Raw genomic sequence first — 115343 nt, forward strand, 5'->3', positions numbered from 1 at the left:
TAACTATAGCTATTAATGCAATAATAACTTGTTGGAATAAAACTTTATTAACTGCATCAGTATATACAGATTCATCTGTAATAGAACAAACTATGTATTTAGGATTTAAAGTTTGATTACAAGTAATAACTTGAGTTTTACCTGCTCCATCTTTAGCATAGAATAAAGTTTCTTCTTTATTTGGATCAACTAAATCAGGATTTGTTTTGATGGCATTAGCTATGTTGATACTTAAATCTGTTTTGGTGAGCATTCTTTTTTGATCTTCGTGGAAGATTACTACACCATCTTTATCATATACACCCGCATAAGAACTATCAGAATGTCCTAGGGCCAAAACATCTTTAGAGAAAGTGTTAAGGTTGTAAACTCCACTTACCACACCTATGAATTTATTATCATTAAAAACTGGAATAGAATATGTCACAACTACTTGTCCATTCAAAACTATACTTTTATAAGGATCAGTAACAATTAGTTTTCCTGCTGCTTTAGCCTCTTTATACCACGGTCTTGTTCTTGGATCAAATTTATTAGGATTATTATGAAGATTAAATTTAGTATCAATTTGATAATCCTTACCTGAATCCTCTAAACCAAAATGAACAGTATCAAAGCCACCTGATCTTTTTGCGGTGTCTAAAACACTAAAAATTTCCCTATCATTAGCATTATATGCAATTTTGCTTAAACTATGCGCTAGTGACTCTATGATAATTCTTTTGCTATTTGAATAACTTGAGTACATATAATTAACATCATGCATAGTTTTTTTCTGAATTTCCTCAAGATAATAACTTGTGCTTTGCTTAGACTCATAATAACTAATCACATTAACTACTATTAATATAACAGCTATTAAAAAACAAGCTATAGTTGTAAGTCTATTAGAAAGACTATTAAATTTAAACATTAATGCTCCTTGTAATAATTTATTAAAAATTTAGCAAAATTAAAATAAATTATTAATAAAAGAATAAAAATAATTATAAATTATGACAAAATATTTGCTTATTATTTAAAATTATATTCTGTCCTTTATGGGAGGTAAAATTAGGGATATAGGCATAGCCACTAATAGGATTTATAACAATGCATACATGCTCATTTTGGTTATTAGATAATCTTATAATGCAATCATTATTAAAAGAAGCAAGTTTATCATAAACACGTGTTGCGTTTTTTAAAGGCGTATATAAACGGCCATAATCATCAAAAACTAAACGCGTACTTCCTTTACAAGCACCTTCAAATAAAACCTTAGATATACCATAAGTTTTTTCTATGTTGTATTTTAAATTTGCTTTGAAATCATTTTGATTGATCACACCACTTTGACCTGAATTCATTAATATATCTGGATTAATAAGATCAACAGCTATTTCTCTGTCTTTATTGATCATATTTTTACCTATGTTTGCATTACCATCGCCGTTTTTATCTAAAAAAATGGTATAGGTTTGCTCGTTATTGGTAGCAGATTTTGAGCGTATAAAATACAGTTGCCATTTGGCCTTAAACCACTCTCGTTTTGCAATGTTAAATTCTTTAACTCTAAAATCATTTTGCATTAAAGCTAAGTGTCTTGTGTATTTAATATCATTTAAAACTTGCTCAGCTCCCAAACGCAAATAATCAGGCTTATAATAAACATAAGCCATAGAAAATAATAAAGATAATATAATACAAACAAAAACTAGTTCTATTAAAGTGAAAGCTTGTTTCATTTTATAGAATAATATACTTTATGCTTGCCCAAACTAACATAAATATTACTAGCTTTTTTGCTAGAATGAAGTTCTAACTTACCTTTAGAAATATCATAGAATTTAAGCCTTAAGGCTAGTTCTTTATCTTGTGTAGCAATATGCGTGAGATTGTGTTGTTTTAAGTTTAGAGCTAGTTCTTTGGCTATGTGATAATCATAGGCAAAATGTTTTTTGGGATCTTTTAATAAATAATAAAAACTTTGATTAAAAATGATACCAAGATAAAAAAATAGTAAGAAAACTAAAGAGCATTCTATAAAAATTTTATGTTTTAAGCGCAATTGTGGCATTCTTGAGCGATAAGAAGACATTAAATAACGAACTAATAATGGAGTACAAACCACACAAAAAGGTAAAAAATCTTCTAAAAAAAGCCTTTGTCTTATGGAAAAAATTAAACAAAAAACAAAAGTACTTGCGCTAATAAACCATAAAAGCGGCTTATCATCTTGCAAAAGAACTCTATAAACAACATAAAAAAAATAAAGAAAAATCAAAGGCGAAAAACAAGCTGCGAAAATACCCAAAGTATCCAAAAAATACCCCTTAGGTTTTCCACTTGCATCAAACCCATAAACACTCATTGCAATAGCAAATAAAATCAAAGAACATATAATAAGTAATTTATCTTTTTTATAAATAGCATAGAAGAAAAAAGACAAGTATAAAATTGCAAAATTTCCATCTACAAAAAGAACTAAAACTAATAAAACATAAAATAAAAATATTTTCTTATATTCAAATAATACTAAAATTAAAAGTGTGAAAAATATCACAATGCTTGATTCATTAATAAGCAAAGCACTAGCTACACTACCAGGGAGTAATATAAAAAGAACCACAGAAATAAAGGCATCAAAAGAAGTTTTGGTATATTTTAAAGCTAAAATGTATAATAAAACACAACTTAAAGAGTGCAATAAAACAAAAGGAAGTCTTAATCCAAAATCATTTTGACCAAAAAGAGTGGTGCCTAATCTAGCGATCATAGCAATTAAGCTATGATCATAAAAATAAATTTGTGCTTCATTGTAGCTTATAGATAAAGTGCTTATGCCATACAATAAAGCACAAAAATCAAAAAATAAAACGGCTAGCAAATACCTTTTCATTTTTGATTAGTCAAGTTTTACAGGACCATTACTTGCATGAGATTGTAAAAATCTTAAAATTCTATCTTTTTCTGCGTCAGTAATTTTTGCAAAACCTTGCATAGCAGATAAGTATGCATCCCATTCTTCCATTAAATGTTCTTTAGGTTTATGCGCTGCGTGACAACTTGTACAAGTATCATAATAAGTTAATTCTATCTCATCCCAGGCAAGAATTTCTTGATCGGTTAAATCTTTACTTTTAACTAAAAATTCCATTTCATTGCTTGCATTTTTAGCATTTAAAGTAAGTAAAAGATAAATTCCATCTTTGGTATAAGCAAGGCTTTTTGGATTTGACTCCACAACCTCGCCTTTAACTTTGATTAAAGAATATTCACCCTCTTCTTTTATAAGCTCTACTTTAGAGCCTTCATAAATTTGTCCTACTACTTTTTTACTAGCACTATCTAAAAGATCTACTTTTTCATTAAAAATAAACATATCTTTAGCAAATAAAGCACTAGCTAAAAAAGTCCATACTAATATAATTTTCTTCATTATTAAGCTCCTATAATTTCTGGTGGTGTAGTTGAGTTATAAGGTTTTATAACTTCTTTTAGTTTTTTAATACCCACTAGACAAGTATTTACACTAGTTGCTTGAGCCATAGTTGAAGTTGGTCTTGAGCTTGTTAAAACATTTACATGACCTGCATTACATCTTGGCTTGCTATCGCTTACATCTTCAGGATCATACCAAGCACCCTCTTGAATACTAATAACCCCTTCCATGATATTATCTGTTACAAAAGCACCTGCTAAAAGTGATCCACGATCGTTATATACTTCTACAACTTCCCCATGAGTAATACCAAGTTTTTTAGCATCATTTGTATTTATCATCACAGGCTCTCTACCTTGAATTTTATATAAATCTCTCACCCAGGTATTATCAAGCTGAGAATGCACTCTATATCTTGGATGTGGGCTTACTAAATGGAAAGGATATTTTTTAACTAATTTTTCATTACCTAACCACTCAGCCGGCTCAAACCAAGTTGGATGTGCTTTAAAGTCTTCCAAGCTATATTTTTCAAATTTTGGTGAATAAATTTGAATTTTTCCACTTTCTGTTGCAAGTTTATTTGCTACAGGATCAGCTCTAAATTCAGAGTGTCTTACGAAGTTATAGGCTTCTTTTGGGGTTTCAAAATGAATAAAACCTTGTTTCCAAAAATCAGCAAATTCCATATAATAAGGGCAGTCACTTCTACCATAAAAACCTTCAAGCCATTGTTGTTTAGTTTTACCACCGGTGAATTTTTTATGTTCTCTCTCACCTATTCTTTTTGCTAATTCTTCAAAAATATCATAGTCATTTCTACTTTCAAAATAAGGCTCGATTACTTTTTTCATAGCATAAACATAATCTTGAGAATAAGAACCACCAAAACTAATATCATCTCTTTCTAAAGTTGTAGTTGAAGGCAATACAATATCAGCCATTTTTGCCATAGGTGTCCACCAAGGCTCATGGACGATTAATATATCAAGTGTTCTTAAAGCTTTAATAAGCTCATTTGTATCCGGATGATGGCCTAATACAGAAGCACCCACTACATACATCATTTTGATTTTTGGATAGGTGATTTCTTTGCCTTTAAATTTAACTGTTTTACCTGGATTTAAAATTGCCTCTGAAACTCTACTTGCAGGAATATTAGTATCAAGATTATTTTTACCTTGTGGTAAGCCTACTGGTAATCTTACACCTGAAAATGCTTGTCCACCACCTGAATAATGCATAGAAAAACCAAATCCACCACCAGGTAGACCTACTTGACCTATCATAGAAGCTAAAACCATTAAAGTCCAATCAGCTTGTTCGCCATGGTGCGCTCTTTGCATAGCCCAGTTACCTGCTAAGAAAGTTCTATTTTTTACAAAAGTATCTGCTAATGCGGTAATAACTTTTTCTTCAACACCGGTAATATTTGCAGCCCAAGCTGGAGTTTTATCAATACCATCAGTTTTTCCAAGTAAATAAGGTAAGAATTTGTCAAAACCATCAGTATATTTTTCAATGAATTTTTTATCGTATTTTCCACTTTTATATAAATAATTCATCATACCAAGCATTAAAGCTACATCGGTATTTGGACGAATTTTAATCCACTGGGCATTTAAAATTTCTGCTGTTTGAGTGTATTGAGGATCAATAGTAATAAATTTGATATTTGATTTGCTGTATTTTTTATAATACTCATCATTACCACGATTTGCAACTTTAAAGTCAATTTGGTTACATTTATAAAGATCGGCTCCCCATAAAACATAAACTTGAGTATTTTCTAAAATAACTTCATGAGAAGTTTGTAAAGAATAAACTTCTAAATCCCCTACTATACTAGCATTAACCTTACCAGCAGCTCCATTACTATACTCTCCATCAGTGCCGATATGACCACCTAAAGCAGTATTAAAAAACCTTCCTGCTACTGAGTTACAATTGTGCAATAAACCTACATGCCCCCAAGCACCATAACTTGCATTAAATAAATTTTCAATAGGAGTTTCTTTTAATTTTTGCAATACAAGCTCTAAAGCTTTTTCCCAACTTACTCTTACAAAAGGCTCTTTACCTCTTAATTTAGGTCTTTTCTTTCCTTCTAAAAAACTTTTTCTAACACAAGGATATTTTACCCTAGTATCTGAATAAGTTCTATCAATGATAGCATCAGTGATAATAGAAGGATGTTTGTCAGATTGTTGTGGTGTAACTTTTACAAGTTTTCCCTCTGAATTTACTTCAGCCCAAAAAGCACCAAAGTGAGTTGCGTGAGGAATTTTTTTAGTATCATAAAATTTAGTTCCCTCGCTTGCAGCCATTAAAGGATTAACCGAAGCAATCGCTGAAGTAGCAGCAAGTCCTTTTAGAAATTTTCTTCTTGTTAAACTCATAAGACATCCTTTCTTAACAAAATAAAGTCAAAATAATATTATAACATTTGTATTTGATTTAAAGCTAAATTTTAATACTCCAAAAAAAGTCAATCCACTCTTTAGCTTCTTTTATATAAAACTCAGGGATTAATAATGCTGAAGGCTTATAAAAAACACTTGCTACTTTGAGTTCTAAATGAGGATATTTTTCCATTAAAACTCTTTTGATTTCTATCATAGTTTCACCACTATCTATAATATCATCTACCAAAAGAATTTTTTTATACGAACTAAGATCAGGGATATTAAAAATTTTAATCGTATCTAACTTTTGGGTATCTTCATAGTGAATAGAATTTAAAGAAAATAAATTTCTATTACCCATACCTTCTGCTAAAAAATGACCCAAAGTCATACCACCTCTTGCAATGGCAAGTAATACATCAGGATTAAATTCTTCCTTAATTTTGCGCGTAAAAGGAATAATTTCTTTTTGAAATTCTTCATAAGCATAATAATACATAATCACTTCCTATAAAAATTGTAATAAAAATACTAATAATGAAATCGCACTTAATACAATAATACCAAGATTAATTTTATCAAATTCTTTTTGCATAATACGCATAAATAAATACGCAATAAATCCAAAAGCAAAACCTGTAGTAATAGAATAAGTTAGTGGCATCATAATGATAATAAAAAACGCACTTACTGCTATAGCTTTATCTTTAAAATTAATATTTGCAACTTCCATAAACATTAAAACACCAACAAGTACCAAAATAGGATAAATAGAATTTGCAGGAATAGCTTTAAATACTGGCAGTAAAAATAAAGTAAAAACAAAACATATAGCAGTAACTAAAGCTGTAAGTCCTGTCCTACCTCCTGCTTCTACCCCTGCTGAGCTTTCCACAAAAGCAGTTACAGTAGAAGTTCCAACAACTGCTCCCATAGCTGAACTTGCTGCATCAGCACCTAAGGTTTTACCTAATTTTTTCTCACCTTGCTTTGGATCATCAAATATTTTTCCTCTTGAGCCTACACCTGTGATTGTGCCCACACTATCAAAAAGCTGAGTAACAAAAAAAGTAAGTACTATAGGAATCATACTAAGCTCTAAAGCTCCTTTAATATCAAGCTTGCCAAATATAGCACTTAAACCATTATCTCCACTAATAACTGGCAAAGATAAAAGTTGCTCAGGAAACTTGGCTCCATCAATACCAAAAATCCAAGCACATAAGGCACTTACAAAAACAGCTAAAATAAATGCGGCTTTAATCCTCCAAGCCCAAAAAACAAAAACCAAAAACAAGCCAAACAATCCAAAAAGCACTTTAGTGCTTGAAAAATCACCCAAACCTACTAAGGTTGCTTCGCTTTTGGTGATAATCCCCATTTGCACAAGTCCCATAAAGGCTATAAAGGTTCCAATACCTGCTGATATGGCTTTTCTTAAATCATTTGGTATGCTTTTTATCACCCAAATTCTAAAATTAGTAAAAGATAATAAAGTAAAAACAATACCCGATAAAAACACCGCTCCCAAAGCACTTTGCCAAGGAATTTGATAGGTATTACACACGCTAAAAGTAAAATACGCATTTAGCCCCATACCCACACTCATAGCCACAGGAGTATTAGAGAAAAAAGCACTAAAAGTAGTAGCTATAATAGTTACTAAAGCAGTTGCAACAATTAAAGCTTCTAGTGGCATACCTGAATTACTCATAATATTTGCATTAACCGGTATGATATAAATCATTGCTAAAAAAGTAGCAATACCTGCATAAATTTCAGTTTTTACATCACTATTATGTTCTTTAAGTTTAAAAAAATCCATTTTTATCCTTAATAAGTTTTTAATTCATTATACAAACTATCTCGTTCTATCGCTATATAACCTGAGCTTTGAATCATTTCTATAAAAGTTTTTAAACTCAAGCCATTTGAACTTTTTGCCCCACCTGCACTTTGTATACTTTCTTTTTCTATAGTACCATCTAAATCATTTGCACCAAAATCTTGAGCTACCATAGCTAAATTTATACCCATGGTTGCCCAATAAGCTTTAATATTTTTAATATTATCAAGCACTATCCTTGCTATAGCTAAGGTTTTTAAAATTTCTACCGAGCCAAGTGGTTTTTTACCTGTAATAAAACTATTATCTTGTTGCCAAACCAAAGGAATAAAAGCATTAAAACCACCGGTTTGATCTTGAAGATTTCTTAATCTTATCATGTGATTAATTCTATTTTCTCTGCTTTCTATATGCCCAAAAAGCATTGTGGCGTTACTTTGTCTGCCTTTTTCATGCCAAAGTTTATGAATTTTTAACCAATTTTCACTACTTACTTTACCATGACAAATTTTTTTTCTAATTTCTTCATCAAAAATTTCAGCCCCACCACCTGGCATAGAATCAACGCCGTATTCAAGCATTTTTTCTATCACTTCTTCATAGCTCATATTAAAAGCCCTGCTTAAAAAATCAACCTCAGCAGCAGTTAGGGCTTTAATATGTAAAAATGGATATTTTTCTTTAATCATTTTAAAAATTTCCAAATACCATTGCCATGAAGTGTTTTTATTATGCGCTGAAACGATATGAATTTCTTTGGTATCTCTCAAAACTGTTTCATCGACTATTTTCATTATCTCTTCGTGCGACATAGTGTAAGGATTAGGATTTTTCCTATGTGCTGAAAAAGCACAAAATTTACAAGTATCAGCACATATATTTGTAGGATTAATATGGCGATTAATATTAAAATAAACCTTTTTACCATGCAAATTAGTTCGAATTCTTTGTGCATATTTGCCTAAAGTAAAAAGCTCTAAATCCCAAAGCTTATTAGCTTCTTCTTCATTTAATCTTTCTTGTTTTTCTAGTTTTTCTATAATTGTTTGCATATTCTTACCATTTTTTAATTTTAAATTACAATTATAGTTTCTACTTACTTAAAATTTAATACAAAGTATTTTTGGTATGATATTAAAAATCAAAATAAAGGGATTATTATCAAAAATGAATATGCAAAAAATTCAAAAATTAAAAAATTCTTTAAAAGATTATGAAGCTTATTGCTCTAGACTTTTTTTAAAACAAGGCTCGTTTAGTTTTTACCACTCTAAAGAAATTGATCGTTTTATAGAAGATGTTTACGAGCTTGTTTTGAGTGATTTTTTCGATGATTATTTTCCACATAATGATAAATTCCCTTTTTGTATTATCGCTATTAAACAATATGCTAAAATGAATTTAAGTATAAAAGAAAATGTTGATTTATTGCTTATTTATAAAGATATAAAAGCTTATAATACCAAGCCTTTAATGAAAGCATTCATTACTTCTTTAAATGATATTAATTTAAATATCAATTATCAAATTTGTGAAATAAATGGACTTTGCAATATAGCCAAAAATGAGCTAAAACAAAATATTTTACAATATCGTTATATTTGTGGATCTAAAATTTTATTCAAACAAATCAAAGAAAAAATTTCTCAAGCTCAAGATGAGTTAAAAGAAGAATTTGCTTTGAAAATCTTGCAAGAATTTAACCCATATCATCAACCTTTAATCAAGCAAGAATTTGATATTAATAAAAATTTTGGTGGTTTAGATGAGCAACTTGATATAGAAAACTTAAGTATATTATTTAAAGATTCTCCTAAAAATTATATGCTTAATTTTATCAACGAAAAAGAATTAAGTGAATTTAAACTTGCAAGTGATTTTTTATTTTCACTTAAATGCGCAATGAATCTTTTAGAAGGCAAAAACACTAATTTATTTTTAATACAAAATTCACAAGAACTTGCTAACTTGATGCAAAAAAAAGAAAAGAAAAATTTAGATCTTAAATCCATACTTATTCAAAAAGCTATGCAATGCATGCAAACTTGTGGAATTTATACGCAATTTTTAGCAAGGTGCATCCAAGAAAAACACTATAAAGATAGTAAGCTTTATGAAACACAAGATAGCTTTTTTACTTATTCTAACAAAAGTGAAAACCTAAGCTTGATATTAAATCAACTTTTAAAATTAGATGATAAAGATTATAATTTTGATATCAAACTCATTTTTGCATTAAAAAGAGCAGAAAATAAAGATGAAAATTTAGAATTATTCAAGAAAATTTTAGAAAGAAAGCATTCTTTTGCTCTTTTAAAACTTCTTGCTGATGCTAATATTTTAAAAGATTTTTGCAAACCTCTTACTCAAAGTAAATTTTTACTCGAAGAAGAAGGTGTTTATAGCGCGTTAGATAGAGCATTACTTTGCTTAAAATACTTTGAAGAAAAAGATTACGACTTTGATGAAAATACACTTTTAATAATAAAACTCACTATACTTTTAAGCGCTATTCACGAAGAAAATGAAATTTCTTTAGCAAATATTTACAGAGCTTATGTAGGAAAATTCCAAGTTGATAATGAACTTTTAGATTTTGGCTTAAGATTGTATAAAAATTTTAACGCTTTTAAAGACATTATAGAAAAAGAAGATATTTATAATTCTACTATTGTTTTAAATTTTATTTCCAAATTAAATGATACTCATACCTTAAAAACCTTACATCTTTTATCTTTTTGCAATGCCAAAGCTTTGGGTATAGAAAATCATTTTTATTATAAAAGCTTAGAAAGATTGTTTCAAAATGCACTAGAAGGTTTTGAGGATGAGAATTTAATTGATGAGAGTCAAAGAAGAGTAAAAAAAGAACAAACCCTAAAAAGAAGTAAGGCTTTTTTAGATCTTGATGAGCAAACTCAAGATAATATCACTCATATTAAATCTAATCTCTTTTTTATAAAAAATAGTTTTGAAAAAATCATTAAAATAGCACAAATTGCACAAAAAGAAAATTTTACTTTTTGGCTTGATAATCAAGATAATTTTACCCTAGAGCTTATAATGAATAGAAAAAACAATCTTGAAAATATACTCAATACTTTAAGTTCTTTAAATTTAGTCTTTATGAGTTTCTTTGAATTATTTGATGAAAAAGTTTATTTGAAATTTGAATATTCAGATATAGTAAGCGATAATCAAAAACAAAGTTTAGAAAATTTACTTAATTCTAAATTACATTTAAAAGTACAAAAAAAGGCAAAAAAACCAAACATTAAAAAAGATGAATTAAAATTAGACATGAATTATTCCAAAAGCTATGCCAAAATAACCTTAAACACAAAAGATCAAAAAGGTTTAATGGCTTATGTGATGGATGTGCTTGCAAGATATGATATTATCTTAAGCGCAGCAAAAATTCAAACCATAAAAGAAAGAACGCGAAATGTTTTGATTTTGCATAAAAATGAAAGCTTGCAAGATCATAAAGATCAAATTCTTAAATCACTAATAAGCGAGTAAAAGATGTGTGGAATAGTAGGTTATATAGGAACTAAAGAAAAGAAAAAAATCATATTAGAAGGCTTAAAAGAGCTTGAATATAGAGGTTATGATAGTGCTGGTATAGCAGTAATGAAAGATGGGGAATTAGACTTTTTTAAAGCGGTTGGAAAATTAGAAAATTTAGCTAATAAAACTGCTAATTTTAATAGTGATGGCTTTGGGCTTGCTATAGGTCATACGCGTTGGGCAACTCATGGAAAACCAACTGAAATAAACGCTCATCCGCATTTAGGACAATACTCTTGTGTAATACATAATGGAATCATAGAAAATTACCAAGAATTAAAAACAAAGCTCACACAAGAAGGTATTAATTTTCTAAGTCAAACCGATACTGAAGTTATTGTACATTTATTTGAATACTATGCAAGCAATTTAGAACCATTTGAAGCTTTTAAAAAGACTATAGCTGAACTAAAAGGTGCTTTTGCAATTTTACTTGTGAGCAAAAAAGATCCTAATACAATTTATTTTGCTAAAAATGCAGTGCCACTCATCATCGGAAAAAATGGCGATGAGAATGAATATTATTTTGCATCAAGTGATGCGCCTTTAGTTTCTTTAGTGGATAAAGTAGCTTATCTTGAAGATGGGGATTATGGATATGTGAATTTAAACGAATGCAAAATTTGCCATGATCAAGCTTGCATACAACCTACTTTTGTAGCTTTAAGTCAAGATAAAAGTTATGCTCAAAAAGATGGTTATAGATTTTTCATGGAAAAAGAAATCTATGAGCAAAGTAGAGTTTTAGGTGAAGTTTTAATGGGACGCTTGCAAGGTGAGCAGATTGTTTTTGAAGATATAGATGAAACTCTTATACAAAACATAGATGAAATCACACTTTGTGCTTGTGGCACAAGTTATCATGCAGCATTAAGCGGGGCTTATTTGCTTGAAAGACTTGCAAAGATTAAAACTAAAGTTGAAGTAGCAAGCGAATTTAGATACAGAGAAGCCATTATAGGCAAAAATACTCTTTTTATAGTAATCTCTCAAAGCGGTGAAACAGCTGATACACTAGAAGCTTTAAAAATAGCAAAAGCACAAGGAGTTAAAACTTTAGCAATATGTAATGTGGATAATTCTAATATCGTGCGTTTGGCTGATATATCATTACTTACTAGAGCGGGCATTGAAAAAGGTGTGGCTTCAACTAAAGCTTTTGCCACTCAAGTAGCAACTTTATGGATGCTTGCAATCTATCTTGCACAAAAAGCAAATTTGGATATGAGTAAAGAAATCAAAGCTCTAAGAAGCTTACCAAGTATAGTTAAAGTTGAACAAAACTTGCATGAAAAAGTACACAGAATTTCAAAAAGATACCTACATGGACATGGCTTTTTCTTTATAGGAAGAGATGTATTTTATCCACTAGCACTAGAAGGGGCTTTAAAATTAAAAGAAATTTCATACTTACATGCTGAAGGCTATCCAGCAGGAGAGATGAAACATGGGCCTATTGCCCTAGCAGATAGTGAGCTTTTTACCGTTGCACTAATGCCGCAAAATTGTCTTTATGAAAAAACCAAATCAAATGTAGAAGAATTAGCTGCAAGGGATTCTACCTTACTTGCTATTTCTCCACTTGATTTTGACTTAAGCGATGATTTTATAAGAACTTCAAAACAAGAACATTACATGTGTGAATTTTTTGAAATGATGGTGATTTTACAGCTTCTTGCTTTAGAAGTTTCTATAAGACTTGGCAATGATGTGGATATGCCAAGAAATCTAGCAAAAAGCGTTACTGTAGAATAAATATTTTGTGTAGTTTTTTCAAAACTACACTTTTTTAAAAAATTTTATAAATACTTCTTAAATTATAAGCAAACTTTAGGGATTATTTGGTTTAAATATCATATCTTATTTTATTACAAGGAAAAGCCATGGAATATAGAATCGAACACGATACTATGGGAGAGATTAAAGTTCCTAATGATAAATATTGGGGTGCACAAACTGAAAGAAGTTTTGAAAATTTTAAAATTGGTTGCGAAAAAATGCCAAAAGTTTTAATTTATGCTTTTGCAAATCTTAAAAAATCTTTGGCTTTAGTTAATAACAAACTTGGTAAATTAGACGATGCTAAAAAAGATGCTATTGCGCAGGCTTGCGATGAGATTGTAGCAGGAAAATTTGATGATAATTTCCCATTAGCAATATGGCAAACAGGTTCAGGCACTCAAAGTAATATGAATATGAATGAAGTTATAGCAAATCGTGCTACTGAAATTATGGGCGGTGATTTTAGAAAAGAAAAACTTGTTCATCCAAATGATCATGTAAATATGAGCCAAAGCTCAAATGATACTTTTCCAACTGCTATGAGTATAGTTTCAGTAGAGCAGGTAGAAAAAAAACTTATCCCTGCTTTAGATGAGCTTATTGCAACTTTTGAAAAAAAAGTAAAAGAATTTGAAGGGATTATTAAAATAGGAAGAACTCACCTTCAAGATGCTACACCGCTTACCCTAGCTCAAGAATTTAGTGGATATCTTTCTATGTTACTTCACTCAAAAGAGCAAATCATCACTTCTTTGCCTACATTAAGAGAGCTTGCAATAGGCGGGACAGCTGTTGGCACAGGATTAAATGCTCATCCAGAACTTAGTGAAAAAGTAAGTGAAGAATTAAGCAAGCTAATAGGTACTAAATTTGTTTCAAGTCCAAATAAATTCCATGCGCTAACAAGCCATGATGCCATTAATTTTACCCATGGAGCTATGAAAGGTTTAGCTGCAAATTTAATGAAAATAGCAAATGATATTAGATGGTTAGCAAGTGGCCCTAGATGTGGTCTTGGAGAGTTAAACATACCTGAGAACGAACCAGGAAGTTCTATCATGCCAGGCAAGGTTAATCCTACTCAGTGTGAAGCTTTAACCATGGTTGCAGTGCAAGTTATGGGAAATGACGCAGCTATTGGTTTTGCAGCAAGTCAAGGAAATTTCGAGCTTAATGTTTTCAAACCTGTGATTATTTATAATTTTTTACAAAGCCTTGATTTATTAGCTGATGCTATGCATTCATTTAATATCCACTGTGCTGTTGGCATAGAACCAAATAAAGAAAAAATAGATCATAATTTACATAATTCTTTAATGCTAGTAACTGCATTAAATCCACACATTGGCTATGAAAATGCAGCTAAAGTAGCAAAAAATGCTCACAAAAAAGGCATTTCCTTAAAAGAAAGTGCTATGGAACTTGGCTTAGTAAGTGAAGAAGACTTTACTAAATTTGTAGATCCTACAAAAATGATAGGACCAAAAAAATAATCAAAAGACTAGGAATAATCCTAGTCTTTTCTTGAGGTTTAGTATGATTTATGAAAATGATTTTTTATTTATAGAAAAAGAAAATTCTCAAATTCCTTGGGTGAAAATTTTTACTAAAGAAAATTACAGAGAATTAAGTGATTGTCCAACCTTTTTACAAAATATGCTTTTTCAGTATGTTTTAGCTTGCGAATTAAGCCTTAGAGAGTATTATAACCCAGAAAAAATCAACATAGCTTCCTTTGCAAACTATGTACCAAGAGTACATTTTCATGTTATGGCACGTTTTAAAGAAGATGGATTTTTTCCTGAAAGTATGTGGGGAAAACAGCAAAGAGAAATTAAAGATTTAAATTTACCTGATTTTGATGGATTTGTATCGATATTACTTAAAAAAATAAAAAATATTTATGTTTAAAAAATTTATTAATTCTAGCTATCTAGCTTTATTAAATCATCCACTTGGAGTTATTTTTTATTTATGTTTTTGGTTTTTTATAGCATTTTTTTATAGTTCATATCAAACTAGTATTTTTTTACTTTTAACCCTATTTATAATTTTTTGCGAAACATTCACTAGCCCAAAAAACAATTTAATACAAAATTATAAAAACTTGAAAAATTTATGGGTTGGATTTTTTGGACTAATTTTTTATATATTTTTGAATTTTATCTTTAAAAAAGATAGTGTGGAAAATAATTTAATATTTCTTACCGATAATACTTTATATATTTCCTTAACAATAGCTCTTGTGGCTTTGGTATGCGCAAGAAAATTACATGATTTCAATTATTTTCATCATTTTTTAGCTGCCCTTTTTTTTAGCATAAGCTTTTGGCTTATTTTTGGTGTATTTTTAGCTATATTTTATAGTTCGTTTAATTTTTTATTTGATATTTCTTCAAGTAAACTAAATTCTCATGTTTTGTCGTTGTGGATTTTTAGCGCTGGAATTTTTTCTTTATTTTTACTTGGCAATTTTACTTCATATAATTTTAATAAAATTTTTATATTTATACTAAATATTTTTAGTGCTTTATATATTATCATGCTTTTTTCTTATAGTTTAGGAGTATTTTTTAATCTTTTAGAAAGTCTTAGTATAGTTCATTTATGTCTTTGGTTTGGTAATTTTTTATTAATTAATCTTTGGATAAATTTATCTTCTTATAAAATCAAAAAAGCATTACTCTATGCGTTTTTTATTGTAGTACTATCATTAAATATTTTCGTATTTTATGCTATTATAATTAGAATTGCACAATATGGCTTTACACCAGAACGCTTGGCAGTATTGGCTTTAAATTTATGGCTTTTGATTGCAAATTATCTAAGCGTGTTTAAACAAAAAGTAGCATTAAAATTTTCTTTTTATCTACTTGCACTTATGGCGCTGTTTTTAGGATTTTTTGCAAATTACATAAGTTTTTCTTCACAAAAATACCAATTGCAAAAATTAGAAAGCTCTATACACTCTTTAGAGCTTGACTATATTCAAAGTAAGCAATACTACAATCAAATTAAAAATATCAAAAATACCTTACACGATCTTGATAAAAATTATAATAACAACTATAGTTTTGATGATTTTTTAAAAACTTATAATTTAACTCATTTAAAGCCACAAAAGATAGAATTTCACAATATGTCCAAAAAATTTCATCCAAAATACTCTAAATTAAAAGAAAATTATGATGAAGTATTATTTGATTTTATTGCTAATACAAGTGAATTTAAATATTTTATGAAGATTGATGATAACACCTTGTATTTTTTACTTCAAGAAAAAGAACTTTTAAAGCTTAAAAATTTTGACAAAGTCTTAAAAAACTACCAGAAAAATTCACAATTAAGTTACAGACTTAATAATGGCTCATCTTTGATTTTTATCCCTTTAGAATTTAATATTAACATAAAAGGTCAAATAACTTTTTTTAAAACTCATGTTTTTATTAAAAACAGCAAATAAATCATTTAATATAACAAACTAAAATATCAAAAAAGAAAGGTTTAAACTATGAAACAGTTGTTGTTTTTACTTACACTTTGCTCATTTGCATTTTCCACACAATGTGAGGTTAAAATAGAGCAAATTCAAAAAGAAATAGCTTATGCTAAAAATTACAATCATCAAGAAAAAGCTTTAAGTTTAGAATTAGTCTTAAAAGAAGTTCAGGCAGATTGTACAAAAGATCCTCTTTTTTATGATAAAAAATTAGAGGCTAAAAAACTTAAAGAGCAAGAGATAGAAAAAATCGAACAAGAGTTAAAAGAATTAAAAAAACAAAAAGATTATATGAGTAAAACAGAATATAAAAATAAAAAACAAGCCTTAAAAGACAAAAAAGACAAAATCAAAAAAGAGATTGAAGAATATATCAACAAGCTCTAATTTAATTCCAAATTTGCCACCATTTTTTATTTTGTTGCTTTAATTTTTGGATTAAAATATCTTTATTTTTTAATGCAAACTCATTTTCTTCATCAAGTTTTAATAATTCTTTAGTACACTCTAAAGCTTGCTCATATTCTTTTAACTCTTCTAAACACTGAATTTTTCCCACCAAAGCATCGGTATTTTCATTTACTATCTTTAAACAATCTTCATAACATTGCAATGCATCATGAAAATCACCTAAATTTCTTAAACACTCTGCCTTATAATAATGTGTCCAATTTTGACTATCATCTAAATTTAAAGCCATGTTAAGATATTTTATAGCTTCTTTAAAATCTTGCAAATATACTTTAACAGCACCCATAAAATGATAACACTCATATGATTTTGGTTCAAGCTCACTTGCTTTTTTTGCTGCTTCAAAGCTTTCATCATATTTTCCTAAAAAGCTTAAAATTTGTGCTTTTTCTATCCAATATTCTCCAACACCATCAATTATTTTTAAGCATTCATTGATATCTTTTAAAGCTTCATTGTATTTTTCAAGATTTCTTTTACATTTTGCTCTATGAAAATATGATTCATCATCTTCTTCATTACTTAAAATCACACTATCATAACATTTTATCGCCTCTTCAAACATATAAAGATCTTCATAACAAAGCCCCTTATAATACTTTGCGCCATTATGATTTTTATCAATTTTTAAAGCCTTATTTAAGTCTTCTATAGCTTCTTCTTCTAAGCTTAAATTATATTTAGCAATTCCTCGCCAAAAATAAAGCTTAAAATTATTTTTATCCACCTTGTGTGCTGCATTACAATAAGCTATTAATTCTTCATAAGATTCAAGTTCTTTTGCACAATATGCCCTTTCAAATAATACATCTTTTAAATCAATATAATCTTTATATGTTTTTATAAGTTCATTGTATTCATCCATAGCTTCTTGAAATCTTTCAAGTCTACTTTTAATCCAAGCTCTTTGAGAAAGGGAATTAGCATAATCTTGGGTATTATTTTGCTTTTTATAATATTTAACAGCTAGTTCACTATCTTCTAAAGCTTCCTCATATTTTTCAAGATCAGATTTTAAATAAGCCCTATTAAAAAATACATCGGGATATTCTTTTTGATATTTTAAAGCTTTTTCATAACTTATCAAAGCTTCATCATATTTATCTATCTCGTATAAACTATTGCCCAAATGATAAAAACCATAAGGAACTGCGTGTTCAAGTTCTGCTAATTCTGATGGAGTAAAATCGTGTTTTCTTGCTCTTTCTTGATAATATTTAGCTGCTAAATCAAAATCCTCTATAGCCTCTTCAATCATTTTTAGATTGATTTTAGTATTGCCTCTATTAATATATGCTTGGGCATATTCTTCATAAAGCTCAATTGTTTTATCATAATACTTCAAAGCTTGCTCATAATCTTCTAAATCATACAAAACCCTAGCCAATGCAAAACATGGATATTGCAAATTTTCATCTAATTCAATTGATTTTTTAAAAGCATCTATTGATAATTCTATCTTTTCTAAGTCTTTATAAATATGTCCCAAAATTAAGTACGCCATTGCATTTTCACTGTCTAGTTCAATAGATTTTAAGCAATCTTGCAAAGCTCCTTCTAAATCATCAACCTTGCGTTTATTATTAGCCCTTTTATAATACGCATCAGCAAAACTCTCATCTTGCTCAATCATCTTGGTAAAAAATTCTATAGCTTTTTGATAATCTTCTAAATTCTCATAAGCTACCCCTTGATAATAAAAAATCTGCGAGGATTCAAAGCCTAAATCTTGAGATTTTTTAAAATCAATTAAAGCTTGTTTTGGATCAACACTAAGCAGAGCAATAGCTCTAGTATAATAAGCTATATAATATTCTGGAGCTAAATCAATACAAATTTGCAAATCTTTTAAAGCTTTTGCATGTTCATCTAAAAGTATATAAACCCTAGCTCTGTTAAAATATGCTAAATAATATGCATTATCTAGCGCTATAGTTTTATTAAAAGCTAAAAGCGCTTCTTGTAATAAATCTAATTTAAAATTACACAAGCCCAAAAGATTAAACAAAAATACATTACTAGAATCAAATTCTACAGCTATAGTTGCATCTTCAAGCGCTTCTTGAAATTTTAAGCAATTAAATCTACAAAACGCTCTATTATGATAAGCCTCTAAAAGCAAACGCTCTTTATCCTCATCATCTATAAAAATCACTTTACCATCTTGAGCAAGCGTAACTTCACCTTTACAAAAAGCTATAAGCTCACTTAAAACTTCATCACATTTTTCAAATTCTGAATTATCAAAATATTCTTTAGCTAAATCTGATAACTCAGTAATTAAATTATCCAATTTTATTTCCTAGTTTTGATTTTCTTTGTTTAAACTTTTTAAAAATTCTTCTATATTATATTTTGCCCTATAAGTTTCACTCATTAAGTGAATCAAAATATCACCTAAATCAAGCACAGTCCATTCTTCACTACTTTCTATATTTAAAAACTCTTCACCCTTGCTTTTAAGATTAATTTTTAAATCATCAATCAAAGAAAGCGCATGTCTTTCTCCCATAGTAGTAGCAATCACTACAAATTTAACAAAATAATCTTTATCTTGCATATCAAAAGTTTCTATTAAATCTGCTTTTTTATCATCTAAAATTTGCACTATACTATTAATTCTTTCTTGCATTGTTTTCCTTTTGTTAAATATTTTTAAATTTAGAATAATAAAGCTTAACTTCTTCTTTGATTTGCTCACAAACTTGTGATGTTTGCAAGGTTTGTCTTATAAAAGAGGAAGAAATGTCTACTTTAATATCTAAGGTTTTAAAATGTTTTGGTATAAAAATACCATCTCTTTTAGCTACAACAAATTCTACCAAATTTTGCAATCTTTCAAATTCATGCCATTTTTCAAGACTTTGTAAATGATCAGCTCCCAAAATAAGATAAAACTTAGAAATTTCATATTGCTTATACAAAAAATCAACACTTTCTATACTAGGCACAGGTCTTTGTTTTTTTATTTCAAAATCACAAATTTCAACTTTTTCCAAACCTCCCCAAATCATATCACACCATTTTAAGCGTCTTTGCTCATTTGCGGTAAATTCTTGCTTAAAGGGGCTAATAAAAGTTGGCATAATAATGAGTTTATCAAGCTCTAAATTTGCTAGTGCATTAAAGACTATAGCATTATGCCCTAAATGAGGTGGATCAAAACTACCACCAAAAAGTGCGATTTTCATTAAAATTTAACCTTTTTTTAGTAGAATTTTACCTACTTAATCATAAAAAGGAAATGAAAATGGCTGTAAAAGTTGCAATAAATGGTTTTGGACGCATTGGAAGATGTGTTGCAAGAATTATTATGAAGCGCGATGATATCGAGCTTGTAGCGATTAATGATACTACTGATATAGAGCTTACTAAATATCTTTTTAAATATGACACCGTTCATGGGGTATATGATGGTAGTGTTGAAAATGAAGGTGATGATTTAATAATTGATAATAAAAAAATAAAAGTTTTAAAAAGCAGAAATGTAGCGGATTTAGACTTTGCAAAATATGGTGCACAAATTGTTTTAGAATGCACTGGTGCACACTTAACTATGGAAAAATGTCAAGGATTTTTAGATCATGGGGTGCAAAAAGTTATCATGAGCGCACCTGCAAAAGATAAAACTCCAACTTATGTTTTAGGGGTAAATGCTCACGAATACAAAGGCGAAAACATTATCTCAAATGCAAGTTGTACTACTAACTGTTTAGGTCCAATTTGTAGAGTTTTACAAGATAATTTTGGCATAGAAAAAGGTTTAATGACAACCATTCATGCATATACAAACGGACAAAGCATTATTGATGCAAAAGCTAGAGATAAAAGAAGATCGCGTGCTGCTGCACAAAATATCATCCCTACTTCAACTGGTGCAGCAAAAGCTATGAAGCTTGTTATGCCTGAACTTGATGGAAAATTACATGGTCAAAGCATGCGTGTGCCCGTAGCTGATGTATCAACTGTGGATTTAACTGCAACTTTAAAGAAAAAAGTAAGTAAAGAAGAAATCAACGAAGCCTTTAGAAAAGCAGCTGCTAGTAATTTAAAAGGTATATTATTGGTTGATGATGAAGAAAGAGTTTCAAGTGATTTTATAACATGCTCTTATGGTGCGATTGTAGCAAGTGATTTAACTCAAGTGATTTGCGATGATTTTGTTAAAGTGGTTGCTTGGTATGATAATGAATGGGGATATTCTTCTCGTTTAGTAGATATGGCAGTATTTGTGGCAAAGGCTTAAGATGAGTAGTATTTTATCGATTAAAGATATTGATCTTGCAAAGAAAAAAGTATTTATAAGATGTGATTTTAATGTTCCTCAAGATGAGTTTTTAAATATTACCGATGATCGTCGTATTCGCTCAGCTATCCCTACTATAAGATATTGTTTAGACAATGGTTGTGCAGTTATTTTGGCTTCACATTTAGGGCGTCCAAAAGAAATAGCTTCAAAATATTCTTTAGAGCCGGTTGCAAAAAGACTTGCGCGTTTAATGGCTAAAGAAGTCATCATGGCTAAAGATGTTATAGGTGAAGATGCAAAGAAAAAAGCTAGTGAATTAAAATCAAGTGAAATTTTGTTTTTAGAAAATTTACGCTTTGAAAAGGGTGAAACTAAGAATGATGAAAACTTAGCTAAAGAACTTGCTTCTATGGCTGATGTTTATATTAATGATGCTTTTGGGGTTTGTCATAGAGCCCATGCTAGCGTTGAAGCTATTACAAAATACTTTGATAATGCAAACAAAGGTGCGGGATTTTTACTCCAAAAAGAAATAGAATTTGCAAGCAATCTTATCAAACATCCTGCGCGTCCTTTTGTAGCTGTAGTAGGTGGTTCTAAAGTAAGTGGGAAATTGCAAGCTTTGACTAACTTACTTCCAAAAGTAGATAAGCTCATCATAGGTGGTGGTATGGCCTTTACTTTCTTAAAAGCTCAAGGTTATGATATAGGAAATTCTCTTTTAGAAGAAGATTTAATAGAAGAAGCAAATAAAATCTTACTCAAGGGTAAAAATCTAGGGGTGAAAATTTATCTTCCTGTGGATGTTACAGCAGCACAAACTTGCTCTCAAGAAGCAGTGATGAAATACACTCCTGTACAAGAAATTCCTGCGGGTTGGATGGGACTTGATATAGGTCCTGCTAGTGTAAGATTATTTAAAGAAGCACTTTCTGATGCTCAAACTATATGGTGGAATGGGCCTATGGGAGTTTTTGAAATCGATAAATTCTCAAAAGGCAGTATTAAAATGAGTCATTATATTAGCGAATCTCATGCAACAACTGTAATAGGTGGTGGTGATACTGCTGATGTTGTAGCAAGAGCAGGTGATGCTGATGAGATGACTTTCATTTCAACCGGTGGTGGAGCATCATTAGAGCTTATAGAAGGAAAAGAACTTCCTGGTGTAAAACCTTTAACCATAAAGGATAATGAATGATTTTTGCAGCAAATTTAAAGTGCAATCATACAAGATCAAGTTTTGAACTTTATGCTCAAGAATTAAACCAAAATTTAAACAAAGAAGATGAAATTTTCATCTTCCCTCCTAGTATAGCTTTTTTAAAAGAAAATTTTTCCTTTCAACAAGGCGCGCAGAATTTCTACCCTTGCGAAAATGGAGCTTATACTGGAGAAATAGGTAAAATTCACTTAGAAGAATTTAATATCAAAAGCGTTTTAATAGGCCATTCTGAAAGAAGAGCTTTAAAGGAAGATGAAAGTTTTTTAAGGGCTAAATTTGATTTTGCAAAAAATCTTGATTTTGATATTATTTATTGTATAGGCGAAAGTTTAGAAACTAAAAATGCTAACAAAAGTTTGGATTTTTTAAAAAAACAAATAGAAAATATTGACTTATCTTATAAAAAACTTATCATAGCTTATGAGCCTATTTATTCTATAGGCACAGGAGTTAGTGCTAATCTTGATGATATTAATACCATACTTAATTTTTTAAGAGAATTTACTAACGCTAAGCTTTTATATGGTGGAAGTGTTAATCAAAGCAATATTAAAGAAATTTGTGCTTTAAAAAATTGTGATGGAGTATTAATAGGTTCAGCTGCATTAAATGCAAGTGATTTTTTAAATATGATACAAATAGCTAAAGGTTAAAAAATGTCTTTAAGCAATGAAGAACTAAAAAGCATATTAGAGCATAAAATCGCTCTATTGGAAAACTCACACAAAGAAGAAAAAAATATCTCATTAGAGGCTATAAATTCTATTATTAAAATTTTAGGTTTACCAAATGATTTTAGCCCTTTAGCGCATAGATATTTTCAACTTCACACCCCACCTAGCCTCATATGGCTTCATTTAAGTGAATGTACAGGGTGTAGTGAAAGTTTGCTTAGAACTTCATTGCCTGACTTTTTAGATCTGATTTTTGATTTTATTTCTTTAGAATACCATGAAACCTTCATGAGCGCAAGCGGACATCAAGCAGAATCACATCTAGAAGAAATTTTAGAAAAAAAAGATTTTCTTTTAGCTGTTGAAGGTGGGGTTTGTGCTATAGATCCTTTTTATCTAACTATAGGAGCACACGGTGAAAATGGATATGAAATTTTACAAAAATGTGCTAAAAATGCTAAAACAATCTTTGCTATGGGAACTTGCTCAAGCTATGGAGGAATTCAAGCTGCACATCCAAATCCTACCAAAAGCATAGGAATTTCTAAAGTCTTAGAAGAAAAAGTAATCAATATACCAGGTTGTCCCCCAAGTGATGTAAATATCATCGCAGCGCTTTGCTTTTATATATTATTTGAACAAGACATGGCTTTAGATGAGCAAAATAGACCTTTAGCCTTTTATGGAAAATGCTTGCATGATTTATGTGAAAGAAAAGCTAAATTTGAAGCAGGAAATTTTGCTCAAAGTTTTGATGATGAGAATATAAAACAAGGTTATTGTCTTTTTAAGGTAGGCTGCAAAGGACCTTATGCTTATAATAATTGCCCTAAGGTTAAATTTAATTCCAAAACCTCTTGGCCAGTAGCCGCAGGACATGGTTGTATTGCTTGTAGTGAAGAGAATTTTTGGGATGATTTTGGTTTTTATGAAAAACCTATGAGTAATGAATTTGCTTATAATGATTTTTCTATTATATTAGATGATAAAATAATTCATAATAGTTCTAACAATGAGCTTAATTCAGATAATATTTTACTAGATTTAGAAAGTGATACTAGTGGGATTTTTTATCAAAATGATACAAAGATTAATTTTTTAGATTTTAGTTTTGAAGCTAATCCTAAAGTTTTTTTAAATAATTTCGCAAAAACCAAAATGGCTATGACTTTAGTGCAAAATTACCAAGGGCAATTTAAAACATATTATGATTTTATACAAGAAAATTATGGTGATGAAAGCAAAATTAGCAATAATATCTTAGATTTATTTTATTTTATATATCCTTTTATTAGCGGAAAAAAATTAAACCATTTAGATGAGTTTTTAGATCTTGCTTTAGCTTATAAGTTTAAACATCCTAGCAAATTTGATTTTAAAACCACAATTAATGAACAAGCAAAGCTTGATGTTTCTAAATCTATGCGTATGCCTTTGATTTATATTTTAGGTGGCTTAGATAAAGAAGCCGTTGCCTTTGGGTTGATTTTTTCTTTAAAAGAACATTTAAAACAAGCTTTAAAAGCATGTAAAAAGACACATAATAAAGAGCAAATTTTAATATGTGCAAAAAATGAAAAATTATTAAAATTATTTTGGGATTTAACGAGCATTTAAAGACTTAATGTTAAAATATTTATCTCCCTAATATTTGAAATTTGCAAAGTATAAAAACTTTGCAAATTTGTTTAAGATTGAGTTATTTTGACGATATAGCTTTATCTTGACTTGAAAGGAATGTTATGCAAATTTCTAGTTATAATTCTCAAAATTTTTCTATGGATATTAAAACAAAAAATGGCAATCATCTTTCTTTTTCTATGTATGATAAAAAAGAAGCAAAATTAGACAAAGATGGCAACTCAGCTTCTTTAAGTCTTAGAAATCAATTTGGTTTTTCATTCTCATACAATGGAACCAAACTTTCACAAGAAGAAATTGAAGAAATAAAAGAAGCAGTAGCCAAAGTACAACCTCAAATCGATGAATTTATGAAAAATTCAAGAGTAGGAACTTTAAAACCAAAAGAGCTTATCACCACTGCAATGAAAATCGGCAATGCCTTACCTGAAGCAAAAAATGAAGAACATAAAAAAGCTACTTTACATGAGTTATTTAATACCATGGATAAGAGTTTAAACAAAGAAATGAATAAAACTGATCTTGAAGATATTAAAAAACAAATTTTCCAAGATAGTGCTAAATTATTAGAAGAAATTTGGGAACAATATAACAAGCAAAAAGAAGAAAAAGAAGAAGATAATAAAGAATTTGGATTTTATGCTTAAAAAGGAAATAAAATGGAAGTAAAAGATATTTTAAAAAGCATGCTAGAACTCCAGCAAAAATTAAATGATGACACCAATGGTATAGGTTGGGAAAATGGCTATACCAAAGAAGGTAAATTGATTAGTTTTAGAAGATGTATTTACATGGAGTGTGCTGAGCTTATTGATTCTTTTGCTTGGAAGCACTGGAAAAGCATACACACTCCTGCAAACTGGGATAATGTACGTATTGAAATAGTAGATATATGGCATTTTATTTTAAGTTTGATTTTAGAAGAATATAAAGAAAAACAAATCAATGATAAAAATTTTATCGCAGAAGAAGTTTCTTCTGTGACTTTTTTTGATGATTTTTGCAAAGAAACTTCTAATCCAAATGAAGCAGATATCTATGGAATTTTAAATGATATTGAGCTTATTATCCATAAATGCAGTGGTTTTGATTATGATTTAGGTGAGCTTTTAAGTGTGTATTTTGTTTTAGCTAGAAAATGTGGTTTAAATTTCTTTGAGCTTTATAAAACCTATATTGGAAAAAATATTTTAAATCAATTCAGACAAGAAAATGGCTACAAAGAAGGCACTTATAAAAAAACTTGGAATGGCACAGAAGATAATGAAGTTTTAAATCAAATTTTAAAAGAAACACTAGATTATAAAGAAATTTATCAAAAGCTTCAAGAAAATTACAATCAAATTAAATGAATATACTATACCTAAGCTTGCAAGATTTTCTTAGCAAGCCTTTTTTAAAATTTTCTCTCTTACCTTTTTTAATTAGTTTGTTTCTTTTTGCCTTGCTTGTATATTATAGTTATGATATATTCTTTTCTTATATAGAAGATGTGGTTAGCGGATCTTTTATGGCTTGGTTTTTTAGCTTTTCTATAGTGCAATTTTCACTTGCATTTTTAAGTGCCATAGGTGGATTTTTCATAGTGGTATTTGCCTCAGTGTTTTTTACTATGCTTATAATTTCTTTTTTAACTCCTTATATTGTGAAAAAAATCAATCAAAAATATTACAACTATTCCATACAAAAAGAAGTAAATTCTTTAGAGGTTTTACTTAAAACATTCAAATTTTTACTCATTTCATGCGTATTGTTTGTAGTAGCTACTTTCTTATTAGTTATACCTTTTATTAGCATTGTGATTTATTATGGAGTATTTTATTATTTATTTCATAAACTTTTATTATTAGATGTATTAAGCAACGTTTTAGATAAAAATAACTTTGATGATTTTTATAAAAACTCATCACCCTTATACTTTAAAATCATCACTTTGATCTTTTTTGCTTTATCAAGCATACCTTTACTTGGTTTATTCTTACAAGTATTTTATGTGATTTTCCTAAGCCATTTATGCTATCAAAAAATCTTAAAAATCAAAGCTAAAAATAATGGATGAAAGAATTATAAATTTTATTCACTCGCAAAAACTTTTAAATTTAAGTATGCTTGATGATGATGGTGGAGTATATTGTGCAAGTTGTTATTATGCTTTTGATGATAAAAATTTTGCTTTAATTTTTGCTAGTGAAGAACACACCAAACACATTCAACTTGCCTATAAATCTCCCAAAGTAGCAGTTAATATAGCGCTAGATACAAATATCATCAATCTTATTAAAGGAGTGCAAATCAAAGCTCTTTTCCAAAAAGCCACCAAAGAGCAAGAAAAAATATACTATGAAAAATTTCCTTTTGCCAAACTTGCACAAGCTTGTATTTTTGCTTTAAATATACAATGGGCAAAATACACTGACAATAAAATTTTACTTTCTAAAAAATTAGAATTTTTTATTTAAAAATAATTCAAAAATATAATATTTTTTAATTAAAATAAATATTTTTTATAAAATTTTAAATATTTTTTGAATAAAATCACATATATTATTATCATCATAAAGTCTTAAATTTAGGCTTTTTAAGGAGAAAAAATGCTCTCTTCCATTAAGAAATACCTACTAGGTAATTTTTCTAACAAAATAGCCTTCTTGGTTTGTATTTTCGTTGTAGTTTTGTTATGTGTTTTAGGTTTTTTTAACTATGTAAAATCTAAATCCAATAGCCATACACTATTAGTTCAGTTTCAACAAAAAGTTGCTTTTGATGTGAGTAAAAGATTTGACTTATACGCAAGTGATAGACGTAATGTGATTAATTCTTTAACAAAATACATTAAAGAAAACAAACACAATCTAAATTCAGCACAATACACTAGCTTATTAAAATCTATAGGGGATTCTTTAGGTTTTGATTTAACCTATGTAGGTTTTGAGGATGGATCTATGTTTAGATCTAACGGTAACAACCAAACTCCAGAAAGTGGATATGATCCTAGGGCTAGAGGATGGTATAAGGAAGCTAAAGAAAAAATGGAATTAGTTGTAACAGAACCTTACATATCATCTAGCATGAAAAAACCAACTATTTCTTATGCTAGTCCTATTATAGAAAATGGAAAAGTTATAGGAGTGGTCGCTGCTGATTATGATTTGAAAAAATTCTCAGAAGAAGTTTTAGCTATAGGTAAAACACCTTATTCTCATGCAGCGGTTTTGGCTCATGATGGAACTTATCTTTTTCACACCGATTCATCTAAAATCTTAACTTCAACTGAAATTAGTAAAGATATTATTTCGAGTTATTTTAAAACACCCGAAGGTGCAAATAAAGTTCTTTCCAAGGATATTTTTAAAATTCAAACCAAAGAAGAAGGAACTAAAGCTTTAATTTGTAATGGTAGTATTAATCCAAAATACACCATTTGCTCTATAGCTGATTATGATTTTTACAGTGATGCGGCCGAGCAAACCCTAATGGAGCAAATCATCATTTCTCTAATTGCTATTTTTATTACTTTGATTTTCATTAGAATGATCATTTCTTACAATCTTAAACCAATTGCAATCATTTCATCAGGCTTACATAATTTCTTTAATTATTTAAATCATAAAGATGCTCATTCTCATCCTATCAAACTTAAAACCCAGGATGAATTTGGAAAAATGGCAGATGAAATTAATGAAAATATCGAAATAATCAAAGAAGCCTTAAGCAAAGACGCAAAAGCTATTGATGAATCTGTAAATGTTGCTAGAAAAATAGAAACAGGTGAGCTTAATTTACATATTAGTTCTCATGCTAATAATCCTCAAATTCAAGAACTTATAGAAGTTTTAAACAAAATGCTTACTACCTTACAAGTAAAAATCGGTAGTGATTTAAATGAAATTCAAGCTGTGTTTGATAGCTACAAACATTTAGATTTTACAGCAGCTATCAACACACCAAAAGGTGATGTTGAAAAAGCAATCAATGCACTTGGAAATGAAATCAAAAACATGCTCTCACAATCACTTAATCAAGGTGAATTATTAAACCAAAAGGCTGAAGCACTCAAACAAAGTATGCAAGAACTTACCAATGATGCCACACATCAAACCTCATCACTACAAGAAAGTGCAAGAGCTTTAGAACAAATGAACTCAGCCATGAGTGAAATCTCTATTAAAGCGCAAGATGTTGTAAAACAAAGCAATGATATTAAAAGTGTTACTACAGTAATTTCAGATATAGCTGAGCAAATCAACTTGCTTGCATTAAATGCAGCTATTGAAGCAGCGCGTGCAGGAGAACACGGACGTGGCTTTGCTGTTGTTGCTGATGAAGTTAGAAATCTAGCAGAAAGAACTCAAAAGTCTTTAGGTGAAATAGAAGCAAATACTAATATCTTGGCTCAATCTATAAGTGATATGGGTGAATCTATAAAAGAAGAAGCAAACGATATCAGTCAAATTAACGAATCGGTAGCTACTATAGAAAAGCTCACACAACAAAACTCTCAAACAGCCATACAAACTAATGCTATTGCAAATGAAGTAGATTCTTTAGCACAAGATATACTAAGTGAAACTAAAAAAAGAAAATTTTAAATATTAGATGCCTAAAAGGCATCTAATATTTAAGAAAAAGAAGGTTTAATTTGCTCTAACCAAGCTTCAATTCTACTTTCAGTTAAATCCTCATGATTATCATTATCTAATGCAAGTCCTACAAATTTATCACCTTCCACTGCATCACTTGCTTCAAAAGTATAACCACCTGTAGAAACAGCACCAACTAAATTTGCGCCTGCTGCTTTTAAAGCTTGAGCAAGTTTGCCCATAGCACTACAATATGTATCTGAGTAGCTTTCACTATCTCCCATACCAAAAACCGCAACAGTTTTACCGCTAAGATTTAAAGCAGAAAAATCAAAACCATCCCAATCATCTTGAAAATCTCCACTTCCCCAAGTAGAAGTACCACAAATTAATTTATCATAAGAATTAATTTTTTCTGCATTAATATCTGCGATATTTAATACATCAGAAATTCCTAATTTTTGAGCAATCATATTTGCTGCACTTTCAGTATTACCCATAGAGCTACCATAAATTACTGCTATTGACATTTAACATCTCCTTAAAATTTGATTATTAATAGTATAGGGAACTAATTTTAGCAAAGTTTTGTTATTTTCACATAAATTATGTCTTATTTCTTCATGTTGAGTGAAATTTTTATTTCTTGGATACACAATATAAAATCTTTCAAAAGAATTATCTTTTATAAATTGTAAAGCAAGCTCTATATCTTTATTATTATCTTTATAAAATAAAGGCATAACCGCCATTTTTTCATTGATAATAATAATGTTTTTGTAAATTGTTACTTTGGATTTGGTATTGCTTTTGCAAATTTTATCATACACAAAAGCCTCAAAAGCTACTTGCAAAGGTAAAGTAAAACTAGATGATAAAAACACATTTTGTATTAATTTAGCTAAAGCATATTTTGGTTTCTTTGCTTCAAGCTGTATTTTACTTAAATTTCCTTCTTTATAAGCTTTGATGATTTTATGAGAATATGGACAAAATCGCCTCACTTTATTAAACCTCAAAGCTCTTTCTGCACTCATATTTTGAATTTTTAGCTCAAAAATATTTCTCAAACAGTCAGCTTTTTTTGCATAGACATAAGGTATTTTTAGATCATCTTCAACTAAGGAATTATATAAATTTAAAAAAATATGATTAATACTTTTTTGTTCTAAAACTCTAAATATTTTAGGTATAAAATCCTCTTTTTCATTAAATCCAAACATACACTAAGCCTTCTTTGCACACTCATATGTTTGATCAAGTCCAAAAACTTTACAGTACTCACAATAAACACAACTTACACTGCGTTTAGCACAAACTAAAGGTATATTGCGTTTTTTTGCCTCTGTTTTGATTTTTTTCATAGTATTATGATTTAAAAAACTAGTCAGCATAACTATGCATTCAGTATTTTGTGGAATGGGTTTTCTATTTACCCTATTTTCATTTCTAGCATCCCAATGCTCTATATTTTTTGCACCTAGATTTGTTAAAACTGCCTTAATTGGAGTTATTTCATCTGCTCCGATAACCAAAACTGACATTGAGCTTTCCTTTTTATAAAAATGATAATTGTTATTATAATTTATAAAAGATAAATTTTAACTGATACTCAATATCAATTTTTAAATTATATATTATGGTTTTGTTCAAAGATATCTGTATGTAAAATTTCTTCTAAAACCACCGTTGCATACGAGCCTTTTTGCAAGAAAAATTCCAAAGTAAAATGAGCTTTTTCTTCATCATAATGACTTTTGCAATCTTGCAAATAAGACCACATAAAGCGTCTTGAGCCTTGCATTTTATTTTTAAACTCATATGCAAAAGAAAAAATCTCTTCTTCTAATTTTTTAGCTAGACCTTCATTTGCTTCATAAGCTTTAGAGCCTATTAAAAGACCCATTGCGCTAATATCTTTTTGATTAAATCTTTCTACTTCACTTGATAAATCTTCACATATAAAACACTTACCAAAAGGATAATGCCCTAAAACTTCACCTTTTAAAAGTTTAAAAAACTGCTTTTGATTTTTTAAACTTTTGATTTCTTCTTTTTCTAAGCCATAAATTTGCTTTATTTCTTTTTCACTAAAGTCATTAATAAAATGTGACAATTCCACTCTTTTACTCAAATATCTATTAAAAAGCTCACTTTGAAAAGCAGAAATTAAAAATTCTTGCATTTTTTTATTTTTGATTTTTTTGCCTTTTAAAATTTCTAATCCTTGTGAAAAATTATCTTGAAATTTGCCAAAACGCTGATATCCAAAATAATTAGCAAAACCTTGTTCTTGAATATTTTTAAAAGCTTGTTCTATTTTTAAAGCATCTACTTTAGAAACTTTTTTTAATCTTATAAAAAATGAATTTCCTTTCAAATGCCCTATTCTAAGTTTATTATCATGATAAAAAGTTTCTAAAATTTTCATCTTATCATGTTTAAAATTTCTTAAGCTTTCTTCAAATTTTTTAGGCATAGAAATATATTGAAAAGTTAAGCCTTGTTTATCTTTTAAACCACTATAACCAAAATCTCTCATTCTAACACCACTTTGCTCACTTAAAATTCTCAAAGCTTCACTAGTGCTAAGATCTTTTTTTTGTATATGCAAAATTAAATGTTCACCTTTTCCACTAAATTCATACAAAGGCTTTTCTCTTACTACAAAATCATTACTATTTTTCGAAAAATACACATTTATCGGGCTATGTTTTAAAGCATATAAGGGTTTAAAAATGATGTTCTCTTCCATAAAATTTATACCTTCCTGTTGTTGTTTTTGCAAAAATATTTAATTTAATTCTATGTTTTTTTGCCATATTTTGTATAAATGCTTTATGTTTTTTATCAAAAGCAAATAAAATTTCATATTCTTCTGCACTATTTAAGCTAAATTTATCTAATTTTTTAAAAAATTTTATACTAAGTTGGTTTTGAAATAACATTCTTGATAAGTCTTTATTTAAACCATCTGAAATATCCATACTCACTCTAACTTTTTTTGCTATATCATAAAAAAATTTTTGTCTCAAACTAGGTTTTATAAAACGATGTTTAGAATGCAATTTTCCACCGCGAAATAATATATTTAAACCTTTTAAACTCTCGCCTAATTTTCCACTAAAAGCAAACAAATCTCCTTTTTTCAAACCTTTTCTAAAAATAGCCTTTTTATTTACTTTAGAAATAATAGTTATACTAATATTGATTTTATTATCTGCTATAGTATCTCCGCCTATAATTTGTACTCCAAATTCTTTTGCACTATCTAGCAAGCCTTTTTGCAAAGCTTTAACTTGTTTCATATCTAAACATTTTGGTAAAGAAAGCCCCAAAAGAGCATATTTTGGCGTAGCATTCATAGCAATTGCATCAGAAATATTAACAAGCATAGCCTTTGCTCCAATTTGTTCTAAACTCATCCAAGAGCGCTTAAAATGCACGTCTTCACAAAATAAATCTTTAGAATAACAATATCCATCGATGATTGCCCCATCATCTCCATTGATAGGATTAGCAAAGGCATTGATAATAAATTTTTCTTTATCCATGTGAATATTTTATACAAAAAGCTTTTAATTTTATATAATAATCAAATTTTTATAAGTTTAAAATGTATATAATGAAAAATAATACCAAGGATTAAAATATGCAAATAACTTTAAGAATTTTTCGTTTTGATAAAGATAGTGATTATTTAGCTTATTATAAACCTTATGTTTATGATAGTAAAAATTTTAAAAGTGTTTATGATATTTTAGTACAAGTGAAAAAAGATGATATATATTTTGACTTTGAAGAAAATCCAGAAAGTTGCATTAAAATCAACCAAGTCGCTATTAGACAAAGAAGAGATTTAAATAATATCATTGAAAAATTTGGAAAAGAACTCATCATAGAACCACTTGATACCAAAAGAGCAACCAAAGATTTAATCATGGATAAAAGTGATTTTTTAGAAAAGTTAGAGCTTTTTAAAGGACTTATTGATATACACGATGTAGAACTTTACAAACAATATGACTTTTTATATTATACAAGTGAAGTTAGAGAATTTTTACCTGAATATCTAGGAGATAGCTTTTTTATATTTGCTTATAAAATGCTACTTAAATACCCAGAAAAAGCACCACAATTTTTAAAACTAGTCGCAGATGAAGAAAAAGGGATTTACTATCATACTAAATTTAAAAATTTTATTTCATCAAATGAGCTTGATTATGAATCTTATATTAAAGAATTAAAAGTTATGCTTGTAAAATCAGGCCTTGCAAGAAGTATTTTTTAAGGAATTAAAATGTATAAAATTTATACTAATAGTAATAATGATTTATTTTGTTATTTTGATATTATCAAAAATGCTTTAGATGTAGTCAGTGTTGAAAGCACACTATGTGAAAGGCCTTTGGGTAAAAATTATTTTATTATTGATTATGATCCAAAAGATATCCTAGATGAATATTCTAGGATGATGGATGAGGATAATATCTTAGCTTGCGAATACAGCTCTTATGAAATTATGAGCAAAATTGAAAAAATTCAATATGCTCCAGAAGTTTTTTTAAAGCATCTTAAACAAGAACACATTAAACATTTTTTTGAGCAATTTAATATAGGTGTTTATCAAGGATTTTCTAATGCGAGCTGTTCTTTAAAACTTACTAAAATACTTAAAGCAAATATAATAGATTTTGAAAGGAAATACAAAAGCTGTGGCTATGGATTTTTAAATTTAAATGCTGAGCTAGCTTTCAAAAGTGCTGCTGCTACAATGTTAGATGCTTATGATAGTGGTTGTGATTTTCTAGTGGTTGAGGATTTTTATTCTTTTTATATGTTTGACAAATGCTATAAAGAATTACAAGCTATTTCAAATAGAAATTTTGAAGATTTTTATATTTTAAGTTTTGCAGAGCTTGCAAATTTAGCCCTAGGTATAGTACCATATACTTTAAAAAAACACAAATTAAAAGTGAGTTTAATCAATGAAAATCGCTCTTGAATGTAAAGATTTAATTTTAGAAAAAACTTTAGAAATTGCCTTGAAAGATTTTTTAGTTTTAAAAAAAGATTGTGATTTTTTAGTCTGTGATGAAAAAATCAATACACAAAAACCACAATTCATCATCAATAAAAAATCAAATTTTTTAACCCCTCCTTTTAATATGCAAGAATTGCTTAATGCCTTAAATGATTTCAATGCAAGTTTGCAAAGCATTGCTTATAAGATTGCTATGCGTGAGAAAAAACTTATGAATCAAAAATGTGAAGCCATTTTAGAGCAATTGCGTCAAGAAAGTCATGAAAAAATCGATGCGATATTTGATCTTTACAAAACAGAGTTAAAAAACCTCATCAAAGAAGAAAATAATAATGCATAAAACACAAGAATATCAAAGCGTAAAAGATTTTTTAAAAAATTACAAAGAAGATAAAAAAACAAACTCAAAAAAACAAACTCAAAAAATTTATACCACTATAGAAAGCGGAATCTATAAGGGTAAAAAAATTTTACTTCCTAGTCTAGACACTACAAGAAGCACCAAAAGCATAGTAAAATCATGTGTTTTTAATGTTTTGCGTTTTTCTTTACAAAATAAGGTTTTCATAGAAGCCTTTGGAGGAAGTGCTTTAATGGCATTAGAGGCAAGAAGTAATGGTTGTTTAAAAAGTTATGCCATAGAAAAAGATAAGAAAGCTTATGAAATCGCTTTAAAAAATGCTTCCAACATTGATCAAAACACCATTTGTTTTAATGATGATACTTTTAAAAAAACTCCTCAAATTATTCAAAATTCTAAAGAAGATATTATTTTATATCTTGATCCGCCTTTTGATATTAGAGAAGGTTTTTTTGATATTTATGAAAAAACTTTAAAATTGATAGAAAATATACAAAATTCAAATGTAAAAATCATCATCATAGAACATCACAGCACTTTTAAAACTCCAGCTAAAATACAAAATTACGAAAAAACAAAAGAAAAAAAATTTGGCTCAACCACTCTAAGTTTTTACTCCTTTATATAAATTTGGAACTTTTTTTGCTTTAATTTATGAAAATAGCATAGATTAAAGGAAGAATCGATGAGAATATTATTTTTGAGCTTAGCACTAAGTCTAAGCGTTTTTGCAGCTACTATCAAAGAACTTACCAATGTAGTAGGTGTTAGAGATAACCAACTTATAGGATATGGTTTGGTTGTTGGTTTAAATGGAAGTGGAGATGGTACAAGTAGCGAATTTACTCTACAATCTATTTCAAATATGCTTCAAGGTATGAATGTAAAAATTAGCCCGGGCGATATTAAATCAAAAAACACAGCAGCAGTAATGGTTACAGCAAAACTTCCTGCTTTTGCAAGAAGTGGGGATAAGCTTGATGTAAGTGTAGCTTCTTTAGGCGATGCCAAATCTTTACAAGGTGGAACCTTACTTATGACAGCTCTAAAAGGGGTTGATGGAGAAATTTATGCAGTAGCTCAAGGTTCTTTAGCAATAGGCGGACTTAGTCCAAGACCAGGTGCAGCAGGAACACACTCAACCTCAGCAAATGTTATCAATGGTGCAGTAGTAGAAAGAGAAATTCCACAAAACTTTAGCCAAAGTGAAGATTTGGTTTTAAGTTTAAAAGAAGCAGATTTTAAAACGGCTAATAATATAGAAAGAGTTTTAAATACTATTTTTGATACAGATATAGCAAAGGCTTTAGATTCTAGAACTATAAAATTAACAAAACCTGAAGAATTTTCTCATGTTGAATTTATGGCAAGAGTATTAGAACAAGATATAGCTTATACTCCAGAAAGCAAAGTGATCATCGATGAAAGAACAGGAACTATAGTAGCAGGTGTAAATATAGAAGTTGAACCTATATTAATCACCCATAAAGATATCACGATAAAAATTGATCCAAACAATACCGTAGCTTTAGGACAAAATGAAATCGATATGAAAGATGGTGGCATTTTAGATCCTGTATCTAATACTTTAAAAATCACAAACAATAAAACAACAGTAGCAAATATAGCTAGAATGTTAAATAAACTTGGAGCAGCACCAAATGATATCATAGCTATTATGCAAAATCTAAAAAGAGCTGGTGCAATTAGTGCTGAATTAGAGGTGATATGATGAGAGTTGATAATTATTTAGCGAGCAAAAACTATAGCAGCGAACTTTATGAAAGTATTACTAAACACAACAATAGCTACAAGGCTGCCAAAAACTATGCAGATAGTGCTTTTAAAAATGATTTAACTCATATACAAGCATTAAATGATGAAGATAAAGCTTTAAAAGAACAAACTGATGCTTTTGAAGCTTTTTTAATCAAAAGCGTTTTGGATATTTCTTTAAAACAAGAAAACTCTTTATTTGGAAAAGATGCAAGTGATGAAATTTATTCATCTATGTACAATGATACTATGAGTAAAGCATTAAGCGGGGGGTTAGGTTTTTCAAAATTATTATTTGATTATTTAAAAGAAAGGGGTTAAGTTATTTTTTTAAGTGTCGATATAGTTCTTAGAGTTTTTCAATAGAACTGGAGGCTTAAAATGATAAACCCTATACATCAAAGTTATGTAGCTCAAGTTGCTACTAATGATTTAAATAAAACAGAAAACAAAGAAAACAACAAGGCAAAAGAAACTCAAAAGGTAGAAGAGAGTAAAGCATCTTTGATTGCTTCGCAAATAAAAAATGGCGCGTATAAAATAGACTTACAAGCCACTTCTAAAGCAATAGCAGATTCTTTATTATAATTTTTATCCTTTTTTGGGTTAGTGCCTAAGAAAGGATAAAAAATGGTTAAACAACACCTAGACAAAACAAATTCTATTTTAGAAAAACTCATCAATCTTACTTTAGAAGATATAACCCAAATTCAAGCTGCTAATCACCAACATGTAAGCAAAAGCGTAGAGGAAAAAACTAAACTTGTAAATGACTTTCAAATTGCTAAAAAAAATCTTGATAAGGCTTTAATAGAACTTAGCAATCAAGGAAATAATAAAGGCTTAGATGAGCTTTTAGATGATGAAGATAAAGAAAAACTTGCTCTTTTAAAGCAAAATTTAAACACCTTACATCAAAAAAATAAAGAATACGCTAAATTAGCTCTTATTATTAAAAATTTTTACGACAATCTCTTAAATACAATGTTTGAACAAAATGGAACAAATAATGCTTATGGAGATAATAAGACAATTCCAGATTCATTATTTAAGATCAATGTTTAAAGGTTAAGTCATGGGAATTTTTGATAGCTTATATACAGGGGTTAGCGGTATTAGAGCTGCTGAACTTCAAATTAACACAACAGGTAATAACATCTCTAATGCAAATGCGGTGTTTTACACTAGACAAAGAGCTGTGCAAAGTTCGGGTATGTCTCTTGATAGAGGTGGTTTACACCTAGGAACAGGTACGCAAATTGATACTATTAAAAGATTACATGATGAGCATTCTTATTATGAATTAAAAAATGCTACCACTCAGCAAAACTATACAAATTACTTAGGACAAATTTTACAAGAAGCAAGCCAAAGATTTCCTGATATGCAAGGAACTGGTATTTTACAAGATTATAAAAACTACTATGATGCGTGGAATAACTTTGCTTCTAATCCAAGTGATGGAGCAAGTAAAATAGATCTTGTTAATAGCGCAAATACACTAACTCAAAACATACAAAAAACCTTACAAGATCTTAATAAAATGCAACAAACTGTCAATGAGCAAATCAAGCAAACTGTAGATGAAATTAATAACATTGGTCAAGAAATTGCAAATATTAACAAACAACTTGAAAATGAAGAAGTTTTACCTACCGATAATGCAAATCAATTAAGAGATAAAAGAGATGAGCTTGAACTTAGACTTTCAAAATTAGTCAATGCGGTAGCTTGGAAAGGAACAAGCTCTCAAGATAGTACTTTAGAATCTACCATGACTGATTCTGGAAGATACTATGATTTAAGCATTCAAGGCTTTAGTATAGTCAATGGCTCTAGCTTTCATCCTTTAAAACTAGACAATAACAACCCTAATGGTTTTTATCAAATTTATTATGAAGTAAATGATGAAAACCGCTATGATTTAACTAGTAAAATTTCAGGCGGACAGCTTGGAGCTCAACTTGATCTTAGAGGTAGAAATTATGATGGCAATCACGATACTTACAGTGATGGAAAATTGCAAGAGTATAAAGATATGCTCAATACCTTTACAAAAACACTTATAACCCAAACTAATAATGTCTATGCTCAAGCAGCTACAGATAGAGTCAATTCAGATGATTTAAAAGGTTTAAAGCCTGATACTTCTTTAATGAGCTATGATAAAAATATTCAAGCAGGAAGCTTTGACATCACAATTTATGATGAAAAAGGTGAGCCGGTTGCTACTAGAACTATAAAAATTGATGTTAATACCACCATAGAAGATGTTGTTAAGCAAATCAATGCAGATATTGATGATAATAAAAATGGTCAAAGTGGCGATGATTTAAATGATTATTTTCAAGCCTTTTATCATTATGATGGAAAAAGTGATAGTGGGAATTTCCAAATCAATGGCTTAAAAAAAGGTTATAAAATAGCCTTTAAAGACAATGGCACAAATTTCCCAGGCGCTTTAAATGTATCTTCATTTTTTAATGGTCAAGATGCAAGCAGTATTAATGTAAATTCAAGTATTAGAAATGATCCAAATAGCTTAAAAGCTAGTTCAAACGGAGTTGATGGAAATAACGATGTAGCAAATGCTATGTTACAACTTCAAAATCAAAAAGTAAATTTTTATAATAAAGATGGTACAGTAGATACTATGACTTTAGATGGATATTATAGAAAATTTACAGGTCAAATTGCTTCAGATGCTGAAAGCAATGGCTTTGCACATGCAACTAATATGACAGTATTTAATACAGCTTATGCAGAATATCAATCAAAAAGTGGTGTAAATACTAATGAAGAATTAGCAGCGCTCATACAATATCAAGCAAGTTATGGTGCTGCGGCTAAAATCGTAACTACTGTTGATCAAATGCTTGAAACCTTACTTGGTTTAAAATCTTAATGCAAATTAAAGCTCTTTTAGATGAAGCAATTTTAAGCAAAAACACTCAAAAAGAGCTTTTTTCTCATCCTGATCCTTTACAAATTGCAAGTGTTTATAAAGATGAAACCATAGCTTTGCTTTGCGCTTTATTTGCTTATGGAAATGCTAAAAATATTGTAAATTTTTTAAAAAAACTTGATTTTTCCTTGTTTGAAAGAAATGATGAGATTATTAAAAAAGAATGCAAAGATCTAAAATACCGCTTTCAAAACCATCAAGATATAGCTCAAATTTTCATCACACTCAAACGCTTAAAAAATGAAAATAGCATAGAAAATATTTTTACCAAAGCTTATCAAAAAGAACAAAATATCACACATGCAATAAAAGCTTTCATAGAAACAATTTATAAGCTTAATCCTTATAAAAGTTATGGTTATGAGTTTTTCTTTTCAAAAGAATTTAAAACTCCAAAAGGTCCTTTAAAAAGATACAACATGTATCTTAGGTGGATGGTAAGAAAAGATGAATTAGATTTAGGTTTGTTTAAAAATATAGACAAAAAAGACTTACTCATACCCTTAGATACTCATACTCATAAAGTTTCATTAAAACTTAAGCTTTTAAAGCGTAAGATTTATGATTTTAAAAGTGTTTTAGAGCTTACGCAAAGTCTTAAAAAATTTGATCCTGCTGATCCTATAAAATATGATTTTGCTCTATATAGAATCGGACAAAACAAGGAAAGCTTATGGAGCTTGAATTAACTTATTATGTGATTTTATTTTTTGTTGCTGCTTTTGCAGGCTGTGTTGATGCGATTGTAGGTGGTGGTGGACTTATTACCATACCTGCTTTATTTGCTTGTGGAATTCCTCCTCATTTAGCCCTAGCTACCAATAAACTTCAAAGTACCTTTGGCTCACTCACTGCGGTTTTAGCTTATAGAAAATCCATGCACATAGAAAAGATAGCTTTGGGAATTTTATTTACTGCTATTGGTGCAGCCATTGGAACTTATGCAGTTTTACTAATAGATCAAAATGCTGTTAAAATCATTGTATTAATTTGCCTTATTTTAATCTTTTTATATACTATTTTCAAACCCGATTTAGGCCATGTTCATAATAAAGCCAAAATGAGCACCACAAGCTTTCAAATCACTTTTGGTTTATTACTTGGCTTTTATGATGGTTTTTTAGGGCCTGGAACTGGGTCTTTTTGGATTTTTGCCTGTGTGATATTTCTTGGTTTTAGTATGAAAAATGCAAGCATTAATACCAAAATCTTAAATTTTACTAGCAATGTAGTAGCCTTAGGGGTATTTTTATACTCTTATGAAGTGCTTTGGAAAGTTGGTATTTTAATGGGTATAGGTCAAATTTTAGGCGCCTTTGTAGGCTCAAAACTAGTTTTAAAAACACAAGGAACTTTTATCAAAAAACTTTTTTTAACTATGGTTGCTTTAACTATAGCTAAGGTTGCTTATGATTATCTTGCTTAAATTCCTTGACTAATTTGCCACATAGGTAAAAATACACCCAAGGCCAAAACTAAAATCAAACTCGCCATAAAAATTGTCATCAAAGGTTCTAAAATAACCAAAAGTCTTTGGATGTAATTTTCTTTTTTATATTCATAAAATAAAGCAAGCTCATAAGTACTTTCATCTAATTTAGAACTTTTTAAAGCTAAATTTAACATTCTTATCACAAAAGGCTCAAAAAGCCTTGTGTTAGAAAAAGCTTGAGCTAAATCAAATCCTGATTCAAATAAAGTCTTTACAATAAACATTTTATTTTTAAAAAATTGATTTTCTATGCCTTCACAAGCAAGCTCAAAAGCTCTTTTTATATCCACCCCTGCCTTTAATAAATACGAAAAAATCAAGAAAAAACAAAATTTATCTTGATAAAATATTATTTTTCCAAAAATGGGAGAATAAAAAAGAATTTTATGAAAAAACAAAGACTTTCTAAAAGAATAAGCAAGTATTATAAAAACTCCCACACTCAATAAAATAAATACATAAAAATGTTTAAAAAAATCTCCTACAATAAAAAGAATTTGAGTAATTTTTGGCAAATCTAATTCAAGTTGCAAAAATAAAGTTTTAAATTCAGGCAAAACCAAAATCATCAACACAAAAAAAGCTAAAATAATACATGTAAAAACAAAAAGTGGATAAGTTATAGCCTTTTTAAACTGCTTAAAACTATGAAGGTTTTTCTCTTTTAGATTAATGATAATCTCAAAAGCCCTATATAAATCCTCCTTACCGTCACAAATTTTTAAAACAGCACATTCTCTAGAATTTAAAACACCTCTAAAAGCTTCATTGTAAGAGCTTCCGTTTTTGAGTTTATTATAAATAGCACTAAATATTTTAGCTATATGCACATCATGATTTGATCTTGCAAACTCTAAAATAGCTTCTTGTAAGCTTAATCCTGCTTTTAAAACCATACTTAAATCTTTAAGGATAAAAATAAGCTCTTCTTCTTTAATTTTATGTTTTGTTGTTCCAAAGTATTCTTCAACACTAATTATATTTTCAAATGATTTTTGTGCAAGATTTCTGGCTTCATATAGATTTTTAGCTTTAATTATACTTTGTTTTTGCTCTTTATTTAAAGCATAAAAAATAATAAATTTTTTCAAAAACCAATCTTTCTTAGCTCATCTGCACTTGTTAAACCAAGCTTAACTTTTTCCAAAGCATCCATACCTAAAGTTAAAAAGCCTTTTTTTAAAGCATATGTTAAAATATTTTCATAATTTGCATTATTTTCTATCATACTTTTTAAATTATGGTCTAAAAATAAAAACTCAGCTACCATTAAGCGCCCTTTATATCCACTATACATACACTTAGTACAACCCTTTGCTTTATAAAATTTTCCTTCAAAAACTTGATTTTGAAAATGAAATTTTTCATCGCTAAGTTCTTTACATTCACATAGTTTTCTTACCAAGCGTTGGGCTATAATCAAATTAAGCGCATAAGCTATTAAATATTCTTTTGCACCCATGTGCTTCATTCTAAAAATAGCTTCTATAGCACCATTAGTATGCAAGGTGCTTAAAACTAGATGCCCACTTAAAGAAGCTTTTAAAACTATATCCAAACTCTCATCATCTCTGATTTCACCCACCATAATCACATCAGGATCTTGCCTTAAAACCGCTCTTAAAGCTTTATGAAAATCAAAACCAGCTTTAGAATTTAACAAAATTTGCTGAGCATGTTTAAGTTTATATTCTATAGGATCTTCTAGAGTAATAATTTTTTTATTTTGATCAAGCTCGTTTAAAATAGCATGCATAAAAGTACTTTTACCACTCCCCGTTGGCCCACAAAATAAAATCAAACCATAGGGTGCATTTATATATGTTTTTAACGAGGTTAAATTTTCTTCTTTAATAAAAAGTCTATCAAGTTTTAAAACATGCTCATCTTGTTTTAAAATTCTAAACACTACACTTTGTCCAAATAACAAAGGCATAATTGAAATTCTAAAATCATACTTTTGCTCTAAAATAATCTTAGAAAAACTCCCATCTTGAGCTTGTCTTTGTTCGGCTACATTAAGCAAGGCAATGATTTTTATATGCATTAATAAAGCCTGATAAGAACTCACATTAAGACTATGTATATATTTTAATTCTCCATCTATTCTAAATCTTATCAAAACTTCATTTTCCAAAGGCTCCAAATGAATATCACTTGCTCTTAAAAAACAAGCATAAGTTAAAATTAAATTCAAAAACTGCTCTAATAAAAACTCATCTTTATTTTCATCACTTTTTAAATTAAGCTCTAATTTATCAAGGTAGTTTTGAAAGCAAATTAAAAATTTAATCCTTTCTAGTAAGAATTTAAATTGTGTAAAATCACAAAGAAAAATTTTAATAACTTTTAAGCGGTATAAATTTTGTATTTTTTCTAAAATACTCTCATCTAAAGGTTTTAAAGAAGCTATATGAATATTTTCATCATCTTCATAAAAACAAAAAATATTATATTGTTCTATTAAAGAAAAAGGTAAAACATGGAGATATTTTTCTATTTTAAGAGTTTGGTTTAAGTCTAAAATTTCTAATTTATACTCTAAAGCTAATTCTTGCAAAGAAAACTCATCTGAAGTTTTTGTTGTTTTTATATCATTCAAAATAATTTCCTAAAAGTTTTTCATACTCTTCTTTAGCTCTTAAAGCATCTTCATGCTTTCCAAGTTTTAATTTAGCATTGATAAAAACTAGCCACGCTTCTTTTTCCAACAACTCAAATTCATTTGCCTCAATAGCCCAAAAAATAGCCTTTTGATAATCTTTTATTTGATAAAAATATTTAGCTAAATTTAAGGCATTTTCATAACTTGGATGATTGATAAATTTTTCATAGAATACATTTTGCTCAAAACTTTCATTTTGAATATTCATTGCATTTAAAAAAGACAAACAAATTAAAAAATTAAAACATATCATCTTCATGTTCAAAACCTAATTCTTTTAAGCTTAATACTTTTTTATCAGCTCTTATTAAACTTGGTTTGATGATAAAAACTATTTCGCTAATATCTTCTAAATTTTGCTTTCCTTGAAATAAAGCTCCAAAAAGTGGTATTTTAGATAAGGCACTGACTTCATTATGATTACTAATCGTATTTTTACTAATCAATCCACCCAAAATTAAAGTTTGCCCATCATCAACTTCAACTACAGTAGAAAGCTTTTTTTGTATGGTATCTGGTGCTATATTTCTTGGTTTATTTTGTCTATGGTTATCAACACTATATTTAAAATCACTCAAACTAGGATTAATTCTAAGCATGATTTTGTGATCATCTGAAATTTCAGGCAAAATATTTAGTAAAATTCCTACAAAAATAGAATAATTATTATAAGTCTCACTAATGGTCGTACCATTTTCAGTACCCTTAGAGCTTTCTTTTACTTGATAATTAATCGTATCACCTATGGAAATAATAGCTTGTTGATTATTAAGTGCCATGAGTTTTGGGTTAGAAAGCACAGTGGTTTTACCATTTTCTTGTAATAAATTTAAAATAGCTTTAGTTTCAACATTGGCTTTAAGATTGATATTTCTAACACCACCTTTATTGATTATAAAATCATTATCATCTCCATTAAGTTTAAAAGCAAGCTCTTGCCAGTTAATCCCACTTGAATGACTTTTATTTAAATGTACAGCAACTATACTTACATCAATTAAAACTTGCTTTTTAAGTCTTTTATTTAAATCTTTTAAATATTTTTCAACTCTTGTAAGCTCATATAAAGTAGCATTTAAAGTGATAATTCCTGCATTAGTATTAATAATAGGCTTAGTTGTATTTTCATCTAATAAAGCTTGTATTTCTTCTGAAATTTTTTCCCAAAAATCAAATTTATCTGTGCTAATAACTAGATTATCTGCTTCTTTAGTACTATCATAATCGCCCTGTTTAGGTCTTGAATCCACTGAAGCTTTAGTAATGCTTTGTCCTTCTCTAATAGAGCTTATATAATGCACTTTAAAAGTTTTAACTTGTCTTCCATAAATTTTTAAAATATTTTTTTCATACTCATAAGCAAGATTATTTTCCATCAATAAAAGTTTAAAAATTTCTCTTAAAGACATCTTTCTTATGTGTAGATAATTTTGGGTATGATTTAACTTTTCTCTGGCTAATGAATCTTTTATTATAATGCTAAAACCACATTCTCTACCAAGTTCATTTAAAATTTCGATCAAAGAAGTTTTATTTTCTACACTTATATCAAAAAAGCGCTGATGGCACTGTGAGGCAAAAACATTTGTAAAAGTTAAAATACTAATAAATAAAAATATTATTTTTTTCATACAATTTTAAAACCATGATTTTTTCTTCCTTTATCAATATAACTTGAGAATTTTTAATCTCAACAATCTTAAAACCTTCAATATCATCATTCAAAGCATACCATTTATCATCAATCTTAACTTTATTAGAAACGATAGCTTGTAAGGAAAAATCAGATTTTATATTTGTAGTTTTTTGAAAAAAAGGATCTTGAATCAAAGAAAAATCAACATCATTACAACTTTGATTCAAAAATGGGTACTTAGTACCAAAAGCACCAAGCACCCATAAACTCACAAGTAAAAATCGAAGCAAATTTTAGTTTTCATTACTAAAATCAGCACTTGCTAGACGTTTAAGTTGTCTATAACGGCGTTGTGCTTCTGCTTTATTTTTTTCAAACAATTCTTTTGCTTGTTCAGGATTTGATTTTTTAAGTGAGCTATAACGCACCTCATTCATCAAAAAGCTTTCATATAAATCCCAATCAGGCTCTTTAGAAGAAATTGTTAAAGGATTTTTACCTTCAGCTTCTAAACGCGGATCATAAATATAAGTTGGCCAATATCCACATTTTGTAGCAAGCTCCGCTTGATTTCCTGAATTTCCAAGTCCACCTTTAATACCATGAGCTATACAAGGAGAATAAGCTATAATCAAAGAAGGTCCATCATAAGCTTCTGCTGCCATTACAGCTTTTAACAACTGTGCATAGTTTGCATTAGAATTTACTTGAGCTACAAAAATATAGCCATAAGTCATAGCAATTTGACCTAGATCTTTTTTCTGTATTGGCTTACCTGCTGCAGCAAACTGCGCTACTGAACCTGTTCTTGAAGATTTTGAGCTTTGACCTCCGGTATTTGAATATACTTCGGTATCAAGCACTAAAATATTTACATTTTCACCACTTGCTAAAACATGATCAAGCCCGCCATAACCTATATCATAAGCCCAACCATCACCACCAAAAATCCAATGTGATTTTTTGCTCAAATAGCTTTTAAGCTCTAAAATATCATTTACAGCTTTAATTTGTTTATTTTCTTCTAATAATGGCACTAACTTATCTCTTAGTTCTAAAGAAACTTTAGAATCTTCTTTATTTGCAATCCATTCTTTATATAATGCAGAAAGTGCATTAGGAACTTCTTGCATACTTTCATTCATGATTTGTTCTATTTTATGTCTTGTGGTTTCAGTTGCTATTTTCATACCAAGACCAAATTCAGCATTATCTTCAAATAAAGAATTACCCCAAGCAGGCCCATGACCATTTTTATTACTTTTTCTATATGGAGTTGAAGGAGCTGAACCACCATAAATAGAACTACAACCCGTTGCATTAGCAATAATCATTCTTTCACCAAATAATCTAGTGATTAAAGTAATATAAGGAGTTTCTCCACACCCTGGACATGCTCCATGGAATTCAAATAAAGGTTGAGCAAATTGAATACCTTTTGCATTTTCTCTATTTAAGATATTATCTTTATAACTTACTTTTTTGAATAAATAATCTGCATTTTCTTGCTCACCATGATCAAGCTCTTCACCTAGTGGCACCATTACTAAAGATTTTTCTTTAGTAGGACACTCATGCACACAAAGCTCACAACCTGTACAATCAAGTGGTGAAACTTGAATTTTGAAATTTAATTTTTGCTCTTTTACGCCTTTTGCATTTAAACTATGTTCTTTCACACCTGCTGGAGCATTTTCTAATTCTTTTTCATCTATTAAAAATGGTCTAATAACCGCATGTGGACATACTGAGGCACATTGGTTACACTGAATACAATTAGTTTCTATCCATCTTGGCACCATAACACCGACGCCTCTTTTTTCATACTCGGTAGTACCATGCTCAAAACTACCATCTTCATAGCCCAAAAATGCCGAAACCGGTAAATCATCACCCTTAGCCGCATTCATAGGTTTTGCGATTTTTTCAACAAACTCAGTACCTTTATAAGCTATAGTTTCTTCTTTAACTTCATCAGCTAAATTTGCCCAAGATGGATCAATATCAACTTTTACAAGTCCATCTGCACCTACATCAATAGCTTTATAATTCATCTCAACTATAGCATCGCCTTTTTTACTATATGATTTATAAGCTAATTCTTTCATATATTTTTGCGCATCTTCAAAAGGAATGATGTTAGCAAGCTTGAAAAACGCTGATTGCATAATTGTATTTGTTCTACTACCTAGTCCTATTTCTCTAGCAAGTTTTGTAGCATTAATAATATAAAAATTAATTTCTTTTTGCGCTAAAACCCTTTTTACTGCATTTGGAATCTTCTTAATAGTCTCTTGCGCACTCCAAATACTATTTAAAAGGAAAGTTCCACCTTTTCTAATACCTGCTAAAACATCATAAATTTCTAAATAAGCAGCCACTGAACACGCTACAAAATGCGGTGTAGAAACTAAATAAGTTGAAGTGATAGGTTTTTTAGAAAATCTTAAATGGCTTCTTGTATAACCACCTGATTTTTTAGAATCATAAGCAAAATAAGCTTGCGCATAAAAGTCTGTTTTATCCCCTATGATTTTAATAGAGTTTTTATTCGCCCCTACAGTACCATCAGCACCAAGTCCATAGAATAAACACTCTATAGTACTTTCATCACCCAAAGAAATTTTTTCTCCCACAGGCAATGAAGTAAAAGTCACATCATCATTAATTCCTATGGTAAAACCATCTTTTGGATTAGCTTGATTTAGGTTTTCAAAAACTGCTATTAGCTGAGCAGGATCAACATCTTTTGAAGAAAGCCCATATCTACCACCAACGATTAAAGGTGCTTTTTCTTTTCCATAATATGCACTTTTTAAATCCAAATAAAGTGGCTCGCCTAAACTTCCTGGCTCTTTAGTTCTATCTAAAACAGCTATTTTTTCAACACTTTGAGGCATTACATCAAATAAATATTTTAAACTAAACGGTCTATATAAATGAACTTTTAAAACCCCTACTTTTTCGCCTTTGCTGTTTAGATGATCTACAACCTCTTTTAAAGCTTCAGTCGCTGAACCCATTGCTACTACAATGCGTGTTGCATTTTTATCCCCATAATATACAAAAGGCTTGTATTCTCTTCCTGTAATTTTTGAAATTTCTTGCATATATTCATTAACAATGTCAGGAATGGCTTCATAATATTTATTTGCTAACTCTCTTGTTTGAAAATAAATATCATCATTTTGAGCCGTACCTCTTGTTTTTGGATTTTCTGGATTTAGACAGGAATTTCTAAATTCTAACAAAGCCTCACGATCTAATAAGCGATCAAAATGCGCATAATCCATTACTTCGATTTTTTGAATTTCATGGCTCGTTCTAAAACCATCAAAAAAATGCATAAAAGGTACTCTACCTTTAATAGCTGCTAAATGTGCAACACCTGCTAAATCCATACTTTCTTGCACAGAATGTGAGCAAAGCATAGCAAAACCTGTTTGTCTTGCAGCATAAACATCTTGATGATCTCCAAAGATAGACAATGCTTGAGAAGCTAAAGCCCTAGCTGCCACATGGATAACCCCTGGTAAAAGCTGACCTGCGATTTTATACATATTTGGTATTTTTAATAAAAGCCCTTGAGAGGCTGTATAAGTAGTAGTTAAAGCACCTGCTTGTAAAGAACCATGAACTGTCCCTGCCGCTCCTGCTTCACTTTGCATTTCTACAACTTTAACCGGTACTCCAAAAAGATTTTTTTTACCTTGAGAAGCCCATATGTCAGTATAATCTGCCATAGGAGAACTTGGGGTAATAGGATAAATTCCAGCAACCTCTGTAAATGCATAGGCAGCATAAGCTGCTGCTTCGTTACCATCCATTGTTTTCATTATTTTACTCATTTAATTATCCTTATAATTAAAATAATTACTTAAAATCAATAGCTACTTTATCTTTAATTGTCTTAAACAATGATAAAAATTTTTTATTATTTGTGTGTATAGGGTTTGAATGTGAAATTATCGGATATTTTTTATATGTTTTACAGCTTCATAAGTATTTTCAAAAAGTAGAATTTTAAATTTAGCCAAACTTTCCTTGCTTTCATAACCACTACTTACTGCTATGGGTTTAATACCTGCATTACAAGCTGCTTGAATATCTAAATGAGTATCTCCGATCATAAATGCATTTTCTTTGTTTTTAGATAATTTTTCTAAAGCTAACAAAATAGGTTCAGCGTTTGGTTTTGGGTAAGTTACATCATCTCTACCTATGATAACTTTAAAATACTCTCCTATACCCAAATGATCAAGTAAAGGTTTGGAAAATTTAGAACTTTTAGTCGTTACAACGGCTAAATCAGCAAATAAACTAGCTTCATATACACTTTCTTTTGCCAAAGAAAGCAAAGAAGTTTGTTCTATATAGATTTTTTGATATACGCTTCTATAAGCATTAATATACTCACTTGTTTTTTCTTTTGACACTCCAAGTTTTTCAAAAGCTACATCTAAAGGAAAGCCTATTAAAGCTTTAATGGCTTCATGATCTCTTAAAGGCTCTCCAAAAGCTTTAAAAGCAGCATCAAATCCATCTAAAATGGCACTTGTAGAGTCTATCAAAGTGCCATCTAAGTCAAATAAAATTGTCTTTTTTAACAAAGCTTAATCTTTAATGAAAAATTTTGCTTCCACACGTCTATTTTGCGCACGGCCTTCTTTAGTATCATTGCTTGCTTTTGGCTTGTCAAAACCATAGCCTTTAGTTGCAATTTTTTCTTTAGCAACACCTGTCTTTTCAAGTTCTTTTGCAACTGCCTTAGCACGCTCTAATGATAATTTTTGATTATAAGTTTTAGAGCCTGTGCTATCTGTGTGACCTTCTAAAATAGTATAATATTGTGGATTTTCTTCTAAAACCTTACCTACTTCTTGGATTTTTTGTGCAAATTCAGGATTTATACTAATTTGATCAAAACCAAAATGCCCTTCAAGTGCTATTGTTTTTTCACAACCTATATGATCAAGCAAAGCACCCTTTCTTGGCTCTGGACATGATTTATCTATATGTTTTGTTTGCGGTTTTTCTTCGATTTGTTTAGTTGTAGTTTGAGGGGTTTTTGGAGCTTTATTGCCAAAATAAAAACTCAAGCCAACACTAGAAATCAAATTATGCTCACCATTATTGAATTTAATTTGATCTCTTGCTTCAAGTCTTAAAGTTAAGTCTTCGCCAAGTGCAAATTTAAAACCCGCACCATATTGAGCAAACATACCGCTTTTATTTTCATAAGCTCCATGGCTTAAATACTCATAACCCGTTCCTAACAAACCATATAAATATACATGATTAGCTAGATCAATTCCTTTAATAGCATTTACATAAAATCTTGAAACACTAGTATCTGTATGTGTATTATCGTTTGGATTATTATATTTTGCGTTATCATAATACTCTAAGCCAAACTCAGCTTGATCTATCCATAAATCATCATAATGATAACCAAATCTTAAACCCACTCCACCATAATTTTTAAGATCTAAATTTCCTTCTGGGGTTGTATAGTTAAAGGTTGGAGTGATTTCTATTTTACTAGCATCAAAAGCAAACAAAACACTAGCTAAACTAACTAATCCTATAATTTTTTTCATAAACTATCCTTAAATAATGAAAATAAATGGGGTATTATATAAAAAGAAGATTAAAATAAAATAAGCCCCTTTTGGGAAAGGGGCTTAAATTTACTACAAAAAGGAGGTTTCCCTGATCGGACTTTGAAATTATAAAAGTTTATTCTAAACAAAAAATCCTTTGATTTTAAACAAAACAAAAATATATGAAAAAATGTGATTTTAAAAATAAGAGAGAGTGGATCCAAAAAATGGATCCAAAAAATTAACGTTTAGAGAATTGCGGGCTTCTTCTTGCTTTTCTGCGACCGTATTTTTTACGCTCAACAGTTCTACTATCTCTAGTGAGAAGTCCTTTTGGTTTTAATAATGCTCTAAAATCTGCATCCATAGCAGCTAAAGCTCTTGAAATACCATGTCTTAAAGCTTCAGCTTGAGCGCTATATCCACCACCTAAAGTTGTTGCTTTAATATCCATAGAAGTTTCTTGTTTAGTTACTAATAAAGGCTGAACTACTTTTAATTTTATAGCTTCATGTCCGCCAAGCCAAGTGTTTAAATCCATACCATTAACGATGATTTTACCACTACCAGCTTTTACCCAAACTTTAGCTACAGCGGTTTTTCTTTTACCTGTTGCGTATGTTGTTGCCATGATTATTTTCCTTTATTAGCAATTTGAGCAGTATGAGGGTGTTCGCTACCTGCATAAATTTTTAATTTTTTAAGCATAGCTCTACCTAGGTTTGTTTTAGGTAGCATACCACGAACTGCTAATTTATATAATTTAACTGGATTTTTTTCTAATAAATCACCAAATTTTTCACTTTTTACGCTTCCAAAATACCCTGAATGTCTGTGATATAGTTTATCTTCTGCTTTATTTGCACCTGTGAAAACTGCTTTAGAAGCATTGATAATGATTACATAATCTCCACAATCAACATTTGGAGTATAGCAAGGTTTATTTTTACCTCTTAAAATAGTCGCTACTTCTGTTAAAAGACGACCAAAACGCTTTCCTTCAGCGTCTAAAACGATCCATTCGCGTTTTACTTCGTTTGGCTTTGTTATCTTTGTCATCATCTTACCTTTGCCAAAAATTTTTTTTAAAAATGAGATTATAATTATTTTAGCTTAATTAATACTTAATTTAAGAATACATAAAGCTTAAATATTCTTGCCACTATATAAAAAATACTTAGAAAATACATAACTTGGTAAAAATAAATCTCACAAATAAAACAATACAAATAGCAAAAATTTATTTTTAATACAATGTTAAACCTCCGCTATCTCCACTTTATCTTTTAAAACATACACCAAAAAAGCTTTAGTGGAAGTCTTGCCTAAGATTTTTTCTATGGCTTCTTTGTAAAGCAAAACTTGCTTTTTATGCTCATTTAAATTTAAACCCGTTTTATAGTCTATAATGATAGCTTCATTATCATCAAATGCGAGCATATCAAGCTGTTTTTGCTCACCTTTATAAGTGATGATTTGCTCTTTTAGTAGCTTTTTACCCGCTAAAAGCGCGTTAAAGCTTTCATCTTTTAAAAGCATAGTAAGTCTTTTAAAAAGCGCGTTAAAGCTTTCATCATCTAAGTAAAAACGATATTTTTTATACACCATTTGCTTGCAAAATTCAAAATTGCTTTTAGTGTTAAAATCAAAATATTGCAAAAACTCATGCAAAGCCAAACCAAAGTGTATTTGCGTGCTTGAAAGATGACTTTTTACTTTAACTTCTTGCAAATTTACCTTTTGAAATTCTTCAAAGTTTTCTATTTGTTCTAAATTTTCTAAAGGCTCATTTGTTTTGACAAGCTGTTCTTCTATAATGCCTATTTGTTTTTCTTCGTAGTCTTGAAAATAACTCTTAAAGGTTTTAAAACTCTCATCGTTTTTTACAATAAAAAGAGAGTTTTTAGCTCTAGTAAGGGCTACATATAGACAATTTATCTCATCTTCTGCTTGAAGTTTTTCTCTTTTAGCTAAAAAAGCATTGTAATTTTGATCTTCAAGGTATTTTCTAGCACTGTGTCGGTATTTTACTTCCCAACCTTGCTCTAAATCATACTCAAACATTAAGGTTTCATTATCCGGAGCTTTTTTACTAAGTCTATCAAGTACGATTAAATTTTCAAATTCAAGCCCCTTAGATTTATGCACGGTCATAATGCTTACTCCATCATCTTGAGCTTGTAAAGACTTTAACTCACATGGAGCAAATAAAAAATTAAAGAAATTATCAAAAGTACTTGCATACTCTAAATATGCAATGAGATTAACATCGCTTAAATCAAGTTTTAAAACATGTACTAGGTATTTCAAAATCTCACCTACACTTCGGTTTAAATCAAGCGTTATAAACTCAAGTTCTTTTTCTAAAATACTACTTGCAAAGTACAAGCTAAACTCATCTTTAAGCACACAAGCCTTTGCATACTCAAAAAGCACTCTTACACTAATACAATCTATCAAAGCTACATTGCTTTGCGTATAAGCTTTAATGTCATTTTCTTCAAGAAATTCTTTCATTAAAGTAGCGTCTTTGTTAATCCATACCAAAATGCAAATTTCACTGAGCTTTATGCCTTTTTCTAAAAGCTTTTGGATGATCTTTAAAACTTCTTTGCCACTTGCTTCATGTAAAGAACTTTTTGGCGGGATATGATTTTGCAAAACTTCCACATATCCACCTTCTTTAATGCTTTTTTGCAAAGTAAAGCTAGGATTTAAAAAGCTATCAAAAAATTTATCTTTAAAGACTTCATTTACATAATCAACAATAATCTTTTTACTACGATAATTAGTATCTAAATGCTCTAATTTAATTTGTGGAAAGTCTTTTAAAAGCTTATCAAAAAGCTCTTTTTTACCCCCTCTAAAACCATATATGCTTTGCTTTTTATCCCCCACATAAAAAAAGCTTCTATTTTTTTTCACTCCCTCGCCTGAAACAAGCTCAGCGATAATAGGCTTTAAAATTTGATACTGCAAAACATTAGTATCTTGAAATTCATCGATTAATAAATGCGAAATATAGCCATCAAGCCTAAAATAAATCAAATCTTTATTAGTTTCATCACTAATTAACTCATAAGTTTTTAAAGCTATATCTGAAAAAGTCAATGCATTTTGCTTGGCATTGTTTTCATTTCTTGCTTCTTTAAAATGCTTCAAAAGCTTTGCAAGCATACTTATGCGGTAATTTTCCATTTGAGTAAAATACTCTTTTGCGCTTTGTAAAAACTCTGCTCTTTTTTGTAAAAATTCACTATCGATGACTTTTACCAAATATTTTTTATCTAAATCACAAATAATAGGTTTAGTAAAGAAATCTTCTATGTTTTCAAATTCGAAATTTTTTTGATAGTTTTTATCTGTGCTTAAATTTCTTGCATAAGTTATAAACTCACTTAAGCTTTTTTCTAAAAAAGTTTTATTTGGAAAATGTGCATTTTGTATAGATTTTATCTCACAAGATCTTTCATACAAGCTTTCAAGATTTTGCAAAAAATCACTTTTACTTTTTGTTTGGACAATGTAATAAGCCAAAGCCCTTAGTTCTTCTTCATTTAATTTAGCGATGAAATTTTTATAACTATCTTGACTTTCTATAATGTCAAAATCACTCATAAGACCTAAATTTAAAGCAAAAGAACGAATGATTTGCGAAAAAAAACTGTCAAAAGTGTAAATATTAAGCTTAGATCTTAAAAACTCATCTTTGTATTTTTCTCTTAAAGCTATAAGCTCATTTTTGCTTTTACCTAGCATTTTCATAAGCTCATTACACTCTGCTTTATTCTCTCCATTTTCAAGCACATCAAATTCTAAAAAGGTTTTAAAAACTCTTTCTTTCATTTCACTTGTAGCTTTATTAGTAAAAGTAAGGGCTAAAATTTCATTAATCTTAGCTCCCATTAAAACCAAAGCTACAAAACGCACACTTAATGCAAAAGTTTTTCCACTTCCTGCACTAGCTTCTAAAGCTAAAAAAGGCTCAAAATGATAACTCAAAGTTTAAACTCCTTTTTATAAAGCATGGTATAAGGGCTGTAAGTATTGTCGTTTTTTTGATTAAAAAATTCTTTTTCCAAAGGTTCTTTAGCAAGCTCATTAAGTAAATCTTTCAGTTCTTGTACGCTCTTACTTTTAACATTTTCATGTATGATTTTGATATTTTTTAGATCATAAAAACAAGCTTTTGTATTTAATAAGGCATTTTGACTTTCTAATAAAAACTTATAAAAAGCAAGTTGATAAGACTTTTCATCTGCCTTGCCGCTTTTATAATCTATAATCAATCTTTCATTGCCATTATTATCTACTCTATCTAAAAAGCCTATGGTGTAAATTTTCACTCCATTTTCTGCAATAAATTCTTTTCTTGGTGGATTAAATTCACATTTTTCTACCACATAACCTTGCTTAAAATGCTCATTTTCAAGTGTTTGAAATTCTTTAAATATAGTTTGTATTAAAGCTAAATTTAGTGCATCAACTCGGTATTGCTTAATGCTTTTTACCACTTGCATAAAAACTTCATAATCAAAATGATTTTTAGATTTTTGTGTATAATAAAGCTCTAAAGCCTTATGGATAAAACTCCCCAACTCATTTGCTCTAAGTGTATCATCTAAAGTCTTTGGCTCTTTTAATTTTAAAACATACTTATAATAATAATCCAAACCATAATGTACAAGAAGATGAAATCTTGAAAAAGAAAGATCGCTTTGAAAATAATCGTGTTTTGCTTTAATACTTACAATAGGTTCAAGGTTAAAAATACATGGATAAGTTTGAAAATATTTCACATAAGCATTATTGCTATAAGTCTTATCTTCATAAAGTGGAAGTTCAAGTTCATTTAAAAATCTTGATTTGATTTTTTCTTCATTTTCCACATAAGAAATTCCAACTAATTTTGCCTTGGCTATTAAAGTATAATAATAATGTCTTTGTAAATTTTCTCTTTGAGCATGAGTGATAAGTCCTGCTTTTTTACGAATTTCATTATTTAAAAATAACTCGCTTGAAACTCTTTTTGGGATAAACTCATCATTAAAATCAACTATAATTACCCCATCATATCTAAGTCCCCTACTTTCTAAAAGTCCCATTACAGTAACTTCACCACCACCAACACTGCTTAATTTTATACCATCAATTTGCATAAAAAATAATTCTAAAATTTGTACAAAGCTTAACTTGTGTGTTTTTATAAGCTCTTTGATAAAAATAAGCTCTTGATGTATATAATTTTTTAATTCCTCTTCACTATCTTCTAGCAAATTAAAAATAAAATTCTCAAAAAAATCATAAGAAATATTTTCATCAAAAAGCTTTTTAAACTCTGCAAAATCAACGTTAGAAGAAAAAAAGTGTAAATTGCACAAATGTTTGTTTAAATTACACCTTTCATAAAAATCTTCATTTTCTTCATACTCAAACTCATCATCTTTAGCACTTTCATATAAAGACTTTAATCTATGATAAAAAAGTGTGTTTTTTATACTTTCTCCACTTGCATAGTTTAAAACATTATTTTTATCATAAAGTCTTAAAATATCTACAAAATTCTCATCAGGAGTAATCACTACAATATCTTTTGCACTTATACCAGATTTTAAAAAAGAATTAATTTTTTCAAAAACAAAAGCAGCTTGTAAAGATCTTAAGTGAAAACTTTTATAACTAATCTTACTTTCTTTAAAAAAGCACTCTTCTTTTAAAATTGTTTTTTGATTTACATCAAACAAATAAGCATGATTTTCTTTAAGAGAAAGTCCTTGTAAAAAGCTAAGAGTATTTAAAAAATCTTTATTAAATTTAGTACAATTAAACTGCACTTTAAGAGGAAGTATTTCCTTAACTTTTAACAAAAGCTCTACTTCAAAAGCATTTAAAAAACCTTGAAAATCAAAAACAATCTCATCATAATTTTTTAAAAAATCATTATTAATTTCATAATCTAGTGGCAAAGAAATATCATCATATAAATTTTGTTCTTTTAATAAAGCAAGATAATTTTTAAAAAGCTCTTCTAAAATTTGCAAATGCTCATCATACTGAGCATAAGCATCATGAAATTTTAGCGAGTTGATATCTTTTTTTTCTAAACTAAGCTCTTTAAAGAAACTAAATAAATAAGCATTATTCTTTAAGAAAGCAAAAAAATTACTCGGTATTTTTAAACTTTGCTCTAAATTTTTAGTTTGCTCGCAAGCCTTTTTCATCAAAAGCAAGCATTCATAATGAGTTGCTTGAAAATGTGGAGAAAAAACTAATTTTTGCATAAATTCGGCTATACTCATAGCCGGTTCTACTAAACTATCAACCTGTAGTTTTTTCTCATAATACTTTCTTAAAGCTCTTAGTGAGCTAAATACAAAAAGTTTCATTATTTAGTTTGTAAAAAGAATTTAAAAAATCCTACACTATTTTCATCTTGAGTGATTTTTAAAAGTATTTGCCAAACACCTTTTTCTTTGATATTAAAATCAAACACCAAATCACTTCCTTCTAATCTAGCTTGTAAATTCTCATCATTTACATTTGTGTGTGGACGCGAAAGTAAAGTTTGAATTTGAAGCTTACTTAAGTCATAATCTTTTAAATTTTCAATAGCAATTCTAAGTTCATTTTGCCCTTCATTGATACAATAAACTTGATTTTTCTTATGCACAAAACTTTCTTTGTCTTTAATGCTTAGCTTAAAATTTTCATCAAAAGTCTTTTGTCTGTTTTGAATTTCATTATAATTTAACTCAACATTTTGATAAGAATCAAAATAAAAATTATCTTCATACACAGGGGCTTTGCTTGCAATAAAAACCGTAACAATACAAGCTATAACAATAAGCCCTAAAGAAATCAAAATACCATAAGGCCAAAATGTTTTTTGATTTTGCATTTATCTTCTCCTTTTGATTTTTCTTTGAACTAGCATTAAAATTGCGACACATAAAAAGCCATAGATTAAAATTCTCATGATATTTAAAGTATCACGATTTGAATTTCCATAAAAAGGTTTTATATTAAAATGATTTGCCACTTGATCGGCAATATCTGCATAGCCATTTAAAATAGCAGCATTATAAATATCTTTTTGTTTAGGATTTGCAAGTATAGGTAAAATCGTTCCTTTTTCAGGATAAGGACTTAAAACACCTTCTTTATCAAAATACTTCATAGCATCATCACTTGCAAGTATATCTACCTTATGTGAAGCTTTAGAAAATACAAGCAAAATATATGGCTTACTCAAATTAGCTTCATAATTTTTTAAACTTTCAAAGTCTTTTTTATCGCTTAATACTAAGGCTATATTAACTCCAGTTAACTCATGAATTTGTTTCGAACTTAAAGTGATGTTTTGTTCTATTGCAGTGTTTAAGATGTTATCATTTAATAATATTTCAGCATGTAAGAAATTAGCAAAGCAAATAAAAATGGCGGTTAAAAAACCGCCTTTAAATATATTTTTCATCCTATAAAAAGATGATTTACAGTTAAAACCGACCAAGCAGTAATTCCTGCTGCTACAACCAAGCCAGCTATGATTAAGTATTCAAGAACTTTTGCCATAATCATTCCTTTATGATGATATGTTCTTCTCTTTTAGAGTCAAACATTTTAATTTGCTCTGCATTTTCTATTTTATAAGGTTTTTGCATAACATCTTGCTGAGTTTTAAGACCCCAAACAGTAAGTCCTGCTAAAATCGATAACAATAAAACAGTTGCTATTAACATTCCACTAACACCTGAAAGTGAAAATACACATCTATTTGAATTTTCCATTATTCACCCCTTGAAAGAGAAATCACATATTCACTAACTGCTTCTTTTTGAAGCTCATTTAACAATCCATTGTTAAAATGAGGCATTACCCCTATACTTCCTGCTTTACCACGATTTAAAACATCTACTACAAACCCAGCACTGCCATATTTTGTTAAATCTGGAGCTACTAACTGACCATCAATAGTTCCTTTTCCATCCTCTCCATGACATACTGCACAAGTTACAAAAAGCTCTTTTCCTTTTGCCACAAGCTGAGGATTTTCAGTTTTTTTAATCGCTGAAATTTCAGAAGCAACATAAGCAGCAATTGCAGGGATATCAGCCTCATCTATGCCATTATCAGCTGCGCTTAACATCTCACCCATAGGATAATTCATGCCCTTAGAACCTTTAGTAATTACTTCTATAAGCCCTTCTTCTGAACCCCAAATGTTAAGATTTTGTGCTTTTCCATTAATACCATCACCTGTAATTCCATGACAAGAAGAACATTGAACCAAGAAAATATTTTTACCCATTTCTTGTTTATCTTGTGCGCTTAAATTTGCAAATTTTTGTGCAAATTTTTCATTATGTGCTTGTACTTCTTTATTATACTCACCAATTTGAGAATAACTATTTAAAGGATATCCCCAAAGAAAATACCATATACACCACACTATAGCCAAGAAAAATACAACAGCCCAGCCAAGTGGTATAGGATTTTTAAACTCACCTATACCATCCCAACTATGCTCGCTTAGCTCACCTTGGCTTTTTTCTTCTTTCATACTTTTAAATAATTTTCCTACCACAACAAGTGTAATCAAGATGATAAGAATTGCTCCAATAAAAGATAATAAATTAACATTATCTTGTAAGTTCAACCATTGCATTAAGCACTCCTTTTATTTTGCTCTAAAACACGATCGCTGATTTCATCATGCAATGCTAAATCAGCATATTTTTCATAGTTTCTTCTACCTGTTTTTTCAGATCTATATAAATGAAACCAATAAGAATACAAAACTACCACTAAAAGCACTACAAGAGCAAAAAAACCATAAGCTTGTAGCTCTCTTATTAGTTCTAAATCCATGGTTTTTCCTATTTTAAGCTATTAAGATACGCGATTAAAGCTACAATTTCTCTAATTTCACCTCTAGCAAACGCATCTTTAACATCTTGATTTTTCATTTGATCTACTATAGCTTGAGCTTCTGCTTTAACTTCTGCTTGAGCCTCTTCCCAAGTACCTAGTTTTGTACCATTTTCAACATCATAAGGCACATTGAAAACTTTTTTCACAGTCAATGCCTCTGCATAAGCTGTTTCTATGTTTGCATTATTGCTAAACATATGTTTATAAGCTGGCATAATAGAACCAGGGACAACTGAAACTGGATCCCACATATGATTTTCATGCCAATCTGTAGTTCTAAAATTACCTATACGCAATAAATCGGGTCCGGTTCTTTTTGAACCCCATAAAAATGGTCTATCATAAGCATATTCACCACTAACTGAATACATACCATAACGATCTGTTTCTGATTTAAAAGGACGAATAAGTTGTGAATGACACGCATTACAACTTTCTTTAATATAAGCATGGCGTCCTGCAAGTTGTAAAACCGTATAAGGCTTTTTACCTTCAATTGGTCTTGCATTTTGAGCAAAATCAGGTAAAACTTCTACAATACCCGCATATGCAATCACAATAAATACCGCTACAGCAAAAAAGAATGGATTTTTTTCTAACCAACTAAACATATTTTTCCTCCTTATGCTGCCATAGGTGAAGCACTTTTTGGTTCTTTATCAAGTACTCTACCCACTGCGATTGATTTGTAAATATTATAAACAAACATGAAAAATCCTACCAAGTATAACAAGCCACCCACAGCTCTAATCCAATAGTAAGGAATAATAGCTTCAACAGTATCGATGAAAGTATAAAGTAAGTTACCATACTCATCTGTAGCTCTCCACATCATACCTTGAGTAATACCTGCTATCCACATAGAACTAAAGTACAATACTATACCTGTGGTTTGAATCCAAAATTGAGCTTCCATTAGTGATTTGCTATATAGCTCTCTTTTAAACATTCTAGGCACCATATGATAAAGTGCAGCCATAGTCATAAAGCCAACCCAACCTAAAGTACCATCATGAACATGCCCTGGAATCCAATCTGTAAAGTGTGCTAATGCATTAACTGATTTAATAGAAAGAATAGGACCTTCTAAAGTTGAGAACATATAGAAAGTTGAAGCTAAAATCATAAATTTGATTAATGGACTTTCTCTTAATTGACTCCACTCACCTTTCATAGTAAGTAAGATATTAATTGCTGAGCCCCAAGAAGGTAAAATAAGTACAATTGAAAAAACTGAACCCATGGTTTGCATCCAATCAGGTACAGTAGAATAAATCAAGTGGTGTCCACCTGCCCATAGATAAACAAACATTAAGCCCCAAAATGCAAATAAAGACAATTTATAAGAGAAAATTGGCTGACCGCTTTCTTTTGGTAAAAAATAATAAATTTGAGCAATAATACCAACAGTGAATACAAATGCAACAGCATTGTGTCCATACCACCATTGAACTAACGCATCATTTGTTCCTGCATACATAGAAACACTATGCCACCAATCACCCATTCCACTAACAAAGTATGTTGGTACAGCCATATTATTAAATAGATAAAGCATTGCTATACCTAAGAAAGTAGCTATATAATACCAAAGTGAAACGTATAAAGTTTTTTCACGGCGAATTCCAATAAGTCCAAAAATGCTTACACCCCATAAAACCCAAACTAAAACTACCAATATATCAAGTGGCCATTCAAGTTCAGCATACTCTTTTGAAGTACTAACACCTGCAAACAAAGTAATAACAGCTATAATCATAGTGATCATATAAAGCCAAAAATGTAATTTACCAATAAACATTAAAAAGCTTGATTCTGCCATACTAACTTTTAGCACACGCTGACCAATATAATACCAAGTAGCCCAAATTCCTGAGAGCATAAAACCAAAAATTACACCTGAAGTGTGTAATGGTCTAAGTCTTGAAAAAGTACCATACTCACCGGCTAAATAGTTTAAATCCGGATAAGCCATTTGAAAGGCAATAAGCGTTCCAATAGCCATACCAATAACACCAAACAATAAGGTAGCAAACATAAAATATTTAGCAACCGTATAGTCATAGTTTAATGCATTTCCTGGGTGCATTTCCTCTCCTTAAGTTTTTTTCTGCAATTATGCAATCTTTATATTATATGATATCTAATATCTTTTTTAGCTTAAATTATGTCAAATTATTTATTATTTATTAATAAATTATAATGTTATCGCGTGAGTATAAAACCTGTATATGAAAAATACACTCCATATAAAAAGATTAATAAGTAAGAAATCAAACTAGCTATTTTTTGAAATTTTTCATTTAGTGTTTTAGAAAAATAAGCAAAAAATACCAATGCAGGCAAGGTTGAAAGTCCAAAAACAAGCATAATTAATGCTGCTAAATAAACATTTTGTACACTCATTCCAAAAGCTATATAAAAATATACTAAGCCACAAGGCACAAAGCCATTTAAAAAGCCTAAAAAAATAGTACTTTTTAAAGACTTGTTTTGAATTAATCTTGAAATGCTTTTTTTAATGACACAATCAAAAATTAAAGAATTTTCAAAAAAAACTAAAAATTTTCCTTTAAAAATTAAAGCACAAGCTAAAATCATCATAAAAAGCCCAATAGCAAAAAACATTACACCTTTTGCAAATTCATTAAAAGAAAATAAATTTCCAAAAATTCCAAAAAATACACCTAAGCAAACATAAGCAAAAATTCGAGATAGATGATAAGAGAAAATCAAAAAAGAAAAAGGAAGTTTAATTTGCTTTGAAAGCTGAGTATAAGCCAAAACAAAACCTCCGCACATTCCATAGCAATGTCCAAAGCTTGAAAGAAAAGCTATACTCGCTAAAGCAATAAAATCTAAATTCACAAAAGCTCTAAAAATTCTTTAAAAATATATTTGCTCTCATGTGGCCCTGATGAGCTTTCTGGATGGTGTTGTACTGATATAATAGGATAATTTTTATATCTTACACCCTCTACATTGTCACCAAATAAATTTCTATGAGTAATTGTTGCAACCTCTGCTATTTCTTCAGGAACATTATAGTTGTGATTTTGTGCTGTGATTTCTACTGTGTTATTTGTAAGGTTGATTACTGGGTGATTTGCTCCATGTTGACCAAATTTCATCTTATAAGTTTCATAACCAAAAGCATTACTTAAAAGTTGGTGTCCTAAACAAATACCTAGCATAGGAATTTTTGCTTCTGCTAATTTTTTAATCTCTGCGATTTCATCTTTTAAAATTCTTGGCTCACCTGGCCCATTAGATAAAAATACCCCATGAATCACACCTTTTTGGTATAATTCAATCAAATCTTTTGCCTTGATATTATAAGGAAAAACTTCTACTTCAAGCCCCACGCTTACAAGCTCATTTAAAATATTTTCTTTTACACCATAATCAATCACAGCTACTTTTTTACCACTTGCTTTTACATTCTCATAAGCTTTTTTGCTATGATCCCAAGCACCTTTACTATGCTTATAAGAGCTTTTAGTACTAACCTGTGCTACATAATTTACCTCATCGATTTTAGCACTAGAAAGAAGCATTTTTTTAAGTTCTTCTTTGTCTTTGATTTCAGTAGAAACAACAGCTCTTAAATTGCCTTGATCTCTAATCATTTTAACTAAAAATCTTGTATCAATTTCGCAAAGTCCTATTTTGCCATGGTTTTTCAAATAAGCACTTAAAGAATTGTTAGCTCTAAAATTAGAATAATCTTCATTTAATTCTCTTATAATCATACCGCTAGCAAAAACTTCTTTGCTTTCATTGTCTTCATCATTAACACCAACTATACCAATTTCTGGCATCGAAAATACCACAAACTGACCTGCATATGAAGGATCAGAAATAATCTCTTGATAACCCGTTAAAGAGGTATTAAAAACAAGTTCTCCAAAAAAAGTTCCACCTTCTCCAAAAGCCTTTGCGCTTAAAAAAACATCATTTTCTATATAAATATAAGCTTTCATAAAAGTCCCTTTTTTCTAAGCTCTTCTTGATACAGCTTTTCAAATACTAATTCATATTCTTCAGAACCTGGGATAAGTTTTCTTTTATAATTTGAAATTTTTTCATAAACCAAATCTTCTAAATTTTCATACTCTTTTAAATAAGACATAATGCTTGAAAAAATGAGATTTTTCACGCGATTTTCTGATACATTATAATTTATTAAATCCTCTTCTACTAAATTTTCTAAAATTTTATGAGAAAGATTGTTATATCTATCTTCACTATCAAGTATAAATTTAAATTCATTTGCTAATTTTTTCTTAATCATCCAAAACATACTTTTTCTATCTATTTGCATAAACTCAATTTCATCTTCCTGACTTTCCAAAAGCTCTTTTGCTTTTTCATCAAGCTTACGCTCGTTTAAAACATCTATTTCTATAATCTCTTTTGCTATTTTTAAAAGTTTTTGACTATCATCTTTAATTTTTACAAAAGAAGAATGCATTAAATCAAGTATTATTTTATTTGCTATATAAGGTATATGAGCTGGTTTGATACGCATTTATTCACCTTTTTATTTTTATTGAAATAATACTAAAAAAAAGGTAAAAACTGCTTAAAACTTACTGCGAACTTGCATTTTGATCTAAATTTTTTAAAAGTAATGTTAAATCCGAAGCTTTTTTAGGTTCCATTTTTGCCATAATAGATGAAATTTTTCTAGGATCTAGCGAAAGTAGAATTTTTGAAGCTTCATCAGGCTCCATTTCGCTTAATATACCTGCCACAGCCACATCTTTCATCTTAGCATAGATTTCTGTAATACGTCCCATAGTTTTATCATTAATAACTTGAAGATTTTGCTTAGTTGCTTCTAATATACGCTCATTTTGTTCTTTTAAGCTTTTGATTTGCTCTAAACTTGCATTAATATCAGCTTCTTTTTGCATTAAAGCTTGCATTTTTTCTTTTTGTAAAGCTTCAAAAGATGCTCTATAAGCCTCCAAGCTTTGTCTTGCTTCATCATATTCTCTAATTTGTTCTTGCATTTGTTCTTTTCTTGCTTCAAAATACTGCTCACAATTTTGCTGTGCATTTACAAAATTTAAAAAAATCAATAAATATATTATTTTTTTCATTATTTATCCTTATTAAAATGTCTTGTTATAGCAAGTTCATCTATAAATTTTTCTTCTTCTTTTTGCAAGGCTTTTTGGATTTTTTTTAATTCTTCATTTTCTAAAACTTTAATTTTTTCAAATTCTAAATGAGCTTTTTTATATAAGTGCTGATGGTGCGCTAATTCTTTTTTAGTTAAATCCAATTTTTGCTTAACTCTTTGCTTACCTTCTCTTGCAATTTCTTGCATTTTTAAAGACGATCTTAACAAAGTTATAGAGCCCTTATCGGCTAAAGTTAAGCTTTCGCAAGTTTTTGAAGCTTCTTTAAGCTCTTCTTCACACTGCAAAAGCTTTTGTCTTGTTTTAGTTAAATTTGCTTCTGCTTTATCAAGCTGTTGTTTTCTAAGCTTAATTACAGAAGAATATTTGCTTTTCATAAAATGATAGTATCTTCTCTTTCAGGACTTGTAGAGATATAACCTACTTTAACACCACTTAATTCTTCTAAACGTTTAATGTATTTTTTAGCATTTTCAGGCAATAAATCATAATCCCTAATCCCTGCAACTTTATCCCAGCCTTCCATTACTTCATAAATAGGTTTAGCATTTTCTAAATCACAAGGCACATAGTCTATTTCTTGTCCCTTATACTCATAAGCTTTACAAATTTTAACACTTTCAAAACCATCTAACACATCAAGTTTCATTAATGATAAAGTATCTAAGCCATTTAATCTTGCAGTATATCTTACCGCAACCGCATCAAACCAACCACATCTTCTTTTTCTACCTGTACTTACACCGATTTCTTTACCAATAAGTCCTATTTTTTCACCATCTTCACCTAAATCTTCACTTGGAAAAGCTCCATTTCCCACTCTTGTTGTATAAGCTTTTACTATACCTATAACTTTTCCAATTTCTTTTGGATTTAATCCCAAACCACTTAAAGCTCCAGCTGAAATAGTCGTTGAGCTAGTAACATAAGGATAAGTTCCATGGTCAATATCAAGCATTGATCCTTGCGCACCTTCTAACAATACTTTTTTATCCTCATCTAAAGCTTTCCAAAGCATTCTTGTAGTATCTGTGATATATGGTGCTAAAACTTCTTTAAAGCGTTTTAAATCTTTTAAAATTTCATCATAACTAGGCATTGCAATACCTAAAGCATCAAAATAAGTTTTTTTAAGTTCAAAATCTTTCATTAAATTTTCACAAAGTTTTTCAGGCTCTAGCAACTCCCCTACTCTATGTCCATTACGACTTATTTTATCTTCATAACTTGGTCCTATACCTTTGCCTGTTGTACCTATAGCTTTATCGCCTTTAAGTCTTTCTCTTGCTTGATCAATCAAAGCATGGTGGTTTAAATTTAAATGAGCCCTATCACTTATAAACAATCTTCCTTCTAAATTTTCAAATTGAGCCATTTCGCTAATTAATACATCAGGATTAACCACAACCCCATTTCCTATAACATTAATACATTGCTTATTTAAAACGCCTGATGGCATTAAATGTAAAGCATATCTTATACCATCAACCCATATAGTGTGACCTGCATTATGTCCACCTGCACTCCTGCAAACATAATCATAATTTTCACATAGTTTATCAACTATCTTACCCTTACCCTCATCACCCCATTGGATACCAACGACAATATCTGCTTTACTCATAAAAAACTCCATTTTGACTTAAATTTGGCGAGAAGGTGAGAGAATCGAACTCCCCAAAAAGTAGTCAACTACCCTTTCATCTGATTTGAAGTCAGTGGCCATCACCAGATAAGCTAACCTTCCAAAAATTATATTATATCTTATAAATTTATATATTAGAATAAAATAATTAGTAAATATATATTTTTACAAAAATGAAAAATAATTATACTTATAAAGCAAAAATTAAAAAATATTTCATATAATTAATAAAAAATAATATAATTTTTTCAATTATGTTATTATAATTTTAAACATATAAAGGAGAATACATGAAAATCATAAAAAAGAGTATTTTCTTTTTACTTTTATTTACCACTCTTTTAAATGCAGAAAATAACGGTTTTTTCATAGGTGGAGGAATTTCTAGCACAGGAAACAAAGATACAACAAGCATTATCGGAGAAAAATATAAAGATAACTCACAAGATATTGTTTTTAATCTAATTGTGGGATATAAATATTTCTACACCCCTCAACTTGGCGCTAGAATTTATTTTAATCACGAAGCAAGTTCAATAGACTATGGAGTGGTAACTCAAGCTAAAGAAGCAGGTTGGAATGAATATACGATTAATTTAGATACTTTATATAATTTTACCTCAAATGAAACAAATATAGGTGTTTATGGTGGTTTATTTGCAGGTTATACTGATTGGGATTTTGTAAATTCTACAAATATAGAGAAAAAAGGATTCATTAGTGGAATTAATTTTGGTACAAGAGCAAATTTTACAATCATCATAGTATAGAATTGGGTGCTAAAATTCCTTTTATAAGAAGTTCTATTTCAGATTGCAAAGAAAATATTTTTCACACAAGCACAAAAACTCAAAGAATATATAGCACACAATTAAAATATATCTATAGTTTTTAAAGGTAATTCTTACAAAGAATTACCCACAAAAAAACTTTAAAGATGTTTTAACATTGTTTCATAAGCTGCTTTAGTTCCTGGGCGCACTTTAGTTACTAAACTCACTAAAACAATCACAACAGATGCAGCTAAAAATCCTGGGATGATTTCATAAATAGGAAAATTAAGCCACTCAGCCAAGAAATTTTTATATGCTACAACTACAACTGCACCTGTAATCATACCTGCAATAGCAGCATATCTAGTCATTTTTGACCAAAATAATGAAAAGAGCATTACAGAACCAAAACTTGCTCCAAACCCTGCCCAAGCATAAGCTACTATGCTTAATACGCTTGAGTTTTTATCAGTAGAAATAACAAAAGCTATCACGGCCACTGCTAAAACACCAAATCTACCTAAAGTCATTACCATTTTATTAGATGCTTCTTTATTGAAAATTCTTTTATAAAAATCTTCTGCTATAGTCGAACTTGAAACAAGCAATTGTGAACTTGCTGTACTCATAATAGCTGCTAAAATAGCACTTAATAAAATACCTGCTATCCAAGGATTAAAAAGTAATTGTGACATTACGATAAAAATCTTTTCAGGATCTTGTAAACTAAGTTCAAATTTACTCACATAAGCTATACCTAAAACACCTATCAAACAAGCACCAATTAAAGATATAACCATCCAAGAAATTCCTACAAAAGTAGCAGTTGGGATGTCTTTAGTTGAGCGTATAGACATAAAACGTACCAAAATATGTGGTTGACCAAAATACCCAAGCCCCCAAGAAAGAGCTGAAACTATACCTAAAAAGCTTAATCCTTCTCCCATAGAAAAAGTATTTGGCTTAATTTCTTTGACTATATTAACAGCTTCACTAAAGCCACCCAAATGATAAATCATCACTATAGGCACGATAATCAAGGCACTCATCATTAATAAACCCTGAATCAAATCCGTCCAACAAACTGCCTTATATCCACCCAAAAATGTATAAGCAACTATAATCACAGTTCCTGTAGTTAAAGCATAATCATATTGAATTCCAAAAGTTGCTTCAAAAAGTTTTGCTCCACCTACAAGTCCTGAAGAAACATAAAAAGTAAAGAAAATCAAGATAACAATAGCACAAACCACTCTTAATATATGCTTATCATCATCAAACCTTGTCTCAAAATAATCAGGTATGGTAATAGAATTTGCAATCACACTAGTATAAATTCTAAGTCTTTTTGCTATAAAAGCCCAGTTTAAAAACGCTCCTATACTAAGACCTATTGCAATATAACTTTCAGCTAAACCACTTACATATAAAGCTCCTGGCAAGCCCATTAAAAGCCAACCGCTCATATCAGAAGCTCCAGCACTAAGTGCTGAAACCACCGGCCCCATAGAACGACCACCTAAAAAATAATCCTCTGAATTTTTATTTTGTTTATAAAAATAAAATCCGATAAAAAGCATTAATGCTGAATATGCGACAAACATTATCGCAATTTGAGTATTAATGTGTACAACCTCCATTTATTCTCCTTTTTTTATTTTAAAGCACGAATGCCTAAATTTCCATAACGATGGAAAGATATACTTAAAGCTTTTTCATTATAATATAAAAGCAACTCAAAACGTCCATTCATTAAAGGCTTAGCATTAGCAATGATTTTTGCGCAACTTGCTGCCTTTATGAAAATTTCATCATTAACATCTAATGGAGCAAAATAACGAATTCTTTCATAATCAGCTATTTTGCTAATGAAATTTTCTTTACTTTCTTTAAGGAATAAAGTTTTTGAACTAATTTTTTGATTAATCTTTTGTACAAGATCTATTTTTTCATGCTCATCATAACTTAAAATAAGATCAATATTTAGCACACTAGCTGCTAAAATAACTCCTAAAATATCTTTTAAGCTATCATCTTTATGCACTCTATAAGCGATATTTTTAACCTTTGTATAAGAAAAAAGATTATCCTCGCCTCTTATATTGACATAATCTTTCACACTTGCAAATTCATGTTTTGCATGATAAGCATAGCTTCTTGCCATAGCTTTAATGACTTCAAAATCGGCTTTATCTTTTTCATTTAAATCTAAGCTTAAAGCATTTAAATTTGATACTAATTCATTATCTAAGACATTTTGATCAGCTTGACTTTGCTCTATATCTAAAAATTGGGTAATGTAATTATAAATTCCTACCTTTCTACCAAAGCCAATGGCTGATTTTTTAATACCACCAAAAGGTTGTCTAAGAACTATAGCTCCTGTTGTTGGTTTATTAATATAAATATTTCCTGCCTCTATGTGAGTATGGAAGTATTCCCATTCTCTTTCATCTAAACTTTCAAATCCTGCTGTAAGTCCATAACCTGTAGAATTTACTATATCAATAGCTTCTTTTAAATCTTTTGCTTTCATTACAGTTAAGATTGGTGCAAAAAGCTCATTCATGTGTGTAAAATCACCTTTTTTAGTACCATATTTAATCCCTGGAGTTAGAAGATAAGGATTATCATCTACAAATTTAGGTTTTAAAGCCCAACTTTCATATGGAGCTAACTCATCTAATGCTTTTTGCAGTTTTACATCTGGTTTATCTGCTAAAGCTCCAAGTTTATTTTTAAATACAAATGGATTTCCAACCGCCATGGAACTAGCAGCATCTACCAAAGTCTTTTTGAACTCTTCATCATTATAAACTTCTTCTTCTAAAACTAGTAAAGAAGTAGCAGAGCATTTTTGACCTGAATTTGAAAATGCCGAATGAATGATATTTTTAATCGCACTATCACGATCAGCAAATTTAGAAACAATAGTTGCATTTTTACCGCCTGTTTCAGCGCTTAAAAGTAAGGTTGGATTAGCTTTGAGCATTGCATAAGCAGTTTCTTCCCCACCAGTTAATACTGAAAATTTCACGCTTTGATCAACAAGCAAGTATTTTGATATATCACTACCTTTAGCAGGTAAGAAAATCAAAGCATCTTTTGGAATTCCTGCATCCCAAAAACATTTACAAAGCATATAGCCTGTTAGCATGGATAAAGATGATGGCTTATATATTACTTTATTACCTGCAGCCAAAGGTGCTGCTATGGTTCCTACTGAAATACCTACTGGAAAATTCCATGGCGCAATCACTACGCCTATGCCTTTTGCCTTAAAAGTTGTATTTGGATTTTGCTCTTTTAGTTTTTCCAAAGAATGTGGGTAAAATTCTAAAAAGTCTATAGCCTCACTAACTTCAGGATCAATTTCTAAGAAAGTTTTTCCTACCTCTAAAGCTGCTATACCTATTAAATCTCCTCTACGATCTCTAACAAGTTGAGCAGTTTTTGCTAAAATTTTATAAATTTCATCATGACTTAAATCGCTAAAATTCGAGCTCTTAGCTACATCTAAAGCGTATTTAATCTCTTTTTGACCTGCTAAATGTGCTTTACCTATAGTACGATTTTTGATTTTATCTTTAACTTCTACTACTTGTAAATTTTCATTTTTAATTTCTTCTTTTGCAACCGGATAGACATCATAATTTTCTAAATTTTCATATTTAGCTCTTACACCCTTAGCCCATTCTCTATTTGCTTTTAAGATAAAATCTGTATCAGGTTCGTTTTTAAATTCTTTACTCTCATAAGAACTAATAGCCTTTGTTTCATTATTTCTATCCTGGGTTCTATGAGTAGAATTATCCAAACTAGCAACGCCTTCTAAGGATTTTATAAACAATTCTTTTTGCATCTGCCAATTTTTATCATTGATTTTAAGATTGAAAAAATATCTCATGAAATTATCTTCACTAGTATTTTCATCAAGTCTTCTTACTAAGTATGCAATAGCATTGTTAAAATGTGCTTCATCGCAAACTGGTGCATAAAGTATAAGATCATGCATTTTAGAAAGCTCATAAGAGCATTGCAAACTCATACCCTCAAGCATTTCAAAAGTAAAAGATGATAAAGCTCCAGCTTGTGAAATTCTAGTATAAGCATAAGCAATTTCAAATAAATTATGACTTGCAATACCTACATTAATATATTTATGATTATCTCCCTCTAAGACAAAATCAAGCATTTTTTTATAATTGCTATCGGTGTCAATTTTTTTATAAAAAGTAGGTAGAGCCCAACCTCTTTGTGAGGCTATAGTTTCTTCACTTTCCATATTCGCTCCTTTAACAAAGCGAATTTTTATAGGCTTCATACCTTTTAAAACTCTTTCTTTTGAAAAAGCAAAAAGTTTTTTCAAATACTCATAAGAATCAGGTAAATAAGCTTGCAAAACAATACCTGCTTTAATATCATATTTTGCAACACTTTCCATAAAAGCTTCAACGGTTAATTCTAAATCTCTAAATTCTTCCATGTCAAGATTGATAAATTTAGACACACCTTGCTTTTTTTCTTCCTCTAAAGCAAGAGCATATAATTTATCCAATCTTTTTACCACCTCATCTTTAGAGTATTCAAAATCAATAATATTGATTTGGGAAAAAATGGTAGTAATTTTAATAGAAATATAAGTAATATAGCTTGTTTTTAATGCTTCTTCGTATTTTTTCATCCTATAAGCACTTTCAGCCTCGCCCAAGACCTCTTCGCCGATTAAATTTACATTTAAAGTGATTTTATCTTCATCTTTTCTTTTGCGCATATGAGGCTCTAAAACACTAGGATTTGCATCTAAAACCATAGCTTTTGTATCTTCTCTTAAATGCTTAATGAAAAATGGCACACTAAGAGTTGGTGCAAATTTTCCAAAATTTAAAAATGAAAAAAGTAAAAATTTTTCAAAAGCACTAAAAAAATCAGCTATACCATATTTGTTTAAAGTATACTCTATAAGCTCAAAACTCGCACTTTTATCTTTACATCTAAAAGAGCGATCTAAAAGCTCAATTAACATTACTTTATTTTTAGGATTATTTAAAAGTTTTTGCATTTTGGCATGAAATTCTTTTTCGCTTTGAGAGATATTACTTTCTATCTTTCTTTGTAATTCTTCAGCTAATTGCAAAGCTTTTTGTATCATTTTTTCCTCCACTTTAATAGTTAATATGTATTTATGATACAAAAATTGCAACGAAAATCAACATATATTTATTTGTAATTTATTTTTTTATGTAAAAAAGTAACAAATATAAACATATATTTTTAATTGTAAATAAAATATTAGCACAATAATAAATAATTATGAGTATTTCTTACACATCTAGCAATAATCTTTGCTTCAATATTATGATCTTTCAAAATTTTTAAAGCTTCAACTGCTTCATTTTCACTCATACTAGCTAAAAGTCCACCTGAAGTTTGAGGATCAAAATACACTATATCTTCATCTTTTTCATTTAAATTATCAACCCAAATTTTTAAACTATCTTTATTTTTATAAGCTCCTGCTGGGATAATCCCTATATTAGCCATTGACAAAACTCCATCCATTAAAGGAATTTCATTTTTATATACTTCTATCATAAGCTCTTTATTTAACATTTCTTTTAAATGTCCCAAAAGGCCAAAACCTGTCACATCACTTAAAGCACTAAGACTTTTAAATCTCTTTAAAATACGACTTGCATAAAGATTTAAAAAACTCATTTGTTCTACTGCTTTTAAAATCTTTGCTTTTTCTAGCAAACCAGCCTTGATAGCAGTACTAATAATACCACTACCTATAGGCTTAGTAAGTAAAATCACATCACCATCTTTTGCGCTATTATTAGCTATAAATTTCTTAGGATGAACTACGCCTGTTACACTAAGCCCAAAAATAAATTCATCATTTTCTATAGTATGCCCACCTACTAGCACAGCACCAGCTTCTTCAACCTTAACTCTAGCACCTTCTAACACTTCAAGTAAAATTTCATTATTAAAATGACAAGTATCAAAACCTACAATATTTAAAGCATTGATCACCTCAGCACCCATAGCAAATACATCACTTAAAGCATTTGCAGCAGCTATAGCGCCAAAATGATACGCACTATCAACCACGGGTGTAATAAAATCAAGAGTTTGCACCAAAGCTAAATCTTCATTTAGCTTATAAACACTTGCATCTTCATTATTATTAATACCACTTAAAATGTTTTCATGCGGTTTTAAAATGCCAAGAATTTTGTCAAGACCCACCGAGTCTAATTTGGCAGCTCAACCCGCAGCTTTTACATATTGGGTTAGTTTTTGATCTTTATATATCATAAAGAAATAATCTTTGCCTTTCCAAAAAGTTCATTTAAAATTTCATAAGCATTGCCTATTTTACCTATTTTAAGTTCTTTGCTTTTGCCAAAAAATTCCAAACATGCCCCGCAACTATAAATTTCAACTCCTAAATTTTCAAGTTCTTTCATAGCCTCAAAAGCAATATGAGAGCAATCAGTATTCATCAAAACACTATCATTAACACAAAGGATTTTTACAGGTTTATTAGGTAAATCTTTTAGAGTTTTTAAAAAACCTAGCATTAAATTTTTTCCAAGTTCTCCCTCGCCCACTCTATCGCGTTTTAAAAATAACACATTGTATTCTTGTAAATTTTTTTCTTGAGTTTGAGCTATATTGCCATCTTTTATAATGCTAATAATACTCTCATCATCTAAATCTTTAACGCTAAATTCCAAATTTAAAGATTTTAAAAATCTCATTACATTTTCTTTAGAAGCTTGAGAATTTAAAAGAATTTCTAAATTTTCATTTTCTTTTAACTCTTCTAAGGCTTTTTTTGTTTCTATCACAGGACGTGGACAAGCTAAATCTCTACAATCAATTTTCATTTTTTACCTTTTTTATTTAATGATATATTGTTATAACTTGTATTCAAATTAAGTTTTGTTTTTTTCTTGATTTTTCTTAAAAAATAATTCTTTAAAGCGTTTATTGGTATATTCTTCTACATCTTGTTGTAAAATTTTAAAATTTTGAATTAATTCATAAGCTCTTGGAGTAAGTTTGCTACCAGCTTCACTTCCTCTTCCTTTTTTAGCAATGAGCAATTCTTCTTTCATATTTTTTTCTAAATCTTGTATATAAAGCCATGCTTTTTTATAATTAATCCCTAGTTGTTTAGCCGCTTGGGAAATACTTCCACATTCTCCTACTAATTCTAAAATATCTGTTTTACCTTTACCAAAAAGCAATTCTCCTTCAGGATTTTCTACCCAAATTTTACTTTTTACATGAAATTTTTTACCCTTTTTTTCTTCAAAACAACCAAGTTCACAGTATTTAACATCAATTTTATAAGTTTTAAGTGTAGCTCTCATATCAGCCATATTAAAGTTTTTAGCACATTCTAAAGCATCTTTACATGATATGCGACGCTTAGAATCTAATTTTGCTTCCAATTTTTCTAAAATTTCACTTTTTGCTATATTTTTGTTTAACTTGCCAAATTGACCTAACTCACAATCTGAAATTTTTACACCTAATTCTTTTATAGCAGTTTGAAAATCTTCTTTAGAATATTGTTTTAAAAGTTCTAGTGCTTTTTTACAAGTAAGTTTATTATTTTCATCAAGATTTTTTTGAATTTGTAAAATTAGCTCTTCCATGAATTAACCTTGGATTATAAGTAGTAAAAAAGGGTGCTTGTAAACACCCTTTGAATTATTTTACATCAAGTCCTAAATTTTGACCCTTGAGTAAAACTCTTTTTCTATACATTGCACTAACTTCAGCTGCATCACCAACCAAAAGTGCATTTGTAGAACAAACCGCAGCACACATAGGCACTTTACCTTCTGCGATACGATTTTGTCCATAAAGCTCTCTTTCTTCATGAGAGTTAGTAGGCTCAGGACCACCTGCACACATAGTACATTTGTCCATTTCACCCTTAATACCAAAAGCACCATCTCTTGGAAATTGTGGAGCACCAAAAGGACATGCATAAAGACAATACCCACAACCTATACAAGTTTTTTTATCATGTAAAACAATACCATCAGCTCTAATATAAAAGCATTTTACAGGACAAACTTGCTCACACGGAGCATCTGTACAGTGTTGGCAAGCAAGAGTTGTTGAAAACTCTTTGCCTTCTATACCTTCATTTAAAGTGATTACTTTTCTTCTATTAATTCCTACTGGCACTTCGTGCGCACTTGAACAAGCTACTTGACAAGCAAAGCAAGAAATACAGCGATTATTATCTACATAAAATTTCATTCTAGCCATAACTTACCCCTTAAGCCTTTTCAAGTCTGCAAAGTCCTGCATTAAACTCAGAAATTTGCGTATTTATATCAAAACCATAGTTAGTAACCGTGTTAGAACTTTCCCCTATAGTATAAGGTTTAGTACCTTCAGGATAATTATAACTTAAATCCACACCTTGCATAATACCTGCAAAATTATAAGGCAAGCAAATTCTATCTGGCGTAACTGAATGATTATGCACACATTTTACTTTAATCTTAGTGCCTTGTGGTGAATGAATCCACATCATATCACCATCATTTATACCATATTTTAAAGCAAGTTCAGGGTGCACATTAGCAAACATCTCAGGTGTGATTGCAGCAAGATATTTACTAGTTCTCTCAAGCATACCCGCACCGCTTAAATTTACTAAGCGCATACTTGAAATAATAGTTGGAAACTCTTTACTCCAATCTGTTTTTTGTTGCTCGCTAATAAATTTACTCTCAACCCTAAAGTTTTTCTCTTGATCACCCCAAGTAGGATATTTTTTAACCAAATCCCAACGAGGCGAGTGAATAGGCTCTCTATGCAACGGAATAGGATCAGCAAATTCCCAAACTTTCATTCTCGCTCTTGCATTACCTAAACAACAAGCACTTTTTTCTCTACATTTTTCTAAGATTATACCTGAAATATCTGTGCTCCAGCTAGCACCCATTAATTCTTTTTCTTTATCGCTTAGTTTGATATTAAATACTTTTTCGATATTTTCTTTAGTAATTTGTGGGTAGCCACCTTTAACTTTACATCCTTTTGGAGTAAAAGTTTCATCTGCTAATTGAGAATGCCCATCATGCTCTAAACCAAAGCGATTTCTAAAGCCCATACCACCTTCTTCATAAGGAATATCTGTGTTCCACATGATAGAAGTGCCTGGGTGTTGTTTATCCCAACAAGGCCAAGGTAAACCATAATATTCGCCTTTAACTTCACCACCAATACCTCTTTGAGTATCAGGATCAAAATGTTCCCAATTTTGCTGGTGTTTTCTTAGACGCTCAGCTGAAATACCTCTTAAGCCTATACTTAAAAGACCATTACTCATTTCTCTTGTGGCATCATCAGGCCATATGAAATTATCATCATTATCATCTCTTGTTTGTACAAGTTTATGATCTTTTAATTCCATTTTCATACCACGAGTGTATTCTTTATAAAAACCAAATTTTTTAGCAAAAGCAAACATAATCTCTTGATCTTCTTTACTTTCATAAATTGGTTTTACTACTTGAGAACGCCATTGCATAGCACGGTTAGTCGCTGTTACATAACCTTCTGTTTCAAATTGGGTTGAAGCAGGAATAATATAAATACCATCTGGACGATCTGCTAAAACTGCTACTTCATTTACAAAAGGCTCAGCAATTACGATCATATCAAGTTTTTTAAGTGCTTCTTGAATTTTTACCGTATGTGCCATAGAAGTAATACCTGTTCCTTGCACCCAAAGTACGCGGATAGGTGAGTTTGAATAAGTTTTTTCTTCATGTAAAACACCTTGCCACCATTTTGCTAGTGAAAAGCCTTTTTCATGCATCCATTCTTTAGAATAAAATCTTGAATTTAAATACTCTCTCTCAACATTCCATACATTAGAAAAATGATTCCAAGCATTATCATCAAGTCCATAATAAGCTGGTAAAGTATCAGCCAAACAACCCATATCAGTAGCACCTTGAACATTATCATGACCTCTGATGATATTTGTTCCTGCGCCTGGTTTGCCTATATTACCAAGAACAAGTTGCAAGATAGCTAGGATTCTTGTATTAGAGCTACCTACTGAGTGTTGAGTAATACCTAAAGCCCAAAATAGCGTAGCAGGTTTAATTGTAGCTAACATTCTTGTGATTTTTTCAAGTTGAGCAGCCGGAACACCTGTTACATCTTCTACAACTTCAGGAGTCCATTTAGCAGCCTCTGCTTTTATTTCTTCAACCCCATAAGTTCTAGTTTTGATTAATTCTTTATCTTCCCAACCGTTTTTGAAGATTAAATGAAGCATACCATAAACTAAAGCTATATCTGTACCTGGACGAATTCTCACATATTCATCAGCATGCACTGCAGTTTTTGTAAATACAGGATCTACAACTACTAATTTAGCATTATTACGATCTTTTGCTTGCAATAAGTGTTTAAATCCAATAGGATTAGCCACAGCAGTATTTGCACCAAAAATAATCATCATTTTTGAATGTTTAGTCACATCACCAAAATGATTTGTCATAGCGCCATAACCCCATGTATTCGCCACACCGGCGACTGTTGCGCTGTGTCAAATTCTAGCAACGTGGTCTATATTATTAGTACCCCAAAATGCTGCAAATTTTCTAAAATAATAAGCTTGTTGGTTATTAAATTTAGCTGAACCTAAGAACATAACGCTATCAGGTCCATTTTCTTTACGGATTTCAAGCATTTTATCGCCAATTTCGTTGATAGCTTGTTCCCAAGTTAAACGTACCCATTTGCCATTTTCTTTTTTCATAGGATATTTAATACGCTGTTTTGATTTGGTAAGATCGATTTGATCTATCCCTTTACAGCAGTGTGATCCTTGAGAAATAGGATGTTCTATAGCGTTTTCTTGACGCACCCAAACTCCATCTTGTACTTCTGCTTTAATTCCACAGCCTGCACTACAGATACTACAGATTGTTCTAACAATCTTAGAATCTGGATAAGGATTTGCTACTTCTTGTTCACTTGCATCTCTAATAGCTTTGTTTTCACTACCAAAAGCCGCGCTTCCAAGACCAGCAATACCAGCAAGCTTAAGAAAATTTCTTCTTGCTAATGCCATCTTCTTCCTTTCTTAATTAATAAGCTATTTTGTAGTATTTTTCCCAATGCATAGTTTTTTTATAAAGCACTTCTTTTTTAGTACTTTTTCCTAAAACTACGGTATTTTGCTCTTGGTAGTCATCTTTAGCTAAAGCATTTACACTTGCTCCAGCTACTACCCCTAAAGCACCAATTTTCAAAGATTTTTTTAAAAAATCCCTTCTTTGATTGGCCTCCATGTTCTCTCCTTTGAAATAAAAGTAAAGAATAACTATAAATACTTATTTTCAAAGTATTTACGCACTTAACAGAGTAAATTTTGCATATTTTCACTTAAGATTTTATTTAATTTCTATTTTCATAAAAAGATGATTTTGATAATATGTATTTTGGTAACAAAATACATATTAATTTTTATAATTTGCTAAGTTCTTCTATATTTGTTTTACTAAATTTAGTAGGAAGTCTTGGTTCGTAAGGAAGTCTTTGTAAAGCTTCATCTGCTACGCTTTTGCCTTCTTTTCTTATAGGTGCTTGTACTTCTAAATAAGCCCTTTCGTTTGCAAAAAAGACTTTCATAATATTAGCAATAGCAATATAAAAATTTGAGTTTTTGTGAATTTGCAATTTTTCTATAAACTCATCTATTACAGGGTTTATCACAAAACGAAATAATTGCTGTGCAACTTTTAAATCATGCTCAATAATACTTGCCATAAAAGCAAACAAAAAACCAAATTCATCTTCACTTTGTCTGCAATCTTCTTTTTTTCTAAATTTGGTTTTTCTAATGATTTCACAAGCTTGAAGCTTCATTTTACCATCATCTCTACCCTCATCATAAAAAGAAGCACTAATAGGCACATTCACATAAGAAAAATCAAAAAACACCGCATTTTGTTCTTCTTTAAAACTTGTAAAATCACATGCACTAAGTTTTTCAAAATCAGGTTTCAAACTATCATCTAAAGGACTTTGAGCTAAAACTAAAACTTGCTCATGCCAAATTTTAAACTCATTTTCATCAATAAAATTAAAAGCTTTTGAAAAAAATTCATAAAAATATTTACGCGAAAGATCAATATCTTGTATCATTAATTTTCCTTGTTATTTTTATTTGATTATAACAAGGAAAATTTAAAAAAATCAAGTGAGATTTTAAAATTTTGTTTTAGAATCGTAAGTAAATGATGGATTGATTTGTTTTTTATCGCTTAATTCTTTATACCAATAAGAATGTAAAATATAAACTTCCTCTTCTTCTTTGTAACCACTAATCATAGAGTGGATACTTCCTTTAATAGCAAATACAGCCATATAAATATGAATAGCAAAAAATACTGCACATAAAATACCCAAAATATTATGGATGATAGCTGAAGCTCTTAAAATATCTATATGAGAAATTCCAAAAATAGACTGTAAAGAAGTAGAATTAAAATCAAGGAAAAACATAAACGCACCGGTGATTATCATCAAAAAGCCACCAAAAACAGCTATATAATACCAAGATTTTTGACCAAAATTAAACTTACCCGCAGGCACAGGTTTTTTCTCTTTGCTTAAATATCCACCTACTATCATCATCCATCTTAAATCATAACTTGCAGGAAGCATTCTTTTAATCCAACACAAAAGCATAGGAATAATAGAAATGATAAATAAAATAGTAGCAATGCCATGTAAGTTTTTACACATTCTTACAAAGAATCCACCACCAAAATAAGATCCAAAAATCATAATAAGTCCGGTTGGCACAAGGATAATCCAAGAAATTGCCGCTACAAAATGAAACAATCTTTCAAATACTGAAAAGGCATAAATTTTCTTACCATCATGAGAAAATTTCTTTGGACCTATGACCATATAGTGCAATGCAAAAGCTGAAATAACCACTATAAGTATAATCAAAACAGCACTTGCAATATACTCACCTTGTAGTTTAGTCCACAAAGCACCAAAATTTTGATAACTTTCTATATTCATCACTCTTTGCGCATCCCAAATTTGAGTATTTTTAACTTCAAAATTTTCTTGAGCAAATAGAAAGTTAAAACAGGCTAAAAGAGCTAGTATAACCCTATGCATAAATTACTCCTAAACATTACACGCTAGAAAAAGCTTAGCGTTGTAGTTTTGTTAATTTTCAGTTTCCATTTTTATTTTAAAAAAAGTTTTATTTAAAAAACATAAATTTGCAAAAAACTACAAAAAAACTCAATTTTTAGTTTCTTTTTGAATAATTTTCATAGCCAAATTCTCTTACCATAGATAAATTTTCATTCTTATCTAAGAACATTAAATTTGGAAGTCTTACTCCGTTAAAAGTGGTGTTTTTAACTATAGAATAATGAATTTGATCTAAAAATACTATTTTTTGTCCTATTTTTAACTCTTGATTAAAAGCATACTCACCCATGATATCTCCTGCTAGGCAAGTATTGCCACCAAGCAAATAAGCAAATTCATTTTCTTTTAACTCGCTATATTTTTCCCCATCACGACTTGATAAAATTCTAGCATTTAAAACCTCGCTTGTATAAGGCATGATGATAGTATCTGGCATATGAGCTTCGCTTGAAGTATCTAAAATAGCTATTTTTTTCTCATTTTCTACTATGTCTATTACACTTGCAACTAAAGTCCCACACTGCCAACCTATAGCCTCGCCTGGCTCAAGATACACTTGCACTCCATATTTATCGCTAAATTTTTTACAAAGATCAATTAGTTTTTGCGTGTCATAGCCTTCTTTTGTAATATGATGACCCCCGCCAAAATTAACCCATTTCATATTTTTAATAAATTTTGAAAATTTAGCTTCAAAAGCATTTAACACAAGCTCTAAAGAATGCGCACTTTCTTCACATAAAGCATGAAAATGAAGCCCACTTAAGGCACTTAAATCTTCATTTTCAAAATCAATCGCACGAATTCCTAATCTTGAAAATCTACCACAAGGATTATAAAGTTCTTTTGGAGCCACTGAAAGCTCTGGATTACAACGCAAACCAAGAGACTTTTTACTTGCTTTGTCTTTAAATTTTTTAAACTGATTAAAAGAGTTAAATACTATATGATGTGAAAGATCTATGATTTCATCTATTTCATCTTCTTTAAAAGCAGGTGAAAAAGTATGAATTTCTTTATCCATATATTCTTTTGCAAATTTAGCTTCCCAAAGCCCACTACAAGTACAGCCTGATAGATACTCACCCACTATATCCATAGCACCTGAAAAAGCAAAACCCTTTAACGCAAGCAAAACTTTTGCTCCACTTTGCTCACTTACTTTAGCCAAAAGTTCACAATTTTTTCTAAGTTTATCTTCTTCTAAAATATAAGCAGGGGTTTGAAAGTCTTTATCTAGATGATTTTTAATTAGCATTATTTATCCTTAATTTTTGATTTAAAACCACTTGTATAACAAATCATATTAAAATTATATCTTGTTTTTATAATTTACAATCATTAATCAAATAATAGTTATAATCAAAATCCAAATCAAAATTAATTTAGGAGTAAAAATTTAATGGACAGAAGGTTATTTTTAAAATTTAATGCTTTAGGTTTAGCAAGTATTAGCAGTGCTTATGCAATGGGAGATCATTCTCATCACAATATGCACTCAAAACATACACAAAAAGAAGTAAAAGAAATCGATACTTCTTTTATCAAACTAGAAAATCCAAACATTAAACTACTCGATGAAAAAAACTTTCCTAGCGGACAAACATTAGCAAATTTAAAACTTCTAAAAAACACAAGTACAAAGAAAAATTTCTTTAGATCAAGTATAGAAATCAAAGAAAGTCAAATAGAACTTGTTAAAGGTAAAAAAACAAAATGTTTTACTTACAATGGCTCTATACCTGGACCTAAAATAGAAGTTTATGAAGGTGACACTGTAGAAATTTTAGTAAAAAATAGTTTAAAAGAGCCAACTACAATCCACTGGCATGGACTTGACATACCACCTGAACAAGATGGCAACCCACACGATCCTATCATGCCTGGTAGAGAAAGAATTTATCGCTTTAAACTTGGAGAAAATTCAGCAGGAACTTACTGGTATCATCCGCACCCACACTACACCACAGCAAAGCAAGTTTATAAAGGCTTAGCAGGGGTATTTGTAGTAAAAGCTAAAAAAGATGCGTTATCGCACTTACAAGAGCAAGATTGGGTGATTAGTGATTTGCGTTTAGATGAAAATGCACAAATTCCTGATAATAATTTATTTGACTGGCTCAATGGTAGAGAAGGAAATTTAGTTCTTATCAATGGACAATTAAAGCCAAAAATAACGCTTGACAAAGCTCAAAGAATTCGTATTTATAATTTTTGTGCGGCAAGATATTTAAATTTACGCATTAAAGGTGCTAAATTTATTTTAGTAGGAACTGATGGAGGGCTTATAGAAAAAGGCGTTGAATTAGATGAGTTATTTTTAAGTCCTACTTCAAGAGTAGAAGTGCTAATCAAAGCAAGTAAGGGTGATTTTAAACTTGAAAGCATTTATTATGACCGCGATAAAATGCTTGTTAAAGAAGAACCTTACACTCTTATGTTAGCTGATCTTAAAGTAGAAAAAACTATAGAAAACATACCTGAAAAACTACGCGAATTTCCACCTTTAAAAGAAGCTACAAGCTTTAAAGAAGTAATTATGAGTGAAGATCATATGCAAATGCATGGTATGAGTAAAAAAAGTGAAGAAGAAATCAAAAAAAGCCTTGCTTCTATGTTTTTAATCAATGGTAAAACATTTGATATGAATAGAACGGATTTAACCTCAAAATTAAATGAAGTAGAAGAATGGGTAGTAAAAAACAAATCACATATGGATCATCCTTTCCATATACACGGAACACAATTTGAACTCATTTCTTCTAAATTTAAGGGTAAAATAACAAAAGCAAAATTCAGAGCATTGCAAGATACGATTAATGTAAGACCTGGGGAAGAATTAAGACTTAGAATGAGTCAAAAATTTACTGGTATTAGAATGTTTCACTGCCATATTTTAGAGCATGAAGATCTTGGAATGATGGGAATTTTAGAAATAAAAGAATAAAGGTAAAAAAAATGGTAAAAGTCGAATTTCTAGGGCCAATTAACAAAGAAAGCTTAGAATTAAATGTAAGTAATCTTAAAGAATTAAAAGCAATTTTAGGGCAAGATGAAAGCTTAAAAGAATGGCTTGAGCTTTGTGCGGTTGCTTTAAATGATGAAATGGTTTTTGATGATGAAACCACCTTAAAAGATGGGGATAAAATATGCTTATTACCACCGGTTTGTGGAGGATGAGTTATGTTTGAATTACATCAAGGAGCCTTAGAAATTCCTAGCATTTACGCTAGATGGTATGAATATGCTAAAGATAAAAACTGCGGAGCTTTGATCACATTTTGTGGTATAGTGAGGGCTGAAGATGAGATTGAGGCTTTGAGTTTTGATATATATGAGCCTTTATTAAAAACTTGGTTTGAAAAATGGTGTCAAAAACTTGCAAATGAAAATGTAAGCTTGATGTTTGCTCACTCTATCGGCGAGGTTAAGGTGCATGAAAGTTCTTATTTTGCTGGGGTTTTAAGCAAGCAAAGAAAATTAGGACTTAAGCTAATTAATGATTTTGTAGAAGATTTTAAAGCAAGTGCACCTATATGGAAATATGATATCATTAATGGCGAAAAAATTTATGCCAAAGAACGCTCTTTGAAACTTCAAGGAACAGGAATTTTAAGCACTAAGGACTAAAATGCTAACTTCTTATAGCCAAAGTTTAGACATACTTCATTCACACATACAAGCATATGAAAAGATAGAAAACATTGCTTTAACACAATGCTTAGATAGAATTTTAGCCATAGATATCAAAGCTTCTACTAATAGCCCTCAATTTCCCACTGCTTCTATGGATGGCTATGCGATCAAATTTAGCGAGCAAGATGAGGCTTTGTCTATTATAGGTGAAGTGCCTGCTGGAGTTTTTCCAAGCTTTAAAATACAAAATAAAGAATGTGTTAAAACCTTTACAGGTTCTTTAATGAGTGAGGGTTGTGATACCTTAGTGCCTGTGGAAAAAGTAGAAGTTAAAGAAGGTGTGATTTACATCAAAGAAAAAGTTCCTCAAGGTTTTGCTGTAAGAAAGGTGGGCGAGAGCTACACCAAAGGTGAAATTTTACTCACAAAAGGTGTAAAACTAGGTTATAGCGAGATAGCACTTTTAGCCGAGCTTGGACACTTTCACATTAGTGTTTTTGCTAAACCTATCATAGGCGTGCTAAGTAGTGGAAGTGAGATCAAAGACTTAGGCGAAAGCTTAGAGCACCCTGCACAAATTCGCTCATCAAACCATGTAGCCATAGCTAATATGGCAAAAAAACTTGGTGCTGAAGCTAGAATTTTCCCACTTTTAAAAGATGATATGCAAAAAACTCCAAGTGTTTTAAAACAAGCACTTAATGCGTGTGATATTTTAGTTACCACTGGTGGAGTTTCCATGGGGGATTTTGACTTTTTAAAGCAAGCTGTTAAAGAGTATGAAATCATCATAGACAAAGTCGATGTAAAACCTGGCAAACACATCAAAATAGCCAAATTTGAAGATAAATACATCTTTGCCCTGCCGGGTTTTCCGTACTCGGCTATGGTGATGTTTAATTTATACGTAAGAGAACTTTTAAATGCTTGGCTTTTACAAGAAAAAGACTATGTATTTAAAGCATTTGCAAATACTGACTATAAGAAAAAAAGTCCGCATTTAGAATTTGTAGCATGTAATGTAGAATTTAAAGATGGAAAAATTTATGCCAATTTAAAAGGCAAAAAACAAGGCTCAAGTGCTATCATCAACAACCTTAACCACAAAGCCGCACTTATGATAGCACATGATGATATAAAAGAAAATGATTTAGTGGATATTGTTTTAATGCCTTAGTTTTTACATAAGTATTTTTTCATATCAAAATGCATTATTTTGGTATCATTTTTTAAATACAATGGATGTCTTGGGTTATTAGTTTTTGTAACCCCCAAACACAACCATTTTCTTGTTTTATTAAATTTATCTTGAGTAAAAATATCCTTTAATAGCACATGTAAATATTCTCTTATATTAATTAAATTTCCCCAACAAGCCAAAATATCCGCATTTTTATATTCACATAAAATGTGATTTATATACTCTAAATTTTTGTTATGTATATCAACATTATATCCATAAGGAAGTTTATTTGGATTAGTTGAAATTTCTGGATAAATATTCAACATTACAAAGCTTTCATAATTATTAAATTTAATTATATTTTCTAATTTTTTTATGGTTCGATCAGCTTTTTTATCAGTTGCAATACTAGGATTGATTCCTATGCATAGTAAAATACTATTTGATTTCTTTCCTAAAACATATCTACACTTTTCATCATATACATATATATCATAATTTTTCATGCATAACCTTAATTTAATATACTAAACTATCAAAAAATTTCTTTTCTAAAAAGTCCTAAAAGTTTTGTATTAATGTAATAATTATTTCTACCTATTTTAACACATTCCAAAACCCCTAATTTTTCACAAATTTTAAGATATTTTGAAGCACTCTGTCTTGAAATATCTAGTTTTTTTATTAAAAAATCTATTTTTGTATAAGGGTGAGAAAACAAAAGTTCTACAAAATCTTTACTATAAAAATTTGTTTTATTTTGCAAAATATCGCTTACATCGTTCATCATTTTTTCTATTATAATAATAGTTTCAATTGTCTTTATAGCAGTTTGCTCTACACCTTTTAGTATATATTCTACCCATTCTAAAATAGCATCTTCATCGCGTACTTTTTGCAAAAGAGAATAATATTCATCTTTATTTTTAACTATATAAGCACTTAAATATAAAATAGGCAAATCCAAAAGCCCTTTATATACTAAATAAAGTATATTTATAATCCTACCTGTTCTACCATTTCCATCATAAAAAGGATGTATGCTTTCAAATTGATAATGTATAATTGCCATTTTTACTAAAAAATCAAGTTCATCTAGAGTATCATCGTTAATGTATTGCTCTAAATTTTTCATAAGCTCTTGTATATCATCAAAATTTTGTGGTGGTATATGCTTAATTTCACCTGTAATAGGATTTTTAAGCATGGTTCCGCTTTGTTTTCTAAAACCTGCATTATTTCCTTCTAACCTTTTTTGAATTTCTAAAATATGAGCATTTCTTAATAATTGCTCTTTTTTTAAAAGCTCATATCCTTTTTTTAAAGCATTTTCATAGTCTTTTACTTCTTTTGTTGCCCTTGTGAGTTTCTTTTCATCAATTTTAGATAAAAAAAGCTCATCATGAGTAGTAATAATATTTTCTATCTCACTTGAATCTTTAGCTTCTTGCAAAATTAAAGCATTGATTAAAATATTTGGGTTTGGAATGCTTTTACTAAGTCCATTTAATTCAGCTAATTTTCTTGAAGCTTTGATGATAAGGTTATAAATATTTGCGTTTAATTTTATATCTAAAGGTAGTTTTGGCGGTATAAACTCTTTCATGTTTTTTCCATATGTTAAAATTTATAAAATTTTTTAACATTATAAAAAAATATGTTAAAAAAATCAAAAATTTTTAACATATTAATTCTACACACCTTTAGTATAGTATCTTACTTTATTTTCCCTATTGCAATAAAAACCTAGCTTTAATATAATTTCAAAAACCACAAAGGAGAGAAAATGGACTCAAAAATCTTTTTAGAAAATGGTTGTGTTAAAAGTAAAGGTTATGCCATGCTTAGCAAGGATTCTAAATTCACACCTTTTGAATTCACACGCCATAAAGTAGGCAAAAACGACATCTTAATCGCTATCAAATACGCAGGAATTTGTCATAGTGACATACACACCGCAAGAAGCGAATGGGGCGAGGCAACATACCCTTGCGTACCTGGCCATGAGATAGCAGGAGAAGTTATCGCAGTGGGTGAAAATGTGAGTAAATTTAAAATAGGTGATTTTGCTGGGGTTGGATGTATGGTAAACTCATGCGGAGAATGCGAAGCATGCAAAAAATCTCAAGAGCAATTTTGCGAAAATGGTAAAACCATCTACACTTATAACTGCAAAGATGTATTTCATGATAATGAAAACACCTATGGAGGCTACTCAAACAACATCGTAGTAAGTGAAAAATTTGCTATCAATGTACCCAAAAATGCACCACTTGACAAAGTAGCACCTTTACTTTGTGCGGGTATTACTACCTATTCACCGCTTAAATTTTCAAATATAAAAGAAGGCTCAAGTGTAGCCGTAGCAGGTTTTGGTGGACTTGGTATGATGGCAGTTAAATATGCTGTAAAAATGGGTGCAAAAGTAAGTGTTTTTGCAAGAAATGAGAACAAAAAAGCAGAAGCTCTAGCTATGGGTGTGAGTAATTTTTATACTAGTACAGACAAAAGTGTGGTAAAAGAAAGATTTGACCTCATCATCTCCACCATACCAACGCCTTATGATCCGCTAGCTTATATGGATTTGTTAAAATTTGGTGGTGAAATGGCTATAGTAGGATTACCTCCACATGAAGTAAGTCCTAGCATTAACATTATTCATTTTGTATTTAAAGCAGGTAAAAAAGTATATGGCTCGCTTATTGGAGGCATTAAAGAAACTCAAGAAATGCTTGATTTTTCTTTAGAACATGGAATTTATCCTGAAATTGAACTCATCAAACCAAGTGAGATTGACAAAGCTTATGAAAATCTCACTTCAGGAAAAGCCAAATTCCGCTATGTAATCGATATGAGTGCAGAGAATTAATACTCATCAAAAATCACATCGCTAGTATCAAAACCTCTTTGCTTGGCTATTTCAAGCAAAGAGTTTATTTGCTCTTTTGCTAAAATCTCTCTTGATAAAATCCAAAGATATTTTTTATCAGGACTACCTACGATAGAAACTTGATAATTTGTATCAATGTAAATAATCTCATAATTTGGTTTGTTAAAAACATTCATAAATATACTAAATTTAACCGCCAAAGCTCTTGGTGATTTTACCCTGGCTTTGCCATTTGCTTGAGAGATTTCTCCATTTTCTTTTGTGCATATATTTTTAACTTTGATTATAGGCGTAGAGCCTTCATACTCTAGCTCATATTCTGCCTTAGCACTTTTGCAAGTTTTTTGAAAAAAAGCAGGTTTTCTGGCCATTTCTAACCATGTACCCATGTATTTTTCTAAATTTATATCATCTAATAATTCTATCATTTTTCTTCCTTTTGGTTTGCCTCACCCCAATCACACATTGCCTGTAAAATAGGAATTAAACTTTGTCCTTTTTTAGCAAGGCGGTATTCTACTTTTGGAGGGATTTGTGGGTATTCTTTACGCGTAATTAGATCATCATTTTCAAGCTCTCTTAAAGTATGCGTTAAAGTCTTAAAAGAAATATTGCCAAGATATCTTTTAAGCTCATTATATCTTACAACTTCATAACGAAACAAACAATACAAAACACTCATCTTATACTTTCCCGAAATCAAAGACAAGGTATAGTTAAACCCACATTCTGTAAAATCGCACTTTTCTTCCATATACTTTCCTTTAATATAGTATTATGCTTTTTTATATTATAATCCAAAATCATTTTTTATCAAAATGAAACACATTAAAAAGGATTTCTATGGATTTCATCACAAATCTTATCATTGCTGCTATTGTTGGTGGTGCATGTGGAGTTGCGCTTCATTTATGGAAAAAGAAAAAAGAAAAAGACAGTAGTGAAAAATAATATGTGAAGCAAAATGCTTCACATTGATTTAATTTATAATATATTTCAGTATATTCTAACTTCAAGATCAAAAAGTAAAAATACTTATTCTATACATTCTACCTTAATAGTATAAAAATATAATTACACTTTCTTATAGTATAGTATCTTACATAAATTTCAGTATTGAAATAAAATTATAGTTAAATTATAATTTTAAAAACATAAAAAGGAAAAATATGCAAAAAGCATTGTTATTAAATGGTGCAAAAGACTTTGGACACTCTAAAGGAAGACTAAACACAAGCTTACATGAACTTGCACTTAAAACCCTACAAGATCTTGGTTTACAAATCCAGCAAACACACATAGATCAAGGCTATAACACAAACGATGAAGTAGAAAAAATTCTAAATGCTGATGTTTTGATTTGGCAAATGCCTGGTTGGTGGATGGGAGAACCTTGGATAGTGAAAAAATACATTGATGATGTTTTTACAGCTGGGCATGGAGTATTTTATAAAAACGATGGTAGAAGTCATAACGAACCTACTAAAAATTATGGCACAGGCGGGCTTTTAAAAAATAAAAAATACATGCTTTCACTAACTTGGAATGCTCCAATGCAAGCATTTGATGATGAGAATGAATTTTTTAATGGAGCTGGGGTTGATGGAGTGTATTTACACTTTCACAAAGCGCATGAGTTCTTAGGTATGAGTGCTTTACCTACTTTTATAGCTAATGATGTAATCAAAAATCCTCAAGTGCAAGAATATTTTACAAACTACAAGGCGCACTTAGAAAAAATTTTTAAAGCTTAGAAATTTGGGATTTGATGCTAGAAATCATTGATTTTTTAGCTTCAAATTCATTTTTTAAATTCAGAACAATCTGTCTTTTAGCTTCAATAAAATCAACAAAGCTTTGCATATAATTTTTGTAAATTTTTAAAACTACGGGCTTATTTAAAAGTAAATCTTCAAATTCATAGACATTAAGCTCGGTTAATACTCTTTGATGTACTTCACTTACTTTTGGATGATACAAGCTAAACTCGGTGCTATCAAGCTCGTAAAATTCTTTACTCGCATTCATTTTAGTGCTAAAAAATCCCAAAGTAAGTTTAGTAGCACTTTCATAATTTGCCAAAGCTTTTAGATTAAGCTTTTCTAAAAATAAATCAAGCTCAAGTTGGCTTTTAAATAATAATTGCTTAAAATCTTTTAAAAAAAGCTCCTCGCTAGCACTAGCAAAGCTTCTAAAACTAGCAAATTCTTTTTCACTTTCTAAGGCATTTTCTTTTTGTAAATTTGAAAATTGAGCTTTAAAAAGCAAAATTTGCTCTTCTAAATTAGTAAAAAATAAGGAAAAATCATCTTTGATTTGACTAAATTCTAAAGCAATTTCATTTTTTAATCTTTTAAATTCTTTATTCATTGCTTCAGAGTTATAAAACATAGCCAAAAACGCGTCATCACTTGAAAGATACGGTGCTTTATAAGCAACTTTTTCATAAAGATTTTTCTTAAATAAGCCCTTAGCTTCTTTATAATAACTACTATCTTTTTCTTTGATAAATTTTAAAATTTCTTGAGAAATTTTTTCTCCAACAAGTTTTAATTTATCTAAACAATTATGATTTAAAATTTTTATTTTTTGCTCTAGCTTGCTTACTTTGAAAGTTTGCAAAATAGTATTAAATTTAAGCTCTAATTGCTCTAGCGCATTTTGAAATAAATCATATTGATTTGACAAAAGCTCGCATAAATTACTAAGTTTTTCTTTAACAAAATCTTTTTTAATGCGCTCATAATCAAGTTCTTTTAAATACTCATAAAGTAAAGGTAAATTTGACTTTTGCAAATCAAATTTTGCTTCTTTGCATGAAATTGCGATAATTTTTTCAAAATACTTATCAAAAACTAAATGTGCATAATTTAAAACATTTTCTAGCTCATCTTGGCTTAGCTTATCTTTTTGATTAAGCACGCAAATCCCGCCACGCTCTAAAAGTTTGGCATTTGCTTTTATAGCATCTTCTTCACTTTTTTTACCTGCATTATCAATCAAACTAAGCCAAATAGCACTATGCATAAAAGAAAGTTCTTTAAAAGTAGTTAGCGTATCGGTAGTGTTTGCATTTAAACCTGGGGTATCTATAAGCGTGATATCTTTTAAAAGCTCAATAGGTGCAAAAAGGTGCAAACTTTTAGTTTCTTTTAGTTCATTTCTTTGATCGCTAAATTTAGAAAGCTCGTCTATATCTACAATCTCATCACTACCATCTTCATATTCAACTCTTAAAAAATACTCCTTAGCATAGCGTAAAAAAGTGGGCTTAAAAGTCACTGGCACCACACCTGTTGGCAGGCATTCTTTTTGTAAAATTAAATTTAAAAGCGTGGATTTACCGCTGGAAAATTGCCCTATGATAGCCACATTAATGGCTCTTTTATAGCTAGCTATAATCATTTCAAGATCTTTTAAAAAGACATCATTTAAATGCAAACTCGGCTCTAAAAATGCATTTTTTATTGCTAAAATCTTTCCTTCAAAACTATCATCAAAACTTTTACAATAAGCATTTTCATAAGCTTTTAAAAAATCATTAATCAAATCATTTTGCATTTAAAAGCTCCGTTTTTAAAGTCTTTAAACTTTGTAATTTTGTATTGTTTTTTTCTAAAAGCTCTTTGGAGTTTTGTTCATTTTGCTCTATTTGTAAAATCAAGTCTTTTAAGTCTTTGATTTGTTCTTCTTGTTCTTTTTCGTATAAATTTAAACTAAGCTCTAAATTAGTAAAAAATTCTTGATTATTTTTTAAATCTAGGGCGATTTTTTCTATATTAAATGTTTGTAATTTTTCTAAAATTTGATTTTCTAAAGAGCTTTCTAGTTTATAAATATCTTGAGTAGACTCTAAATTTTTTAAAAGTTCCGCTTTCAATGTCATAAAAAGATCATTAGTGAAAATGCTTTCTATTTTTGTTTCAACCTTACTTTTAAAATCATCACAATTTTGCTCTAAAATAGCTTTTAAAAAATCATATTTCACACTTAGAGTGTTTTTAAGCTCATTGACCTTATACTCACTTTGCTGTTTTAACTCTCTTAAAAGATCAAAAATTCCATCTTTTAAAGTCGTATCAATGATAGTGTTTAATCTTTGAGTGTTGTTTTTGATTTTATTATTTTGATTATATTTTAGCTCATCTATAAGTTTTTCTTTTAATTTCTTAGCTAGCAAATGCAAAAGCGTTAAAATCTCTTGAGTATTTTCATCTTTTGTGCTAAAAATAGCACTTAGCTCTGCTTTTACTTGCATTAATTTTTCTTTTTTTGCTTTAAAATCATTGATAATAGTTTGATTTTGCTTATCAAACTCAAAGCTTTCATAATTTAGCATTTTATTAGAAAATTTAATTTTTTCTTCTATTTTTTCTAAATGCAATAACAATTCTTTTTTATAAGCACTTAGAGCGATTTTGTTTTTATTATATAAGCTTTTAGCTATAAGTTCTTCTAGTGTTAAAATATTACTTTGTTCTAAATTTCCACCTTTTTTTTGATAAAAATCATTAGCTAGTTTTGAAGAAATACACACAAAATCTACATTATCTAATAATTCTTGGCTAAGCTGCTTTTGTGCTAAATTTTCTTTGAGCTTATTTTTAGTATAGTTAATTACTTCTTGCAAGTCTTTTTGACTAAGCAAGTCAGCCTTAGTAAGCACAATCAAAAGCTTACTTACCCTTGAAGTCACCAAACATTCTATAATAAAATCACAATCTTTTTGACTAAGACTTTGAGAAGCATTCATAAGGTGGATTAAAAAGTCAGCTTTACTTATATAAGCTTTTGTTAAAAGCTCCCTTTGGATGATCACATCATCAAGTCCTGGAGTATCAACTATACAAACATTATCTTTTAAAAAATCAAGCGATGAAAAAAGCTCTATTTTTTTAATAAGTGCTGAGATTTTGTTTTTTGCACTAGTGTAATTTTTTAATTCTTCAATTTTTATTTCTATATTTTTATTTTCTTTTTCGATATATTCATTTAGATTAAAATTTTGTTCTAATTGTTTTATAAGTTCTTGCATATCTTGATTATCTTTGGAGCTTTTTAAAATATCTTGCCATTCTTCTTCACTCCAAAAATATATCTTAGCTTTTTGCTCTTTGCCGTATTTTAAAACGCTCAAATTTGCAGTTTCAGGTACATTAGATACACCTAAAAAATCCTTTTTTAAAAGTGCATTTAACATACTTGATTTACCTGCATTTACTACACCTGTTACCGCGATAGAAAAATCAATATTGCTAAATTTAACCAAAGCTTCTTGTAAGAGCTTTTGAGCTTTTTCATCTTCGCAAAGCTCTTGTAAATTTTGGTTAATGAGATCTAGTGTTTGATGTGAGTTTTTAACTTCTTGCTTGTAATCTTTTTGAATAATTTTTTGCCTAGATACAAAAGCATGTATTAAAGTATTATCGGTGATTTTTTGAAGTTTTTCCAAGGATTTTAAAAGCTCGTTTTTATCTAAAATTCCTAAATTTAAAGCATTAATAAAACAAACCTGCGCATACTGAATACCATAAAGATCTAAGCGTAAATTTAAACTTTTCATCAAACTTTTAAATTCGTTTAAAGCGCTAAATCTTTCATAATTATCAAGATTAGTACTTAAAAGAATTGCTGCTTTTTGAGTATCAATCAAACTTTCATCAAAAAGTGTATTTGTGTCAAGATAAACGCTATGATTTTGCCAAATTTGTTTTAGTAAGGTTTTAAGAGCCCCCTTTTCTTGGGGGCTAGGATTATTTGTTTCTTTGAGCGACAAGCTGTCTTCTCATATAAGCGATTTTGCTTTGTAAAGGTAGTTCTTTTGGACAATTATCTTCACATGCAAGCAAAGACATACATCCAAATACACCATCATCATCGCCCACTAATTCATAAAAATCTTCTATAGTTCTGTGATCATGTGGATCTTGTAAATATCTAGCTGTTCTTAAAAGTCCAGTAGCTGCGATAAAGTCAGGTCTCATTAGCTTAGTCGCACAAGAAGCAACACAAATTCCACACTCTATACAACGATCAAGTTCAAAAGTCTCATCAGCAACTTCTGGCTCAATACGCTCTTCAAGTTTAGAAATATCTGTTTCTTTTTCATTATGTACCCAGCTTTCAACGCGTTTACACATACCATCAAACCACTCACCTGTATTAACACTTAAATCTTTTATGTGTCTAAATGCAGGTAAAGGCATAAGCTCTATAACGCCATCTGGATAGTCTTTTGTCAATGTTTTACAAGCAAGTTTTGGCTTACCATTGATCATCATAGCACAGCTTCCGCAAATCCCTGCTCTACATACAAAGTCAAAACTCAAATCCGCATCCATTTTTTCTCTGATTTGAGTTAAGCACACAAAAATCGTCATAAATGGAGTTTCTTCAAGCTCATAAGTAACAAAATGAGGCTTAGAAATTTTACTTAATGGATTATATTTAAATGCTCTTATTGTTAATTTTCTACTCATAATCAACTCCTATTCTTTGATTTGGTGCTTTAAATTTAGCTTGTAATTCATAAGGCATTAAAGCATGTTGAATTTCATATCTACCTTTGCCTTCTGCTTCCATTTTTTCGCGGATCGCATCAACTTCAGCTTGACGTTTTTCGCTTAATGGATTTTCAATGATATTTCCTTTAGCACCATAACCTCTAAATGCAGGTGGGATTTCCATTTTCATAATGTCAAGATCTTCATACTCAACTCTAGGCATACTTTCACCTTCTACCCAGTAAGTATTTGTTCTTTTCATCCAATTTAAGTCATCTCTTTTTGGATAATCTTCTCTATAATGAGCCCCACGGCTTTCTGTTCTTAAAAGCGCACCATAGGCAACACATAAAGCAATTTTTAGCATTCTTGGAACTCTATAAGCTTCCTCAAGCTCTGGATTTGCACATTTTAATTCTTTATCATGTACTTTTAGATCAAGTGATTTATGATATAACTCTTCAAGCTCTTTAACCGCTTCTTCAAGACCTTGGCCTGTTCTAAAGATAGCTACTTTTTCCCACATAATGTCTTTCATTCTGTTTTTGATTTCAAATACATCATGTTTTCCTTCTTTGCTAACAAGAGATTTTAAGTAATCATACTCTTTAGAAAGGAAAGATTTAACGATATTTGTATCAATATCATTACCATTTTCTTTACAATATTGTGCAAAATAATCTCCTACGATCATACCTGCAACAACAGTTTCTGAACATGAATTTCCACCCAAGCGGTTAAATCCGTGCATATCCCAGCAAGCTGCTTCACCACACGCAAAAAGACCATTTAACCATTGGCTTTCCCCGGTTGGTTTAGTTCTAATACCACCCATTGAGTAATGTTGCATAGGTAAAACTGGCGCCCAGCCTTTTGGACCCTCATCAGCAGGATCAATACCATTAAATGTCTTACAAATATCTTGAACATCACGAAGGTTTTTTTCAACATGAGCACGACCAAGGATAGAAATATCAAGCCATAAATGATCTCCATAAGGGCTTTTTACACCTTTTCCTTTTCTAATATGCTCCATCATTCTACGACTTACAACGTCCCTACTTGCAAGTTCTTTTTTCTCAGGCTCATAATCAGGCATAAAGCGGTAACCATCAACATCTCTTAAGATACCACCATCACCTCTACAACCTTCAGTTAGTAAGATACCACTTGGTACGATTGGAGTTGGGTGAAATTGCACTGCTTCCATATTTGAAAGTCTGCAAAGTCCAGTTTCAAGTGCAATAGCAGCTCCTGTACCTTCACAAATAACAGCATTTGTAGTTTGTTTATAAATTCTACCATAACCACCTGTTGCAATCATAGTTCCTCTAGCAACATAAGCAATTAATTCTCCATTAGTTAAATCTCTAGCAATAGCCCCTAGACATTTTTTACCATCATGGATAATTCTTACTGCTTCCATTCTATCGATGATTTTAACTTGATGTTTAATCGCTTCATTTGCCACACCATATAGCATACAATGTCCTGTCGCATCAGCAATATAACATGTTCTCCATTTTTTAGTACCACCAAAGTCTCTTGCATTTATAAGACCATGTGCTTCTTCTTTTTCTTCAATGGTAGTTTTTTGAGCATTGATAACTACAGTTCTAGGTCCTTTTGTAACCCTAGTCCAAGGCACACCCCAAGCAGCAAGCTCACGCACAGCTTTTGGAGCAGTTTGTGCAAACATTCTTGCAACTTCTTGATCACAGCCCCAGTCAGACCCTTTTACTGTATCAGCAAAATGCACATCTTCATTATCTCCCTCGCCTTTAACGCTATTTCCCAAACTCGCTTGCATACCACCTTGCACAGCAGCTGAGTGAGATCTTTTAACCGGACAAATACTTAATAAAGTTACACTTTGACCACTTTTTGCAACTTCAATAGCAGCTCTTAAACCTGCAAGACCACCACCGATAACTAAAGCATCACTATATTGTATGTTCATATTTAGCTCCATCATAAGTTTTTACTATTTGCGCTACAGAGTTGTTTTGGTAATTATTAAAGCCTATTTTTGCAAAAGCAGCTAAGCTTAATACACCTAAAACTAAGAAGAAAATACTAATAAACCATTTTGCTTTTTTAAGTTTTTTACGACTTTCTTTTGCATCTTTACCTTCAAACCAACCCCATTTTACACATAATCTATATAAACCAATACTACCATGCAACTCGACACAGATTAATAAGGCAATGTAAAATAACCACATAAAATGGCTCACTACTCTATCGCCTGACATATCAGCACTGATTTTATCTGCATTAGTAATGATAAAAATTAAGTGTGCAGAACCCAAGAAAAACATTACAAAACCAGTTGCAGCTTGAACCCACCATAAAGAAGAATCACCATGATTCATATATTTTAAGTGTGTTCTACAAAGTTGGTATTGTCTGAAATTAATAGGGAATTTTCTCATTGCAAGACCCGCATGCACAAAGAAAATAACCAAAACACAGGCAGCTAAGAAAGAAGTGATGTAGCTCATCATAGGGCTATTAATGATAAATTTTAGTTCTAAAAAGTGAACCACTGAATCAAAAAAATCATCACTAACCAAAATGGTAGAAACGAAAAACATATGTGCCCACATAAACAAGCCTAAAATCAAGCCTGTTGCACTTTGAATATAGTCAAGTTTTGCTGGCATTTTACTTTTTTTGCCATCAATACTCTTGCCTAAAAAACCTTCAATGAGTTGGCTCATATTTACTCCTTTTAAAAGTTGATAAGTTTTAATATCGGAGCAATTATAGAACTTTTATTCTTAAAATAAATAAAAATTTATAAATTTTTTTTAATATTTCTTAAATAAAAAGATAGAAATAGTCCTAATAAAAACATTAATAAGCTTAATATCTGACCCATACTCATACCAAAAGCAACAAAGCCTATACCAAAATCAGGCTCTCTAAAAAACTCGCATACAAAGCGCGCTAGGGCATATAAAATCGTATAGTAAGCAATCAATTCTCCATTGTATTTTTTATATTTTTTTATTAGTAATAAAATAGCAAAAACTACAAAACCTTCTAAAAATGCTTCATAAAGCTGCGATGGATGACGCAATATCCCATCTACATAAATACCCCAAGGTACTTCTGTAGCTCTACCAAATAATTCTTGATTTAAAAAATTTCCAATACGACCAAAAATATATCCACATGGCACACTAATAGCAACCAAATCTAAATATTTCCATAAATTCTGCTTATTTTTTTTACAAAAAGCATAAGTTGCTATTAAAAATCCCACAACAGCTCCATGATAACTCATACCCCTAATCCCTACAAATTCTCCATTATAAAAGGGATTAAAAATTTGCCAAGGATGTGTAAGATACCATAAAGTATGTGCATCATAAATTAAAATATAGCCTATTCTTGCACCTAAAATCACCCCTATTTCTACCCATATAAAATAGCTATCAAGCATAGCTTTAGAAATTCCCATATTGTCTTTAATCGCATAATATTTTGCAACCATTAAAGCAACAAGCAAGGCTAGCACATACATAATGCCATACCAATGCACTTTTAAACCAAAAATTTCAAAAGCCACTACATCAAAATTTGCATAAATATTTTGCCAAAATTCCATAAAAAGCCCTTATTATAAAACATATAATATAGCAAAAAATTGTTATAATTATAAAAATCATAAGGAGAGAAAATGAAAAAAATATTATTATTTTTTAGCATAATTTTATTTTTAAGTGCATGCACTGGTAATCAAAAAACTTATTATATTTCTATGCCAAATTTTAAAAGCACTTTTGAAGAACATAACCACACAAATGCTAATAGCCCTAAAGTCAAAATCAATGATGTAGAAATTATAAAAAGCACTTTTTATAGTTCATATTTTGAGCAATCTACTCTAAATCAAAGAATTAATAAAAGCTTAGAATTACTCAAAAAACAACTTTTAGAAGATAGCAAAGCATTGCTTCAAAGTAAAGGATATACTATAGATAATGAAAATCCTGATTATGCTTTTAATATAGTTATTAATGCTAATTTATATGAAGATAAGGTTACAAGAAATTCAAGTCTTGGAGGCGATAGCGTAGAGTCTTCTTTTATGATTATTTTAGAAGCTCAAAGTCATTTAAATAATTTACATCAAGAAGATACTTTTCAAAGCACAACAAGCTCAGCAAAATTAAACGATCCTATTATTTTAAATTATCCTATAAAAGGTCAAGCAAGCATAGAAAGCTTTAGAGAGGTATACAGTGCTGTTCCTACTCAGCTTAATGAAAGTCTTGCAGCAAGTGCTTTAGAAATTGATAAAGTTTTTGTTGCTTTTTATAAAGAAATCACATCTAGTTTAAAAACTAGTGTAAAAGAAATCAAAGAAGAGCCAAAAACACAAGAAAACTCAGAAGTTCAAGATGTAAAACAAGATGATAAAAAAGAAGAAGCCACTCCTTATCAAAATAATGAAGTAATCATCTTTGAATAGCTTGTGCATAAAACACTTTGATCTTAAATTTAAGATTAATGTGTTTTTCTTCGGATTTAAACTCTACAGGAGTGCTAATTTCTATTAAATTTTTATATCTTTGCAAATCATTTAAAAAAGAGTAAAAAGCCTGAGGATTTTTCATCTTTACATTAGCTCCAAATTGATACTTTAGATACTCTTGCTCTTTTTTAATAGGAATGAGATTAATTTTAACATCATCAAAGTAATTTTTCATGAATTCTAATAATTCTTTTTGTGAAAATTCTGCATTGATTTGAGCTAAATTTTGCGCATTCACCTTTTGAAACTCATCAATAACTTTTTCTAAAGCTTGTAACTCATTTATTGCTTTAGTATTTTGAATTTGCTGGGTTGCTAATCTTGAATGTTCGATTTTATAATCTTTCAAAAAAGGCACGATTAAAAATAAAATCAAAATCGCACAAAGCGCAACAAATGAAAAAGAGTAAATCAAGATTTTTAATACATCAGCTTCTTCTAAGCTCTTATCGTTTTTGCTCATACATTTCCTCTGGTATAGTGATATTTACACTTACAAAGCGATACCACCCGTTTTCTAATTGATAATAACTTGTTTGAGAATTGGAAAAAATACTTCTTAATGGAGCCTCTAATAATAACGCAAACATTTCTTTAGTAGGTGTAATGCCTCTTAAAATAAGTGATCTATCTTCCATTAAAACCTCATCTAAAGATATATTTTTAGGTACTAAGGTAAAAAGATTTTGAATACTTTTTAATAAAACTTTATTTTTACCATTTTCTTGCTCTTGCTCTAAATCTCCCAAAATCAACTCTGCTTTATCATTTTGTCTTACTAATTCTTGATATTTAAGCTTGTTAGCATTAATTTGTGCGATAATTTGAGCTAATTCTTCTTTTTTATTATCAAGTTGTACAGACACATAATAGCTTTTAAAAACAACCACAATAAATACTACAAAAATCAAAGCAACGCTAATGCTAGTAAAATAAATCCAAATTCTAGTAAAAAGATTAAAAACAGGTTTTATCTTAGGTTTGATTAGACTATATCTCATAATTTTAAGTCCTTCACCATAAGTTCATTCATCAAATTTAAAGTATCTACAAGTTCTACTTTAGGTTTTATAAAAAGCTCATTTTCTAAATAATCAAGCGAGGTCGAACTAAAACTTTCCTCATCAAAAATCACAATTTCTTCCAAAAAGCTATTATCATACAAAGGATTTTGATAAAATTCTTTTACACTTGAAATGATGTATTCTATCATTTTCATATCTGAGCTAAAATTTTCTAAAGACTCAATAGGAAGTTCTTCTTTTTCTTCATCTAATTCCTCAAGTTTATCAAGCTCTTGACTCATTTCTTCTAAACTTTTTAAATCATAATTTTGCTCATTTTCTTCTTCTTGATTTTCATCATCAATTTGTAAATCAAATTCTTCTTTAATATCATCAAAAAAATCATCTTCATCATAATTTTGACTAGCTATATTAAAATAACTTCCAAACAATATAGCTTCATTTTTACAAATTAACATCGCAACAAAATCATGGTATCTATACACATAAAGGCCTATTTTTTCTTCAAAACCTCTATTTGCCATACAATGATAAAGCAAAGAAAAAGGCGAATAAAGCAAATCCAAACCGCCAAAAGCCTCATAATCTTGCTCATATGAGCTTAAAGAATGATTAGATGCATATAATAAACCATTATTAAAAGAAATACACTTAACACTACTTGCATCAACACCAAAATTAGAAAGATCTTTAAAATTTGAGCTTGGCACAACGCCTTGGGCAATAGGAGAAAAAAAAGTGCATATATAATAAATTTGAAAATCTTTAGTTAAATTTTTTACATATTCTATGGCTTTTTCTTTATCTTCAAAGCTTTTTTCAAAAGTATCCACAGCTTGGGATTTTTTCCAAGTATGACATCTTATAATGTATTGTTTTTCATCATAGCAAATACAAACTAAAAGTTGTAAAATATACTTTCTAAAAAAAGATAACATAGTGTTTATCCTTTGTCTATTTGACTTATCATATCAAATTTTTCTTTTATCAATACTTTAGCTTCTTCTAAATTTAAATTTTGTATTTTGATTTCTTCACTTAGTCTATAAGTAATCTTAGAAAAAGGTTTAGGTAAGATCATTTTATCCCAACTTTTAAATTCCCAAAAAGAACTTGCTTCGTAATTTAGCAAAAAAAGTGGAGCATTTTTTTTCAAAGCTATCATCACAGAACCATCTGAAACACTATGATAAGGTCCTCTTGGTCCATCTGGAGTGATAATCACATCATCGCCTTGATCTAAAATTTTAAAAGATTGTTTTAATAAAGCCAAAGCACCTTTGCTTGTGCTACCTCTTAAAGTATCCAAACCAAAAAAGGCAATATTTCTAGCAATGATTTCTCCGTCTTTATGGTGTGAAATCATCACATAAGCCTTTTTTCCTTTAATACCCATTTTACGATAGGCAAAAGGCATGAGAGCAAGACGCCCATGCCAAAAAAGTATCACACATGATCTTTTTGGAAGCTTTTGCCCTAAATAAACCTTTCTACAAGTTAAAAAAATCAGCCATTGTAATAAAAAAATTCCAAAAGCTAAAAGATTAATCTTAAAGGATTTCGCCATTTAACACCATACGCCTAGGATTGGTGATTTTTACTTTTTTCATTTGTCCTAATAACTCTTCACTACCTCTAACTTGAATCAAAAAGTTATTATCACTTCTACCTGCTACAAAGCCTTCACTTCTTAATTCTTCAAATAAAACTTCAAATTCTTTATCTTTTTGTTTTGCAACAATTTCATCTAAAATTTCTGTATGTCTTGCTTGTAAAATATTCAAGCGTTTTGAAGCTATATCATCAGGAATTTGATTTGGCATAGTTGCAGCTTTAGTTAATGGTCTTTTAGAGTATTTAAAAGAAAACATTTGCTCAAAACGCACTTTTTCAAGTACATCCATAGTATCTTCAAAGTCTTTATCACTCTCACCTGGAAAAGCTACAATCACATCAGTAGAAATACTCACATCTTTACACATAGAACGAAGTTTCAATGCTCTATCTAAATACCACTCTTTAGTATAACCACGCTTCATAGCTTTTAAAATTTCACTTGAGCCACTTTGTAAAGGCACATGCATAGACTTACATACTTTAGGATTTTTAGAAAAAACCTCTAAAAACCTATCATCCATATGCAATGGATGTGGACTTGTAAAGCGGATACGCTCTAAACCTTCAATTTCACTTAGTCTTTCTAAAAGATCTGAAAAATTAATCTTTTCATGTGCATTAGAAAATCTTTTACCATAATTATTAACATTTTGTCCTAGTAAAAAAATCTCTTTAGCACCTCTAGAAACAGCTTTCAATGCTTCATTTTTAATAATCTCAAAAGGTATAGAAATTTCATCTCCTCTTGTATGAGGCACTATACAATAAGTACAATGTTTATCACAACCTATGGAGATATTAATATAAGTCTTATAAAGGCTATTTCTAAAATCTGCAAAAGCATAATTACTCTCATCAAAATCTATATCATTGCCTAAAAATTTTGGCGTATTTACAGCCTTTGTGATTTTAGAAACATTTCTAGCACCCAAAACAAAATCCACATTTGGAGCGCGCTTGAAAATCTCATCTCCTAAATGTGAAGCAGTGCAACCACAAACTCCTATTTTAGCTCCATTTTTTTTGATTTTTTCAAAGCTTCCAACTTCTGAAAAAAGCTTATGCACAGGCTTTTCACGCACTGAGCAAGTATTGATTAAAATCAAATCTGCTTCTTTTGCATCTTGAGTTAGTTCGTAATTTTCTTTTTCTTTAAGTTCGGCTATCATATGCTCTGAATCACGCACATTCATAGCACAACCTAAAGTTTGTATAAAAAGTTTTTTACTCAAAGAATGTGTACCTCATACATAAAATCTGTATCATCTAAACCATATTTGATTGTTCTATGATAAACACATTTTCCTTTTTTTTCAAAATGCTCTACCAAAGCGATTAATTGCTTATGTGCATTATCTTTATCAAAATAGAAAAATTTTTGACCTTCTTTATCTACAGCCTTTTCAATACTTTCTAAACTTATACTTTTTGGCTTTTCATCAACAGAGGTTCTTGCTATTTTTAAATCCATATCATCATCCTCAAGTTTTTTTAATCTGAAATTATAGCAAATTTTACTTTTAATTAAACTTATTAAAGATATAATTTTATCCTTCAAACTTTTAAAATCCAAAATTAAGGTTGTATTGTCATTATGGAAAAAATCACAGATATAATTGAATCCATTGCTAATGAGAAAAATTTACAAATAGAAGATGTAAGAGAAAGAGTTAAAAAAGCACTTATTAATACTGCTAAGAAAATTTATGGCGATAAGTATGAATTTTTTGTTGATTCAGGTAAAAATTTACAACTTTATCAAAAAATCATCGTAGTAGCTGATAATGATGAAAGATTAGAAAATGAAAATGAGCATTTTATCGCTTTAAGTAAAGCAAGAGCAGAAGCTAAAGATGTAGAAATTGGCGATGAGCTAACTTATGAGTGTTCTTTAGAAAATTTAGGCCGTACTGCTGTAAATATCTTACATAAAGAATTAGAATATAACATTCAAAAACTCTTAGAAGAAAAAATCTATGAAAAATACCAAAAAATGGTAGGACATATGGTTTTTGGTAGCGTAGTAAGAGTGGATAGCGAAGAAAATACTTATGTAGAAATTGATGAGTTTCGTGCATATTTACCTAGAAAAAATCGTATCAAAGGTGAAAAATTTAAAGTAGGCGATGTGATTAAAGCTGTTATTAGACATGTATATATCGATAAATCAGGTATGAGAATGGAGCTTAGTAGAACTAGCCCTAAATTTTTAGAAGCTTTATTAAAAGCTGAAGTTCCTGAAATCAAAGATGGCCTTATAAATATTTATGCAAGTGCAAGAATTCCAGGTGAGAGAGCAAAAATTATCTTACAAGCAAATAGCCCAAGCGTTGATGCAGTAGGAGCAACTGTGGGTATAAAAGGAGTTAGAATCAATGCTGTAAGCAAAGAATTAAAAAATGAAAATATCGACTGTATTGAGTATTCTAATGAAATGGCAATTTTAATCACTAGAAGCTTAGCTCCAGCCATTATAAACTCAGTTGGTATTGAAGATAAAAAGGCTATTGTAACGCTAAATAGCGAGCAAAAAAGCAAAGCCATAGGAAAAAGTGGTATTAATATACGCTTAGCTAGCATGCTTCTTGGATATGAGATAGAGCTTAATGAAGTAAATAATGAAGATAAAACTAATAACCAAGAAGAAGCATTTAAAAATCTTAAAGCCTTATTTGGAGAAAATTAAAGCTGCTTACCGACAGTTTGTTCGGTAAGCTTTCTTTCTAAAACTAAATCTACTACAGGCTGTTCTCTTTTATTTGCCTTTTGACAGTGATTTTTGTCAAAAAAATCTGTAATTTTAATAACTATTTTAGCCCATCTTTTATCGCGCTCTCTCCAAGCATGAGATGATAAAGACTCCCAAGCATAGCCATTAAACAAAGTAGCATTAACAAAATGATCAAGTGCTCTCACACCTTGTCTAACCCTAGCAGGATTACCAAAAGTACCTACTATAACAATAAAAAGATAACTAATCACCGCCAAAGGAACAATAGCACAAAGTAGTATGGTTCCTGCTAATTTTTCTTTCATTTTTGCCTTTTTATAAATCTTATATTCATACCATTTGCTGATCTTATAGTCAGTCTTCCTACTATATCAGGTACAAAATTTTCTTCTAATTCTAACTTATAAGTCCTTAAAATATTAGCTAAAATCAAAACAGCCTCTTGCATAGCAAAGCCCTGCCCTATACACACACGCTCTCCCATACCAAAAGGCATATAAGTGTCTTTTTTAATCTTGCTTTTATCTTCATGGCGACTTGGATCAAACTCATGTGGATTTTCCCAAAAACTATCATGCCTATGGATAAGCCATGGAGCTACAACTACGCCTGAACCTTTTTTAATAAGCTTATCTCTCATTTTGCTTTCATTTCTTGCTTCTCTAGCAAAAAAACCAACTGGTGGATAAAGTCTTAAACTTTCTTTAAACACATTTGTAAGATATTTCATCGCTCTAATATGCTCTATTTTAAACTCCTCATCACCCGCAACTTGCATGATTTCTTCATAAGCTTTTTGTTGCTCATTTGGAGAAATACTTAAAATATATAGCGTCCAAGTTAGCGAACTTGCAGTAGTCTCATGGCCTGCTAAGAAAAGCATGGCAACTTGGTCTAAAATTTCATTAAAAGAAAATCTCTCATTAGTATCTGCATCGACTACCATAAGCAATGATGATAAAATATCTTCATATTTTCCTTGATCATTTAGGGCATTATCATATCTTGGTTTTATAATATCTGATAAAACCTTGCGTATAATTCCGCCTGCTTTAAGTCTTCTTCTCTCGCCTAAAAGATTTGAAAGCCAAGTCGGAAAGCGAAACATTCTTCGCATAGCTGTTTTAACTGTTTCTTCTTGCACAGTTACAAAAGCATCCAAAACAAGTTTGCCTTTTTGCTCATCAAGTTTTGATGACATGATAGTTCTAAAAATCACATCCGCAGTTACAAAAGTCATAGCTTCATCTACTTCTATAATCGCTTTATCTTCATATCTTGCAAATCTTGCCATCATATCAGAAGCTGCTTCGCTCATTAAATTAAAAACCTTAGAAATCCTTGTCATTTCAAAAGAAGGCCTTAAAAGCTCTCTTTGCTTTTCCCATACTCTATCATTAGTTGTAAAAATGCTTATACCTAAAAGTGGCTCTAAAAGTTCATGTAAAAGTTGGCTTTTTGGGTATTCTCTAACCTCATCTACCATAATGCGTCTAACTTCTTTTGGATCATTTACTACATATAGATCAAATCCGGGCATTTTTACTCTACCCATCATCATCTTATAGCTTCGCTCATAAAGTCCATCAAGCCACGATCTTCTTTTTAGTAAAAAAGTAGTTAATGTAGAAGCTTTATTTTTATAAGGCTTTGGATGAAAAGGACACTGACCCATGTTTTTCTCCTATTTGATTTTTTCTTCTAATTTATTTTTGCCTATGACAAATTCAAAAAAGTTATACACCCCTTGAATTTGCGTAGCAAATAAATATAAAAAATGCGCTTTATATTTATCTTTTTTGATTTTTTTATAATCTTTATTTTTATATAAGGTATGAAATTTAGCCGAAAGGTATTTTGGGCCAAATTGTGCTTTTACTCCGCTTGTGCGTATAAAATCAACTTGTGCAAAACAAGCCCCATCAATAATAGAAGTAAAATCATACCATATTAAATTTTTACTTCCTAAATATTCTAACTCTTTTCTAAACCCAAAAGATCTTTTTTGATAGCTTACCAAAGGTATACACTCACCTAAAGTTAAAACCTTTAAATTTTCAAAAGATATATTTTCATCTTCACATTTTCTAAGCACTTTTGCTAAAACATTTATACAAAGCACCGTTCCTACACTATGTGCGCTTAAGATAAGTTCGTAATTTTTGTCATTTGCATTTTCTTTTAGTTTTTCAAAGATAACTCTAGCAAAATCATCCATTCTTAATTCAAGTTCACTTTGAGAATTTTTCTCCCAGTTTGCACAAAAAGAACAAATTCTAGCTATCCAAAAAACAGCTAATTTCTTGCCTAATTTATAAAGCATTTTTGGTAAAAATACTAATGATAAAATAAAAGCTAAAATTCCTAAAACAATATGAAAATTTTGCAAATAAAATAAGCTTCCAAAAGCACAAAATAAAGTAAAAATAAAACTCAAAAGTACATAAAAAAATGGATAATAACCTGTGATAAGTTGGTGTGGGGATTCTTTACCGAATTTTAAAAAAAGTCCTGTGATGGTATAAATTCTAAAAAAACTATAACAATCACTCAAAGCATCTTTTATACCTTCTGACCAGTTTTTTTTAACTATATCATTCCAGCTTAAAAAGGTGTAAGTAGTGCTTGTATGCGGGGTTTGAATTTGCCAAAAAGCATATATATTAACTTGAGCTTTTGATAAAGTATAATCATAATTTAAAAGTGTATTTTGCTCGGTTAAATTTTTTTTAAACATAGCATAATAATGCCTATATCCTCTAGGATCATAACCAGCTATATAAAAAACATCTCTTTTTTGACACAATTTATCCATTAAAATCCCAAATAAACTCAAAATGAATTTAAAAATATAGCTAAAGTTGTTATCTTTGTCAAATGCTTATTTAAAGGCAAAATGAGGTGTTTTTACTCTGAAATTATTCATTAAAGCTCTAAGCTATAAAAATCAATTTAAACTAGTATTTTTGAAAAAATTCCCATTAACTTGGGTTTTATATATCACATAATTTCTAAATTTAGCGTGCAAAACAGCATCAGGCTTATATGCCCTGCATTCTTTCCAAAAAGTATGTAAGCTTTTTTGATAAGTCAAACCTTCTATATCATAAAAAGCTTCACCCATAACCTTTAAAGGACTATTGTGATATAAAGCAGAAAGTCCTACTGTACTATTTATGACTATAGTACCTCTTGTATTGATTAAAAGTGTAGGTAAGTGTAAATCGTGCACATATAAAATTCTACCCTCGACATTGTATTTTAAGCTCAAATCTTCTATAAGTTTATTATAGTCCCTATAGCCACGATCCATAGGATGATGTTTAAATACTAGATAAGACTTTGCTTTGGTATGATTAGCAAAAGAGATAATCACTTCTTCTATAAATTTTTCTGTAGTTTTTTTATAATGATGGGAAAGTTGAGTATCATTATGCACTTGCAAAATAGCCAAAAAATACTTTTGTTTTAGAGAAAGAATTTTTTCATTTAAACTTTTTTCTGTGATTTTGTATTTGTTTTTTCTATATACTGAGCAAAGCCAAGGTAAAAAGTCAAATAATTTTAAACTTCTATGGTGTAAAGAATTATTAAAATACCAAGAAAATAAAAAAGCAAAAAGCCAGTATAAAAACGAAGCAAAGGCCATATTTCTAAAAGTGCTTGAGAAGGTTTTAAATTTAAAATCTTTATCAAATTTTTTCTGACTTAGATAAAATTCTTTTTCTCTTGGCAAAGTGGAGTTTGCATTCACCCCATCTTTTTCAAAAGTAATGAAATTTGGTCTTATATAACCTTCTTCAAAAATCCATACTTCAATACCCATTTGCTTAGCAACATTAATGGCTATCTCATGCACTTTTCTGCAATCATTATACATCAAGATAACTTGAATTTGTTTTTCTTCAAAAAGCTTTTTATAAAAATTTTCAAGCTCGGCTAAACTTTTAGTGTAATTAATGCTTTTAAAAGGATAAAAGAAAAAATCTCCACCATTAAAATTTACTTTATAAACCTTAGCTTTTGGAATTTTTGTAGCAATTTTACGAAAAAATCCACCCACAGGTCCTTGGAGCAATAAAACATTTTTACCAGAAAATTTTTTTAACTTTTTACTTAAATTCATCTCATCAAAATAAATTCTATCAATCTTCTTATTTTTCTTAATATATAAATTCTTATATCCATAAACCAACGCAAATAAAATTTAGAAAAATAATCTTTTTGCATTTTTAACATTATATCTAATGCAAGCTCAACTTCACATAAATTTTTATTTTTTGGATGGATGTATCTTGGATAAAGGATCAAAGCCCCCGCAACAAGCTCTTCTAAACTAAGCACTCTTGTACGTCTTGGGATTTGATGTAAATCTGTAGTCAAACCCCAACCTGCATAAAAAGGCTTACCATAGACCACTACTTTTTTACCACGCAAAAGAGCATCAAAACCACTTGTAGAGGTTATGGTATGTACTTCATCACTTGCATTTATAGCACTATCTATGCTGATATTTTCTATAATTTCATCACAATATTTTAAAATAATGCTTTTATCTTTTAAACCTTTACGGTTACCGCTTAATACATCAGGATGAGGTTTAAAAACTATAAAGGCGTTTTCATTTGCTTCTCTTACGCTTTGTAAAAGTTTTAAGGTATCATAACCAGCTCCACCTAAGATCATAGAAGCATCATCTTCTACTTGAGCAGGGATTAAAATAATTTTTTTATTGGTATTAAAATTTAATTTTTCATGCTTTAAGCCATTATACTTTGAAAATTTATTTTGTGTGATGGTGATGATGAGTTTTTTAGCTCTTTGTTTTAAACTTTCATCAAAAATGTGATTTTGCAAAATATCTTCTAAATCACTTGGCTTGCTTGGATCGACATACAAGCCTTTACTATCTACTATTAAAGAAAAAGGACGTGTGAGATCTGAACCTAAAAAAACAGAGCGCAAAAAGCCATCTTCTACTAAGAAAATTTCATTGCTAAAATCTTTGACTAATAAAGCTTTATCATGCTTTTTACCCCAAATGAAAATTTTATCCTCAGAATCCAAATTCGCTTTGTAAAGTTCATCTAATGAGTTTAAAAAAATGATTTTATTATTCTTAGCTTTAAAAAATGGTCTTGTAAATTCTCTTTTCCATTTAGAAAAACCTAAAAAATACAAAGTATTTGAATTAGCTTGCTCTATCTTTTTATACTTTGCTAAAGTATAAATAGTATCAAAAATATCACTTTTTTGATTTAAATAAGGATTAAAATACTCACTATATAAAATATAAGTAGCATAAAAAACCTCTTCTAAAGTTCTTTTTTTAAGCCTTCTTTTGCACGCTTGCTTATCTTGAGTTAAACCCCAACCTGCATAAAATGGCATACCATAACACACACATTCACATCCCAACATCAAAGCTTCAAAACCCATACCAGAAGTTTTCGTATAAACTTTTTTAAAATAACTTAATAATTCTATGGGATTATAATTTTCTTTTATAACTACACATTTACTTGGTAAATCTTGTGCGTTAAAATCACTTTGTTTTTTACCGCTTAATACATCAGGATGAATTTTAATATATACTTTAGCATTTGGATTTTCTTTAATAGCATCATTTATGATATCTTGAGTTGAAAAACTATCAGCTAAACCAAATTTAAGAGAAGCATCATTTGCTACTTGAGTGATGATCAATGCGCGTTCTTCGTTAGTGTTAAAAAGCTCTTTTGGCACGCAAAGATTGTTATTATACTTACTAAGTTTTTCTTTTTTTATAAGCTCTATAGCTTTTTTTGCCTGTTCTAATTCTTCGGCGCTAAACTCATAAGTATTTAAAATATTTTCAAGTTTAGAAGGCATAGTCGCATCGTAATAAATTCCCTCATCATCTTTGACAATAGAAAAACTTGGGCTATTTTCTACACCTAAATTTAATGAGCGTAAAAAGCCATCTTCTAAAAGTAAAAATTTTACATTGTGCTTTTTAGCTAACTCTATAGCTTTTAAGCCCGACTTCTTCCTACCCCAACCTACAAAAACATCTTCTTGCATAATGTTTTTATAAACATGATATGGAACTATTTTATAAAAATCTTTAACATTTTCCTTTAGTTTTTTAGATATCGTGTAAAATTTCATGTTATTTTACTTTTTAAAAAACTTATATATTTCCCGATAAAACTTTGAACTTTATTTTTTCTATATAAAAAATTATAGAAATAAGGAAAATCCTTTTTATTATAAAAAACATTCGCTTTTCCAATTTTTGAAAATTTTAATTTATCAATCAAATTTATCAATGATAAAACTACATTTTCATCAATAAGTTCGCAATTATTTTTTTTCCATTCTTGATTAACATTTGGAATTTTATCTTCTATCCACTCATTTAAAGAAATTAATAATCCACTTCCAATAAAATGATGATTTTCATTACTTCTACCTATACCAAAATCTTTAATAATAATCGATCTAACTCCGAGAGCAATTGCTTCTATAATTACTGTAGAATAAAAAGATACACAAAGATCAACTTGATACATTAATTCCTCAACAGAGCTATCGTTAAAAATTAAATTATTTGGAATTTTTATATTATTTTTCATAAAAAAATCAAATATGGTATCATCTTTTAAGTGAGCGTTCATATGCTGCTTATGTAAAATTGCTCTTTTTTTTATTATAATTCTTCTCAAAGGATATCTATTAGCATATTCTATGATTTTCTCAACCAAATATTTTTTTTGTTTAATATGCTTTGGAATACTAGGCTGCTCAACAAAAAGAATAGTTTTTATTTCGTTATTATAAGGAATTTTATTTTGATTGTATAAGCGTCCATAACCTGAATAAAACAAATTATTACTCGATAATCCCAATAAAGACATTTTTTTCTTAAAATTCTTTAAATTTTCTAAAGAATTTACACAAATCAAATCTGCACCAATTCTACATAATAATGCATGAGTATCATTAGAATCTGTCAAGCCATTCATACCCGTAACCACCAAAGGTCTTATTTGATATTTATCATAAAATTGATTAAGATAATAAAAAAATTTAATATTTTCCCCACCACCTAAAGATAAGAAAATTAAATCATAATCTAAAAAAATATTATTTTGTTGCAAAAGATAAATCAAATTGTCGTATTTTAAAATATTATATTCATCTAAACAATAACTCTGAAATTGACTTAAATTTTTTTCTTTACAATAAATAGTAATCTTATAATACTTTTTTAAAAAAAAAGCAAAACTCAAGCCCCATTTTAAACGAGAATCAAAATCAGACAAAATCAATACTTTCATCTCGCACCTTTCTTAAAATCCTTTTTTAGTCTTTTTATCTTAAACAGTAGTCCAATATATCCTCCCTTATACCAAGTTTTGTTAGCTTGTATAAGAGCTTCTCCTAGTTTATAGGTTAAACACTCTTTTTCTTTTAAGGCTTCTTTATAATCAGGATAGCTTTCTAATGGAGGTAATATTAGCGATGAGTCTTTTTTTATTTTTTCTTGATAGATTTTTTGTTCTTGTTTGTGTTTATCTTTTATATAAGATAATACAAAAGGCATTCTTATATAACCCAGTATAGATTTAGAATTTACTACCATAGCTTGACCAAGTTTATAAGAAAGTTGATTTTGAATTCTTTGTTTAGCTGTACCGTATTTAATTTGAAATGCTATTTGAGATTTGACCTGATAGAATTGAGCTGTTCTAAAATTTATAATTCTATCTTTCTCTTCTGTAGTATTCTTCAATCTTAATTCATTATTTTTTATAATTGTTTGCAAAGATTTTATTTGGGTAGTTTGTTCAACAATAATTTTGTCTTTATTTTGAATGATATTAGTTTTATCTGCAATATTTTGATTTTTAGTTTTAACTATATCAGTTATAAATTCAGCTATTTTATCCCAATACTCTGGTTTCATTTCCTTAAGTTCATAATTTTCTTTATAATTGCTTAAATCTTTCTTAGGAAATAATCTTTCTTTACAGGGAAAGAATTCTTTTCTTACCCATTCGTTGGATTCTTCAAATAATTTTTCATATAATCTCAAGGTAGCTTTAGAAGGTCTAAATTTCAAACCCTCATCAGTATTATTTTTAAATAAGTCCTGAATTAAACTTTGTATTTCTATCCTGCTTGGATCTAAAGTATAATCATTTAAAAATCTTGGAATTATTCGGTTCAAAGCCTTCAATAATTCCATACCTAATAGATCTAAACTCTCATTTTCCTTTTCAGGTATAATAAAATCATCATCCCATTCCAAACCTATATTATAAATAAAATCTTTTAGCAAATCTCCTTTATAAAATTCATTCTTATCAAAAATTTTTACAATAATATTTTCTTTTCCAAAGACTTCAGTATAATTTTCTAAAAGATATTTATAATTAGACATTTTAAAAATTATATGTTCGGTATTGAAATTATTAAAATAGTAATTTTCCGTTGCCCCATGTTTAATGTCTTGAGAATACCAAGAAGAAATAAAATCTGTTTGTTCTCTAAGATATACCAAAATAATAATTTTTGTAAAACCTGCATCGTTTAATATTTTTTTTAAATTAATAATTTCTTTTTTATCCAATAAATCTTTTGAAATACATTCATCAGAAAAAACAACATTAGAACATTTAGAACTCAATAATTCTGCTTTATAATTTAAATTACATTTTCTTACATATTCATATATCTCATCTTTAGAGATCAATCTATATTTCCCAGTATGCATAAAAAATTTTTTAGCTCCTTGTTCTTGACAAAATTCACCTGATTGATAAACTAAAAAATAATGGTGGCCAGCAAACGTACATTTTATAGGAAACAACACATTCTTTTTAATTAATAATAAATAATTTTTATTAAAAAATGTCTGAATACTTGTACTTCCTGTCTTCATAGTCCCTATGTGCAAATATACTGTCATTTTTACTCCATTAAATTATCCATAACCTTGTTTTTTATTTATGCGAATATGAAATTTGTTTTCTTAAAAATGTAAAAAACAAAATTTAGAATATAACCAAGATACTATCATGATTTTCTTAGTTTAATTAATTGTTTTTAAGATAAAATCTCAAAATCATATCCACATTCTCATTAAGATCTTCTTTTGTTATGTGTATATGTGGGTTTTTAGGTTTTTCATAAGGACTATCTACACCTGTGAAATTTTCAATCTCTCCGTTTCTTGCTTTTTTATAAAGTCCTTTTGGATCTCTTTTTTCACAAACTTCCAAAGGTGTATCAACAAATATTTCTATATATTCATCTTCATCTAAAAGATCTTTTATAAGCTTTCTATCTTTTTCAAAAGGCGATATAAAAGCGCAAAGTACTATCATGCCAGCATCTACAAAAAGCTTGCATACTTCTCCTATGCGTCTTATGTTTTCTACTCTTGAAACCTCGTCAAAACCCAAATCTTTATTAAGTCCATGGCGTACATTATCCCCATCTAAAAGATAAGTATGAAAACCTTGCTTAAAAAGTTTTTTTTCAACCGCATTAGCCAAAGTAGATTTACCACTACCACTAAGCCCACTAAACCACAACACACATGGTTTTTGATTTTTAAGTTTAGCTCTTTGAGTTTTTGTAATGCTACTTGTATGCCAAGTTAAATTTTTACTCATTTTTTTCCTTAAAAACTAAAAAATACCGGAGTTATAGTTAAAACAATAACTGAATAAGTCAAAGAAACTATCCATCCAATTTTTATAAAATCAGTAGTTTTATACCCACAAATTGAACCTACCATCAAGTGAGTTTGATAACCATGTGGCATTAAAAAAGCACAACTTGCTCCATAAGCAACCGCTAATATAAACGGAGTTGGATTAACTTCAAGCGCTAAAGCAGTACTATAAGCAATAGGAAAAGCCAAGGCTGCGGCAGCGTTATTGGTAATGATTTCAGTTAAAAGCAAAGTTAGAATATAAATTCCCATAAAACTACCATATAATCCATATATCCCAAAAGTTCCTATAATAAACTCAGCTAAATCTTTAGCTAAACCACTATCAACTAAAACTTTAGTAATGGCTAAAGAAGATCCTACTATGATAAAAATTTCCAAAGGAAAGCGTCTTTTTACTTCATCAAAACTTATGATTTTAAATATAAATAAGCAAGCTAAAAACACTAGTAACGCTTTAAGCAAAGACACTAATTCCAAAGCAGATAAAGCAATAATAGCTAAAAATGCAAAAATCACTATAAAACTTTGGCTATTGCTTAACTTTTGATTTTGCATGATATTTGAGATAATATAAAAGTTTTTATTGATATTATCTCTTGAGTGAAAGTCTTTACCCACACTTAAAATAAGCCTATCTCCAGCTTGTAATAAACTTTGGCCAATTTTTGAAATATTTTTTGAGCCTCTTTTTAGAGCCACAATTCCTGCATCAAATTTAGCTCTAAAGTTTACTTCCTTAGCACTTTTTCCTATCAAATTTGACTCAGAATTTATAACAACATCTACCAAATTTAATGTTTCTAGTTTTAAATCTTGCGAACCAATTTGCA

At 29.7% G+C, this 115343-nt stretch carries 113 protein-coding genes, 1 tRNA gene and 2 pseudogenes (1 of these 116 running past the window's edge); 37 read left to right on the top strand and 79 right to left on the bottom strand.

Annotated features, from left to right (window positions below; all coding sequences use genetic code 11):
* The 8 genes from CAMP18497_RS01475 to mqnE form a co-directional block, all read right to left on the bottom strand.
* Positions 1–913: cache domain-containing protein (locus tag CAMP18497_RS01475; RefSeq protein WP_337212215.1), on the bottom strand; the 913-nt coding region annotated here is incomplete at its 3' end.
* A 73-nt stretch (positions 914–986) separates the two neighbouring features.
* Positions 987–1727, bottom strand: a complete 741-nt coding sequence (locus CAMP18497_RS01480) for a pilus assembly FimT family protein (protein ID WP_337212216.1) — start codon at positions 1725–1727, stop codon at positions 987–989.
* Complete coding sequence (locus CAMP18497_RS01485) at positions 1724–2881, bottom strand: hypothetical protein (protein WP_337212217.1); 1158 nt, start codon at positions 2879–2881, stop codon at positions 1724–1726. The genes CAMP18497_RS01480 and CAMP18497_RS01485 overlap by 4 nt, the downstream gene beginning before the upstream one ends.
* A gap of 6 nt (positions 2882–2887) precedes the next feature.
* Positions 2888–3421, bottom strand: coding sequence for a hypothetical protein (locus CAMP18497_RS01490; RefSeq protein ID WP_337212218.1), 534 nt, complete (start codon positions 3419–3421; stop codon positions 2888–2890).
* 2 nt (positions 3422–3423) lie between these two features.
* Positions 3424–5823: a molybdopterin guanine dinucleotide-containing S/N-oxide reductase gene (locus tag CAMP18497_RS01495; protein WP_337212219.1), complete on the bottom strand. Its 2400-nt coding sequence runs from the start codon at positions 5821–5823 to the stop codon at positions 3424–3426.
* 64 nt (positions 5824–5887) lie between these two features.
* Positions 5888–6328: a phosphoribosyltransferase gene (locus CAMP18497_RS01500; RefSeq protein WP_263663846.1), complete on the bottom strand. Its 441-nt coding sequence runs from the start codon at positions 6326–6328 to the stop codon at positions 5888–5890.
* A gap of 9 nt (positions 6329–6337) precedes the next feature.
* Positions 6338–7654, bottom strand: coding sequence for an NCS2 family permease (locus tag CAMP18497_RS01505; RefSeq protein WP_263678593.1), 1317 nt, complete (start codon positions 7652–7654; stop codon positions 6338–6340).
* 8 nt (positions 7655–7662) lie between these two features.
* Positions 7663–8727 (bottom strand): aminofutalosine synthase MqnE, encoded by a 1065-nt coding sequence (gene mqnE / locus CAMP18497_RS01510; RefSeq protein ID WP_337212220.1) that lies wholly within the window; start codon positions 8725–8727, stop codon positions 7663–7665.
* Between the two features lie 115 nt (positions 8728–8842).
* Here mqnE and CAMP18497_RS01515 point away from each other — a divergent pair, with 115 nt between their 5' ends.
* From CAMP18497_RS01515 to CAMP18497_RS01540, 6 genes are all read left to right on the top strand, one after another.
* Complete coding sequence (locus tag CAMP18497_RS01515) at positions 8843–11197, top strand: nucleotidyltransferase (RefSeq protein WP_337212221.1); 2355 nt, start codon at positions 8843–8845, stop codon at positions 11195–11197.
* A 3-nt stretch (positions 11198–11200) separates the two neighbouring features.
* The gene (gene glmS / locus CAMP18497_RS01520; protein ID WP_337212222.1) at positions 11201–13000 is read left to right on the top strand and encodes a glutamine--fructose-6-phosphate transaminase (isomerizing); all 1800 of its coding nucleotides are present in this window, start codon (positions 11201–11203) and stop codon (positions 12998–13000) included.
* A gap of 128 nt (positions 13001–13128) precedes the next feature.
* The gene (fumC, locus tag CAMP18497_RS01525) at positions 13129–14520 is read left to right on the top strand and encodes a class II fumarate hydratase (protein ID WP_337212223.1); all 1392 of its coding nucleotides are present in this window, start codon (positions 13129–13131) and stop codon (positions 14518–14520) included.
* 43 nt (positions 14521–14563) lie between these two features.
* A complete protein-coding gene (locus tag CAMP18497_RS01530; protein WP_337212224.1) occupies positions 14564–14938 on the top strand; it encodes an HIT family protein in 375 nt (124 codons plus the stop codon).
* A gap of 334 nt (positions 14939–15272) precedes the next feature.
* The gene (locus tag CAMP18497_RS01535) at positions 15273–16490 is read left to right on the top strand and encodes a hypothetical protein (protein WP_337212225.1); all 1218 of its coding nucleotides are present in this window, start codon (positions 15273–15275) and stop codon (positions 16488–16490) included.
* A 48-nt stretch (positions 16491–16538) separates the two neighbouring features.
* Positions 16539–16913, top strand: coding sequence for a DUF1090 domain-containing protein (locus CAMP18497_RS01540; RefSeq protein ID WP_263677010.1), 375 nt, complete (start codon positions 16539–16541; stop codon positions 16911–16913).
* Between the two features lies 1 nt (position 16914).
* Here CAMP18497_RS01540 and CAMP18497_RS01545 read toward each other — a convergent pair whose 3' ends face one another.
* From CAMP18497_RS01545 to nadD, 3 genes are read right to left on the bottom strand one after another with little or no spacing between them, the layout of a single operon-like run.
* A complete protein-coding gene (locus CAMP18497_RS01545) occupies positions 16915–19290 on the bottom strand; it encodes a tetratricopeptide repeat protein (protein WP_337212226.1) in 2376 nt (791 codons plus the stop codon).
* A gap of 9 nt (positions 19291–19299) precedes the next feature.
* Complete coding sequence (gene rsfS, locus CAMP18497_RS01550) at positions 19300–19629, bottom strand: ribosome silencing factor (RefSeq protein WP_337212227.1); 330 nt, start codon at positions 19627–19629, stop codon at positions 19300–19302.
* 13 nt (positions 19630–19642) lie between these two features.
* Positions 19643–20188 (bottom strand): nicotinate (nicotinamide) nucleotide adenylyltransferase, encoded by a 546-nt coding sequence (gene nadD, locus CAMP18497_RS01555; RefSeq protein WP_337212228.1) that lies wholly within the window; start codon positions 20186–20188, stop codon positions 19643–19645.
* Between the two features lie 59 nt (positions 20189–20247).
* On the opposite strand from nadD, the gene gap reads away from it, so the two are divergent.
* From gap to CAMP18497_RS08285, 10 genes and pseudogenes are all read left to right on the top strand, one after another.
* The gene (gene gap, locus CAMP18497_RS01560; protein WP_087700276.1) at positions 20248–21243 is read left to right on the top strand and encodes a type I glyceraldehyde-3-phosphate dehydrogenase; all 996 of its coding nucleotides are present in this window, start codon (positions 20248–20250) and stop codon (positions 21241–21243) included.
* A gap of 1 nt (position 21244) precedes the next feature.
* Positions 21245–22447, top strand: coding sequence for a phosphoglycerate kinase (locus tag CAMP18497_RS01565; protein WP_337212229.1), 1203 nt, complete (start codon positions 21245–21247; stop codon positions 22445–22447).
* Positions 22444–23124 (top strand): triose-phosphate isomerase, encoded by a 681-nt coding sequence (locus CAMP18497_RS01570; protein WP_337212230.1) that lies wholly within the window; start codon positions 22444–22446, stop codon positions 23122–23124. Before CAMP18497_RS01565 ends, CAMP18497_RS01570 begins: the two co-directional genes overlap by 4 nt.
* A 3-nt stretch (positions 23125–23127) precedes the next feature.
* Positions 23128–24762, top strand: a complete 1635-nt coding sequence (locus CAMP18497_RS01575) for a hydrogenase small subunit (protein ID WP_337212231.1) — start codon at positions 23128–23130, stop codon at positions 24760–24762.
* Positions 24763–24887: 125 nt separating this feature from the next.
* Complete coding sequence (locus tag CAMP18497_RS01580; RefSeq protein ID WP_337212232.1) at positions 24888–25433, top strand: ATP-binding protein; 546 nt, start codon at positions 24888–24890, stop codon at positions 25431–25433.
* A 12-nt stretch (positions 25434–25445) separates the two neighbouring features.
* Positions 25446–26138: a dUTPase gene (gene dut / locus CAMP18497_RS01585; protein WP_337212233.1), complete on the top strand. Its 693-nt coding sequence runs from the start codon at positions 25446–25448 to the stop codon at positions 26136–26138.
* A complete protein-coding gene (locus tag CAMP18497_RS01590; RefSeq protein ID WP_337212234.1) occupies positions 26135–26845 on the top strand; it encodes an EI24 domain-containing protein in 711 nt (236 codons plus the stop codon). Before dut ends, CAMP18497_RS01590 begins: the two co-directional genes overlap by 4 nt.
* Positions 26838–27245: a hypothetical protein gene (locus tag CAMP18497_RS01595; protein WP_337212235.1), complete on the top strand. Its 408-nt coding sequence runs from the start codon at positions 26838–26840 to the stop codon at positions 27243–27245. Before CAMP18497_RS01590 ends, CAMP18497_RS01595 begins: the two co-directional genes overlap by 8 nt.
* 132 nt (positions 27246–27377) lie before the next feature.
* Positions 27378–28037, top strand: a pseudogene (locus CAMP18497_RS08280) (cache domain-containing protein); the annotation flags it as partial.
* 945 nt (positions 28038–28982) lie between these two features.
* Positions 28983–29375 (top strand): annotated as a pseudogene (locus tag CAMP18497_RS08285) (methyl-accepting chemotaxis protein); the annotation flags it as partial.
* A gap of 29 nt (positions 29376–29404) precedes the next feature.
* Here CAMP18497_RS08285 and fldA read toward each other — a convergent pair.
* From fldA to CAMP18497_RS01625, 5 genes are all read right to left on the bottom strand, one after another.
* Positions 29405–29896, bottom strand: a complete 492-nt coding sequence (fldA, locus tag CAMP18497_RS01605; RefSeq protein WP_337212237.1) for a flavodoxin FldA — start codon at positions 29894–29896, stop codon at positions 29405–29407.
* Positions 29897–30589, bottom strand: coding sequence for a hypothetical protein (locus tag CAMP18497_RS01610; RefSeq protein WP_337212238.1), 693 nt, complete (start codon positions 30587–30589; stop codon positions 29897–29899).
* Positions 30590–30592: 3 nt separating this feature from the next.
* Positions 30593–30910, bottom strand: coding sequence for a DUF2325 domain-containing protein (locus CAMP18497_RS01615; protein WP_257395101.1), 318 nt, complete (start codon positions 30908–30910; stop codon positions 30593–30595).
* An 86-nt stretch (positions 30911–30996) separates the two neighbouring features.
* A complete protein-coding gene (gene truD / locus CAMP18497_RS01620) occupies positions 30997–32130 on the bottom strand; it encodes a tRNA pseudouridine(13) synthase TruD (protein WP_337212322.1) in 1134 nt (377 codons plus the stop codon).
* Positions 32099–32920 (bottom strand): thiamine-phosphate kinase, encoded by an 822-nt coding sequence (locus CAMP18497_RS01625; RefSeq protein ID WP_337212239.1) that lies wholly within the window; start codon positions 32918–32920, stop codon positions 32099–32101. The genes truD and CAMP18497_RS01625 overlap by 32 nt, the downstream gene beginning before the upstream one ends.
* Before the next feature lie 98 nt (positions 32921–33018).
* On the opposite strand from CAMP18497_RS01625, the gene CAMP18497_RS01630 reads away from it, so the two are divergent.
* The 11 genes from CAMP18497_RS01630 to CAMP18497_RS01680 are packed head-to-tail and all read left to right on the top strand — an operon-like array spanning position 33019 to position 40938.
* On the top strand, positions 33019–33657 hold the full coding sequence (locus CAMP18497_RS01630; protein ID WP_263726446.1) for a DUF5644 domain-containing protein: 639 nt from the start codon (positions 33019–33021) through the stop codon (positions 33655–33657).
* Positions 33658–33666: 9 nt separating this feature from the next.
* Positions 33667–34371 carry a hypothetical protein gene (locus CAMP18497_RS01635; protein WP_337212241.1) on the top strand — a complete coding sequence of 235 codons (705 nt, stop codon included), beginning with the start codon at positions 33667–33669 and terminating at the stop codon, positions 34369–34371.
* Complete coding sequence (locus CAMP18497_RS01640; protein ID WP_039640928.1) at positions 34355–34750, top strand: hypothetical protein; 396 nt, start codon at positions 34355–34357, stop codon at positions 34748–34750. Before CAMP18497_RS01635 ends, CAMP18497_RS01640 begins: the two co-directional genes overlap by 17 nt.
* A complete protein-coding gene (locus CAMP18497_RS01645) occupies positions 34743–35399 on the top strand; it encodes an RsmD family RNA methyltransferase (protein ID WP_337212242.1) in 657 nt (218 codons plus the stop codon). Before CAMP18497_RS01640 ends, CAMP18497_RS01645 begins: the two co-directional genes overlap by 8 nt.
* 57 nt (positions 35400–35456) lie before the next feature.
* Positions 35457–36503 (top strand): flagellar basal body P-ring protein FlgI, encoded by a 1047-nt coding sequence (locus tag CAMP18497_RS01650; protein WP_263674797.1) that lies wholly within the window; start codon positions 35457–35459, stop codon positions 36501–36503.
* A complete protein-coding gene (locus tag CAMP18497_RS01655; protein ID WP_039617679.1) occupies positions 36503–36868 on the top strand; it encodes a rod-binding protein in 366 nt (121 codons plus the stop codon). Before CAMP18497_RS01650 ends, CAMP18497_RS01655 begins: the two co-directional genes overlap by 1 nt.
* Positions 36869–36928: 60 nt before the next feature.
* Positions 36929–37135, top strand: a complete 207-nt coding sequence (locus CAMP18497_RS01660) for a flagellar biosynthesis anti-sigma factor FlgM (protein ID WP_214125878.1) — start codon at positions 36929–36931, stop codon at positions 37133–37135.
* A 42-nt stretch (positions 37136–37177) separates the two neighbouring features.
* On the top strand, positions 37178–37612 hold the full coding sequence (gene flgN / locus CAMP18497_RS01665) for a flagellar export chaperone FlgN (RefSeq protein WP_337212244.1): 435 nt from the start codon (positions 37178–37180) through the stop codon (positions 37610–37612).
* Between the two features lie 10 nt (positions 37613–37622).
* Positions 37623–39452 (top strand): flagellar hook-associated protein FlgK, encoded by a 1830-nt coding sequence (gene flgK / locus CAMP18497_RS01670; RefSeq protein WP_337212245.1) that lies wholly within the window; start codon positions 37623–37625, stop codon positions 39450–39452.
* Complete coding sequence (locus CAMP18497_RS01675) at positions 39452–40201, top strand: TIGR02757 family protein (RefSeq protein ID WP_337212247.1); 750 nt, start codon at positions 39452–39454, stop codon at positions 40199–40201. Before flgK ends, CAMP18497_RS01675 begins: the two co-directional genes overlap by 1 nt.
* A complete protein-coding gene (locus tag CAMP18497_RS01680) occupies positions 40186–40938 on the top strand; it encodes a TSUP family transporter (RefSeq protein WP_263677033.1) in 753 nt (250 codons plus the stop codon). The genes CAMP18497_RS01675 and CAMP18497_RS01680 overlap by 16 nt, the downstream gene beginning before the upstream one ends.
* Here CAMP18497_RS01680 and CAMP18497_RS01685 read toward each other — a convergent pair.
* The 27 genes from CAMP18497_RS01685 to CAMP18497_RS01815 form a co-directional block, all read right to left on the bottom strand.
* Positions 40935–42095 (bottom strand): type II secretion system F family protein, encoded by a 1161-nt coding sequence (locus CAMP18497_RS01685; protein ID WP_337212248.1) that lies wholly within the window; start codon positions 42093–42095, stop codon positions 40935–40937. The genes CAMP18497_RS01680 and CAMP18497_RS01685 overlap by 4 nt on opposite strands.
* Positions 42092–43606: a GspE/PulE family protein gene (locus CAMP18497_RS01690; RefSeq protein ID WP_337212249.1), complete on the bottom strand. Its 1515-nt coding sequence runs from the start codon at positions 43604–43606 to the stop codon at positions 42092–42094. The genes CAMP18497_RS01685 and CAMP18497_RS01690 overlap by 4 nt, the downstream gene beginning before the upstream one ends.
* A complete protein-coding gene (locus CAMP18497_RS01695) occupies positions 43599–43928 on the bottom strand; it encodes a hypothetical protein (protein WP_263727591.1) in 330 nt (109 codons plus the stop codon). Before CAMP18497_RS01695 ends, CAMP18497_RS01690 begins: the two co-directional genes overlap by 8 nt.
* Positions 43909–45300: a pilus (MSHA type) biogenesis protein MshL gene (gene mshL / locus CAMP18497_RS01700; protein WP_039617665.1), complete on the bottom strand. Its 1392-nt coding sequence runs from the start codon at positions 45298–45300 to the stop codon at positions 43909–43911. The genes CAMP18497_RS01695 and mshL overlap by 20 nt, the downstream gene beginning before the upstream one ends.
* On the bottom strand, positions 45272–45595 hold the full coding sequence (locus tag CAMP18497_RS01705) for a hypothetical protein (protein WP_337212251.1): 324 nt from the start codon (positions 45593–45595) through the stop codon (positions 45272–45274). Before CAMP18497_RS01705 ends, mshL begins: the two co-directional genes overlap by 29 nt.
* Before the next feature lie 3 nt (positions 45596–45598).
* Positions 45599–49153: a pyruvate:ferredoxin (flavodoxin) oxidoreductase gene (gene nifJ, locus CAMP18497_RS01710; protein ID WP_337212253.1), complete on the bottom strand. Its 3555-nt coding sequence runs from the start codon at positions 49151–49153 to the stop codon at positions 45599–45601.
* Positions 49154–49270: 117 nt separating this feature from the next.
* Positions 49271–49915, bottom strand: coding sequence for an HAD family hydrolase (locus CAMP18497_RS01715; RefSeq protein WP_337212254.1), 645 nt, complete (start codon positions 49913–49915; stop codon positions 49271–49273).
* Between the two features lie 3 nt (positions 49916–49918).
* Entirely contained in the window at positions 49919–50905 is a 987-nt protein-coding gene (locus CAMP18497_RS01720) for an OmpA family protein (protein WP_337212255.1), read from the bottom strand.
* A 244-nt stretch (positions 50906–51149) separates the two neighbouring features.
* The gene (rpsI, locus tag CAMP18497_RS01725; RefSeq protein WP_039617655.1) at positions 51150–51539 is read right to left on the bottom strand and encodes a 30S ribosomal protein S9; all 390 of its coding nucleotides are present in this window, start codon (positions 51537–51539) and stop codon (positions 51150–51152) included.
* Between the two features lie 2 nt (positions 51540–51541).
* On the bottom strand, positions 51542–51967 hold the full coding sequence (gene rplM, locus CAMP18497_RS01730; RefSeq protein WP_039617653.1) for a 50S ribosomal protein L13: 426 nt from the start codon (positions 51965–51967) through the stop codon (positions 51542–51544).
* A 198-nt stretch (positions 51968–52165) separates the two neighbouring features.
* Positions 52166–54910 (bottom strand): RecB-like helicase, encoded by a 2745-nt coding sequence (locus tag CAMP18497_RS01735; RefSeq protein ID WP_337212257.1) that lies wholly within the window; start codon positions 54908–54910, stop codon positions 52166–52168.
* Positions 54907–57294 carry a PD-(D/E)XK nuclease family protein gene (locus tag CAMP18497_RS01740; RefSeq protein ID WP_337212258.1) on the bottom strand — a complete coding sequence of 796 codons (2388 nt, stop codon included), beginning with the start codon at positions 57292–57294 and terminating at the stop codon, positions 54907–54909. The genes CAMP18497_RS01735 and CAMP18497_RS01740 overlap by 4 nt, the downstream gene beginning before the upstream one ends.
* The gene (locus CAMP18497_RS01745; protein WP_337212259.1) at positions 57294–57806 is read right to left on the bottom strand and encodes a FixH family protein; all 513 of its coding nucleotides are present in this window, start codon (positions 57804–57806) and stop codon (positions 57294–57296) included. Before CAMP18497_RS01745 ends, CAMP18497_RS01740 begins: the two co-directional genes overlap by 1 nt.
* Positions 57807–58382 (bottom strand): hypothetical protein, encoded by a 576-nt coding sequence (locus CAMP18497_RS01750; protein ID WP_337212260.1) that lies wholly within the window; start codon positions 58380–58382, stop codon positions 57807–57809.
* Complete coding sequence (locus CAMP18497_RS01755; RefSeq protein WP_087685197.1) at positions 58379–58480, bottom strand: hypothetical protein; 102 nt, start codon at positions 58478–58480, stop codon at positions 58379–58381. The genes CAMP18497_RS01750 and CAMP18497_RS01755 overlap by 4 nt, the downstream gene beginning before the upstream one ends.
* 2 nt (positions 58481–58482) lie before the next feature.
* Positions 58483–58695 (bottom strand): DUF4006 family protein, encoded by a 213-nt coding sequence (locus CAMP18497_RS01760; protein ID WP_039617641.1) that lies wholly within the window; start codon positions 58693–58695, stop codon positions 58483–58485.
* The gene (ccoP, locus tag CAMP18497_RS01765; RefSeq protein WP_337212262.1) at positions 58695–59573 is read right to left on the bottom strand and encodes a cytochrome-c oxidase, cbb3-type subunit III; all 879 of its coding nucleotides are present in this window, start codon (positions 59571–59573) and stop codon (positions 58695–58697) included. Before ccoP ends, CAMP18497_RS01760 begins: the two co-directional genes overlap by 1 nt.
* Positions 59573–59776, bottom strand: coding sequence for a cytochrome c oxidase, cbb3-type, CcoQ subunit (locus tag CAMP18497_RS01770; protein WP_337212263.1), 204 nt, complete (start codon positions 59774–59776; stop codon positions 59573–59575). The genes ccoP and CAMP18497_RS01770 overlap by 1 nt, the downstream gene beginning before the upstream one ends.
* 8 nt (positions 59777–59784) lie before the next feature.
* Entirely contained in the window at positions 59785–60450 is a 666-nt protein-coding gene (ccoO, locus tag CAMP18497_RS01775; RefSeq protein WP_087700416.1) for a cytochrome-c oxidase, cbb3-type subunit II, read from the bottom strand.
* A gap of 11 nt (positions 60451–60461) precedes the next feature.
* A complete protein-coding gene (ccoN, locus tag CAMP18497_RS01780; protein ID WP_263674776.1) occupies positions 60462–61928 on the bottom strand; it encodes a cytochrome-c oxidase, cbb3-type subunit I in 1467 nt (488 codons plus the stop codon).
* A 116-nt stretch (positions 61929–62044) separates the two neighbouring features.
* Positions 62045–62707: a sulfite exporter TauE/SafE family protein gene (locus tag CAMP18497_RS01785; protein WP_337212266.1), complete on the bottom strand. Its 663-nt coding sequence runs from the start codon at positions 62705–62707 to the stop codon at positions 62045–62047.
* Positions 62704–63822 (bottom strand): glutamine-hydrolyzing carbamoyl-phosphate synthase small subunit, encoded by a 1119-nt coding sequence (gene carA / locus CAMP18497_RS01790; RefSeq protein ID WP_337212268.1) that lies wholly within the window; start codon positions 63820–63822, stop codon positions 62704–62706. Before carA ends, CAMP18497_RS01785 begins: the two co-directional genes overlap by 4 nt.
* Positions 63819–64370, bottom strand: coding sequence for a DUF507 family protein (locus CAMP18497_RS01795; RefSeq protein ID WP_263724207.1), 552 nt, complete (start codon positions 64368–64370; stop codon positions 63819–63821). The genes carA and CAMP18497_RS01795 overlap by 4 nt, the downstream gene beginning before the upstream one ends.
* 61 nt (positions 64371–64431) lie before the next feature.
* On the bottom strand, positions 64432–64950 hold the full coding sequence (locus CAMP18497_RS01800) for a MotE family protein (RefSeq protein WP_337212323.1): 519 nt from the start codon (positions 64948–64950) through the stop codon (positions 64432–64434).
* Positions 64947–65366, bottom strand: a complete 420-nt coding sequence (locus CAMP18497_RS01805; RefSeq protein WP_263674775.1) for a flagellar FliJ family protein — start codon at positions 65364–65366, stop codon at positions 64947–64949. The genes CAMP18497_RS01800 and CAMP18497_RS01805 overlap by 4 nt, the downstream gene beginning before the upstream one ends.
* Positions 65363–66613 (bottom strand): adenylosuccinate synthase, encoded by a 1251-nt coding sequence (locus CAMP18497_RS01810; protein ID WP_039617620.1) that lies wholly within the window; start codon positions 66611–66613, stop codon positions 65363–65365. The genes CAMP18497_RS01805 and CAMP18497_RS01810 overlap by 4 nt, the downstream gene beginning before the upstream one ends.
* Positions 66614–66638: 25 nt before the next feature.
* Positions 66639–66736: transfer RNA gene (locus CAMP18497_RS01815), tRNA-Sec, on the bottom strand.
* A 188-nt stretch (positions 66737–66924) separates the two neighbouring features.
* Here CAMP18497_RS01815 and CAMP18497_RS01820 point away from each other — a divergent pair.
* Both CAMP18497_RS01820 and CAMP18497_RS08290 read left to right on the top strand, forming a co-directional pair.
* Complete coding sequence (locus CAMP18497_RS01820; protein ID WP_263677058.1) at positions 66925–67404, top strand: outer membrane beta-barrel protein; 480 nt, start codon at positions 66925–66927, stop codon at positions 67402–67404.
* Positions 67405–67406: 2 nt separating this feature from the next.
* Positions 67407–67529, top strand: a complete 123-nt coding sequence (locus tag CAMP18497_RS08290; RefSeq protein ID WP_412175260.1) for a hypothetical protein — start codon at positions 67407–67409, stop codon at positions 67527–67529.
* 36 nt (positions 67530–67565) lie between these two features.
* On the opposite strand, the gene putP is transcribed toward CAMP18497_RS08290, so the two are convergent.
* From putP to nspC, 11 genes are all read right to left on the bottom strand, one after another.
* Positions 67566–69047, bottom strand: a complete 1482-nt coding sequence (putP, locus tag CAMP18497_RS01825) for a sodium/proline symporter PutP (RefSeq protein WP_263677060.1) — start codon at positions 69045–69047, stop codon at positions 67566–67568.
* A gap of 14 nt (positions 69048–69061) precedes the next feature.
* On the bottom strand, positions 69062–72559 hold the full coding sequence (locus tag CAMP18497_RS01830; protein ID WP_337212271.1) for a bifunctional proline dehydrogenase/L-glutamate gamma-semialdehyde dehydrogenase: 3498 nt from the start codon (positions 72557–72559) through the stop codon (positions 69062–69064).
* Positions 72560–72699: 140 nt separating this feature from the next.
* Entirely contained in the window at positions 72700–73731 is a 1032-nt protein-coding gene (gene selD / locus CAMP18497_RS01835) for a selenide, water dikinase SelD (protein ID WP_263677062.1), read from the bottom strand.
* Positions 73728–74306 (bottom strand): sulfurtransferase-like selenium metabolism protein YedF, encoded by a 579-nt coding sequence (yedF, locus tag CAMP18497_RS01840; RefSeq protein ID WP_263677063.1) that lies wholly within the window; start codon positions 74304–74306, stop codon positions 73728–73730. The genes selD and yedF overlap by 4 nt, the downstream gene beginning before the upstream one ends.
* Before the next feature lie 48 nt (positions 74307–74354).
* Positions 74355–75083 carry a winged helix-turn-helix domain-containing protein gene (locus tag CAMP18497_RS01845; RefSeq protein WP_337212273.1) on the bottom strand — a complete coding sequence of 243 codons (729 nt, stop codon included), beginning with the start codon at positions 75081–75083 and terminating at the stop codon, positions 74355–74357.
* Positions 75084–75138: 55 nt separating this feature from the next.
* Positions 75139–75708, bottom strand: a complete 570-nt coding sequence (fdh3B, locus tag CAMP18497_RS01850; protein WP_039617607.1) for a formate dehydrogenase FDH3 subunit beta — start codon at positions 75706–75708, stop codon at positions 75139–75141.
* Positions 75709–75718: 10 nt separating this feature from the next.
* Positions 75719–78541, bottom strand: a complete 2823-nt coding sequence (locus tag CAMP18497_RS01855; protein WP_337212274.1) for a formate dehydrogenase subunit alpha — start codon at positions 78539–78541, stop codon at positions 75719–75721.
* Between the two features lie 16 nt (positions 78542–78557).
* Complete coding sequence (locus CAMP18497_RS01860; RefSeq protein WP_012661099.1) at positions 78558–78761, bottom strand: twin-arginine translocation signal domain-containing protein; 204 nt, start codon at positions 78759–78761, stop codon at positions 78558–78560.
* A gap of 175 nt (positions 78762–78936) precedes the next feature.
* Complete coding sequence (locus tag CAMP18497_RS01865) at positions 78937–79617, bottom strand: TorD/DmsD family molecular chaperone (RefSeq protein ID WP_337212276.1); 681 nt, start codon at positions 79615–79617, stop codon at positions 78937–78939.
* Between the two features lie 63 nt (positions 79618–79680).
* Complete coding sequence (locus CAMP18497_RS01870) at positions 79681–80610, bottom strand: formate dehydrogenase subunit gamma (protein WP_115645114.1); 930 nt, start codon at positions 80608–80610, stop codon at positions 79681–79683.
* Positions 80611–80746: 136 nt separating this feature from the next.
* Positions 80747–81910, bottom strand: a complete 1164-nt coding sequence (gene nspC, locus CAMP18497_RS01875; protein ID WP_337212278.1) for a carboxynorspermidine decarboxylase — start codon at positions 81908–81910, stop codon at positions 80747–80749.
* 144 nt (positions 81911–82054) lie between these two features.
* Here nspC and CAMP18497_RS01880 point away from each other — a divergent pair, with 144 nt between their 5' ends.
* From CAMP18497_RS01880 to CAMP18497_RS01895, 4 genes are read left to right on the top strand one after another with little or no spacing between them, the layout of a single operon-like run.
* The gene (locus CAMP18497_RS01880) at positions 82055–83599 is read left to right on the top strand and encodes a multicopper oxidase family protein (RefSeq protein ID WP_337212280.1); all 1545 of its coding nucleotides are present in this window, start codon (positions 82055–82057) and stop codon (positions 83597–83599) included.
* Positions 83600–83610: 11 nt separating this feature from the next.
* Positions 83611–83832, top strand: a complete 222-nt coding sequence (locus tag CAMP18497_RS01885) for a molybdopterin synthase, small subunit (RefSeq protein ID WP_039617593.1) — start codon at positions 83611–83613, stop codon at positions 83830–83832.
* A 3-nt stretch (positions 83833–83835) separates the two neighbouring features.
* Positions 83836–84282: a molybdopterin synthase catalytic subunit gene (locus CAMP18497_RS01890; protein WP_337212282.1), complete on the top strand. Its 447-nt coding sequence runs from the start codon at positions 83836–83838 to the stop codon at positions 84280–84282.
* A gap of 1 nt (position 84283) precedes the next feature.
* Positions 84284–85465, top strand: a complete 1182-nt coding sequence (locus tag CAMP18497_RS01895) for a molybdopterin molybdotransferase MoeA (RefSeq protein ID WP_337212284.1) — start codon at positions 84284–84286, stop codon at positions 85463–85465.
* On the opposite strand, the gene CAMP18497_RS01900 is transcribed toward CAMP18497_RS01895, so the two are convergent.
* Both CAMP18497_RS01900 and CAMP18497_RS01905 read right to left on the bottom strand, forming a co-directional pair.
* A complete protein-coding gene (locus CAMP18497_RS01900; protein ID WP_052243067.1) occupies positions 85462–85977 on the bottom strand; it encodes a DUF1643 domain-containing protein in 516 nt (171 codons plus the stop codon). The genes CAMP18497_RS01895 and CAMP18497_RS01900 overlap by 4 nt on opposite strands.
* Before the next feature lie 29 nt (positions 85978–86006).
* The gene (locus tag CAMP18497_RS01905; RefSeq protein ID WP_337212288.1) at positions 86007–87077 is read right to left on the bottom strand and encodes a Fic family protein; all 1071 of its coding nucleotides are present in this window, start codon (positions 87075–87077) and stop codon (positions 86007–86009) included.
* Positions 87078–87257: 180 nt separating this feature from the next.
* Between CAMP18497_RS01905 and CAMP18497_RS01910 the strand changes: the two genes are divergently transcribed.
* Positions 87258–88340 carry an NAD(P)-dependent alcohol dehydrogenase gene (locus CAMP18497_RS01910; protein WP_337212290.1) on the top strand — a complete coding sequence of 361 codons (1083 nt, stop codon included), beginning with the start codon at positions 87258–87260 and terminating at the stop codon, positions 88338–88340.
* Here the strand turns inward: CAMP18497_RS01910 and CAMP18497_RS01915 are convergent.
* Together CAMP18497_RS01915 and rrpA are read right to left on the bottom strand one after the other, a co-directional pair.
* Complete coding sequence (locus CAMP18497_RS01915) at positions 88337–88789, bottom strand: lipocalin family protein (RefSeq protein ID WP_039640860.1); 453 nt, start codon at positions 88787–88789, stop codon at positions 88337–88339. The genes CAMP18497_RS01910 and CAMP18497_RS01915 overlap by 4 nt on opposite strands.
* Positions 88786–89115, bottom strand: coding sequence for a MarR family transcription factor RrpA (rrpA, locus tag CAMP18497_RS01920; RefSeq protein ID WP_087700365.1), 330 nt, complete (start codon positions 89113–89115; stop codon positions 88786–88788). The genes CAMP18497_RS01915 and rrpA overlap by 4 nt, the downstream gene beginning before the upstream one ends.
* A gap of 415 nt (positions 89116–89530) precedes the next feature.
* Between rrpA and CAMP18497_RS01925 the strand changes: the two genes are divergently transcribed.
* A complete protein-coding gene (locus CAMP18497_RS01925) occupies positions 89531–90115 on the top strand; it encodes an NAD(P)H-dependent oxidoreductase (RefSeq protein WP_337212294.1) in 585 nt (194 codons plus the stop codon).
* Here the strand turns inward: CAMP18497_RS01925 and CAMP18497_RS01930 are convergent.
* The 6 genes from CAMP18497_RS01930 to lgt all read right to left on the bottom strand — a co-directional run bounded on the left by CAMP18497_RS01930 (position 90105) and on the right by lgt (position 98480).
* Positions 90105–91922 (bottom strand): dynamin family protein, encoded by a 1818-nt coding sequence (locus CAMP18497_RS01930; RefSeq protein WP_337212296.1) that lies wholly within the window; start codon positions 91920–91922, stop codon positions 90105–90107. The two genes, CAMP18497_RS01925 and CAMP18497_RS01930, sit on opposite strands and share 11 nt — an antisense overlap.
* Positions 91912–94137, bottom strand: coding sequence for a dynamin family protein (locus CAMP18497_RS01935; protein ID WP_337212297.1), 2226 nt, complete (start codon positions 94135–94137; stop codon positions 91912–91914). Before CAMP18497_RS01935 ends, CAMP18497_RS01930 begins: the two co-directional genes overlap by 11 nt.
* A complete protein-coding gene (locus tag CAMP18497_RS01940; RefSeq protein WP_012661078.1) occupies positions 94115–94840 on the bottom strand; it encodes a fumarate reductase iron-sulfur subunit in 726 nt (241 codons plus the stop codon). Before CAMP18497_RS01940 ends, CAMP18497_RS01935 begins: the two co-directional genes overlap by 23 nt.
* Positions 94833–96824, bottom strand: coding sequence for a fumarate reductase flavoprotein subunit (locus CAMP18497_RS01945; RefSeq protein WP_039617579.1), 1992 nt, complete (start codon positions 96822–96824; stop codon positions 94833–94835). Before CAMP18497_RS01945 ends, CAMP18497_RS01940 begins: the two co-directional genes overlap by 8 nt.
* Entirely contained in the window at positions 96808–97587 is a 780-nt protein-coding gene (locus CAMP18497_RS01950) for a fumarate reductase cytochrome b subunit (RefSeq protein WP_039617578.1), read from the bottom strand. The genes CAMP18497_RS01945 and CAMP18497_RS01950 overlap by 17 nt, the downstream gene beginning before the upstream one ends.
* Before the next feature lie 77 nt (positions 97588–97664).
* Positions 97665–98480 (bottom strand): prolipoprotein diacylglyceryl transferase, encoded by an 816-nt coding sequence (gene lgt, locus CAMP18497_RS01955; protein ID WP_263668983.1) that lies wholly within the window; start codon positions 98478–98480, stop codon positions 97665–97667.
* Between the two features lie 72 nt (positions 98481–98552).
* Here lgt and CAMP18497_RS01960 point away from each other — a divergent pair, with 72 nt between their 5' ends.
* Positions 98553–99347, top strand: a complete 795-nt coding sequence (locus CAMP18497_RS01960) for a membrane lipoprotein lipid attachment site-containing protein (RefSeq protein WP_337212298.1) — start codon at positions 98553–98555, stop codon at positions 99345–99347.
* Here CAMP18497_RS01960 and CAMP18497_RS01965 read toward each other — a convergent pair.
* From CAMP18497_RS01965 to CAMP18497_RS01990, 6 genes are read right to left on the bottom strand one after another with little or no spacing between them, the layout of a single operon-like run.
* On the bottom strand, positions 99334–99873 hold the full coding sequence (locus CAMP18497_RS01965; RefSeq protein ID WP_263674752.1) for a hypothetical protein: 540 nt from the start codon (positions 99871–99873) through the stop codon (positions 99334–99336). The two genes, CAMP18497_RS01960 and CAMP18497_RS01965, sit on opposite strands and share 14 nt — an antisense overlap.
* Positions 99857–100411, bottom strand: coding sequence for a hypothetical protein (locus CAMP18497_RS01970; protein ID WP_337212299.1), 555 nt, complete (start codon positions 100409–100411; stop codon positions 99857–99859). Before CAMP18497_RS01970 ends, CAMP18497_RS01965 begins: the two co-directional genes overlap by 17 nt.
* A complete protein-coding gene (locus CAMP18497_RS01975) occupies positions 100408–101373 on the bottom strand; it encodes a hypothetical protein (RefSeq protein WP_337212300.1) in 966 nt (321 codons plus the stop codon). Before CAMP18497_RS01975 ends, CAMP18497_RS01970 begins: the two co-directional genes overlap by 4 nt.
* 5 nt (positions 101374–101378) lie before the next feature.
* Positions 101379–102002, bottom strand: a complete 624-nt coding sequence (locus CAMP18497_RS01980) for a lysophospholipid acyltransferase family protein (protein ID WP_039617569.1) — start codon at positions 102000–102002, stop codon at positions 101379–101381.
* Entirely contained in the window at positions 101986–103284 is a 1299-nt protein-coding gene (miaB, locus tag CAMP18497_RS01985) for a tRNA (N6-isopentenyl adenosine(37)-C2)-methylthiotransferase MiaB (RefSeq protein ID WP_337212301.1), read from the bottom strand. Before miaB ends, CAMP18497_RS01980 begins: the two co-directional genes overlap by 17 nt.
* The gene (locus tag CAMP18497_RS01990; RefSeq protein WP_039617566.1) at positions 103281–103523 is read right to left on the bottom strand and encodes an HP0268 family nuclease; all 243 of its coding nucleotides are present in this window, start codon (positions 103521–103523) and stop codon (positions 103281–103283) included. Before CAMP18497_RS01990 ends, miaB begins: the two co-directional genes overlap by 4 nt.
* 123 nt (positions 103524–103646) lie before the next feature.
* On the opposite strand from CAMP18497_RS01990, the gene nusA reads away from it, so the two are divergent.
* Complete coding sequence (gene nusA / locus CAMP18497_RS01995; protein ID WP_087700337.1) at positions 103647–104738, top strand: transcription termination factor NusA; 1092 nt, start codon at positions 103647–103649, stop codon at positions 104736–104738.
* On the opposite strand, the gene CAMP18497_RS02000 is transcribed toward nusA, so the two are convergent.
* From CAMP18497_RS02000 to cysN, 9 genes are all read right to left on the bottom strand, one after another.
* A complete protein-coding gene (locus tag CAMP18497_RS02000) occupies positions 104735–105088 on the bottom strand; it encodes a membrane protein (protein WP_039617563.1) in 354 nt (117 codons plus the stop codon). The genes nusA and CAMP18497_RS02000 overlap by 4 nt on opposite strands.
* Positions 105085–106458, bottom strand: coding sequence for a cytochrome P450 (locus CAMP18497_RS02005; RefSeq protein ID WP_337212302.1), 1374 nt, complete (start codon positions 106456–106458; stop codon positions 105085–105087). The genes CAMP18497_RS02000 and CAMP18497_RS02005 overlap by 4 nt, the downstream gene beginning before the upstream one ends.
* Before the next feature lie 9 nt (positions 106459–106467).
* Positions 106468–107598, bottom strand: coding sequence for a DUF829 domain-containing protein (locus CAMP18497_RS02010; RefSeq protein WP_337212303.1), 1131 nt, complete (start codon positions 107596–107598; stop codon positions 106468–106470).
* A 132-nt stretch (positions 107599–107730) separates the two neighbouring features.
* Positions 107731–108909, bottom strand: a complete 1179-nt coding sequence (kpsS, locus tag CAMP18497_RS02015; RefSeq protein WP_337212304.1) for a capsule polysaccharide modification protein KpsS — start codon at positions 108907–108909, stop codon at positions 107731–107733.
* Entirely contained in the window at positions 108906–110933 is a 2028-nt protein-coding gene (locus CAMP18497_RS02020; protein WP_337212305.1) for a capsular polysaccharide biosynthesis protein, read from the bottom strand. Before CAMP18497_RS02020 ends, kpsS begins: the two co-directional genes overlap by 4 nt.
* Positions 110930–112105, bottom strand: a complete 1176-nt coding sequence (locus CAMP18497_RS02025) for a DUF6716 putative glycosyltransferase (RefSeq protein WP_337212306.1) — start codon at positions 112103–112105, stop codon at positions 110930–110932. The genes CAMP18497_RS02020 and CAMP18497_RS02025 overlap by 4 nt, the downstream gene beginning before the upstream one ends.
* Positions 112102–113739: a hypothetical protein gene (locus CAMP18497_RS02030; protein ID WP_337212307.1), complete on the bottom strand. Its 1638-nt coding sequence runs from the start codon at positions 113737–113739 to the stop codon at positions 112102–112104. The genes CAMP18497_RS02025 and CAMP18497_RS02030 overlap by 4 nt, the downstream gene beginning before the upstream one ends.
* Positions 113740–113866: 127 nt before the next feature.
* On the bottom strand, positions 113867–114448 hold the full coding sequence (cysC, locus tag CAMP18497_RS02035) for an adenylyl-sulfate kinase (RefSeq protein ID WP_337212308.1): 582 nt from the start codon (positions 114446–114448) through the stop codon (positions 113867–113869).
* 8 nt (positions 114449–114456) lie between these two features.
* Positions 114457–115343: the 3' end of a sulfate adenylyltransferase subunit CysN gene (cysN, locus tag CAMP18497_RS02040; protein ID WP_337212309.1), read on the bottom strand. It continues 2251 nt past the right edge of the window; 887 of the gene's 3138 nt are visible here — the last part of the coding sequence; its start codon lies beyond the right edge, outside the window; the stop codon is at positions 114457–114459.

Origin of the sequence: Campylobacter sp. W0066.1 (assembly GCF_024723635.1) — a bacterium.
Lineage (GTDB): Bacteria > Campylobacterota > Campylobacteria > Campylobacterales > Campylobacteraceae > Campylobacter_D > Campylobacter_D lari_C.

Excerpts from the sequence above, each read along its gene's own strand:
- CAMP18497_RS01480 (WP_337212216.1), bottom strand. The coding sequence starts at position 1,727 with ATGAAACAAGCTTTCACTTTAATAGAACTAGTTTTTGTTTGTATTATA.
- CAMP18497_RS01485 (WP_337212217.1), bottom strand. The coding sequence starts at position 2,881 with ATGAAAAGGTATTTGCTAGCCGTTTTATTTTTTGATTTTTGTGCTTTA.
- CAMP18497_RS01490 (WP_337212218.1), bottom strand. The coding sequence starts at position 3,421 with ATGAAGAAAATTATATTAGTATGGACTTTTTTAGCTAGTGCTTTATTT.
- CAMP18497_RS01495 (WP_337212219.1), bottom strand. The coding sequence starts at position 5,823 with ATGAGTTTAACAAGAAGAAAATTTCTAAAAGGACTTGCTGCTACTTCA.
- CAMP18497_RS01500 (WP_263663846.1), bottom strand. The coding sequence starts at position 6,328 with ATGTATTATTATGCTTATGAAGAATTTCAAAAAGAAATTATTCCTTTT.
- CAMP18497_RS01505 (WP_263678593.1), bottom strand. The coding sequence starts at position 7,654 with ATGGATTTTTTTAAACTTAAAGAACATAATAGTGATGTAAAAACTGAA.
- mqnE (WP_337212220.1), bottom strand. The coding sequence starts at position 8,727 with ATGCAAACAATTATAGAAAAACTAGAAAAACAAGAAAGATTAAATGAA.
- CAMP18497_RS01515 (WP_337212221.1), top strand. The coding sequence starts at position 8,843 with ATGAATATGCAAAAAATTCAAAAATTAAAAAATTCTTTAAAAGATTAT.
- glmS (WP_337212222.1), top strand. The coding sequence starts at position 11,201 with ATGTGTGGAATAGTAGGTTATATAGGAACTAAAGAAAAGAAAAAAATC.
- fumC (WP_337212223.1), top strand. The coding sequence starts at position 13,129 with ATGGAATATAGAATCGAACACGATACTATGGGAGAGATTAAAGTTCCT.
- CAMP18497_RS01530 (WP_337212224.1), top strand. The coding sequence starts at position 14,564 with ATGATTTATGAAAATGATTTTTTATTTATAGAAAAAGAAAATTCTCAA.
- CAMP18497_RS01540 (WP_263677010.1), top strand. The coding sequence starts at position 16,539 with ATGAAACAGTTGTTGTTTTTACTTACACTTTGCTCATTTGCATTTTCC.
- rsfS (WP_337212227.1), bottom strand. The coding sequence starts at position 19,629 with ATGCAAGAAAGAATTAATAGTATAGTGCAAATTTTAGATGATAAAAAA.
- nadD (WP_337212228.1), bottom strand. The coding sequence starts at position 20,188 with ATGAAAATCGCACTTTTTGGTGGTAGTTTTGATCCACCTCATTTAGGG.
- gap (WP_087700276.1), top strand. The coding sequence starts at position 20,248 with ATGGCTGTAAAAGTTGCAATAAATGGTTTTGGACGCATTGGAAGATGT.
- CAMP18497_RS01565 (WP_337212229.1), top strand. The coding sequence starts at position 21,245 with ATGAGTAGTATTTTATCGATTAAAGATATTGATCTTGCAAAGAAAAAA.
- CAMP18497_RS01570 (WP_337212230.1), top strand. The coding sequence starts at position 22,444 with ATGATTTTTGCAGCAAATTTAAAGTGCAATCATACAAGATCAAGTTTT.
- CAMP18497_RS01575 (WP_337212231.1), top strand. The coding sequence starts at position 23,128 with ATGTCTTTAAGCAATGAAGAACTAAAAAGCATATTAGAGCATAAAATC.
- CAMP18497_RS01580 (WP_337212232.1), top strand. The coding sequence starts at position 24,888 with ATGCAAATTTCTAGTTATAATTCTCAAAATTTTTCTATGGATATTAAA.
- dut (WP_337212233.1), top strand. The coding sequence starts at position 25,446 with ATGGAAGTAAAAGATATTTTAAAAAGCATGCTAGAACTCCAGCAAAAA.
- CAMP18497_RS01590 (WP_337212234.1), top strand. The coding sequence starts at position 26,135 with ATGAATATACTATACCTAAGCTTGCAAGATTTTCTTAGCAAGCCTTTT.
- CAMP18497_RS01595 (WP_337212235.1), top strand. The coding sequence starts at position 26,838 with ATGGATGAAAGAATTATAAATTTTATTCACTCGCAAAAACTTTTAAAT.
- fldA (WP_337212237.1), bottom strand. The coding sequence starts at position 29,896 with ATGTCAATAGCAGTAATTTATGGTAGCTCTATGGGTAATACTGAAAGT.
- CAMP18497_RS01610 (WP_337212238.1), bottom strand. The coding sequence starts at position 30,589 with ATGTTTGGATTTAATGAAAAAGAGGATTTTATACCTAAAATATTTAGA.
- CAMP18497_RS01615 (WP_257395101.1), bottom strand. The coding sequence starts at position 30,910 with ATGTCAGTTTTGGTTATCGGAGCAGATGAAATAACTCCAATTAAGGCA.
- CAMP18497_RS01625 (WP_337212239.1), bottom strand. The coding sequence starts at position 32,920 with ATGGATAAAGAAAAATTTATTATCAATGCCTTTGCTAATCCTATCAAT.
- CAMP18497_RS01630 (WP_263726446.1), top strand. The coding sequence starts at position 33,019 with ATGCAAATAACTTTAAGAATTTTTCGTTTTGATAAAGATAGTGATTAT.
- CAMP18497_RS01635 (WP_337212241.1), top strand. The coding sequence starts at position 33,667 with ATGTATAAAATTTATACTAATAGTAATAATGATTTATTTTGTTATTTT.
- CAMP18497_RS01640 (WP_039640928.1), top strand. The coding sequence starts at position 34,355 with ATGAAAATCGCTCTTGAATGTAAAGATTTAATTTTAGAAAAAACTTTA.
- CAMP18497_RS01645 (WP_337212242.1), top strand. The coding sequence starts at position 34,743 with ATGCATAAAACACAAGAATATCAAAGCGTAAAAGATTTTTTAAAAAAT.
- CAMP18497_RS01650 (WP_263674797.1), top strand. The coding sequence starts at position 35,457 with ATGAGAATATTATTTTTGAGCTTAGCACTAAGTCTAAGCGTTTTTGCA.
- CAMP18497_RS01655 (WP_039617679.1), top strand. The coding sequence starts at position 36,503 with ATGAGAGTTGATAATTATTTAGCGAGCAAAAACTATAGCAGCGAACTT.
- CAMP18497_RS01660 (WP_214125878.1), top strand. The coding sequence starts at position 36,929 with ATGATAAACCCTATACATCAAAGTTATGTAGCTCAAGTTGCTACTAAT.
- flgN (WP_337212244.1), top strand. The coding sequence starts at position 37,178 with ATGGTTAAACAACACCTAGACAAAACAAATTCTATTTTAGAAAAACTC.
- flgK (WP_337212245.1), top strand. The coding sequence starts at position 37,623 with ATGGGAATTTTTGATAGCTTATATACAGGGGTTAGCGGTATTAGAGCT.
- CAMP18497_RS01675 (WP_337212247.1), top strand. The coding sequence starts at position 39,452 with ATGCAAATTAAAGCTCTTTTAGATGAAGCAATTTTAAGCAAAAACACT.
- CAMP18497_RS01680 (WP_263677033.1), top strand. The coding sequence starts at position 40,186 with ATGGAGCTTGAATTAACTTATTATGTGATTTTATTTTTTGTTGCTGCT.
- CAMP18497_RS01695 (WP_263727591.1), bottom strand. The coding sequence starts at position 43,928 with ATGAAGATGATATGTTTTAATTTTTTAATTTGTTTGTCTTTTTTAAAT.
- mshL (WP_039617665.1), bottom strand. The coding sequence starts at position 45,300 with ATGAAAAAAATAATATTTTTATTTATTAGTATTTTAACTTTTACAAAT.
- nifJ (WP_337212253.1), bottom strand. The coding sequence starts at position 49,153 with ATGAGTAAAATAATGAAAACAATGGATGGTAACGAAGCAGCAGCTTAT.
- CAMP18497_RS01720 (WP_337212255.1), bottom strand. The coding sequence starts at position 50,905 with ATGAAAAAAATTATAGGATTAGTTAGTTTAGCTAGTGTTTTGTTTGCT.
- rpsI (WP_039617655.1), bottom strand. The coding sequence starts at position 51,539 with ATGGCAACAACATACGCAACAGGTAAAAGAAAAACCGCTGTAGCTAAA.
- rplM (WP_039617653.1), bottom strand. The coding sequence starts at position 51,967 with ATGACAAAGATAACAAAGCCAAACGAAGTAAAACGCGAATGGATCGTT.
- CAMP18497_RS01740 (WP_337212258.1), bottom strand. The coding sequence starts at position 57,294 with ATGAAACTTTTTGTATTTAGCTCACTAAGAGCTTTAAGAAAGTATTAT.
- CAMP18497_RS01745 (WP_337212259.1), bottom strand. The coding sequence starts at position 57,806 with ATGCAAAATCAAAAAACATTTTGGCCTTATGGTATTTTGATTTCTTTA.
- CAMP18497_RS01750 (WP_337212260.1), bottom strand. The coding sequence starts at position 58,382 with ATGAAAAATATATTTAAAGGCGGTTTTTTAACCGCCATTTTTATTTGC.
- CAMP18497_RS01755 (WP_087685197.1), bottom strand. The coding sequence starts at position 58,480 with ATGGCAAAAGTTCTTGAATACTTAATCATAGCTGGCTTGGTTGTAGCA.
- CAMP18497_RS01760 (WP_039617641.1), bottom strand. The coding sequence starts at position 58,695 with ATGGAAAATTCAAATAGATGTGTATTTTCACTTTCAGGTGTTAGTGGA.
- ccoP (WP_337212262.1), bottom strand. The coding sequence starts at position 59,573 with ATGCAATGGTTGAACTTACAAGATAATGTTAATTTATTATCTTTTATT.
- CAMP18497_RS01770 (WP_337212263.1), bottom strand. The coding sequence starts at position 59,776 with ATGGATTTAGAACTAATAAGAGAGCTACAAGCTTATGGTTTTTTTGCT.
- ccoO (WP_087700416.1), bottom strand. The coding sequence starts at position 60,450 with ATGTTTAGTTGGTTAGAAAAAAATCCATTCTTTTTTGCTGTAGCGGTA.
- ccoN (WP_263674776.1), bottom strand. The coding sequence starts at position 61,928 with ATGCACCCAGGAAATGCATTAAACTATGACTATACGGTTGCTAAATAT.
- carA (WP_337212268.1), bottom strand. The coding sequence starts at position 63,822 with ATGAAAGCTTATATTTATATAGAAAATGATGTTTTTTTAAGCGCAAAG.
- CAMP18497_RS01795 (WP_263724207.1), bottom strand. The coding sequence starts at position 64,370 with ATGCGTATCAAACCAGCTCATATACCTTATATAGCAAATAAAATAATA.
- CAMP18497_RS01805 (WP_263674775.1), bottom strand. The coding sequence starts at position 65,366 with ATGAAAAGCAAATATTCTTCTGTAATTAAGCTTAGAAAACAACAGCTT.
- CAMP18497_RS01810 (WP_039617620.1), bottom strand. The coding sequence starts at position 66,613 with ATGAGTAAAGCAGATATTGTCGTTGGTATCCAATGGGGTGATGAGGGT.
- CAMP18497_RS01820 (WP_263677058.1), top strand. The coding sequence starts at position 66,925 with ATGAAAATCATAAAAAAGAGTATTTTCTTTTTACTTTTATTTACCACT.
- putP (WP_263677060.1), bottom strand. The coding sequence starts at position 69,047 with ATGGAGGTTGTACACATTAATACTCAAATTGCGATAATGTTTGTCGCA.
- CAMP18497_RS01830 (WP_337212271.1), bottom strand. The coding sequence starts at position 72,559 with ATGATACAAAAAGCTTTGCAATTAGCTGAAGAATTACAAAGAAAGATA.
- yedF (WP_263677063.1), bottom strand. The coding sequence starts at position 74,306 with ATGAAAATTGATTGTAGAGATTTAGCTTGTCCACGTCCTGTGATAGAA.
- CAMP18497_RS01845 (WP_337212273.1), bottom strand. The coding sequence starts at position 75,083 with ATGGAAGAGCTAATTTTACAAATTCAAAAAAATCTTGATGAAAATAAT.
- fdh3B (WP_039617607.1), bottom strand. The coding sequence starts at position 75,708 with ATGGCTAGAATGAAATTTTATGTAGATAATAATCGCTGTATTTCTTGC.
- CAMP18497_RS01860 (WP_012661099.1), bottom strand. The coding sequence starts at position 78,761 with ATGGAGGCCAATCAAAGAAGGGATTTTTTAAAAAAATCTTTGAAAATT.
- CAMP18497_RS01865 (WP_337212276.1), bottom strand. The coding sequence starts at position 79,617 with ATGATACAAGATATTGATCTTTCGCGTAAATATTTTTATGAATTTTTT.
- CAMP18497_RS01870 (WP_115645114.1), bottom strand. The coding sequence starts at position 80,610 with ATGCATAGGGTTATACTAGCTCTTTTAGCCTGTTTTAACTTTCTATTT.
- nspC (WP_337212278.1), bottom strand. The coding sequence starts at position 81,910 with ATGCTAATTAAAAATCATCTAGATAAAGACTTTCAAACCCCTGCTTAT.
- CAMP18497_RS01880 (WP_337212280.1), top strand. The coding sequence starts at position 82,055 with ATGGACAGAAGGTTATTTTTAAAATTTAATGCTTTAGGTTTAGCAAGT.
- CAMP18497_RS01885 (WP_039617593.1), top strand. The coding sequence starts at position 83,611 with ATGGTAAAAGTCGAATTTCTAGGGCCAATTAACAAAGAAAGCTTAGAA.
- CAMP18497_RS01890 (WP_337212282.1), top strand. The coding sequence starts at position 83,836 with ATGTTTGAATTACATCAAGGAGCCTTAGAAATTCCTAGCATTTACGCT.
- CAMP18497_RS01895 (WP_337212284.1), top strand. The coding sequence starts at position 84,284 with ATGCTAACTTCTTATAGCCAAAGTTTAGACATACTTCATTCACACATA.
- CAMP18497_RS01900 (WP_052243067.1), bottom strand. The coding sequence starts at position 85,977 with ATGAAAAATTATGATATATATGTATATGATGAAAAGTGTAGATATGTT.
- CAMP18497_RS01905 (WP_337212288.1), bottom strand. The coding sequence starts at position 87,077 with ATGAAAGAGTTTATACCGCCAAAACTACCTTTAGATATAAAATTAAAC.
- CAMP18497_RS01910 (WP_337212290.1), top strand. The coding sequence starts at position 87,258 with ATGGACTCAAAAATCTTTTTAGAAAATGGTTGTGTTAAAAGTAAAGGT.
- CAMP18497_RS01915 (WP_039640860.1), bottom strand. The coding sequence starts at position 88,789 with ATGATAGAATTATTAGATGATATAAATTTAGAAAAATACATGGGTACA.
- rrpA (WP_087700365.1), bottom strand. The coding sequence starts at position 89,115 with ATGGAAGAAAAGTGCGATTTTACAGAATGTGGGTTTAACTATACCTTG.
- CAMP18497_RS01925 (WP_337212294.1), top strand. The coding sequence starts at position 89,531 with ATGCAAAAAGCATTGTTATTAAATGGTGCAAAAGACTTTGGACACTCT.
- CAMP18497_RS01930 (WP_337212296.1), bottom strand. The coding sequence starts at position 91,922 with ATGCAAAATGATTTGATTAATGATTTTTTAAAAGCTTATGAAAATGCT.
- CAMP18497_RS01940 (WP_012661078.1), bottom strand. The coding sequence starts at position 94,840 with ATGAGTAGAAAATTAACAATAAGAGCATTTAAATATAATCCATTAAGT.
- CAMP18497_RS01945 (WP_039617579.1), bottom strand. The coding sequence starts at position 96,824 with ATGAACATACAATATAGTGATGCTTTAGTTATCGGTGGTGGTCTTGCA.
- CAMP18497_RS01950 (WP_039617578.1), bottom strand. The coding sequence starts at position 97,587 with ATGAGCCAACTCATTGAAGGTTTTTTAGGCAAGAGTATTGATGGCAAA.
- lgt (WP_263668983.1), bottom strand. The coding sequence starts at position 98,480 with ATGGAATTTTGGCAAAATATTTATGCAAATTTTGATGTAGTGGCTTTT.
- CAMP18497_RS01960 (WP_337212298.1), top strand. The coding sequence starts at position 98,553 with ATGAAAAAAATATTATTATTTTTTAGCATAATTTTATTTTTAAGTGCA.
- CAMP18497_RS01965 (WP_263674752.1), bottom strand. The coding sequence starts at position 99,873 with ATGAGCAAAAACGATAAGAGCTTAGAAGAAGCTGATGTATTAAAAATC.
- CAMP18497_RS01970 (WP_337212299.1), bottom strand. The coding sequence starts at position 100,411 with ATGAGATATAGTCTAATCAAACCTAAGATAAAACCTGTTTTTAATCTT.
- CAMP18497_RS01975 (WP_337212300.1), bottom strand. The coding sequence starts at position 101,373 with ATGTTATCTTTTTTTAGAAAGTATATTTTACAACTTTTAGTTTGTATT.
- CAMP18497_RS01980 (WP_039617569.1), bottom strand. The coding sequence starts at position 102,002 with ATGGCGAAATCCTTTAAGATTAATCTTTTAGCTTTTGGAATTTTTTTA.
- CAMP18497_RS01990 (WP_039617566.1), bottom strand. The coding sequence starts at position 103,523 with ATGGATTTAAAAATAGCAAGAACCTCTGTTGATGAAAAGCCAAAAAGT.
- nusA (WP_087700337.1), top strand. The coding sequence starts at position 103,647 with ATGGAAAAAATCACAGATATAATTGAATCCATTGCTAATGAGAAAAAT.
- CAMP18497_RS02000 (WP_039617563.1), bottom strand. The coding sequence starts at position 105,088 with ATGAAAGAAAAATTAGCAGGAACCATACTACTTTGTGCTATTGTTCCT.
- CAMP18497_RS02005 (WP_337212302.1), bottom strand. The coding sequence starts at position 106,458 with ATGGGTCAGTGTCCTTTTCATCCAAAGCCTTATAAAAATAAAGCTTCT.
- CAMP18497_RS02010 (WP_337212303.1), bottom strand. The coding sequence starts at position 107,598 with ATGGATAAATTGTGTCAAAAAAGAGATGTTTTTTATATAGCTGGTTAT.
- kpsS (WP_337212304.1), bottom strand. The coding sequence starts at position 108,909 with ATGAATTTAAGTAAAAAGTTAAAAAAATTTTCTGGTAAAAATGTTTTA.
- CAMP18497_RS02020 (WP_337212305.1), bottom strand. The coding sequence starts at position 110,933 with ATGAAATTTTACACGATATCTAAAAAACTAAAGGAAAATGTTAAAGAT.
- CAMP18497_RS02025 (WP_337212306.1), bottom strand. The coding sequence starts at position 112,105 with ATGAAAGTATTGATTTTGTCTGATTTTGATTCTCGTTTAAAATGGGGC.
- CAMP18497_RS02030 (WP_337212307.1), bottom strand. The coding sequence starts at position 113,739 with ATGACAGTATATTTGCACATAGGGACTATGAAGACAGGAAGTACAAGT.
- cysC (WP_337212308.1), bottom strand. The coding sequence starts at position 114,448 with ATGAGTAAAAATTTAACTTGGCATACAAGTAGCATTACAAAAACTCAA.